The sequence below is a fragment of the Brucella oryzae genome, from assembly GCF_041929965.1.
Lineage (GTDB): Bacteria > Pseudomonadota > Alphaproteobacteria > Rhizobiales > Rhizobiaceae > Brucella > Brucella oryzae.
Window position 1 is genome coordinate 1 of record NZ_JBHEEO010000011.1, and the last position, 111,454, is coordinate 111,454.

A 111,454-nucleotide genomic window follows, 5' to 3' on the forward strand; every position below is an offset into this window, starting at 1 on the left:
TAAAAGCCGTTCTTTTCTCCATACCTCAACAGGATAATCACCCCGTCAAGACCGCCAGCCAAACCAGTTAAAACCTTTAAAGCTCAACCCGCTCAACCAACCAAAGGGACGAACCAACCTGCCGCTAGCAGCGTCGCCGCCCTCGTTGTGGCGCCATATAGACCCCACAATCCAAAACTGTCAACGACCAATCCAAAATTTTCCAAAAATTCTTTCCACAGGCTTCAAATGAAAAGGACCGCCCAAAGGCAGTCCTATATAGAAGCGTCGACCCCGCTTCAGGCAGAGAGCCATCCCATGCGGTCGGCCACATCATTTGCAAGCGCTTGCACCCGCCTGCCCATGTCTTCTATCGTGTCGGGACGCGCTTCCGCAGCCATCATCGACAAAGCGATGCCCGCTGTAGGGTGAAACGGCCGATCGCAGATCGCGGCGCCGATGCAGAACATGCCCTCACGCAACTGGCCATTATCGAGCGAATAGCCCCTTGCCTTCACGTCCGCCATCTCCGCCTCCAGCACCTCAAGCGAAGGGGCACTTGCCGGCGTAATCGGTTCCGGCCATTCGGATGGCAGGTGACGGGCGAGCTCCTGCGGCGACATCGCCGCCAGCATCGCCTTGCCGGTCGCGGTAAAGACAGCCGGAACCCGCATACCAATGCGGAATGTGATTCCCAGAGGCGCGGTCGAGTTGCGGCACGAAAGATAAATGACATCCGGCCCTTCGAGATGCGATAGCGTCAATGTATGCGCGCCCAGCCCATCCGCCTCCGCCACCGCCTCATGAAATGCATCGACAATGTCGCTGCCCGCCATGAACACATTGGCCCAGCGCACCGATTGCGACCCCATCGTAAAGCTTCCGTCGCTGTTGAGCTTAAGCAGTTTGAGGTGCACCAGCGTCTGGCAAAGCCCGTGCACGCTGCTTTTCGGCAAGCCAGTCCGGCGGGCAAGATCGGAAAGCTTGAGCCCCTCCGCCACTCCCTTGCCGCTTTCCTGCGCGGATTTAGCAATCTGATCCAGAATTTGTGCCGCGCGCATAACCGCTGGCACCAGTTTCTGGGAACTCTCCTCGTCGCTCACCGTTTTCGTCATAGCTTTGCCATTCACCCGATAGTCCGCCTGATTAACTGTTTGACTTTGGTTCTCACGGCCTGTTTAATTCAAAATACCGTAAGCTGTTCAGTATACTGAACACGCTTTCTCTGCAAGACTGGGATGGAACATCAATATGCTCGCTTTGAAAGACCCCTCACTGCTCAAATCGCAATGCCTTGTTGACGGGCGCTGGATAGACGCCACGGACGGCACCAAGATCGACGTGACCAATCCGGCAGACGGTTCGGTCGTCGGCACGGTTCCCTCCCTTTCTGTCGCGACCATCAAGGAAGCCATCGACGCTTCCGCCAAGGCTTTCCCGGCATGGGCAGCCAAGACTGCCAAGGAGCGCACCGCGATCCTGCGCAAATGGTTCGACCTCATCGTGGCCAATGCTGACGATATCGCTCTTATCATGACGTCCGAGCAGGGTAAGCCGCTTGCAGAAGCACGCGGCGAAGTTCTCTATGCGGCATCATTCATCGAATGGTTCGCTGAAGAAGCAAAGCGCGTTTATGGCGACACCATCCCTGCCCCGCAGGCGGGACAGCGCCTGACGGTCATCCGCCAGCCGGTCGGCGTTACTGCCGCAATCACCCCCTGGAACTTCCCGGCAGCGATGATTACCCGCAAGGCAGCACCTGCCCTTGCCGCCGGTTGCACCATGATCGTGCGCCCCGCCGATCTTACGCCGCTGACGGCGCTGGCGCTCGGTGTTCTCGCTGAAAAGGCGGGCATCCCGGCTGGCGTTCTGCAGATCGTTACCGGCAAGGCCCGCGAAATCGGCGCCGAACTCACCAGCAATGATATTGTACGCAAGCTCTCATTTACGGGCTCAACCGAAGTGGGTCGCCTGCTGATGGCGCAATGCGCACCGACCATCAAGCGCATCTCGCTGGAGCTTGGCGGCAATGCGCCATTCATCGTGTTTGACGATGCCGATCTCGATGCTGCTGTCGACGGCGCCATGATTTCCAAATACCGCAATGCCGGGCAAACCTGTGTCTGCGCTAACCGCATCTATGTGCAGCGTGGGATTTATGACAAGTTCGCCGAAAAGCTAGCGGCCAAGGTCAAGGAACTCAAGGTCGGCAACGGCACGGAACCAGGTATCGTCATCGGCCCGATGATCGAGCCGAAAGCCATCACCAAGGTCAAGGCGCATATCGACGACGCCGTGTCCAAGGGTGCGAAGCTCATCACCGGTGGCAAGGAACTGGGTGGTCTGTTCTTCGAGCCCGGCGTGCTGACAGGCGTGACCCCGGACATGATCGTGGCCAAGGAAGAAACCTTCGGCCCATTGGCTCCGCTCTTTGCCTTCGACACGGAAGAAGAAGTCATCGCCATGGCCAATGACACGATCTTTGGTCTGGCTGCTTATTTCTATACGGAGAATTTCAGCCGTGCGATCCGTGTCAGCGAAGCGCTGGAATACGGCATGGTCGGGCACAATACCGGGCTCATTTCCAACGAGGTCGCGCCTTTTGGCGGCGTGAAGCAGTCGGGCCTCGGTCGTGAAGGCTCGAAATACGGCATCGAGGAATATCTCGAGACCAAATATATCTGCAGCGCCTACAAGCGTTAAAAACTGCTGCTTTCCATACCGTTCCATGGAAAGTAGCCTCAAAGAAGATGGCGCGCATTGTTCGCGCCATCTTTTTTATTTATAGACGGTGCAACCGCTAATATGGCTCTCGCCTAAGATAATCCGGAAAATATATGCTGCGCCGCCTTTACGACTGGACGATTTCGCTTGCCGCAAGAAAATCCGCCGAATGGTGGCTTGCCATCATCGCCTTTGTAGAAAGCTCGGTCTTTCTTGTCCCAGCCGACGTCCTGTTTCTGCCGATGGCGCTTGCCCGCCCCGAACGCGCCTGGCGCTATGCCTTCATCGCGACGGTTTCGTCTGTCCTTGGCGGCATTGCGGGCTGGTATCTCGGTTATCATGCTTATGAACAGATCGCCAAACCGGTACTCGAAATGTATGGCAAGCTGGACTCGTTCGAGCAGTTGCGCGGCACGACCAGCGCCGACACCATTCTATTGATGCTGATCACTTCCGGTCTTGCGCATTTGCCACCGATCAAGGTGGTGACGATCCTGTCCGGTGCGGCCGGCATCAATATCTGGCTGTTCATTGCATCGGCTATCGTTGCGCGTGGCGCGCGCTTTTATTTCCTGGCCTGGCTGCTGCGCCGATATGGCGAACCGATCCGCGATTTCATCGAAAAGCGCCTGGGCCTGATCGCAAGTCTCGTGGCTGTGGCCTTGATCGCGCTCTTCTTTGCTGTGAAATATCTTCACGCCTGAGCGGTTCGCCCAAACTCGGTCAAAATAAATTGCTTGGAGACAAGCCAATTTTTTCGCTTAGGTTTATCTAAAGAGCCTTTTCAGGGAATCCCATATGGCGTTTGCACTCAACAATCCGGTCGGCAAAACACAGGCATGGACCGCAGGCATTATGACCATAGGCCTTGCCGCGACTGTCGGCACGGCGCTTGGCTTTGAGCATCTCGCAGGCTTCATGCCTTGCAAGCTCTGCCTCGAACAACGCACGCCTTATTATATAGGCGTTCCGGTTCTGGCTGCTGCTTGGGTCTCCTACGGCCTGAAATGGCCCCCGGTCCTGACGCGCGGTCTTATTTTGGTCAGCGCGCTCTTGATGACCTTCGGGCTGGCGCTTGCCATCTATCATACCGGCGTTGAACTGAAATACTGGCCAGGACCGGTCGATTGCAGTGCCGCAACGATGAAGGTCACGCTGGATGCGGGCAATCTCCTGAGCGATCTCAATTCCACGCGTCCGCCCGCATGCGACAGCGCGCCGGGCCACTTCCTCGGCTTGTCCTTTGCCGGATGGAACGTCGTCGCAAGCCTGCTCTTTGCAGCGATCGGCTACTACGGCGCTTTTGCGAAAAGTGGGAAACAACTGTAGGGATTAGGGTTCCAGTTCGACATCCCAATAGAGAAAATCGAGCCAGCTGTCGTGCAGATGGTTGGGCGGGAAAAGACGGCCGTTATTGTGCAGGTCCTGCACGGTCGGCATGATGGGCTTCTGGCGCGGCCACATATGCGCGACGGCGGGCATCATGCCGCCCTTGCGCAGATTGCAGGGTGAACAGGCGGCGACCACATTTTCCCACGTCGTCTCGCCGCCATGGCAACGCGGGGTAACGTGATCGAAGGTCAGGTCATGCGGCGAGCCGCAATACTGGCACTCGAAACGATCACGCAGGAAGACGTTGAAGCGCGTAAACGCAGGATAGCGCGGCGGCTTTACATAATCCTTGAGGCAAATCACGCTCGGAACGCGCATGGAAAAGGACGGCGAGGAAACGATGTGATCGTATTCCGCCACGATATTCACACGCTCGAGAAACACCGCCTTGATCGCATCCTGCCAGGACCAGAGCGACAGGGGATAATAGCTGAGCGGACGGTAATCAGCGTTCAGAACCAGCGCGGGCAAGCCACTGGTCGAGACGGTTCTGGGTGAGACGGCAACATTCAAGGCGCACCTCCTTCGGAGCAACTCCGAAAAAGGGCGAAATGGCTCTCCATGCGGAATTGCGCTTTCATCGAAGCGCCGCGCGTCCATTTTGGGCGCAACAACGACGCTCCAATCTCGTGAGGACGGGACTGCAATCAGCAGAGAATCAAGCGTCTGCGAATCGAAATTCCATCATCAGCCGATACGGATAATGTAAGCCCGACATGACAGGATTGTGAAGCGGAAACGCATTTATGCTTCGGGAAACACGCAAGTTTTACAGCAGCATCTATAAAAGCGGCGCGGCCTCACGTCCCTTGATCGCCGCATAATAAGCCCAGAATAATCGCGCCGCCACGCCGCGCCACGGTGCCCATTCTTCCGCCAGCTTGCGAAGGACCGCGGCATCGGGCCGGGTCTCATGGGCGAAGGCGTGCCCGACAGCCGTTTGCAGCGCCACATCGCCAGCCGGAAACACATCCGGATGACCGGCGGCAAACAGAAGATAGACCTCCGCCGTCCAAGGGCCGATTCCCTTGATCGCCGTCAGGGCCGCGATTGCTTCCTCGGCTGGCAGGTCGCAAAGCCCGTGCAGGTCGAGGCCACCTTCAGCAAGCGCTTCGCTCACTGCCAGAAGCGTTTTCTGCTTGGGGCGCGAGAGACCGGCAAAACGCCAGGCGTCCTCCCCGCCTGCAATATAGGCTTCGGGTGTCAGCGGATCGATGGCCCGCTTCAGCCGCGCCCAGATTGCGGCAGCGCTGGCGGTTGAAACCTGCTGTGCGACGATAATCGAAGCAAGGCTTTCAAATCCGGGTTCGGACCGGCGCAGCGGCACGGCATGGGCGCGGCCGCGAATTTCGGCGAGCCGCATATCGGCGAGAACCAGAGCCTCCAGCCCGGCCTCAACATCGCTCAATGTATCGATCCGCCGCATCGGACAGCCTTTCATTCTCTTGGCGCACAACGTACCAATGGAATCAGATGACATTCAACTGACAACAAGCTTGCCATGACCACACCTGTGTTCCGCTTTGCTCCCAGCCCCAATGGCCAGCTCCATCTCGGCCATGCCTATTCCGCTCTTTTGAACGCGGACATGGCCAAAAAGAGTGGCGGTCGCTTCCTGCTGCGCATGGAAGATATCGACATGGCGCGCTGCACGCCAGCACTGGAACAAGGCATCTACGACGATCTCCACTGGCTTGACCTGACATGGGAAACCCCGGTGCGCCGCCAGTCGGAACATTTTGGCGAATATCGCAACGCCCTCACCAAACTTGCCGATAAAGGCCTCGTCTATCCAGCCTTCCTCAGCCGGGGTGAAGTTCGCGAGCTGATCGGCGAAGCTTTCGCCAAGGGCGAGGACTGGCCCTCCGACCCGGACGGCACGCCGCTTTATCCTCAAGGCGAGCGCGATCTGACCGAAAAGGAACAGATGGAACGCATCGCTTCGGGCATGTCTTATGCCTGGCGGCTCAACATGGACAAGGCGCTGGAAGCCGCAGGTGAGCCACTTTTCTGGCACGAAAGCGGTGCCGGTCCGGATGGTAAAACAGGGCGCATTGAGACCAATCCCGCGCAATGGGGCGACGTGGTGATCGCACGCAAGGACACGCCGACCAGCTATCACCTTTCCGTGGTGGTGGACGATGCGTTGCAAGGCATCACCCATATCGTGCGCGGGCGCGATCTGTTCCACGCGACCTCCGTACACCGGCTGTTGCAAAAGCTTCTCGGCCTGTCTGAGCCGCTTTATCATCATCACGATCTGGTACTGGGCGACGACGGAATGAAACTGTCGAAGAGCCGTCATGATACGGCGCTCGCCTCATTGCGTGAGCAGGGCTTTACGCCTGCCGATATTCGCGCCAAGTTATCATTATAAATGCTATTTTCGCCGCAGCGTCACAGATGATGTGCCGGCGCCCCGATTGACGAAAGCGCGCCGAAGCGGTTCAAAGGCGCTTGATAGCTGGCACTGAAGAGTGGCGGCAGCATATTTGTTTACATTGAAGGAGGCAGAGCCATGGTTTCCCAGAAAGCCGGTAATTACGTTGAGATTGAAGGCTTGCGCATTGCCCCCGAGCTGGTGGAGTTTCTGGCGAAAGAAGCCGCGCCCGGCACCGGCGTGGAGCCGGAAAGTTTCTGGAAGGGCTTTGCCGCCATCATTCGCGATCTCGCACCGAAGAACCGCGCCCTCCTCGCCAAGCGCGATGAGCTTCAGGCCAAGATCGATGCCTGGTACAAGGAAAACCGTGACAAGGGCTACACACAGGCCGACTACCAGCAGTTTCTGAAGGATATCGGCTATCTCCTGCCGGAAGGCGGGGAATTTTCGGTTTCGACCACCAATGTCGATCCGGAAATCACCCATATCGCAGGCCCGCAGCTTGTCGTTCCGGTCATGAACGCGCGCTATGCGCTGAACGCCGCCAATGCGCGCTGGGGTTCGCTCTATGATGCGCTCTACGGCACCGACGCGATTTCCGATGCCGACGGAGCGGAAAAGGGTAAGGGTTACAATCCGAAGCGTGGGCAGAAAGTTATCGCCTGGGCGAAAAACTTCCTCGATGAAAGCGCGCCGCTTGCCACCGGCAACTGGGCCAATGTCGCCGGCCTCGCCGTCAAGGACGGCAAGCTTGAAATCAAGCTGACCGACGGTTCGGCAACGGCGCTGAAGGATGAAAGCCAGTTCAAGGGCTATAATGGCGATGCCGCCGCCCCGGCCAATGTGCTTCTCGCCAAGAACAACATGCATGTCGATATCGTCGTCAATGCGGACCATCCGATCGGCAAGACCGATCCGGCGCATATTGCCGATGTGGTTCTGGAATCGGCTGTCAGCACGATCCAGGATTGCGAGGACTCCATTGCCGCCGTCGATGCCGAAGACAAGGTTGCTGTCTATCGCAACTGGCTTGGCCTGATGAACGGCAAGCTGGAAGACACGTTCGAGAAGAACGGCAAGCAGATGACGCGCCGCCTCAATGGCGACCGCAGCTATAAGGCTGCGGACGGCTCCGATCTGACGCTCAAGGGCCGTTCCCTGATGCTGGTGCGCAACGTCGGCCACCTGATGACCAATCCGGCCATTCTGGACGCCGAAGGCCATGAAGTGCCGGAAGGCATCATGGATGCGGCCTTCACCAGCCTGATCGCGCTGCATGATATCGGCCCGAATGGTCGCCACATGAATTCGCGCGAAGGCTCGGTCTATATCGTCAAGCCGAAGATGCACGGGCCGGAAGAAGTGGCTTTCGCCAACGAGCTTTTCACCCGCACGGAAGAAATGCTCGGCATGAAGCCCAACACGCTGAAGATGGGCGTGATGGACGAAGAGCGCCGCACGACCGTCAATCTCAAGGAGGCGATCCGCGCTGCCAAGGATCGCGTTGTCTTCATCAATACTGGCTTCCTCGACCGCACCGGCGATGAAATCCACACCTCCATGGAAGCCGGCCCGATGATCCGCAAGGGCGACATGAAGCAGGCCGCATGGATCGGCGCTTATGAACAGTGGAATGTCGATATCGGTCTGGAATGCGGTCTTTCCGGCCATGCGCAGATCGGTAAGGGCATGTGGGCCATGCCCGACATGATGGCCGCGATGCTGGAACAGAAGATCGCCCATCCGAAGGCCGGTGCGAACACCGCATGGGTGCCGTCACCGACTGCCGCCACGCTGCATGCCACCCATTACCACCAGATCGACGTTGCCGCCATTCAGGAAAAACTCAAGAGCCGCCCGCGCGCCAAGCTTGACGACATTCTGTCGGTGCCGGTCGCAACCCGCCCGAACTGGACGCCGGAAGACATTCAGAAAGAGATCGACAACAACGCCCAAGGCATTCTCGGTTATGTCGTGCGCTGGGTCGACCAGGGCGTCGGCTGCTCGAAGGTGCCGGACATCAACAATGTCGGCCTGATGGAAGACCGCGCAACGCTGCGCATTTCCGCACAGCACATCGCCAACTGGCTCTACCATGGCGTCGTGACCGAAGCGCAGGTGATGGAAACCATGAAGCGCATGGCCGCCGTCGTCGACAAGCAAAATGAAGGCGATCCCCTCTATCGCCCGATGGCCGCCGACTTCGACAAGTCGATTGCCTTCCAGGCCGCCTGCGATCTGGTCTTCAAAGGCCGCGAACAGCCGAACGGCTACACTGAGCCGGTCCTGCATCGCCGCCGGCTCGAATTGAAGGCGCAGGGCTGATTCTTTTCACTTGCAAGTAATCGAAAACGGCGGGAGAAATCCCGCCGTTTTCTTGTTCAATAAGGCTCTGAAATGCCCCTCCTCATCCGCCATGCGACGGAAGCCGACCTCCCTGCCTTGCTCGCCATTTATAATGATGCAGTCGAGAACACGCTCGCCATCTGGAACGAAACGCTCGTCGATCTGGAAAACCGTCGCGAATGGCTTAAGGCCCGCAATCGTGACGGCTTTCCGGTGCTGGTTGCCGAACGTGAAGGTCAGGTCGTTGGCTATGCGAGCTATGGCCCGTTCCGCCCCTTCGAGGGTTTCCGTCACTCCTCCGAACTTTCGATCTATGTGGCGAGCGATGCGCGCGGCGGCGGTATCGGACGTGCGCTCCTGACCGAGCTTGTGGACGAAGCGCGCGAGCGCAAGGTGCATGTGCTGATTGCCGGTATAGAAGCGGGCAATGCCGCATCCATCGCGCTGCATAAATCGCAAGGCTTTGAGGATTGCGGCACGCTGAAACAGGTTGGCCAGAAATTCGGGCGCTGGCTCGATCTGACTTTCATGCAGAAGATACTCTGAATAAAAAAGAGCCGCTTTCGCGGCCCAGATTGATTACAAACCCCTCGATTTTTGGAAGCAGTCAAAAACGAGGGGTTTTGATTCCGATTTGTTCACGTTCTGAATCTGGGACGTTCCGTGAATCTGAGGTCATTTTGACCCTGCCGGAGGTTTGTCAGCAGTCTGTGCCGCTTTCGCGGCCCTTTTTATCAGTTCGGCTGTGGAACGGCAGTCCCGGTCGAAAGCTCGGTCAGACCGATTTCGCCTTCCACCTGATCGCTGCGGGCCATCAGGTAAAGACCAAGGCCGCAGGTCAGAACGGCGATGAACACCAGATACCAGGCATGGGCCATCGGGTTGACCGCCAGAAGCGACGTCACGATCACCGGCGTCAGACCCCCGAAGACCGCATAGGAAACATTGTAGGAAAACGACAGCCCCGAGAAGCGAACAGGCGCCGGGAATGCACGCACCATCACATAAGGCACCGCGCCCACCATGCCGACCGAAAGCCCCATAACCGCATAAAGCGCGAACAGAACAGGCAGAGAAACCGCCGCATAGGTGTAGAACACGAAAGTCGCAATACCGAAGAAAATGCCTGCAACGGCAAAGAAGCGCCCGCTGCCGATGCGGTCCACGATAGCACCCGCCGTCACCGTCCCAAACATCAGAAACAGCGTGCCGAAGCTTGTGGCGGCAAGCGACTGCAAAGGCGTGTAGCCGTAAAGCTTCTGCAGGAACGTCGCCGTCATCAGCGTGGTGACGACAATGCCAGCCGACAGGATCCATGTCAGCAGCACGGAAATGACGACGCCATGCATATGGTTGCGCAGAACAGTGCCAAGCGGCAGTTTATCCTTGAGACGATGGCTGTTCTTCATTTCGGTAAAGATTGGCGTTTCCGCCAGCCAGCGGCGCAGATAAACGGCAAGCAAGCCGAAAATGCCGCCGATGAAAAACGGAATGCGCCATGCATAGGCGGACAGTTCTTCGGGCGTGAAAATCCAGTTGATGGCGGTCGCGATCAGCGAGCCGATCATGATGCCAAGCGTCAGGCCGGAGCAGAGGAAACCGCAGGCCATACCGACGCGGTTGGCCGGAACGTGTTCGGCCACGAAGGTCCACGCGCCCGGCACCTCGCCGCCAATGGCAGCCCCCTGCAACATGCGAAAGACGATCAGCAGGATCGGTGCGCCAACGCCAAGCGTCGCATAGGTTGGCAGGCAGGCCATGGCCAATGTCGAGATCGACATCAGGAAGACCGAAAAGGCGAAGACACGCTTGCGGCCAAACTTGTCGCCGAAATGCGCCAGCACGATGCCGCCAATCGGGCGGACCAGATAACCGGCTGCGAAAATGCCAAAAGTCTGGATCAGCACAAGCCAGTCCGGCATGTCGGGCGGGAAAAACAGATGCCCGATCACACCCGCAAAGAATACGAAGATGATGAAATCGTAAAACTCCAGCGCGCCGCCAAGGGCCGAAAGGCCAAGGGTGCGGAAATCCTGCCGGTTAAGTGGCCGCGGATTATTGCTTGCGTGAAGATTCGTCGATGCCATCGATTCGCTCTCTTCTGATCAGGTCGCTGATATGATGCCCTCATTGCGGGGGCCGCGTTTTAATGCGCCAATTGCGCCTGCACTGCAAGGCTTGACTTCCCGATGCCAAATCTTATTTTAGAATCATTCTAAAATTTGGATTCCCGAAATGCTGAGCCGATTCTTTCGCAACGACCGACGCCCTTTCGATTCGCTTTCCGAACAGGAGATCCTGGCGCTTGCCATATCCTCCGAGGAAGACGATGCACGCATCTATCTGGCTTATGCCGATGGGTTGCGCGATGAGTTTCCGCAATCGGCAAAAATTTTCGAGCATATGGCGGCGGAAGAACATGGCCATCGCGATGCACTGATCGAGCGGCACAAGGCCCGCTTTGGCGACCGGATTCCGCTGATCCGCCGCGAACATGTCAGCGGCTATTATGACCGCAAGCCGGACTGGCTGGTGCGTCCGCTTGGCATCGACAAGGTGCGCGAAGCCGCGTCGGAAATGGAAGAACAGGCCTATCGATTCTATGTTGAAGCAGCCAAGCGCGTCAGCGATGCGGATACGCGCAAATTGCTGGGCGACCTTGCCCAGCAGGAAAAACAGCATGAAGCCAAGGCAGAATCGCTGGAACTGACACTGACACCGGATGATGTGCAGGATGAGGAGCGCACCGCCGAGCGCAAGCAATTCATCCTTACCTATGTCCAGCCTGGCCTTGCAGGCCTGATGGACGGCTCTGTCTCGACGCTTGCCCCGATCTTCGCCGCCGCCTTTGCCACGCAGGATACATGGCAGACCTTTCTGGTCGGCCTGTCCGCCTCGGTCGGCGCCGGTATTTCAATGGGCTTCACCGAAGCGATCCACGACGATGGCAAGCTGTCGGGTCGTGGTTCGCCAATCAAGCGCGGCCTGTCCTGTGGCATCATGACGACACTGGGCGGTCTCGGCCATACCCTGCCCTATCTGATCAAGGATTTCTGGACCGCGACAAGCATCGCAGCGATCCTGGTCTTCTTCGAGCTCTGGGCCATCGCCTTCATCCAGAACCGCTACATGGAAACACCATTCCTCCGCTCTGTGCTTCAGGTGGTTTTGGGCGGCGGCCTCGTGCTCGCGGCAGGCATATTGATCGGGAATGCCTGATCAATATGTACACTATATTAGTTATATACAATATAATTTTCGATAATATCAGTATATTGACAACGAGTATGCGTATTTAATAGATTTTAAACAAATACATATTGGGAGAGTACATGAAAGTCATCAGAAATAGAAAAGGCCACTTCTATAGTGGCCTTCTATAGCGTCGGGGGTCCGTCACGAACTTGCGTGCTGCCGACCGTTTCCCGACGTTTCATCAATAAATATACTGATCGCGACGAACCATGTCAAGATACCTTTCTGCTCCTGAAATAGCCTCAATCAGCACGCTCCTTTCAGCACCGCGCTTGGGAACATATCTGGCAATCACGCGTTCAAATACATCTGAAGACGCCATTGAACTCCATCAAGCAACGATGAGTCTCGGCATCGCGATCATGGCCGTCACCGGATTGATCGAAGTCAGTCTACGCAATGCGGTTTGCCACGAGCTGGACAACGCACTGCAAATAAACGGGTGGCTAAGAAATCCCCCGCGATCGCTCAAATGGTCTGCGCTCGAAGTGTATGCGATCAAGAAGGCAGAACAACAGGCGCGGCGCGCAATCTATTCCAAAATGACGAATGCTGAGAAAGTGGCGCTAGATGCCCTTGCGTTTCCCAATGGAGTGCCCGCCGGTATAAAACACCGTAAATTGGCAGAGAAACGTCAAGCGAGTATCAATCCTGTTTCAGATGGCCAGATCATCGCACATTTGACGATGCACTTCTGGAAAAGGCTTTTTTCAGAAAACTACGAACAGACATTATGGAAAAGAGCTTTAAAGAAGCTTTTTCCGAATAAAACGCTCACGCGAGCAATGATCGCTTCCCATCTTGAAGCAATATATGAAGTTCGCAATCGGCTTGCACATCATGAACCTGTGTATGGGAGCCGACTGGAAGCGATTCTGGAATCGATTGATTTTATGATCCGAAATTTTGGCAGCGTGAAACCGAGTGCCGAAACGCCGCTAGCCAAACTCATTTTACCTCAGCGTGACATTCTCTCAGGGCAAGTCGCGATCTTTAAAGCAACCTTTGACCGGCTCACATAAACCATGCGCCTTTTGACACATAAAAGGCATCGGCCTAACTACCCAGCATCGCCGCCGTGTCCTGCGGGAGGGAAATCGGCTCCTCGAAAGTCTCGATCGCAATGCGGCCTTGTCGGGAGACGGTGACAAAACTGTTTGCCGGCACCGCCATCCAGTTTGCCGCCTCGCCGTCCAGCGGCTCTGACACCACGCATATGCCGGACGACCCGCCCAATGTCGCCGTATAAAGCGTCGGCGCAAACGCATCCGTGGCATAACGGATGGCGTAAAGCTGGTTTCCATCGGAGAAGGCCGCTGTCAGCCGCAGAAATGGCGGCACACCGCCGCGCACCGCTTCCTCGACAACCGTTGCCACCATGCGCTTCATGGCCAGCACTGGGTCGCTGTCGAGGCCAAATTCCAGCATCAGCAGAAAGATCAGTTCCGAATCGGTTGCGCCATGCTTCTGGCCATAGACATCGTCGCTCAAATGGCTTTCCAGCCTGCGGCGCAAGCGGTCGAAATGACCGATCTGACCATTATGCATGAAGCTCCAGCGCCCGGAAACAAAGGGATGACAGTTGGACCGGCTGGTCAGACCGCCGGTCGAGGCCCGCACATGCGCAAGGAAAAGGCGCGATTGAATTTGTCGCGCCAGACTGCGGAGGTTCTGGTCGGACCAGGCGGGCAGAATATCTCGATAAAGCCCCGGCTCATCGCGATGGCCATACCAGGCGACGCCGAATCCGTCGCCATTGGTGCGAGTTTTGGCTTCATGCGCATCGTGGCTTTGTGCCACGAGCGAATGACAGGGAGACGATATGATGTCTTCCAGATAGGTTTCAGGTCCGAGATAGGCGGCCCAACGACACATTTGCGATCCGGTGTTTACCGGCCCCGATTATGCGTCCGCTCATAAAGCTGGCGAACGATTGTGCTCGCCGTCTTCTCGAACAAAAATGGCAAAATTGCATGAATCAGTGCTGCAAACGCCGCACAAAAAAGCTTGAACGAAAAACGACCGGCAAAGGCCATATGCTCGAAATAGGTCTCGTCGACCGACTGAGGGTGCTCGGTGAAGAGGCGTGTGATGCGTGTAGTCATTGGAAAATACTCCCGTCAATGAGTAAGTTGTTCCCGTATTAGGGCGACCTTTGTGCGTCCATTTGAACGCACAAAGGTCGCCCTAACTTATTGAATCTACGCATCGTGCTTTCCAAAAATCGATTCCGATTTTTGGGCCGATGCGCTAGCGGCGCATATCGCGCCTTTCTGGAAAATCATTCTAGCAAATGCACCTGAGATGAAATCTCAAAATATCCTTGATAATTACTAATTATTGGGACAATCATCCCACTATGAAACCAGTTATCGACGAAATTGATCGCAAAATATTGGATGAGCTGCAAATCGATGGCACCTTGTCCGTTGATTCTCTCTCCGAGCGGGTACACTTATCGCGCAACGCCTGCTGGCGGCGGGTCAAGCGCATGGAGGATGAAGGGATCATCAAGGCGCGTGTCGCTCTGATCGACGCCGAAAAGGCCGGTTGCGGCCTTTCCGTTTTCATTCTTGTGCGCACATCGAGCCACGATCCCAACTGGCTGACGAAGTTTCGCGGTGCGATGGGGCGTTTTCCCGAAATCGTCGGCGTCTATCGCATGACTGGCGATCTGGATTACGTGCTGAAAGCGCGTGTCTCGGATGTCAAAGCCTATGACCGGCTTTATCAGCGGCTGATCGCCAGTGTGCCCCTGTCGGATGTTTCGGCTTCTTTCGTCATGGAAGAAATCAAGGAAACGACCGCAGTTCCGCTGGAACGGGATTAAATCCCCTGTGAAGGGCAACTCATAGTGTAAAAGCATGATCCTGTGCAGCACTATCATTGCAAAACACCAAATAGGCGGTACACCTTTGATTGGTTTTCACGTATGAGCGTCGCCAATTTAACTTCTCGCAAGAAAGGCTCCCTCATGACCGCAGCATCCGCTCAAGCGCCAGCGCTCGGCATCATCCGCCTCGAACATGCGAAAGGTCTGGACCTCCCGGCCTATGAGACATCGGGTTCGGCAGGCATGGACCTACGCGCAGCTGTTGCCGAAGATCGCCAGATCGTTCTCCTGCCGGGACGCCGCACACTGGTGCCGACAGGGCTGATTTTTGAAATTCCGGAAGGCTTCGAGGTACAGATTCGTCCGCGCTCGGGCCTTGCCTTCAAGAACGGCATTACCTGCCTCAACACACCCGGCACCATCGATTCCGATTATCGCGGCGAGGTGAAGGTTCTTCTCATCAATCTGGGCGACGACGATTTCCGCATCGAACGCGGTATGCGCATCGCACAGGCCGTTTTCGCGCCTGTGATCCAGCCGAAGATTGAAGAGCGCGCCGAAGTGAGCAATACCACGCGCGGCGCTGGCGGATTCGGTTCGACCGGCACGGCATAAACACACAAATCGCAATAAAGCCCGGTTCACCGGGCTTTATTGTGTGAGAACGGCGCGCTGGCAGAGAACGCCAGTGACCTGCACGTCCGCCTCTCCCAGTTTGACACCGAGCAAGTCGAGAATTCCGAAAACAAGGTTGTCGATCAGAGGCGCTACCGGGGTTAGCAAGACTCCCACCAGCCCCACCACATCCCCCAGCGGCAGCTTGATTATTCCCAGCAGATTGAGATCTATTTCCATATTCTTGAGAAGAGAGCTCGAAAGAGAAGACACCAAATCGCTTGAATAAGCGGTCTTGATCCTTCTATTCTGTATATCGCTGTAGTTGAATGACAGGGAAGTCGTCTTTTCTCCCAGTTTCACTTCAGCTTTCGCTTCAAGATCGATAAGATCAACTTGAATTCCTAAAAGATACAGCTTCGCATTTGCTATTTTCGTTCGGCTCGCGGAGGGTTTCCGGTTCAAATCGTAAAAGGAGGAGCCGGTTTCTCCAAGATAGATACCAGCGATACCGGGTTTTGCTGCAATCGCGACATTGGCGCTCGTCGGGCCCGATGGACAGCTTATGCTCTTGAGTTCTCCCTCGGCCGAAGCAATATCGATTGCAAGTGGCAGGTTGAGATCAAGAAGCTTAACCCCAATCAGCGGACTACCCGATTCACCACCGACGCGGATACCAAGTTTCAACCGAACCTGCGCCGTACGAACGAAGGAGCCTGCTGCGCCAACCCGGAAAAAAGGAGTGTTCAGCGGCGGTTCTCCCACCAGCACCTCCAAGGTAACACCCAGTAATCCCGGGACGTTCAACCCTGAGTCGATATTGATTTGATGCTTGCCCCCAATCATGACCGCTGCCGAAACCATCTGCAGAACATTCGCGGTTATGTTGTATCCGGAACCGGAACCTATCGAGGCGTTTGCCAGCGATCCAAGCCCCAGCAGCTTTCCAACCGGCAGTTTCGCAGCCAGGGCAGCAGCATCCCTGCCCAGAATGCCCAGCGCCGCCTTTGCTGTCGGATTGTTCGTCACCACTTCGGCCAACACATTCGCCAGCATGCCCACCGAAACATCTGTGTTCAGCAATTGGTCATAAGTACCGGCCGTCAGTCCTACTTTCGGGGCGAGCTTGTCCAGAAAGCCAAGCAGGTTGATATCGGTCGCAGCCAGCGCATTGTAGTCGGCAAGCTTCAGATTGAGGGTGGTGCCCAAGAGACGACCCAAAAGTCCGTTCAACACACTTTGATCGGTATTCAGGCTCAACAATCGCGAGCCGATGGAGAAAGCTGCTTCTGCCTTTGTCGCGGCCATGCCGGTAGCCCCAAGCGCGGGGCGATTGATGAAAGCCTGACCGAAATAGAGATTGCCCGGGCGCGCCAGCCGGACGCGAACCGCATCCGGGTTTGCTCCGCCAGTCACGAAACGGTTCTGGACCGCACGGCTCTTGTCAGGAAAATAATTGCCCTTCTCCACCCACACACGCGTTTTGTTGTCGGTCTTTCCATTGACGACGGACGGATCGTAGGCGCCGGTCATCAACACCGGATCGAGACCGTTTGCCCGCAATTGCCGCAGCACGGCATCATTGGCCTGCGAAACGGAAGCTGCACCCGCAACGGCGGCAAAATCAGCCATGCTTTGTAGCTGGCGCCGCTCCAGAAACAACGAACTCGTGTCCACGCAGAATGCCGCTACCGCCAGAAACAGTGGAGAAACCAGCGCCGCCATCGTCGCCAGATTGCCGCTCCGCGCACGCAGGAAACGCGATACCAAACCTCGCATAACGAATGCCCCCACCCCTGAGTCAGATTCCACCAAGCCTTATTGTCGATGCCCTTGTGATGGTCGTGTCGGGAAGCGGCAGGCCCGTCATCAGGTTCCAGATCGGCAGGTTTTCCGCGTCGTATCGGATCGTAACCGTGAACTGGTTCGGGTCCGACTGCGCATTGTCGACATTCACCTGCATCTTCGCCGGATCGATCAGCGAATATTTCGCCGCGTTCCTCTGGATGTAAGTTGTCGCCAGCGTCAGCCGTTCCGGGGGATCGATACCCGCCAGCGCCGTTCGCGTGGCGTCGGCTGCAAGCTGCTGCACGGCATTCGCCACACCCAGATAGAGGCCGAAGGCGATCATGCCCATCAGGATCAGAAGAAAAACCGGCGCCAATATTGCAAATTCGACTGCTGCAGTGCCGCTTTTATTTCTCTTGAAAAATAACAAAGAAGGTATTCTTCGAAGCAAGCCACAGGACTTGCTCGTTGAAGATAGATATCTCTTTCGTCCCATAATAAGGTAAGCCATTTGCCCTCCCGTCCAAGAGCATTGAAACCTTATTTCCATGCCATTTCAAAACAACATGCACCACGCATGCGCCGACCATCCGCTTTCGCGGACAGATCACGTTCTGAATTATTTTATTTACTTTCAGATTGTGGTTTCCCGACCTTATTTAATCAGGAGATAATTTAAGAACACTTAATTATTGTATTCAGTGTGTTTTGCTTTACGACTTCCAAAAGAATAACCATAAGTTGCATCTTGTTGCCAACTTTGTTCGCTTCGCCGCTTTCTATATGCGGGATTGCCAACAGCAGCGGAGAAACGGCCAGCCTTTGTTTCATCGGCAATTGTTGCATGACAAATAATTAAGATGAAATCCTGAGCGGAGAAGCATAGATATCCCGGAAGCAACGCATCATCAGGGCGCACTTCGTCTCGCTTTGGTTGCATGCGGCAGAAAATTTTGCGGGACATATTGATGAATCTCCAAAGCGGAGGTTCTGAAAACTTGAGGGTTTGACGGTGCTTACATCTTCCGATTCTTCCAAAACCGGGCAGCGCAAGGCACCGTCGCCGAAGAGCGCGCGTCGCTGGTGGCTCTGGCTTGCGCTGGCTGCAATCGTGGCGGGCGCGGGCTGGTATTTTTACGGCTCGGGCGAAGCGGGCAGCCAGAAAACGAGCTATCTCGCCGAAACAGTCACACGTGGCGACATCGAAAACGCCATTACCGCCGTCGGAACGCTCAGCGCGCTGCGCAGCATCAATGTCGGCGCGCAGGTTTCCGGCCAGCTTAAAAGCGTGAAGGTCGAAGTGGGCGATCAGGTCAAGCAGGGCCAGCTTATCGCCGAGATCGACCCGTCGCCCTTCGAGAAGAAGGTGGAAATCGCCAGCGCCCAGCTTGATAATCTCAAGGCGCAGCTTTTGAGCAAGCAAGCGCAGCTGACGCTGAAAAAGGCCAATGCAGCGCGTCAGCGCTCGCTTCTGGCCACGCGCGGCGTATCGCAGTCCACCGTCGACCAAGCCGACGCCGACCTCGCCATGGCCGATGCGGATGTGAAGGCGCTCGGCGCGCAGATCCGCCAGCAGGAGGCCCAGCTTGCCAGCGACAAGGTCGATCTCGGCTACACCAAGATCTACAGCCCCATGGAAGGCACGGTGGTGGATCAGGCTGCCAAGGAAGGCGAAACGCTGAATGCCGTGCAGAGCGCGCCGACCATTGTCACCGTGGCCGATCTTAAGGTCATGACCGTGGAAGCACAGGTTTCGGAAGCTGACATCGGCAGGCTGAAACCCGGAATGCCGGTCTATTTCACCCTGCTCGGCCAGCCTGAAAAGCGCTTTACCGGCACGCTGCGCCAGATCAAGCCGACGCCTGCGACCGAGAACAATGTCGTGCTCTATTATGCGCTGTTCGACGTCCCGAACCCGACCGGCGAACTGATGATCAATATGAGCACGCAGGTCTATTTCATTCTTGATGAGGCGAAGGACGTATTGATCGTCCCCTCCTCGGCGCTGAATTACAAGCGCGAAGGCCCCCAGAACCAGAAAGGCAAGCCGCAGATTTCGGTCAAGGTCGTCAGTGACAACGACTCGATCACCGAGCGTCAGGTTCAGATCGGCGTGCGCAATCGCGTGCAGACCGAGATCAAAAGCGGCCTTGAGGAAGGCGACAAGGTTATCGTCACCAGCGCTTCCAGCGGGGCGGAAGCCGCCGCGGGCCAGCGTGGCCGCAGGCCCGGCATGCGCCTGTTCTGATGAGCCGCCTCATGAACGAAACGCCGCTCATCAGACTGGATGATATCCGCAAGACCTACCACAATGGCGACCTTGCCGTAGAGGTGCTGCATGGCATCACGCTCGATATTCAGGCTGGCGAATTCGTCGCGATCATGGGCGCTTCCGGCTCCGGCAAATCGACGCTGATGAACATTCTGGGCTGTCTCGACAGCCCGAGCGGCGGGCAATATCTGCTCGACGGCGAGGACGTCTCGACACTGGATGCCGATGCGCTTGCAGCATTGCGCCGCCGAACCTTCGGCTTCGTTTTCCAGAGTTACAATCTCATCTCGACCTCGACGGCACAGGAAAATGTCGAGGTTCCAGCGATCTATGCGGGCCTGCCCGCATCGGAACGCCATGCGCGTGCCGCCGAACTGCTCAATTCGCTAAAGCTCGGCGACCGCCTCGACCACCGCCCCAACCAGCTTTCCGGCGGGCAGCAGCAGCGTGTTTCCATCGCCCGCGCGCTCATGAATGGCGGTCGGATCATCCTTGCCGACGAGCCGACCGGCGCACTCGACAGCCAGAGCGGCGAGGATGTGATGGAATTGCTGCGCTCCATGCACGCGCAGGGTCATACCGTCATCGTCATCACCCATGCCCGCGAAGTAGCTGAGCGCGCCGACCGGCTAATCGAAATCCGCGACGGACAGATACTCTCGGACACCGTCAAGCGCGCCATTCCCGATACGCAGGCGCCGTTCCGGCTGCAGGAGAGCCTTGAAGGCAATTCCGCCCGCATTGCCGATGTTTCGGAAGCGGTGAAAATGGCGATGCGCGCCTTGCGGGCCAACATCTTCCGAACGGTTCTCACCCTGCTTGGCATCATCATCGGCGTCAGTTCCGTGGTGACAATGCTCGCCATCGGCACCGGCGCGCAGAACTCGATTCTCGACCGCATCAATGCGATGGGCACCGATCTCATTCTGGTGCGCCCGTCCATGGCAGGTTTTCGCGGAACAGGACAGATAGCAACGCTGATTCCCGAAGACGCCAATGCCATTCTGGAATTGCCGAACATCAGAACCGCCGTCCCCGAAGTCACCGGCACCGTGACGCTGCGCCGCGGCAATGTCGATTACCAGTCGCAGGCAAACGGGACTGTACCCGCCTTTTCCGAAGCCAAATCGTGGAAAGTGGCGACGGGCGATTTCATCAGCCAGAGCGATATGGACAATTATGCGCCCGTCGCAGTGCTGGGCAAAACCGTCGTCAACACGCTGTTTCCCGACGGCAGCAACCCAATCGGCCAGTATATTCTGATCCAGAAGATTCCGTTTCAGGTGATCGGAACCCTGGAGCCAAAGGGCGCAGGCTTTGGCGGTTCGGATCAGGACGATGTGGTGATCGTGCCGCTTTCCACCGGCAATCTGCGGCTGTTCGGCCAGAAATATGTGCGCACCATCACCGTGCAGGTGAAGGATTCCGACCTCATCAACACGACGCAGGAACAGATTCAGGACCTGCTCGACCAGCGCCACAAGAAACGCGACACGATGATAACCAACATGTCGTCCATCCGCGAGGACGCGACGGCGATGGGCAATACGATGACGCTGTTTCTGGGGTCCGTCGCTGCAATCTCGCTGCTCGTCGGCGGCATCGGCGTCATGAACATCATGCTGGTGAGCGTGACGGAGCGCACCCGCGAAATCGGCGTGCGCATGGCGACCGGCGCGCGGCGACGCGATATCCTGCTGCAATTCATCACCGAGGCATTGACGGTCTCGGCCATTGGCGGTGCATTCGGTGTCGTGATCGGGCTGGGCGCTGCGGCCATCGCGGGCTGGGCCGGTCTTTCTGTCGGCTACAGTGTCGGACCAGTGCTATTGGCCTTCGCCTGCGCTTTCGCCACCGGCCTGATCTTCGGCTTCCTGCCTGCGCGCAAGGCTTCCCGCCTGCTGCCCGCCGTGGCACTGTCATCCGAATAGCAAAACACTGATGGGAGGCAACACGTGATGATTCCCTTCAAGAGAAGTCTGTTCGCTGCTGCGATTGTGCTTGCTGCGATAGCAGCGCTGACGCAGCCGGGCCGCGCTGACACCTGCAAGCGCGAAGCCTTTGAAGAGGCAAACTATATTGTCTGCGAGGCAAAGGCGGACGGCCTGCATCTGTTCTGGAAGAATGCGGATGGCGAACCCTATCGCAATTTTTCAAAATTGGCTGATGCCGCCGCAAGTCGCGGCAAGACACTGGTTTTCGCGCTCAATGCCGGAATGTACCAGCCCGATTTTTCACCGATGGGCCTCTACATCGAAGATGACCGCGAACTTCACCCGATAAGCAGGACAGTACCCGCTCAAGGCTCCGGCCCTGTGCCGAACTTCTACAAGAAGCCGAACGGCATCTTTTACCTCGGCGACAAGGGCGCGGAAATCCTGCCGACGGACCGTTTTCTGAAGCAAAGGATCAAGCCGCGACTGGCCACCCAGTCCGGGCCGATGCTGGTGATCCGCAACAGGATCAATCCGATTTTCATCGTCGGCTCAACCGACAAGACCCGGCGCAGCGGCGTCGGTGTTTGCAATGGCGGCGCGATCCGCTTCGCAGTCAGCGAGGATGCGGTCAATTTCCACGACTTCGCGCGACTGTTTCGAGACCATCTTAAATGCCCGAACGCACTGTTTCTGGATGGCGGTGGCGGCGCTGGCATTTACGTTCCAGCGCTGGAGCGGAACGATGTCTCATGGCATGGCGGCTATGGCCCGATGTTCGGCTTTGTGGAGTGATGGCAGTCAGAGCCTGACTCAAAAAGCGCCATTTGCAGACCGGGATTGGCGCCTTTGGGAACAGGCTCTCAGGGAAAAGACCGATCTGTTCCAGACCGGCCTTTAAGATAGCTTTGCTTACTTGAACAGCAGCGGCAGGGTGATCGGCATGCGCGCCTTGGCAATGGCTGCTGGCGGCGCAGGCACCGGCGAAGCCCGGCGCGCCGCTTCGAGTGCAAGCTGGTCCACGTCCGGATTTCCGGACGAACCGGCCAGACGAGCCGAAAGCACATTGCCCGAAGGATCAATCACGAAAGTAACCTGAACGAGCCCCTTCGCATTACGCGATTTGCGCTGCAGGAAACGCACATTGCGCGCCATGTGGGACTGCAGCTTTGACGTCCATTTGGAAGAACTGACGCCAGCGGATGCCGAGTTTTCACCTCGACGGTTTGCTGCAGCCTTCGCACCCGCATCGGCGTCCATGCGCGGTGCAGCCGCCTGACGGGTTTCGGGTGCCTTCTCGGCTTTCTTGGGCTTGGGCTTTTCGACCTTGGGCTGTTTTGGTTTTTCCGGCTTCGGCTTTTCAACCTTTTTCGGTTCTGGCTTCGGCTCCAGCTTGGGTTCAGGCTTTACTTCCGGCTTTTCAACCGGCAGCGGAACAGCCACTTCGGGCTTTTCAGCCTCGACCACATCCGGAACGACTTCTTCCGGCTCCTGAACGGCTTGTGGTTCCGGCTCAGGCTCCGGCGGCGTCACCTCTTCCGGTTCAGGTGGCGTCGGTTCTTCCTGCACCGGTTCTGGCTGCGGGGCCGGTTCCGGCTCTGCCTGTTCCTGCGGTGCTTCAGCCGTTTCCGGCTGGGCTTCTTCCGCAACCTGTTCTTCCATCGGCGCTTCCGGCTCAGGCGCAAGCTCTACCACCATGGCGGCAACCTGCGAGCCATCGGGCTGGTCTTCTTCCTGTGCCATATGAATGGCATAGGCACCGGCAGCATGAACGGTGAGAACCAGAATGCCCGCGCCAAACCAGCGCCCCGCATCATGCCAGAAGGAATGATGATGGGTGTCAGCCGAAGCCACCTTTACAGGAGGATGGTCGGGCGGAAGTGCATTCATTGCGCGGCCCCCTGCGCTGCGGGAGTTTGCGACGCGGATGCCGGTTGTTGAGGAGCACCGACAGGTACCGCTCCGCTCTGGTCCGCGCCGATGGTTTCAAGACCGACCAGCGCGATCTTCAGATAGCCGGCTTCACGCAGAAGATTCATCACACGCATCAATTCGCCATAGCCGACATTCTTGTCGGCGCGCAGGAAGATGCGGGCTTCCTTGTTTTTCTCCGACAGGCTGTCCAGCGCCACGCCGAGGCGCTCCCGAGCAACAGTGTCATTGCCGACACTGATGCTGAGGTCTTCCTTCAGTGTTACATAAAGTGGCTTGTCGGGACGCGGTGCGGGCGCTGCCGTCGAGGCAGGCAAATCCACCTTCACATCCACAGTCGCCAGAGGCGCTGCCACCATGAAAATAATGAGCAGAACCAGCATGACGTCGATGAAGGGCGTCACATTGATCTCGTGGTTCAGCTCGAGATCGTCACCGCCGCCTTCGCGAACTTTACCAGCCATGGTGCCTACTCCGCTGCGTGCAGCGTGCCTTCACGCACACCGGCCGTTCTGAAATCCAGATCGCGGCTGACAAGGCGCTCGACCCCTGCCGAAGCATCGGCGAGCAGCGAGCGGTAGCCGGTGATGGAACGGGCGAACACGTTATAGATAACCACGGCAGGGATAGCGGCAACGAGACCGATGGCCGTCGCGAGCAGCGCTTCGGCAATACCCGGCGCAACGACGGCGAGGTTCGTCGTCTGCGCCTGGCTGATATTGATGAACGAATTCATGATGCCCCAGACCGTGCCGAACAGACCGACGAACGGAGCAACCGAACCGATGGTCGCAAGAATGCCGGTGCCTTTGGAGAGACGGCGTCCGGCCTTGGCCTCGATACGCGACAGGCGCGAGGAAACACGCTCCTTGAGACCTTCGCCACCGGCACGCGCCAGTGCGGGCCCCGAAAGGCGAACCTCATCTTCTGCAGCACGGACCAGAATTGCGCCCGGTCCCTTGGCACCCTCCAGCGAGCGGACAGCTTCGGCAAGCGTTGCCGAATGGCCAATAACTTTCAATGCCTTGGTGGCACGGCGGCGGGCACCGGCCAGTTCAAGCGACTTCGCAACCCAAACCGTCCATGTGGCGAGCGAAGCCAGTGCCAGACCGATCATCACCGCCTTCACGACCCAGTCGGCCGCCATGAACATGCCCCATGGCGACAGATCGTGCGGCAGAATCAAACCGCTCTCGCTTTCGACCGGCGCTGCGGCAGGGGCAACCGTCTGGGACTGGATCAGTTCAGGAGAAGGGGCCTGAACCGTACTGGCCGGAACTGCCGGGGCATTCGTCGAGGGAGTTGCGTCCTGAGCCAATGCTGAAGCCGCACCCAGCAAGCCGATGCCCATCGCCGCAGCCATGAAGCCTTTTCGCCAGAAACCAGTCATTTTGATCGCCTTTTGATTGTTCAAATCCGCGCGCACATGACTAAACCCTCATGCAGGCCGTCGCGCCGCCTGTTGGCCTCTTCTTAACTCCCAATAATATGATGACGCAAGTCATGTTTTCATTTCAAAGGTATTTTCATCATATACCCAAGGATGAGCGAACATTTTTCGGCTCTCGTCCTTTTGCCAGTTGCACATTCGCGCCAAATCAGACCTGATAGGATCAACCAAGCGCCTGAGGGTTGGATTTAAAGGAAAATTCCGGGGGCGCGGGAGGAAATGCAGTTCCGGCCGGACCGGGATTTTGGAGGATATGCCAATGATGCTCAAGGATATCCAGACGCTTGAACATGCGGCGCGCACCGCCATGGCAGGAAACGACGATCCGCTGCCGGTAGAGCAGCGTTCCCTGAAGCCGGCACATGTCGGACTGGCCTTCCTCATGCTGGCCGGAGCGGCTTATCTGCTACTGGCCTGAAGCAGAGTTTTTCAACCTAAAAGAGTGCTTGCCGTAATTCTGCCATGTAGAAGACACGGGTTTCACAATTTTGACGTCCGAATAACACAGATTTTGAGCGGAACTGAAGCCGTTTCTCCTCGTTTTTTCTCCTGTTGACGGCGAGATTGCCCCTCGCCTTCGGTTTGCCTTAATTTCCGACAGGAGTTCCCATGAAAAGACTTCTCGCCTCCACGGTTCTTGCCGCGCTGATCGCCCTTCCCGCTTTCGCGCAGGACGGTTCACCGATTTTCTCCGACGAGAAACAGGAAAAACCGGTCGCCAGCGAGAACGGATATTTCGTAGCGTCTCCGGGTCAGCTTCTGGTATCGGGTTTCATCGGACAGGCAGTCTATAACGGACCTTCCGACGACGCCGCCAATATCGGTACGGTTAATGACATGATCCTCGGCGCCGATGGCAGCCCGCAGGCAGTTGTCATCGGGGTTGGTGGCTTTCTTGGTGTCGGAGAGAAGAATGTCGCCATCGGCTTCGACCGTCTGTCATGGGTGGTTCGCGATGACGGCAAGCGCTGGCTGATCGTGGACGCCACCAAGGAACAGCTCGAAAAGGCACCGGCATTCGACCGCAGCGCGGCTTTCGAGGCGGATGGCGCACCGCGTACCGATCCGCCCGCTGCGGAAAAGACGATCACGACGCAGAAGGCCGACAGATCCATGCCCGAGGGCATGAAGCCGGTTCCCTCCGAAGGCTTGAGTGCGGACAGGCTGATCGGCGCAACGGTTTTCGGCGCGGATGAAACGAAGATCGGAACGGTCGGCGATGTCCTGATGACCGCCGACGGCCAGACCGAAGCCTTCGTCGTCGATGTGGGCGGTTTCCTCGGCATCAATTCCAAGCCGGTGGCTGTTTCCATTGCCAATCTCGACGTCGCATCCGGCAAGGACGACAAGGTGAAGGTGTTCACACAGTTCACCAAGGAGCAATTGCAGGCGCAGCCAGCCTATTCGGACGCAGCCTATAAAAAGGACCCGGAAGGCACGATCCTTCACGGCGAAGCGGAGTGACACTTCGCGACACTGGCGGAAGCATTATCGGCAATGCTTCCGCCGTTTCCTCTATTTACCCCACCATTTACCATGACTTGCAACAACCGGCTGGTCTTGTTGCCGCTGACGGGTTTGCATGCAACCATTAGGCCAGCCGCACGTTATCCGAACGACAATCAGAGAATAAACAGGAGAGCTGATATGGCACGTGCATCCGCAAAAACGAGCGACATCAAAGAAAAGATCGAGGAAGCGCTGACCGATGCCAGCACAGAAGACCTTCAGGCTCAGGTTGAGCAACTGAAGGAAGATATCGCTGCCATTGCGGCGACACTTGCCAATCTCGGTTCGCAGACCGTCCGTGACGCAAAACGCAGCGCGAAGGAAACCTACAAAAGCGCCTATATTCAGGGCGAGGACGCCATCGACGATCTGCGCAACAAGGCGCAGGATGTTGAAGCCCAGCTGACGGCAACGGTGCGCGAACGCCCGATTGCCTCGCTCGCCACTGCACTCGGCGTCGGCTATCTGCTGGCCCTGCTCTCGCGCCGCTGAGGCGTACCATGCTGAAAGCTCTCATGCCCGTATTGTCTGCTCTGGCAGGCGAGGAACTGAAATTCGTCGCAGGTCAAACCAAACGTGCGGCAATTTTCGGGGCGGCAATCGCCATCTTCGCGATCATTGCGATCACCTTCTTCTGCGTCGCCGCCTTTCTGGCACTGGCACAGAACTACGGCGGTCCTCTCGCGGCCCTCATTCTTGCCGCGCTATCGCTAATCGTGGCATTGCTCATTCTCGCCGTTTTGAAGATTCAGGCCGCTTCCGAGGCCAAAAAGCGCAAGCAGAAAATCGAGGCGGAAAAATCGGCAATGGTGGCGACGGCGGCAATCGCGACGATACCTGCAATCCTCAAGCGTCCCATACTTGCTGCTGCCCTGCCGCTTGCAGGCATTGCTCTGGTCTCGCTGCTTTCAGACAAGAAAAAGCGCCCTCCGCAAAGCTGACCACATCACTCCATGACGAAAACACCGGCCAGATGAGGCCGGTGTTTTCTTTTCCACCTTCACGGTCTGCTTATTTGCCGGCAGGCATATCGCCTTCTTCCGCAAGCGACGACAGGCGAACAATCACCTTGGTTCCCGCGCCGTCGTCGGTCTTGCAGTAGACGGGCTTTTCACCGAACTGCATGCAAAGCTGTTCGATCACCAGTGTACCAAGACCGTTTTTTTCAACGGATTTCTGCTGGTCCTTGTCAAAGCCCACACCATTGTCTTCCACAACCAGCACCGGAATGGCGTCTTCGCCCGGCTTCAGGCTGATCCGGATGTGCCCTTCCTGACGTCCCTTGAATGCATGTTTGATCGCATTGGTAACAAGCTCGCCGAGGATGATGCCGATTGTCGTCACGTCACGCGCCTTCAGATCAAGCGGCGCAAAATCCGTCGAGAACTCGATCTTGCGGTCCTGACCGATAGCACTTCGGATATCGTTGATGACGGTTCCGAGAAAATCGTCGACGCGCGCCGATTCCATATCTTCGCCCAGACGCAGGCGCCGGTGCGCTGTCGACACGGTCTGGACGCGATCACGAGCGGCAGAAAGAGCCGCGCGGGCATCCTCGCTGCGTGTCTGCCGCATCTGAAGACCAAGCAGGGATGAAACTGTAGCCAGCGAATTGCCGATGCGATGATTGGTGTCTTGCAGCAGCAGCTCGACCCGCTGGCGCTCATGCTCAGCAATGCGACGCGCCTGCTCAAGCTCGGCGGTACGCTCCTGCACGCGCTGTTCCAGCAATTGTTTTTCGGAACGCAATGCCGACTGTCCTTCAAACATGGACCGCGCATAACGCTGAATGCGGCTGAACAGCAAAAGTGCGAGCATGGCGGCCGAAGCCAGCGCCACGATAGAGGTCGCCGTCATCCAGTAACGCATGCGGTTGATCCGCTCATTGCGTTCGAGGAGTTGCTGTTCTTCCGCATCGATGAACTGGGTAACGGTATTGGCAAGCTGGTCCATCAGCACCTTGCCTTCGTCGCCGCGCACTTTTTCAACCGCCGCAGCCACATCACCCGACTGGGCCAGATTGACCGTCTGGCGCACATCTTCCTGCTCGCGCTCGACCAGCGCACGTATCTGTTTGACCCGCGCATCCTGCAGCGGGTTCTGGTCGGTCAGGGCTTCCAGATCAGCCAGTGTCTTGTCGACACTCAGGATCGTATTGCGATAGAGATCGAGATAAGTCTCATCGAGCGTCAGGAGATAGCCGCGACGGCTCATTTCGATATTGCTGGCGAGACGGGCTACCTTGTCGACCTGCTGACGCAATGCATAATTGCGGGAAATGTCGACAACCTGGTGGTTGACGCCGGTCGACAGAAACAGCGTCATCACCGCCGACAATAGCACGAGGCCGAGCGAGACGATAACCGCAACCGGCTTCGATGACGATTGAAGCAGTTTTTGCAACAAGGCTGATGGCAAGGACGCAACCCACAAACAAACGATCACTGTGCCGACAAGAAATATCAGCAGCCACTAACCTACAAGTGGCTGGCGATAAAAAGCAATCGCTGCGCGTAAAAACCCGCCCATGTTTGGGATTTTGGCAACACAAGCCCCCCTTCCGATGGAAGGAGGGCTCAATGATGCATCATGCGAAGCTTCTCAAGGTCGCCCGCGATGAATCGGCATCAGGGCCATAATCGCTTTCACCTTCGATCTTGAGGATTTCCTGCAGCCGTGTGCGGGCACGGCTGACGCGGCTCTTGATCGTTCCAACGGCACAACCGCAAATTTCCGCAGCTTCCTCATAAGCAAATCCCGAAGCGCCAATGAGAATGATCGCTTCGCGCTGATCGTCGGGCAATTGCTCCAACGCTGCGCGAAAATCCTGCAGATCGAGCATGCCATATTGCGAGGGATGCACAGCAAGCTGTTCGCTGAACACACCATCCGTGTCCTGCACCTCGCGGCCCCGCTTGCGCATCTGCGTGTAGAACTCGTTGCGCAGGATAGTGAAGAGCCAGGCCTTCATATTGGTCCCCATCTCGAAGGACTCCTGCTTGGCCCAGGCTTTCATGATCGTGTCCTGAACGAGATCATCCGCCTTGTCGTGCTGGCCGATGAGCGACACCGCAAAGGCGCGCAAGCTCGGCAGCGATGACAGGAGCTCTCGCTTGAACTGTGCATTACTCTCAACCGACGGACCGGGTGCTGTGTTCACGCATACTCTCCTGTTCAGCCTGATCGAGTTTTTCGAGAAGATCGAGGAAGCGATCCGGGATCGTCTCATCCTGTATCGAGGTGTACAGTGCCTTTAGTTTCAATCCGACTTCACAATTTGGTCCTAGTATATCCTTCTGAACGCGACGGGACGACCTGACCCCGGCTCCGTTCATGTGAAGGTTTTCTTTTTCTGCCATATCTTGATCGTTCCGGGCTGATTGCCCTACCCTATTAATATAAGCCCCTGCTTGTCCGGGAAATGCACAGGCTATCAAAAAGTTCCCTAATATGTCCTCGTCTTTCGGAACTTTTTTCAAACTATCCCGTTTAGAGTACCATAATGCTGCGCTCAAAGCATGGGTGGGAGAGGATTTGAACCTTGTCCGCCAATGTGCATTTAATGAACGAAAGCGGCAGTTGAGGAGTTCCACTACCATGACGTTATCGACGCGTATCGCGCCGCATCTTCCCTATCTCCGTCGTTTTTCCCGGGCTCTTACCGGTTCTCAGGCTTCCGGCGACGCCTATGTTGCAGCTGCCCTTGAGGCATTGATTGCCGATGTCAGCATTTTTCCGGACGCCTCGTCAGACCGTATCGGTCTCTATCGCCTTTTCTGCGATCTATATAAGACGGCCTCGGTTCGTGTGCCGGAACCAGCGTCGGAATTTGCATGGGAAAAGCAGGCAGCAAGGAATCTTTCGCATATCGCGCCGCTGCCCAGACAGGCATTCCTGCTTGTGGCCGTGGAAGGATTTTCCGACAAGGAAGCCGCCGAAATTCTTGAACTGGACGATGCCGAACTGAGCCGTGTTCTGTCGGCGGCATCGACCGAGATTTCGCGTCAGGTTGCAACGCGCATCATGATCATCGAGGACGAGCCGCTGATCGCGATGGATATCGAGCAGATGGTGGAAAGCCTTGGCCACGAGGTGGTTGGCATCGCGCGCACCAAGGACGAGGCGCTGGCGCTCTATAAACAGGAAAAGCCGCGCATGGTGCTGGCCGATATCCAGCTTGCAGACGGAAGCTCGGGCATCGATGCGGTGAATGAAATTCTGCAGAACGACACGATTCCAGTCATTTTCATCACCGCCTTCCCGGAACGTCTGTTGACCGGCGAGCGCCCGGAACCGACCTTCCTGGTCACCAAGCCGTTCAACCCGGATATGGTGAAAGCACTGATCAGCCAGGCGCTGTTCTTCGAAGAAGCGTCGCAGGTCGCAGCCTGAACCGAAGATCATAACTTCCGAAGAGCAGACGCCTTTCGGAAGTTTGGTCGCTGGCGCTCCACCCGGTCTCCAGATCGCACCGCCTTATAACCCGTGATGAGTATTTAGAGTTGTGAGCGCCTTAATTTTCCCGGAACCATGGAACCAATATGGCTTCGATGTCGTTTCTCCTTCACACAATAAAGAGGAGACCGGACATGCTTTATTATGCGCTCGTATTTCTTGTGGTGGCACTCGTGGCAGGTGCGCTCGGTTTCGGCGGCATCGCTGGTGCGTCAGCCGGTATAGCGCAGATTCTGTTCTTCGTGTTCCTTGCTTTGCTCGTCGTTTCGCTCATCGCCTCGGCGATCCGCAAGGCATAACGGGTGTAAAATCAAAGGCTGTTTTTGACCTTCAAACACACCAGCCTATGCTGCTTCCTGATGAAATTTGCCGCCGCATTACATCATGCGGCGGTTTAGAGCACAATCCGACCGGAGTGAAACGAGGATCAAAACACGCTCTGTCGGTTCCAGAATTCGGGCCAGTTCAAGGATCACAGGATGAGCGCTCGACGGAGTCCCGCCGGCCAATCGATGAAATGGATGTCATGGGACATAAATCGTCGCCCAGCTTTTCCGGAGTTGCTGCCATTTTGCCAAGGAGCGACCCCAATATTTGTTTTATCGCATTCTCCTGCGCAAAACCGCTTCGCACTTTTGCTGGAAATGCTTTGAATTCGGCTGCGGGATAATCGGGGCAAACATGACCGCTGGCACAAAATTCACCCTGCAGGACACCGAACCCGATGCAGCCCGTCTGCGGGCGCTGTTAAGGGCGGTGCGCAACAGCAATGTATGCGTGCTCTACCAGACACCCGATCTGGTTTATTCGTGGGGGGAAAATATCCCGCTCTACTGGCAGGAAAAATGGAAAGTCGGAGGGAGTGACTGCGATTTTATTTTCTCCGCCACCCTGCATAAACTTGATAGCGCCAAGCGCGCGGCACTGGATACCGGTGAGGCGCAGAATGTGGAGATCGCCATCAATGATGGTGACAAGCTTCGCTGGGTCGAGTTTCACATAGACTGTGACCGGGATGAGAATGGCAACATATTGGGGCTGGTCACGACCGCCATTGAAATCAGCGAATTGAAACGGCGCGAGCAGGTGTTGAAGACCTTGCTGCGCGAAGTCAGCCATCGATCCAAGAACCTTCTTGCCATTGTGCAAAGCATCGCCAGCCAGACGGCACGTTTCACCGATTCGATCGACGATTTTCTGCTAAAATTCCGCGGACGCATCCAGTCCTTATCCTATTCGCAGGATCTGGTGACCGATTCCAACTGGCGCGGCGCACTGTTCCGCGATCTCGTGCATTCGCAAGTCGAGAAATACATCGACGTCAGTGACGAACGTCTGAGTATCGAGGGCGACAATCCCTATCTTTTCCCTGGTGCCGCGCTGCATGTCGGCCTTGCGCTGCATGAACTGGTGGTCAATGCGACCTCTTTCGGCGGCCTTTCGATCCCCTATGGACAGGTGAAAATTTCAGCAAAGGTCACGCATGTGGCCAGCGGCGACGACAGGCTGGAGTTTCGCTGGGAAGAAACCAATCCTGCAATGCCCGAGGTTTTCGAGCACGATCCGCGCTTCGGCAGCGCCGTGCTGCAACGCATCGTTCCCACCTCCGTCAACGGTCACGCCGACTATCGCATCGACGGAACCGGCGCGATCTATTCTCTCCTCATCCCCACGGAACAATTCGACGCCTGATCTGACGATAACTCGTCAGCCCACAAAAAAAGCCGCCATGGTCAGACCTGGGCCTGAACCACGGCGGCTTGCTCTGAATTTGCGGAACGCCAGCAGCATAACGTTTGACGGTCAGCGCGGCATTCTCGCCGCTCGCCTCTTGCGGGGAGGTTGAGGCGAACTCTGAAGGCCGTGTTGTGGGGGCGGGGTCACGACCTTCATGCGCGCTTAACGCAGCAAACCAAACTTGGTTCCGTCAGGTTTGAATTTTTTTGCAATAAAGTTCGAGCCGATGATGCACGATCTCATACCCGAGCGACCGGGCGATCTCTTCCTGCAATTTTTCGATCTTGTCGGAGCGGAATTCCACCACATCGCCGGAATCCATATCGATGATGTGATCGTGATGCGCACCGCTTGCCTGTTCGAAACGCGAAGGCCCTCCGGCAAAGGCGTGCCGGTGGATGGCGCCGCGTTCTTCGAGAAGCTTCATCGTGCGATAGACGGTCGAAAGCGAAATGCTGCTGTCGATCTCGACCGCACGGCGGAAAATCTCGAGCGCGTCGGGGTGATCTTCCGTCTCGGTCAATATGTTCAGGATGATCCGGCGCGGCCGCGTGATGCGGACACCTGCCTGGCGCAGTTCCTGTTCATAATCGGGTTTCTTATACGATTCACTCATGTTCCGATTATGCACCGTCGCACTGCCAGTTGCAAATTTTTGCAACTGGAGCAATCACGATCTCCCCAACCCATTAGAGCGCAAACTGTTCGCACTCGGACGCAGCCGCCTTGTCGTTCAGATGGTATTGTCCCCTGCCCACCCGCACGAAAAGCGCATCGCCCTCCGGTTGATTGTCGGTGCAGTTTTCGGCCAGGAACGAGAAGTATCTGGAATAGGGCCAGCCCGGAGCGACACGTCGCACATCTCTGGGCGAGAAAGGTTCTGCAAGAATACCTTTCACCCTGACAGCATTATGGATTTGAGGATAAATATTCGATCCAATTTTCCACATGCATTAACTGTAACACCACCATATGCAGCATTCATATCCCGCAAAGACGGGATAGTTGCAGATTTTTTGCTTGGTCATAAAATGCCAAGATAAATAAGTGGAGACAGGCAGAGAAAGAGACCGATAAACGCAACGAGACTTCGCCAGTAAACCAGACCCCAAACACCGAAGATTATCGCCACCGGCGCAGTACAGATACTGAATATGACAAGATAACCATCATCACCGACGCCAAACAGGACGATATAGTAGAATATGAACGCCGTTGCAGCACCGAAGAACAGTGATATGATCGCAGAAAAACACCAGTCCCGCTTGCGCTCTGATCGGGGCGTCACCGCTTTATCTCAAGCCATTGCGAACCATTGTCATTCGGCTGTGGCAAGCACGGTAAAGAGCGCTGCTCCATCGCGATCCAGCTCTTCAACTGCCACCGGATAGGTCTCGCCTTCATGTGGTTTAAGGCCGACTACAGACGCATTCATCGCCTCGGATATCGCATCCTTGCTGCCCCAGAATTTACCGCGCTTTGTCAGGTCCGCGCCGTCATCGGGAATAGCGACGCTATATTCCACTGCACCTTTATCGATCCCATCGCAAATAAGGTTTGCCGATCCGGTTTTGATTGAAACGCTCATCGTTCCTCCGCGTTTGGTTGGCTCCATATTGGCACCTACCTTAGAGCGCATCCGGAAAAGTGTGAAACGGTTTTCGGATAAGATGCGCATAAAAACATTTAGAGTACCGATCTGATCGAAACGCGCTCTGGTACCATCCGGAAAAGTGTAAAACGATGAGCCAAAATTAGTATTTCGCCATAGATGACAATACCAATGGAGTAACCGCCTTACCCTCGTTTCGCCTACGGACCGCAAATATTTATTGCTATTCTGGCCGCATAACAGAGGGCGCAACAAATGGTTATGCCGATCGCGCGATATGTCAGGCGTTCAGTCGCTTATGCGGCGACGAGGCTGAATTACAGGCAATCGACCAACAGGATTGCATCCGACGCCCAAGAATATTGGGCCGATCAAACGTCCAATAAACATAAATCAAATTCCCACTGGAAAGGAAGTGGCGGTCTTTCTGATACCGTATGGACTCAGATCGGGCAGTTGCACCGAAAATTCGTGCAAGATGCAGCGGCTTCTCTCGGCGTCAACATGCAAGGCTCCCGAATTCTGGAATGGGGGTGCGGGGGCGGTGCGAATGCAGTTCAATTCGTGGATGTAGCCAGTGAATATCTCGGGGTTGAAGTATCTCCCGCATCTTTGAAGGAATGTGCCGCCCGGCTGTCTGACGCGGGATATCAGCGTTTTATTCCTATACTGGTCGATATGAACTGGCCGCAGAAATCACTGGAGCTGATAAGACAGCCGGTCGACATCTATATTTGCACCTATGTGTTTGAGCTCATTCCGACGGTGGAGTACGGCGCCGAGCTTGTGAGGATAGCTTTTCAGCATCTCCGGGCAGGCGGTCTTGCCGTTATACAGATCAAATATTCCACCCATAAATCGAATACGCGCGGCTATCGGTGGGGATATCGACGGAATCTGGCGAATATGACGACCTATTCCATCGACCAGTTCTGGTTGCTGACGGAAAGCGTGGGCTTCAAACCGGTCTCCATCTCACTCAAGCCCTACGATGCTCTCGTGAATGATGAGAGATATGCCTATTTTGTTTTGCAGAAACCAGGAGCGAATATGGATTGAAATTGGCTAGACCAGCCAGCGCCACATTTATCAGAGAGCCAAGCCATTGGTACGCCCAAGGGGAATCGAACCCCTGTTTGCGCCGTGAGAGGGCGCCGTCCTGACCGCTAGACGATGGGCGCTTAGAGCATAAGCCGACCGGAGTGAAATGAGGATCGACAAGCTTATGCTTAAAACACTAGAGCTTGGAGCGCCGATTTGATTGAATCAAATCGAAACGCGCTTCAAGCCATGTCGCTGATATAATCGCCAAAAGGAAAAAGCGCAATCCTCGAAGGCAGAAACAAATGGGCGGCAATCACGCCGCCCCAATCAAACCCTGTCCGCCCTATTCGACATTGCCGAGCTTGATGCGGCCGATGATGCGCGACTCGCGATAGTCATAGATGATGAGTTCCGTACCGCCGTCCGGCAGCAGGGTTTCCAGCGAAAGTTCGTTGCCGGAAAGGCTTTGCGAGAGAAGACGGGTGCCCGGCGTCAGGTTGATCTGCGATTCGATCAGCTTCGGCGGTTCCGGCTTTACCGGAGCGGGCGCAGCCTGTCCGGGGATATCGGAACGGGCTTCTTCAGCCGGCGGAGTTTCCGGCGCACGATTGATCTTGTAGACAACGGCGACAAGCACCGCCATAAGACCGATCAGCATGACACCGATGGAGACGGCCAGAAGCCGGATCATTTTGCGGCGCACACGTTCCATGGCTGGATCAAGCGGGGGCTCGGCCTGTTCATCCGGGTAATAGCCCTGCTGATAGTCCTGATATCCTGAATCCTGATGATTCTGGTATCTCGGATAGTGTGGATCCTGCATTCAACGACTCCGGTTCGAACTTCGCCATATTATGGCGTGTGGCGCGTGATAGAGCATTTTGCAGCCAAATGGAAACATTTGACGCCGCATAAATGCGGTAAAACCAAGAGATAGAGCAGTTCTGACGATTTCGTTACGACAGACCGGCTCTCATGAAGGAAAGACACGAGTGAAAGAGCTTACGACCGACTCCGATGCCACAGGCAAGCGTCTCGACCAATGGCTGGCCGCAGCATTGGGGCCGGAACTCTCGCGCAGCCGCGTACAGTCCCTCATTGCCGAAGGCCATGTGACCATCGACGGCGCACCCGCCCGTGAAACCAAGCAGAAGCTGCGCGAAGGCATGACAATCGCCGTCGTGCTGCCAGAGCCGGAGCCAGCCGAACCGATTGCTGAGAACATACCGCTCGATATTCTATACGAGGATGACGATCTCATCGTGATCAACAAGCCTGCCGGGCTCGTCGTTCACCCAGGCAACGGCAACTGGACGGGAACACTCGTCAATGCCCTCATATATCATTGTGGCGATAGCTTGTCGGGCATCGGAGGAATTCGCCGCCCCGGTATCGTTCATCGCCTCGACAAGGATACGAGCGGCGTCATGGTCGTGGCCAAGAATGACCGCTCGCATCGCCATTTGAGCGAACAATTTGCCGATCACGGCCGCACCGGCGATCTGGAGCGCGCCTATCTCGCGCTCGTCTGGGGCATGACCGAACGCCCGCAGGGCTTCATCGATGCGCATCTGGGACGCTCGCATCGCGACCGCACCAAGCAGGCTGTGGTCAATGAAGAGCGCGAGGATGCCCGCCATGCCGTCACCCATTATGTGACGGTCGAAAAATTCGGCCCCCGCGAAGATGCGACCGCGCTGGCCTCGCTTGTCGAATGCCGCCTAGAGACAGGCCGCACCCACCAGATCCGCGTGCACATGGCACATATCGGTCATCCGCTTGTCGGCGACATGGACTATGGCAGCGCCTACAAGACCAAGGCCAACAAGCTGCCGGAACCGCTGAAAGAGGCCGTGCGCGGTTTTCATCGGCAGGCACTCCACGCCTGGTTGCTTGCCTTTACCCATCCGGCCACGGAGGAACTGATGCGTTTTGAAGCGCCTGTGCCGGAAGATATGGAGCACCTTCTGGAAAATTTCCGGAAGCACTCTATATAATACTGGCAACTATCATGGTTGGCCAAATGGATGGATCGCTGATAAAAATCGGCTGTTTCATCATCAGTATTGGGGGGCGCGGCCACGGTGAAAGCCGCTCTCTCAGCACATAATGACCATATATTTCAGACGCGCTCTGCAACCTTTGTCATGCAGCGGCGTTCACATTGCAGTGACAGATTGTTTCATGAGTTAAAGGATCGTGTTTTCGCCAAAATCATGCCTATATATGGAGGCTCGCGTGAGGGAAGTGCAGGAGGCAGCCCCCGCGACAGGTTCGCCAAACGGGAGCCTGAAATTATAAAGGAGGGTGCTCTATGGCCCAGATGAATCTCCCAAGCATTACATCCGGTGACGGGGGACTTACCCGTTATCTGGAAGAAATTCGCCGCTTTCCCATGCTTGAGCCGCAGGAAGAATATATGCTGGCCAAGCGCTACCACGAACATACCGACCCCAAGGCCGCCCACAAGCTCGTAACAAGCCATCTGCGTCTCGTGGCCAAGATTGCCATGGGTTATCGCGGCTATGGCCTGCCGATCGGTGAAGTGATTTCGGAGGGTAATGTCGGTCTCATGCAGGCCGTCAAGCGTTTCGAGCCTGAACGCGGTTTCCGTCTTGCCACTTATGCCATGTGGTGGATCAAGGCTTCGATCCAGGAATACATCCTGCGTTCGTGGAGCCTTGTGAAGATGGGCACGACTGCCAATCAGAAGCGCCTGTTCTTCAATCTGCGCAAGATGAAGAGCAAGATTCAGGCGCTCGACGATGGCGATCTCAACCCGGATCAGGTCAAGCAGATCGCAACCAAGCTGAATGTCAGCGAAGACGAAGTGGTTTCCATGAACCGCCGTCTGTCCGGTGACGCTTCGCTGAACGCGCCCCTGCGCGCTTCTGAAGGTGAATCCGGCGAATGGCAGGACTGGCTGGTCGATGACAGCAACAGCCAGGAACAGGTTCTGATCGAGCAGGACGAGTTGGAAAACCGCCGCTCCATGCTCGAACAGGCGATGGATACCCTGAATGACCGTGAACGCCGCATTTTCGAGGCCCGCCGTCTATCGGAAGATCCGATGACACTGGAAGATCTCTCCGGCGAATTCGGCATCAGCCGCGAGCGCGTGCGCCAGATCGAAGTGCGTGCCTTTGAAAAGGTGCAGGCTGCGGTGAAGGCCGCGGCCCACAAGCAGCAGAAGGCGCTGAACCCTATCGAGGAAGCACACGCCTGAAACTGATAATCTGCTGATCCATTTACTGCCGCAGACGGGCAACCGTTCTGCGGCAGAATTGTTTGGGCATTACTGATCCCCCTCGCCTTTCTCAAGTTCAAACCCTTCATCTATCCAGCCGGTCAGCCCGCCTGCCATGATCTTGACGGGCCGGTCAAGATTGGCGAGCCGCAAGGCGCCACGTGCCGCGCCATTGCAATGCGGCCCCGCGCAATAGGTGACGAAAACCGTTTCCTGCGGCCATTGTGCCATCTTGGACCCGATGATCTTGCCGTGCGGCAGATTGATCGCACCCGGAATATGGCTTTCTGCGAAAAGTGCGGGACTGCGCACGTCGAGAAGCACGAAATCAGCTCCCTTGGACAAGGCATCATGCACGTCCCAGCAATCCGTCTCGAACGTGAATTCGGCGGCGAAATGATCGCGCGCCAAAGCGCCTGGCGCAGGCGGGATGGCCGTTACGGCTGATTTCCTGTCGGTCTTGGCTGCACTATCCATGGGCGTTCTCCTTTGTCTCAGGAGCGATTTCGCCCATTTGCCAATTCACTTGCAATTGACGTGATTGACAATATACGTAAAGATAATGACAAACCCGCTGCCAGCACCCGAAGGCCCGCTCGTTGTGGCGCTTCTCTACGACCGGCTTTGCACTTTTGAATTCGGCATTGTTGCCGAAATCTTTGGCCTGCCCCGCCCTGAGATGGGAGCCGGTTGGTATCGCTTTGCCAGCTGCCCGATCGAAGAAGGCCCGTTACGTGCGCATGGCGGCTTCGTCATCACGCCCGATGGCACCCCTGACCTCATCGATGAGGCCGACATCATCATTGTTCCGGGCTGGAAAGGTGCAGAGGTTCCAGTGCCGGAAGCCATCAGCGAAAGGCTGCGTCGCGCATACCGGCGCGGCGCGCGGCTTGCCTCCATCTGTTCGGGAGCCTTTGTGCTAGCCGCGACAGGACTGCTGGACGGCGGCACCGCAACAACACACTGGCACCACGCCGACGCATTGCGGAAAAAACACCCCGAAATCGATGTCGATGATGCGTCGCTCTATCGCGAACATGATCGCATCTTCACTTCGGCAGGAAGTGCAGCCGGAATAGATCTCCTGATCGAAATCGTCCGACAGGATTTCGGAGCCGCCGCTGCAAATTCCGTTGCCCGGCGGCTGGTCATGCCCGCTCACCGCACGGGCGGACAGGCGCAGTTCCTCGAACGTCCGGTCACAAAGCGCGAAAGTGCTGCAATCAGCCCGATTCTGGACCGGATGCGCGCCGATCTTGCCACAGGATGGACAATCGAGCGCATGGCTGCCGAATGCCGGATGAGCCCGCGCACATTCCTGCGGCGCTTTACTGAGGCAACCGGTGCCACACCCGGCGACTGGCTCACCATGGAGCGTATCGCGCTTGCCAGGGAATTGCTCTCTCAGGGACAGGCAAGCATTGACGATGTTGCTGCTTCAGTCGGCTTTGGAAGCGCCCACACGCTTCGCCACCACTTCCGTCAGAAAATTGGTATCAGCCCTGCGGAATATCGCAGGCGGTTCTTCGCGGAAACCGTCACCCAACCGATATAAAACTGTCAAATCACTGTAATGGATTGGCTTTAGGGACGAGGGCGTGTTTCACCCAAACCTGAAGGTCGTCCCATGAAAAAGCTCCTGCTCGCCGCAGCTCTTGCGCTTACCGCTGCCACCGCCGCATCTGCTTCCGAATATGTCTCCTTCCTCGATTATCCGCAGAAGGAACAGGACGGGAAGGAGTTCTTCACGGCTATCGAAATCCCGCAGGGCAGCTTCACCAAATATGAAATCGATGACAAGACCGGCCATATCGTCGTCGACCGCTACCAGTCCATGCCGGTGATCTATCCGGCCAATTACGGCTCGATCACCAGCACGCTTGCCGGCGACGGCGATCCACTGGATGCCCTCATCTATACGCGTGAGCCGATTATTCCAGGCGCAATCATCAAGGTACGCCCTATCGGTGTCCTCAAGATGATCGATGGCGGCGACCAGGACGACAAGATCGTCGCTGTTCCGACTACGGACATCGATCCGACTTATGACAACATCAAGGAAATCACCGATCTGCCGAAGATCGAACAGCAGCGCCTCGAAGCTTTCTTCCGCGTCTACAAGCAATTGCCGGAAGGCCGCAAGGTCGTTGAACTGGGCGGTTTCGACAGCGCCGAAGCTGCACAGAACGAAGTCGCCAAGGCCATCAAGGCTTTCGCTGAGAAGAAGTAACCGACGCGGCTTCAAGTTCGCCTCAAAACAAAAGGCCGCTCGAAGCGGCCTCAGATTGATTACAAACTCCTCGATTTTTGGAAGCAGTCAAAAACGAGGGGTTTTGATTCCGATTTGTTCACGTTCTGAATCTGGGACGTTCCGTGAATCTGAGGTCATTTTGACCCTGCCGGAGGTTTGTCAGCAGTCTGAGGCCGCTCGAAGCGGCCTTTTTCTATTTCGATACGTAACGCTAGTTTGTGCCCAGCACGTCGTTGAATGCCTTTTCGCCCGGCACACCCTTTTCGAGGCTGATGAGCGCGCGGCGACCATTGCGATAGGAGATCGGAATATCGATCCACTGCAGACGGCGCATCAGCGATAGATTGGTATCCTGCGCAGTGCGGGCATCGTTCAGCCACACGATAAAGAAGTTGTCGCCGATCTTCGACGGCACGGCGATCAGTGGATTGCCTGCCGCCTGCTCCGTATCCTTGAAGGTGATGCGCTGCACATTGTCCACCGCGCCACCGGGGAAGCCTTCCGGCACCGTAAACACCAGTTCGACGAGATGGCTCGCCGGAATGGACTGATCCGTATTCTTGCGAATGGTCATCTTCAGCTCGACCTTGCTTGTCGGCATCGTAACCATGGCGCGAACTGCCGGTTCGGCGGGCTTTCCGTCTTCCGGGCTTTCCTCGATGGTCGACCAGACCACATTGCCGCGCTCGACCGAATCCGAGCCCGCGCCGCCGCGTTCTTCATAAAGAAGCGCCTGCTGGCCGACGGCAACGGCCTGATTCTGTCCGGGCTGCGCACCTGTCTGCGTATTCGTTCCGGCGGGCGCAGGCGTGGAAGCGGCAGTCGACGTGCCTTCGCCGATACCATTTGCACCGGCGGCAGGTCCGCTATCGGTTTCGCTGCCGTCCGGCATCAGCCGCTGCGTAAATTTCGGCTCACCTGCAGGCTGCTGCGGTTGCTCGGGTGCCTGTTCGCCACCCGTCGTCGCCGTGTTGGTGTCAGCTGCCGGCGTGGTCGTATCTTCCGGATGTGTTTCAGTATCGGACCCGGTCGCAGGCGCATCGCTGCGCCCGAGGCTAGATGCCAGCTCCTGAATCTTGTCCTTGTTGGCCCAGACCGCATAACCGGCGCCGCCAATCAGCAGAACAGCAATCAGACCGGCGATCAGCCCCTTATAAGAGCGCTGCTCTTTCCGGGCCGTGCGTTCGATATATTCGCTGCGGCGGGCTTGCGTCTTTTCCTTGGCGCGATCCATCCAGTCGTCGCTGCGCTCGGCGGCAAGGGCTGGCGTATCATCATCCTCTCTGGGAGCACTTTCGCGACGCTCGTCACGCGGCGAGCCGGAAAATACGGGCTCTTCATTGTCTTCATGAGACGGTGCGCGCGTTGCTGCGTCCTGATTCGCCTCCTGCAGGAAATCTTCCAGTGCATCCTCGACCGGCTCGTCCGGTACGGCTGCTGGCGGCGCATAAAAAGCTTCGACCTCGGCGATGGCATCTTCGAGAATATTGCGCTGGCGGACAGCCACAGCCTGCGAGGCATTTGCCGTAACAAGCTTTTGCTCGATCGTTGCGCGCGCTTTCGCATAAACGCGCTGACGCAATTCAGGCGACTTGTCCGCCTGAGCATCGATCGTCTTTTTCAGTACCGCTACAAAATCCGCCATTCCGTCTTACCCGGTTTCCGCCCGTCCAGATGAACAATAAGCACAGGATGCAATAAATGTCCCAATAATCACAATAATCAAGGGAAAGCAAAGTCTCTGGCTACGATTTAGCGAAGACTTTCAAAATGATGCGGTGAAATAGTGGCAAAAATCACCCTGTTGCAAAGCTTTGCGCCGCTGATTGCGTTCTTTGTACAACGGTCAAAACAAAATCGGAGCAGCTTCCGGAAAAGCTGCTCCGAACACATCAATTCACAACTACAAACTATCAGTCGTGGAACGGATCGGTGACGAGGATCGTGTCCTCGCGTTCCGGGCTGGTGGACAGCATCGCCACCGGCGCACCGATCAGCTCTTCAATGTGACGGACATATTTGACCGCCTGCGCCGGAAGATCATTCCACGAACGCGCACCGGCAGTCGTTTCCGACCAGCCCGGCAGCGTTTCATAGATCGGCTTCACGCGCGCCTGCGCGCCCATGGAGGACGGCAGATAGTCGATGCGCTTGCCGTCGAGTTCATAGGCGACACAGATCTTGATTTCGTCGAGGCCATCCAGAACATCAAGCTTTGTCAACGCGATTCCGGTGATGCCGGAGGTACGAACCGTCTGGCGAACGATCACGGCATCGAACCAGCCGCAGCGACGCTTGCGCCCCGTTACCACGCCGAATTCATGCCCCTTGGTGCCAAGGAACTGGCCGATTTCGTCATCGAGTTCGGTCGGGAACGGACCTTCGCCAACGCGCGTCGTGTAGGCCTTGGTGATACCGAGTACATAGCCGATAGCTGTCGGACCAAGGCCCGAACCGGCAGCAGCCTGACCGGCAACCGTGTTGGAGGACGTCACGAACGGATAGGTGCCGTGGTCGTTGTCGAGCAATGCGCCCTGCGCGCCTTCAAACAGGATTCGATCGCCTGCCTTGCGGCGTTCGTCGAGAACGCGCCAGACCTGGTCGATATAGGGAAGAATCTGGTCAGCAACCGAAGTCAGTTCGGCCAGAATGGTTTCAACCGCGATTTCCTCAAGACCCATGCCGCGACGCAGCAGATTGTGGTGCGCGAGCAGACGTTCGACTTTCGGCTGCAGCGTTTCCGGCTCGGCCAGATCGATCACGCGGATGGCGCGACGGCCGACCTTGTCTTCGTAGGCTGGGCCAATGCCGCGCTTGGTCGTGCCGATCTTGAGGCCCGAATTGGAGCCTTCGCGCATGGCGTCGAGTTCGCGATGGATGGAGAGGATGAGCGGTGCGTTTTCAGCAATGCGTAGCACATCCGGATTGATGTCGATGCCCTGCGCGCGCAGCTTCTCGACTTCGGAAACAAAATGATGCGGATCGACAACGACGCCATTGCCGATGACGCTGAGCTTGCCGCGCACGAGGCCGGAAGGCAGCAGCGAAAGCTTGTAGCTGACGCCGTCGATGACAAGCGTATGACCTGCGTTATGACCGCCCTGATAGCGCACGATGACATCGGCGCGCTCGGACAGCCAGTCCACGATCTTTCCCTTGCCCTCGTCGCCCCATTGCGACCCGACGACAACCACATTTGCCATTGAAGAAACTCCTTGGCTTCTATTTGAAAATCCAAGGATCAAAGCGGCCCGGACGCCGCCATCAAGGGCAACGGGGTGCTGATCCCTCGTCTCTATACAGATTCAATCGGGCTTGCGCGACTCTTTCGTGCAAGAAATTCGCGATTTTTGAACACGCCTTGAACGAAGGGCGCTCAGGGTCGGTACAGATTCAGTCTCTGGGGAGGCGAAAATGGTGATCTTTGAGACCCGGAGCGGAGTGTACGCCAAGCATAGTCCCGAAAAGTTGCAGACTTTTCGGACAAGACTATGCGTCTAAGAAATGTACATGAGCACCGGAAGCGAAAAATCACGCCATTTGCAGCCCGCCAGAAGCGGAATATCTGCGACCTAGCCGGCGCGGACCATATAGAGTGCATTTTCTGAATAGCTTTTCAGCTTTTCCTCAAGTGCCGGGAGGTCGCGGACGACGAAGCCCTTCTTTTCCCAAAAGCCCTGCGAGCCGTTGACGGCGACGAGCGACATGGTGACGAAGCCATCGCGTTCAGCCTGCAGGGCCATCAGTTCGACGACGCGGGTGGCAGCGCCGCTGGAACGAGCTTCGGGCAGAAGCGCGATATCATGGATATAGTAGGTGTTGGTATCGTCGGGCAGTTCGCCCAGAACGGCGTTGAGAGCCGGGATCGTATCCAGCTTCCATGGATGGCTGATGCCGTAACCGAGGATTTCAGTGTCACGGGCGAGCACGAAGCAGCCTGCCGGATAGAGTTTGAAGCGGTCCCGGAAGACCGCCTCATCTTCGAAGAAATCGAGATGGACAACATTGGCAACCGCAGTCACGCTCGCAATATCCTGCTCGTGCATGCGCCGCCATTCCGGCTGTACCATCTCTTCAACCATTTTCTCAAATTTCTCCGACGTTGAACTCAAGCGGTGTTGCCGCCCTGATTGCCTCCTGAGCCGTCAGTTCGTCAAGTGCTGCCTGTGGAATCTGTTCATCCACATAGAGCATGGCAATCGCATCGCCACCCGGATGGTCGCGTCCAAGCGAGAAGTTTGCAATATTGACATTGTGCTTACCGCAGATCGTGCCCAGCAAGCCGATCATGCCCGGAACGTCCTTGTTGGTGACGTAAAGCATGTGCGGGCCGACCTCGGCATCAAGATTGATTCCCTTGATCTGGATGAAACGCGCCTTGCCGTCCGAGAAACAGGTTCCTGCAATGGAGCGTTCACGCAAGGTGGTCTTCACCGTCAGTTTGATATAGCCGTCGAAGATGCCGGACTTGTCGCGCTTGACTTCCGAGACGATGATGCCGCGTTCCTTTACCATGATCGGCGCGGAAACCATGTTGACATCGGCCACCTGCGGACGGATGAGACCGGCCAGAGCCGCGCTCAGCAATGCGCGCGTGTTCATCGTGGCGGTGGAACCATCGAACAGCACTTCGACTTCCTGGATCGGCTCATCCGTGACCTGACCGACAAAGGCGCCGAGCACATCGGCAAGCTTCACGAACGGCTTCAGGCGCGGCGCTTCTTCCGCCGTGATCGACGGCATGTTGATAGCGTTGGAAACGGCCCCTTTCACGAGGTAGTCCGACATCTGCTCGGCCACCTGAAGCGCGACATTCTCCTGCGCTTCTGAGGTTGATGCACCGAGATGCGGCGTGCAGACGACATTGGGCAGTGAGAAAAGTTCGTTCTCTGTCGCCGGTTCCGTTTCGTAGACATCGATACCGGCACCGGCCACATGGCCGGATTTCAGCGCCGCCACCAGATCCTTTTCCACGATCAGGCCGCCGCGCGCGCAATTGACGATGCGCACACCGGGCTTGGTCTTGGCGAGATTTTCCGCATTGATGATGTTACGGGTTTTATCTGTCAGCGGCGTGTGCAGCGTGATGAAATCGGCACGCGCCAGCAGCTCGTCCAGCTCGACCTTTTCAACGCCCAGTTCCTGCGCACGGGCTTCAGACAGGAACGGATCGAAAGCCACCACATGCATTTTCAGGCCGATGGCGCGGGTCGCGACAATCGAACCGATATTGCCGCAGCCGATGACGCCGAGCGTCTTGCCGGTGATTTCCACGCCCATGAAGCGGTTCTTTTCCCACTTGCCTGCGCGGGTGGATGTGTCGGCCTCCGGCAATTGCCGCGCCACAGCGAACATCAGCGCAATGGCATGTTCGGCCGTGGTGATCGAATTGCCGAAAGGCGTGTTCATAACGATGATACCGCGACGCGAAGCCGCCGGAATATCGACATTGTCCACGCCGATACCGGCGCGACCGACGACCTTGAGCTTCTTCGCCGCTGCAATCAGCTTTTCCGTGACCTTGGTGGCCGAACGGATCGCCAGACCGTCATAATCGCCGATGACTTCGAGAAGCTTTTCCTTGTCCTTGCCGAGATCGGGCAGGTAATCGACTTCCACGCCGCGATCCTTGAAGATCTGGACGGCGGTGGGCGAAAGCTTATCGGATACGAGAACGCGAGGTGCCATAATGGCCTCCTTCAAACATTTTCAGACCAAGCATTTCCTGTAAATGCAGATCAATCTGCTTCAGGAAATGCTGCGAATAATGGGAAATGCGTGCCATGACCGTCCCAACACGGCCACGGCGTCATGCATGAAATTGCTCAGGCAGCCGCTTTCAGCGCGGCCTTCTGCGTTGCAAAAGCCCAATCCAGCCAATGCGTCAGCGCTTCCAGATCGGAAGCTTCCACCGTCGCACCCGCCCATATGCGCAGACCCGAAGGGGCATCGCGATAGGCGCCGATGTCATAGGCAACGCCCTCCTTGTCGAGAGCAGTGACGATGCCCTTGGCGAAAGCGGCTTGCTCGTCGGCAGACAAGGCAGTCACTTGCCTGTCGACAATTGTAAGGCAGACGGAGGTGTTGGAGCGTGTTTCCGGCTTCACGGCCAGATTGGCGATCCATGGCGTCCTTTCCACGAAATCGTTCAGGACAGCGAAATTGGCGTCGGCGCGCGCAACCAGCGCATCGAGACCGCCGAGCGATTTCGCCCATTTCAGCGCATCGAGATAATCTTCCACGCAGAGCATGGAGGGCGTGTTGATGGTTTCACCGACGAAGATACCTTCAATCAGCTTGCCACCCTTGGTCATGCGGAAAATCTTCGGCATCGGCCATGCGGGCTTGTAGCTTTCCAGACGCTCCACGGCGCGTGGGGAAAGGATCAGCATCCCATGCGCGCCCTCGCCGCCCAGCACCTTCTGCCAGGAGAAGGTAACGACATCGAGCTTGGCGAAATCGAGGCGCTGCGCGAAAGCAGCAGAGGTCGCGTCGCAGAAGGTCAGACCCTTGCGGTCAGCCGGAATAAAATCGCCATTCGGGACACGCGCGCCAGACGTGGTGCCGTTCCAGGTGAAAACGACATCGCGGTCGAAATCGACCTGCGAAAAATCGACAATCTCACCGTAAGGCGCTTCGAAGCTGCGAACATCTTCGAGCTTGAGTTGCTTGGTCACATCCGTGACCCAGCCCGAGCCGAAGCTTTCCCACGCGACCATATCGACGCCACGCGCGCCGAGCATGGACCACAGCGCCATCTCGACAGCGCCGGTGTCGGAAGCCGGCACGATACCGATACGGTAATCGGCAGGCACCTGCAGTACTTCGCGGGTAAGGTCGATGGCTTCCTTGAGCTTGGTCTTGCCGATTTTCGCGCGGTGCGAACGGCCAAGCGCCGCATCGACCAGCGCATTCAGCGACCAGCCGGGACGTTTTGCACAGGGACCGGATGAAAAATTAGGATTAGCCGGGCGAACTGCCGGCTTCGCAATCGTCGTCATGTTGTTTCTATCCTCTCAGATAGCACGCGTCTCGTTGGGGAGACGTGGCCCACTTACCGGGATAGCCGAAAGCGCGTTCTTCCTCAATACGCCATTCGTGAAATATTTTAACGAAACCCGCCCGGATAACTCCGGGCGGGCAGAACTCCATTATCGTGTCGCAGTCTGCGTCTCTGTCGTCTTGTCTTCCATGCGCGCATAATAGCTTGCGACCAGCGCGCCGGAGATATTATGCCAGACGCTGAAGACAGCGCTCGGCACCGCGGCAAGCGGCGAGAAATGCGCATTGGCGAGCGCAGCGCCAAGGCCGCTGTTCTGCATGCCGACCTCAATGCTGATCGCCTTGCGCTTGGCAAGCGAAAGCCCTGCGAAACGCGCCGCGAAATAGCCGAACAGCAGGCCGCAGCAATTATGCAGGACGACAACGGCGAAGATCAGCAGGCCGGACTGCGCGATAGCGGCCTTGTTGACCGCAACCACGGCCGCGACGATCAGCACGATACCGATGACCGACACAAGCGGCAGCATGGGCACCGCAGTCTTGACCACGCCCGGCACGAGCTTCTGGAGAATGAAACCGAGCGCCAGCGGTACGAGGATCACCTTGACGATGCTGATGAACATGCTCATGGCATCGACCGGCAGATACTGGCTGGCAAAGAACCAGACGAGGAAAGGCGTAACCAGCGGCGCCAGCAGCGTGGTGACGCTGGTGCAGGCGACGCTCAATGCCACATCACCCTTCGAGAGATAGGTCATGACGTTACTGGCCGTGCCACCGGGGCAGCAGCCAACCAGAATGACGCCTGCGGCCACTTCCGGCGACATCGGAATGATGCGCGTCAGCAATACGGCGAGAAGCGGCATGATGATGAATTGTGCCAGCACACCGATGGCGACCTCGAAAGGTCTTTTGGCGACTTCCGCAAAATCCTTGCCGGAAATCGTCAGGCCCATGCCGAACATGATGATGCCCAGCAGAACCACGATCCAAGGCGCAAACACGCTGAATGTCGTCGGAAGAACAAAACCGAGAACGGCGAAAATAATGACCCAGACGGCAAAAGTCCGGCCTACGAAATCAGAAAACGCTGCAATTGCTTTCATAACCCTCCCCTTTTCAGGAAACGCGTTCGACGCATTCTTTCTCCTGTAAGGATTCGGGGCGCATATGAAAACGAAAAATTCGATAAAGCTAAAACAATGAACTGCAAAGCGGGCCGCAAGGCCCGCTGCAATTATAGCAGGGCGCTAAGATGCTAACGCTATCCACGCCCTGAAAAATGCTCAATTGCCGCACGGGCTTAACCAAGTCTCGATGAGACTTGGTATTACCAGGTCGTGAAACGCACGCCAGCGCGCAGTTGATGGGACCGAATGTCCTTATCGCTCAGCGTAATTCCTGCCATGCTTGCAATATCGGCCCCCTCGATGACCCCATAACGATAGCCGATATCGAGCTTGATATTGGATGCCACGTCGATGCCTACACCCGCCATCAGCGCCCAGGCGAGACGATAATCATCGTCCAGCTTATAGTCACCATAGGCCGTATCGATGGAGTAGCGCACATTGGCAAAGCCAAGGCCGGCGCCGAGATACGGCGTGAAGCCGTAATAATTGCCGAGATCGACATAGGCATTGGCCATCATGTCCCAGCTGCGCACCTCGACGTCGTAATCATCGAAGCTCTGCTTGGAATAGCCGAACGTCACGTCGCCGCGCAGATGATCCGTGAACTGATAGCCGATGCCGACGGAAGGCACGATATTCTTGTCCAGATCAAAACTTTGGGACCCGTTCCCGAAAGGTGTCTCTGCCTGAAGCTTGACCCTGGAAGAGATGTTGTAGCCGATATCGCCGCGCAGATACCAGCCGGACCCGACTTCGACCGGCTGCTGCACTGGAGCACCCGGCTCATAGCTGATCATATCGAGATCGGCGGCAAAGGACTGCGATGCGACGCATAATCCCGCCAGCAAAACAGCCGACGAACAGAAAGCACGCCATTGCATAGACATGATGAAATCCCCGCTTATGAATGTATTATCATGTATGAATGAACATGGTTAAGATCACATAAATATATGGATATATTTACTATGCTTCCAAACGAAAAAGGCCCGGATGACCGGGCCTTTGCTGCCTAAAAGCTTGCTTTTTACTTGTAGACGGGACTGTCCACGATGGTCGAAACCTGCTGCGGAGCATAGGCAGGCTCTGTACCGCCGAACATATAACGCAGGCCGACGCGGACATCGTGAATGTCCATCCCCTTGTCATATCCGTCGCCAACGCCGTATTTGCCATCGAACATCTTGCCGCCATTAACATGGCGATATCGATAACCGGCATCCAGCTTGAGGTTATGGGTCAGATCAACCGATGCGCCCGCCATGAGAGCGTAGGTAAAACGCCAGTTGGCATCACCAGGCAATGCGCCGCCGTTTGTTGTATCGACGAGATCGGCCCACTTGATGCGCGTGCCGCCAATACCAGCGCCGACATAGGGCGTCACACCGCCGAAATTGCCGAGATCGACATAGGCATTCGCCAGAAGCGACAGCGCCGACATATGGCTTTCATCACGTTCACTCGTGAATTTCGAGCGCGTCATATAATCGAGCGTCAAATCTGTGCGGAAATAGTCCGTCACCTGGTAGCCGATACCACCACCGATCAGGAATGAACCTTTAAGGTCACCGCCCTTAATGTCTTTTTTGTCGATAAAAGTGGTTTCGTTGCCGCATGGATCACATCCGCGCCCGACAAGCGTATAGTCCGCGCCGTTGAATTTATTCCATGAATAACCGATATCGCCGCGCAGATACCAGCCGCCAACGGCAGGTGGAGCAACGACAACTTCCGGGACTTCCGGAACAGGTTCAAAGATGTCGGCCGCAAAAGCGACCGGTGCCGAAGCCATCAGGGCAACCGATGCCGCCACACCGGCAAAAAGAGTTTTTGTAAGACTTTTCATATGTCTGCCCCATCGAAGAATCACGCCGCCGCAAGCGACGGGTACGGATGTTTGAGGGAAGACTATGCGGCAAAAGTTAAATACAACTTAACCTTGTTTTTTTACCAAGTTTATTAACATTCTCTAATTTATTGAAGCCGAATTTAAACGCAAAAAGCGCGGGTTTTGCCCGCACCTTTGTTCGTATTCATTCATCGAAGCGATCAGGCCGCAGCACTGCTTTCAGACGAGATCACATCGATGATGTCATTGACGACCTTTTCCACCAGACCACGATCGTCGCCTTCCGCCATGACGCGGATGAGCGGTTCTGTGCCGGACGGACGGATAACCAGGCGACCCTGAACGCCAAGACGTTCGGTGGCTTCATTGATCGCGCTCTTCACCCGCTTGTTCTCCAGCGGCTTGCCGCCAGCGGTACGCACATTCTTCAGTAGCTGCGGCACCGGATCGAATTTGCGGCAGACTTCACTGATCGGCCTGCCCTGCTCCTGCGCGACGGCGAGGATTTGCAGCGCGGAAATCAGACCGTCACCTGTCGTCGCGAAATCGGACAGAACAATATGGCCGGACTGCTCGCCGCCAACATTGAAGCCATGCTCGCGCATATGCTCGACCACATAGCGGTCGCCCACCTTGGTGCGAGCCAGCGTCAGGTGGCGGTCAGCGAGAAAACGCTCCAGTCCGAGATTGGACATGATCGTCGCCACGATGCCGCCGCCTTCAAGACGGTCAGCTGCGGCCCAGCTCTCGGCAATGACGGCCATCAGCTGGTCGCCATCGATAACAGTTCCGTTTTCATCGACCAGCAGCACACGATCCGCATCGCCATCAAGCGCGATACCGACATCGGCGCGCACTTCGTGAACCTTCTTCATCAGACCGATGGGATGCGTCGAGCCGCAATCCTCATTGATGTTGATGCCGTTCGGCTCGTTGTTGATGGTGATGACTTCCGCGCCCAGCTCCCACAAAGCGGCAGGCGCCACCTTGTAACCAGCGCCATTGGCGCAGTCGACCACCACGCGCAGGCCATTCAGATCGATATTGCGCGGCAGCGTGCGCTTGGCGAATTCGATATAGCGGTAGATGTCGCCATCCACGCGCTTGGCGCGGCCGACGTCGCCATGGCTGGCCAGATAAGGGGCCAGATCACCATCGATCATCGCCTCGATCTTGAGCTCGATCTCATCGGAAAGCTTGTATCCATCCGGACCGAAAAGCTTGATGCCATTGTCATAGAATGGATTGTGCGATGCCGAGATCATGACGCCGATATCGGCACGGAGCGAACGACAGAGCATCGCAACGGCAGGCGTCGGGATCGGGCCGAGCAGGAACACGTCCATGCCGGCGGCAGTGAAACCGGCCACCAGCGCGTTTTCCAGCATATAGCCGGAGCGGCGCGTATCCTTACCGATCACCACGCGTGAAGCCTGACCCTTGCGGCGGAAGATGTGACCGACCGCCATGCCGACTTTCATGGCAACTTCCGGTGTCATCGGAAAGCTGTTTGCCTGTCCGCGAATGCCATCGGTTCCAAAATATTTCCGTGTCATCTGTTTCGCCTTGCGCTGAGCCATGAACCGCTCTCTATGTCTTCCAATATATGTCGCCTGAAATAACCGGCGAGCAATGGCTGTCGGTTAGCCAGATAGCAGCCAGACAGCAGATTTTCGCTGTTCTTAACGCGAAAACCCTCACAAATGCAATTTCGCCTTTGGCGGCAGATGCAATCTTCCCACGTCCAAAGTCGTAAGCTGGTGCAATATGATGCGCTGAAATCCTTAACGACACTTTGCGGTAGCCCACGCAAAGCCCGATAGCAAGAAAGCCGGGACAACCCGGCTTTCTCTGTTCAACTTAGAACTGCCTATTGCGGCTGCGGCTCCATACCGGGCTCGCTGCCAGGCTCACTGCCCTTGCGCTTGCGCGGGCTTCCTGCCTTCGGCACGCCCGAACCGCGCGACGGCGTATCGTTGCCCTGATCACGCGATGGCTTGTTGCCCGCAATCAGTTCCTTGATCTCGTCGCCAGAAAGCGTTTCATATTCGAGCAGACCTTCGGCAAGCGCGATCCAGTCCTTTTTCTTCTTGGTGAGGATGCGGGTCGCTTCGGCATAGGCTTCGTCGATCAGGCGGCGCACTTCGGCATCAATGATCTGCGCGGTCTCTTCCGAAATATTCTGCGTGCGCGAGACCGAGTGACCGAGAAAGACTTCTTCCTGATTGTCACCGTAAGCCACACGACCAAGCTTGTCGGAATACCCCCACTGCGTCACCATCGAACGGGCAAGCTTCGTGGCCTGCTGGATATCGGAGGACGCACCGGAAGTGATGTTTTCCTTGCCAAATTTCAGTTCTTCAGCCACGCGACCGCCCATCATGATGGCAAGTCGCGACACCATCCAGGTATAGGTTGCCGAATAACGATCACCTTCCGGAAGCTGCATCACCATGCCGAGCGCACGGCCGCGTGGAATGATCGTTGCCTTGTGAACCGGATCGGCCTTCGGCACATTAAGCGCTACGATGGCGTGGCCTGCCTCGTGATAGGCCGTATTCGCCTTCTCTTCCTGCGTCATGGCGGAGCGGCGTTCCGCACCCATCATGATCTTGTCCTTGGCGTCCTCGAATTCCTGCATGGTCACCAGACGCTTGTTGCGGCGTGCGGCCATGAGGGCAGCTTCGTTCACGAGGTTGGCGAGATCGGCACCGGAGAAGCCCGGTGTGCCGCGTGCGACAACCTTGAGATCAACATTGGGTGCAAGCGGCACATTGCGCACATGCACTTTGAGAATCTGCTCGCGACCGACGATATCCGGGTTCGGAACCACAACCTGTCGGTCGAAACGACCGGGACGCAGCAATGCAGGGTCGAGAACGTCGGGACGGTTGGTCGCCGCGATCAGGATGATCGATTCGTTGGCTTCAAAGCCATCCATCTCGACCAGAAGCTGGTTGAGCGTCTGTTCCCGTTCATCATTGCCGCCGCCGAGACCGGCACCGCGATGACGACCGACAGCATCGATTTCGTCGATGAAGATGATGCAAGGCGCATTCTTCTTGGCCTGTTCGAACATGTCGCGGACACGGCTTGCGCCGACGCCGACGAACATTTCAACGAAGTCCGAACCGGAAATGGTGAAGAACGGAACATTGGCTTCGCCCGCGACCGAACGCGCAAGCAGCGTCTTACCGGTACCGGGAGGGCCAACAAGCAGAACGCCGCGCGGAATCTTGCCGCCAAGACGCTGGAACTTCTGCGGATCGCGCAGGAATTCAACGATTTCCTCAAGATCCTGCTTGGCTTCGTCCACACCAGCAACATCCTGGAAGGTAACGCGGCCATGCGCTTCCGTCAGAAGCTTGGCCTTCGACTTACCGAAGCCCATCGCCCCGCGCGAGCCGCCCTGCATCTGACGCATGAAGAAAATCCACACGCCGAGGATCAGGATCATCGGCAGCCACGACAGGAGAATGCCGATCAGCGAGCTGGAACCGTCGGTTTCGGGGCGGGCGGTAATCGCGACGTCCTTGCTTTCAAGGCGCGAAACGAGACCAGTATCGCCCGGCGAATAGGTCTGGAAGGTCGAACCATTGTCGGCAAAAGTACCGGTAATCCTCTGGCCGGTAATCGTGACCGATTTCACGCGACCGTTGGATACGTCGTCAATAAATTGCGAGTAGGAAACTTCACGGGAATTAGAGCGCTGACCTGGGCTTTGGAACAGGTTGAACAGCGCGATCAAAAGAAGAGCAATGATCGCCCAGAGGGCGAAGTTGCGATAGTTCGGATTCATATCGGGTCCAATCGATACCACGGCCATTCCGCGGGCACGGAACGATGTTTCGGTCTAACATAGGATCGAAGGATGGCCTTGCCAAGGCGCGTTCGCCCCCGCATCCTCGATTCTTCTCACTCTGGTTTATAAAAAGAGCATTTCCAGCAAAAGTGCGAAGCGGTTTTGCGTGGATAATGCGTCGAAACAAAAAGATAGAGCCGTTCCTGTGATTCTGTTGGCCCTGAAACGGCTCTAGGACATTTCCGCGCAGCTGCGTCCGATACGTGCTTCAACGGCCATTGCGAGACCAAAATCATGTCCCGGCAACACATGATCGAAGATCGCAAAATGCCGTTCGATATGAACGCCTTGCGGAAATTCTGCATTCTGCAGAAACGGCAGGGCAAAAAGCCTGCCTTCCCTATAAAGAGCCGGAGAAACCAGCAACGTCTCACGTTTTCGAGAATCGATTTCGATGTTTTCCGCCTTCAGGAAATCTGCAAGCTCCTGCCGTCCCGGCGCAGCGAGATCGAAACTCATCCTTCCTTCATTCGAAAAACGGAATCGCCCATCCCAGACGAGAGGTTTGCCCGGTTCCAGATGAAGATTCGACAGATTGCGTTTTTCGCGACGGAACCGATGCGGGAAGCCGTTCTCACCGCGCTCGATCAAGGCGCCGAAAACGGTTAGACGATGGCTGTCATCGTTCCCAGACAGAACCCGTTCGATGCGTGAGCGCTCGCTGTCGCCCGGCAGGAAACGGCGTCCGCCAGCAATGGCTGCCAGCAAACCTGCGAAAAGACGTCTCACATTGTCAGGAAGCGCGGCGTAAAGCTGCGGATCGACCAGCCAAATCCCGTTCGCGTCAATGCGTAAGCTCGCCGGATCACCCAGTGCTTCAATCAAGGCCGCATTGTCCCGCTCGCGCGCCGCTCCCGCTTCGGCAATCTGCTTGAGGACCGCCTGCCTGTCAGCCTCGGCGGCGATACCCAGCCGAATGCGCGGCCGTTCATATTCCGTGTTGGCATTGCTGGGATCATCAACCCAGCTGATACCCCTGGCCCGCAATTCATCACGCAATGTCTGCCGTGAGACAGAGAGCAGCGGACGGTCGAGTTCAACGGAGCCCTCCAGCCCCATGCCCTCCAGCCATGAGCGTGAGGACATTGCGGCGAGCCCCCGAGCTTCGGCATGGGCGCTGCGTTCCTTGCGCATCAGAAAGGTTTCGATCTGATCATCCTGCGTGTGGCCCGTGACGATGAAGGCTCCGCCAGCATCACGCGCCGCCTGTACCAGCAGGCGATAGCGCGCGGTGCGCGCGGCAGCGGAAAGTCCGCTTGCCGGTTTGGCCTCATCCCAGACGAGAATGCGGTGTTCAATCCCGTATTGTCGGCAGAGCAGCCCGACATTCTCGGCTTCGGCTTGCGATTCGGCGCGTAGCCGATGGTCCACCGTCACAGCGATCAGCCGGGGTGGGTTCTGGAGCATGGCCATATAATCCCGGAGGAGGAAAAGCAGGCCAAGAGAGTCACTACCGCCCGAAACGGCAGCTATCACGGCCCTTGCCTGCTCAAATCCGAATGGCTCGAATAATTTGGAAATATTGCTCGGGCTAAGCCCCACGAAAAAACTCCGCAATCAGCACTTTGCGCGGCTGCGCTCGTCGGCAACCCGCTTCAAAATGGCAGGCGCCGCCTTGGGGTAACGTTCTGGAATCTGCGCGAAGGTTGCGCAGGCGACATCGCGATTGTCCATTTTCTCAAGCGTCATGCCGAGCTTGAACATATTCTCCGGCGCGCGTTTCGAATCGGGATAATCGCGTTGTGTATCGATGAAAACCGTTGCGGCTTCCGGATAACGGCCTTGGCCGTAAAGCGATTCTCCAAGCCAGAAACGGGCTTCCGCCGTATTGGGATCAGCCGGATAGCGCTTTACATGCTCACGAAAACCGGTTTCGGCGGCCTTGTAGTCGCCCGACATCAGATATTGATAGGATGCCTGATAGAGCGAATTGGGATTATCGTCGGTCGGAAGGGATGCGACCGCATCGCCCGCAGCCGTTCCGCCCGTCGCAGCACCGGGCGCCACGCCTGGCTGTACCGTGCGTGGTGTGGCATCGAGCGTCTCGCCGATTACATTGCCATTGGCGTCGAACCGGATGGAACCCAGCGTTTGTGGCGGTTCGCCACGCGCCGGTCCACCCTGCGGGTTGGAACCAATAGCCACGGAATCGGCGCCAGATGATTGGTTGGCCGCACTCTGCGAAGCGCCTTCGGAAACCCCGTTAACGAGGTTTCCGTTATTGTCCTGACTTGAACCGGCATCGGCGAGCGACGTGTCGCCGCCAGCCTGCCGAATATCCGTATCGGCGCGCTTGCCGGTTTCCAGAAACTGGAAGCGGTTTTCGTTTGCTTCCTGCATCTTCTGCATCTGATCCTGCATTTCGAGGATCTGGAAGTTCATAGCTTCCGCACGTGCACTCAAGGCATCCGCGATCCCGGCGGGGTTGCCCATGCCCTGCGCGCAGAGATCAGCTCCCGGCGACGCTGCAGCGGGAGCCGGCTGAGACGCACCGCTGGACGATGGCAAGGTTATGCCGTTCTTCTTTTCCAGTTCTTCAAACCGGAATTCATTGTCTTCCTGCGTCTTTTGCAGCTGATTGTCGGTGAACGAAATCTGGGCATCCACATCCTCGACCTTGCCGGTCAGGTTGCGCACCAGTTCCTGCTGCATGCCGGGGCTCTGATAGCCGCCCTGCCCGCCGCCTGCGCCGCTATCGCGCATGGCATCATCGAGAATAGCCGTCGAGCCGACGCTGACCTGTTTCTGAGCGCCGCCACGTCCCTTCTCCAACGCCTGAAAACGAGCTTCGTTATCGCGCTGGATTTTCAGCATCTTGTCGCGAAGCTGCAAGATACGCGCATAGGACTGGGCGTTCTGATGCGCCAGATTGCATATTTGCTGGGAAAACTGATCCCCGCCGGGAGCGCCAACCTGCGCAAGCTGAATACCAGCCTGCGAAGAAACGGATGCCGCCAGAACCGGAGCACTCGCCAAAAGCGGCAGCATGGCGATTGCCAGCGTCACTTTCCTCATTGGTTTCCTCATTCCCTTTTGCCCCTGCTAATTCACCCATCCAACTTACAATAAAAAGATGATCGAGTGCCGCGCCTGAATGGAAACTGAACACGATTTGTCGCACGATCAGCTGAGCTTTTAGAGCATTTCCAGTAAAAGTGCGAAGCGGTTTTGCGTCGGACAATGCGAAAAGCAAGGCCTTTTGACGTCCACTATGACAAGTGCGACTTCGGCCAAAGTTTGTCAAAACCAATAAACAATCCGTCAAAAACGAAAAAAGCGGCTCGAAAGCCGCTTCTTCGCAACACCCAAGCGCATCCCGAAAAGTGTGAAACGGTTTTCGGATTAAGATGCGCGTAAATCAAGAATGGAGCATTTCCCATAATCAGGAAAAACAGGAAATGCTCCAGCTGTTGTCAGATTAGCTGCCTGCACCGTTGAGAACGGTGACGGCGCGGCGGTTCTGCGACCAGCACGAGTCGGCATCGCAAACTGCGACCGGACGTTCGTTACCATAGGAGATAGTACGCATCCGGTTGGTCGGGACACCACGCGAAGCGAGGAAGTCGCGAGTGGCAGCTGCACGGCGCTGACCGAGAGCGAGGTTGTATTCACGCGTACCGCGTTCGTCGGCATGACCTTCGATCGTGATCGAATACTGCGGATAGCGCTGCAGCCACTGAGCCTGCTTGGAAAGCGTCTGCTGTGCATCGGCGCGGATCAGCGAAGAATCGAGATCGAAGAAGATGCGGTCACCGACATTGACTGTGAAGTCCTGCGAGGAACCTGGCGTTGCAGCGCCTGCACCGAGACCCAGATCACCGGCATTGTTCGGAAGGTTCTTCTTGGACGCACAACCGGCAACGGCGAGCGACATGAAAAGGGCAATAGCGATCGGGCTACGTGCAATCGACTGGATACGGCGCATGGGCCGGAGCTCCTTAAGATTTGATGTTCCTGCGTAACCATCCAATAATCATATTGAGGTTAAGACAGGCTCAAGAAGTATGGTTAATATTTTCTTGCGGCCAAGTGCAACCGGCGATTTCCGGCAGCAATTCTGGGTCTAGTCCCTGAAAGCAAAATACGGCAGAAACACGGCTCCGTCACAATGATTGTGGCAATTTGCCATGAAAAAGGCGCGAAACCGGAGTTTCGCGCCTTCAACTTTGGTAACTTTCCGCAAAAGCCCGGACAAGTTCGTCTCCTGCCAAGACCGCCGACCCGCCCGATCTATTTGTTTTGCTGCATTTCCGAACGCAAAACCGCTTCACACTTTTGCTGGAAATGCTCTATTCGAGCAGCGGCGACCAGGCCGGATCAGACGCGAAGTTCGGCGTCTGGATCTGGCGCTCGTTGCGACCGGTCAGATCGATGGTGAAGAGCTTCGGTCCGCCTGCGCCTGCCGCCTTGCGGAAGAACATCAAAACGCGACCGTTCGGAGCCCAGGTCGGACCTTCATTATGGAAGCCCGAGGTCAGCAGGCGCTCGCCCGAACCGTCAGTCTTCATCACACCGATAGAGAACTGGCCCTGCGACTGCTTGGTGAAGGCGATGAGATCGCCGCGCGGAGACCACACAGGCGTGGAATAGCTGCCGTCACCCATTGAAATGCGACGCGGATTGGAGCCGTCGGCACCCATGACATAGAGCTGCGGACGTCCGCCACGGTCGGAGGAGAAGACAATCTGCGATCCATCGGGTGAATATGATGCGCTCGTATCAATCGCCTGACTGTTGGTCAGACGCGTTGTCGAGCGATTGCGCAGATCCATCGTGTAGATGTTGGCGCTGCCGTCGTCCTGAAGCAGGCTCATCACGACTTTCTGGCCATCGGGCGAGAAGCGCGGGGCAATGGTCATGCCGGGAAAGTTGCCGACGAGTTCACGCTGTCCAGTCTCAAGCTGCAGCAGATACACCTTCGGTGAACCGCCCTCGAACGACATATAGGTGACTTCCTGACGGTTCGGCGAAAAACGCGGCGTCAGCGAAATGGCGCGACCGTCGGAAATGTAACGCACATTGGCGCCGTCCTGATCCATGATGGCCAGACGCTTCACGCGCTTCTGTGCCGGACCGGATTCGTCGACGAAAACGACACGCGTATCGAAATAGCCCTTTTCACCGGTCAGGCGCTCATAGATGGCGTCAGCGATGATATGCGCGACGCGGCGCCAGTTGTCCGGCGTGGTGAAGAACTGCTGTCCGATCATCTGCTGGCCACCGAACGTATCCCACAGGCGGAACTCGGCCTTGAGACGGCCATCCGGCTGCTTGGTGATGCGGCCCGTAACGAGCGCCTGCGCATTGATGACCTTCCAGTCCTCGAAACGCGGAGCCGCGTCCGGATTGGAAATCTTTTCGATGAAAGCGCCCTTGTCGATCGGTGCGAAAAGACCCGAACGCTCTAGATCGGCTGCGATGACCGACGTGATATTCGGCCCGAGCTGGTCGGCCGAAAGGAAATCGGTGATGGCGATCGGCAGCGGCTCGATCACACCCTTGTTGATGTTGATTTCCACGACGGCGCGCGCCGGCATGGTGCAGACAAGGCTTGCGGCAATCATACACGCGAAAGCCGAAAAGACCGTCCGGATCTTTGTATTGATGATGCCGATTTTCATGTCTTCTGGGACCTCTTTGTCCTTGCAGTGGTTGGCGACCGGAACCCCGGTCAGAACATTTCGCTCGGGTCGAAGTTGACGATCACTTCCGACCATGAATCATATTTGTCGACTGGCAGATTATACGGTGCGCAGCGTGCAACCGCACGCTTGGCGCTTTCGGCTGCGGCACGCGCCACACCGTCACCGCCGCCGCCCGATGTCACTTCCGGAACGCCCTGAATGGAGCCATCCTGGTTCAGTTTCATCTTGACGGTCACGACCAGCCCCGGCGCATCCGCCACACCGGCAGGCACGTTCCAGCACTTCGAGATCGCGCCGCGCAGCGCGTCCATTTCGCTCTGGCTGAGCTTGGAGCCGCCAGTATTCTTCTTGCCGCCCAGCGATGCCTGATCGGTGGAGCGTTTCGCGCCGCCGCCAGACGCCTTCTGCTTGTTGAGAAGCGCTGCAACCTCATCGGCAATCGCGTCTTTCTTCGACTGCGAAGTCTGCGAGGCACTCTGCGTCTTCTTCTTTTCTTCCGGCTGCTTGCGCTCGTTGGTCTTGGCCGTCTGCGCCTGCGGCGGTTTCGGCTTTGCCTCCGGGGCCGGCACCTTGTCCGGCAGCTTCGGCGCTTCTGCGTCCGGTGCTTCGGCCTGCTTTTCGATGGCTTCCGCCACCGGATCAGGCTTCACTTCCTGCTTCGGCTCCGGCTTTGCCTGCATTTCCGTTGCGGGAACCGGCGTCGGTTTTTCTTCCGGCTTCTGTTCCGGTTTCGGATCGGGCTTCGGCTCCGGCTTCTTCACCGGTTCGGGCTGCGCCTTCGGCTCCTCAGCCGTCTCAATCGGCTTCGCCTTCGCGTCGGGCTTTGGGGGCGTCGTGGTATCTACGTCCTGATCGCCGACATTCTGAGCGTCGGGAACGGTTTGCGGTTTGGTTGTCGGCACAGGAGCCGACTTTTCCTTCATAGGCGCTTTCTTGTCGCCCTGCTGGATTTGGGTCATCGACTCGATCGGTACGATATCGACAGGGAATGATTCCGAATCCTGCACGTCGAAAGCCTTCGGCGAGGAAAACGAAACCACTGCCAGCGCGACCGCAACGGCATGCAAGGCAACAGAAGATGTCAGGCCAGCCTTCATGATGGCGTCAGCTATCCTGCTCCTGGAGGGTCACGAGGCCGATATTCTTGAAACCGGCGGCGGAAATGCGGGCCATGACTTTCATGACGGTGCCGTAATCGGCAGCCTTGTCACCGCGCACAAAAATACGCTCTTCATAGCCCGTCTTGGCGATAGCCTGGAGTTTCGGCACCACTTCTTCGATCGGAACTTCGGTTTCCTGCAGGTAAATCTTGCCTTCGCTGTTGACCGAAACAGTGATCGGCTGCGTATCGGCATTCATGGCCTTGGCCTGCGTATCAGGCAGGTCGATCGGCACGCCGACGGTCAGGAGCGGCGCTGAGACCATGAAGATGATGAGGAGAACAAGCATAACGTCGACGAACGGCGTCACGTTGATTTCGCTCATCAATGCTGGTCTGCGACCACGCCTGCGGCGTCCGCCCGACTGCATTCCCTGATTTCCTACCGACATGCCCATTGCAAGATTCCTGAAGGCTGAAACTACACTTGATGCTTGAAGCCGCTTAATTACGCGGCGTCAGCTTCTCATCAATTTGGCGCGACAGTATGGCGGAAAATTCATCTGCAAAGCCTTCCAGCCGTCCACCGATCTTGCCCGCGTCTGCCGACAGCTTGTTGTAGGCAATAACGGCTGGAATAGCAGCGAGAAGACCGATTGCCGTTGCCAGAAGCGCTTCGGCGATACCAGGCGCCACAACAGCAAGACTGGTGTTCTTGGAAGCGGCGATCGCCTGGAAAGAGGTCATGATACCGACAACCGTACCGAACAGACCAATGAAGGGGGCCGCGGAACCGATGGTCGCCAGAAAGCCCAGACGCGAGTCGAGCTTTTCACTTTCACGCGCCAGCGCGACATCCATGGCCTTGTCGATACGCATCTGGAGGCCGATGGGCGAACGAGCGCCCTTCTCGAATGATTTTTTCCACTCACGCATCGCAGCCATGAAGATCGACGCCATGCCCGTGGTGCGACGTTCACCGAGATTGCGATAGAGTTCCTCCAGCGACTGGCCGGACCAGAACGTCTGCTCGAAGCGATCAATCGCACGGCGCGCCCGTCCGTAAGCAATCGTCTTGTCTACGATGATAGCCCAGGTCCAGATCGAGGCGAACAGCAAGCCAAGCATAACCAGCTTGACGACCCAGTTCGCCTGCATGAACAGGCCCCAGAGGGTAACATCGGCGGCGGGGGCCGCTAACGCAACATTTTCCATCGATCTACCGTCCTCGAATCCAAACGCCCGGCCACATGACCGGGCGGTGTCGCAAATCCGTTACTCAACGTCTGAAAACAGACGCTCCAAACCTGCGCAGCTTTTTACCTGAAGCCGTACCAGCCCGACGAGCGGTCGACACTTCGCACCGCAACCGCCATTCCCGGATTTCAACTTTAAATCCATCAGGCGCTTGTTACGGTTAATTTTGGTGAAAGGAAGGCGCTGCGCGTGTGGCCTGCCCGTCAACCGATTCCGTCACGGGGATTAATGGAATATTATGGTTAAAGATGCGTTAGCGTTTATGCGAAAAGACACGAGAGTTTACGCATCCCATCGAACGAGCGTGAATTCGACATAAAATTAGACAACGCGCCCTTCAAAACTTCAGATAGTATCTGACAATATTTTTAAAATAATTTAAACTAGAATAATTGATTAGGGCCGGTTGAGAATTAGTTTTAGAACGTGGTATGGATGAAAATTGCACAGGTTTTAGGAGCAAAATCCGGCTCACGCCACGCCCGAAACCTAATTCTCAATCGGCCCTAATCAATTATGACCAAATAGTATTGATAATACCGTCGACATATCTGGATCAGATCGCGGTTCATACTGATCCCACAATTCTTTTCCAACTCCAAACCAAGGCGGTGAAACAGGCTGTCCCTTATTCCAGAACTGCACCCGACGTTGAACATTGATATTGTTTCTATTACGATAAATCCACCTCAATTCCGCTCCCGTAATCGATCTCAATGTAGATCCACCAGATGTACACCCCCTTTTGTCTTGAATATTGGATTTATTAACCACTTCAGTCATATTAATTCCATCCAAAATAAAATGAACGGTCATTTTTGAATCAACCATCCACCCCAAACCGGACTTACATTTTCTTTTTAATACATCATCATTATAAATATACCTATCTTCAAACCTAATGAACTTACTTGACAGTATACTATGGTATTTATGATGTCTTGAAGTGAACTCTGAAAATTCAGCTTGATTTGTCGGCATTATTCTTTTTCTCTCCAACATATCTCTCTCTGCATCTGATATCGCATACTGATCGATTGTTGAAATATTCATCGGAGTTTTGGATGCAAAAAATTCCTTATACTTATTTGCATACACACCCCTCTGCTCAAATAAACCATACACTAAATCCCCGGCAACAAATTGCCGTTTAAATTCAGGATAAAAAGGCATCAAACAAACCTTGAAATATTGAATACTACGTACCGCAATAAACCTTAGTATTGCAAACTTCAACCACAACAATATATCAACAATCGTAAAGTTTAGTTTTTGAAGGCCTTCCGCCACTCATCGGGAATGCGCCGCGGATGGCCTTCTTTGGTAATCATCACGGCCTCGACCCGAGCCTCCGAAAGCAGGCGCTCACCGCAGGTAATTTTCTGCGCCATGATGACTCGCGCACCGCGAATTTCGCTGACGCGGGTTTCGATCAGAATAAGGTCGTCCATCTTCGCGGGCGATTTGTAGTCGATCTCCATGCGGCGAACGACCCATACCATTTCCTCGCCAAGCGCACCTTCGGCCAGTTCGATATGATGAACGTCCTGCAGGCGCAGGAAATCCGTGCGTCCACGCTCATAGAATTCGAGATAGCGACCGTGATAGACGAAGCCGGAAAAGTCCGTATCGGCATAATAGATGCGCGCATAGAGCAGATGCGCGCCATCCTTCAGTTCGCCGGATACGGCCTTTTGCTGTTTGTCGGTCATTCGTCTTCCATGAAGAGGCCAAACTGGCTTTGCTGGATGATTTCAGCGGGCGCAGGTAATCCGAGGTGCTGCCAGGCAACAGCCGTCAAAACGCGGCCGCGTGGCGTGCGCTGCAAAAACCCCTGCTGGATCAGATAGGGTTCGATAATATCTTCGATTGCGTCACGCGGCTCGGACAGACCCGCAGCGATGGTTTCGATCCCGACCGGACCGCCGCCGAAATTACGCGCGATGATATTGAGATAGCGCCGGTCAAGTTGATCCAGCCCGCGATTGTCTACCTCAAGACGTGACAGCGCCTCGTCGGCGGTCTTGCGATCGATGACATCTGCGCCTGCGACCAATGCAAAATCACGCACGCGGCGCAACAGCCGCCCGGCGATACGCGGTGTGCCGCGCGAACGGCGGGCGACTTCCAGCGCGCCATCCGGCGAAATGCCCATCTGCATGATGCGCGCGCCACGCCGAACGATATATTCCAGTTCCTCGACCGTATAGAAATTGAGCCGCGTCGGAATGCCGAAGCGGTCACGCAGCGGCGTGGTCAAAAGCCCGAGACGGGTGGTTGCCGCAACGAGGGTAAATTTGGCGAGATCGATCTTGACCGAGCGCGCGGCAGGCCCCTCACCGATGATCAGGTCGAGCTGGAAATCCTCCATGGCCGGATAGAGAATTTCTTCCACAGCCGGGCTAAGTCGATGAATTTCATCGATGAACAGCACGTCGCGCTCTTCGAGATTGGTCAGAAGAGCCGCCAGATCGCCCGCCTTGGCAATGACTGGGCCGGATGTGGAGCGGAAATTGACGCCCAGTTCCTTGGCCATGATCTGCGCCAGCGTTGTCTTGCCGAGTCCGGGAGGACCAACGAACAGGACATGGTCCAGCGCCTCACCACGCACTTTGGCGGCTTCGATAAAGACTTTCAGATTAGCGCGCGCCGCCGCTTGGCCCACGAAATCGTCAAGCGTCTGCGGGCGTAGCGTATTGTCTTCGTCTACGCGTCTATCGGCATCGATGAGAGGGTTGCGGTCGCTCATGCCTTCCTCCTCGCATGAACATTTCGCTCAGGCAAGTAAATCACCGCGACAATTCCTTCAGACCCAGGCGGATGAGCTTGGCCGAATCGGCATTCTCCCCTGCTTCCTTCAGTGCAGCTGCAACGGCATTGGCGGCCTGATCCCGCGAATAGCCAAGATTGGAAAGTGCCGACACAGCGTCGGCAACCGGTGCCGGAGCAGCGCCCGCGCCAAGTTCCTGCTTGAGCCCGATTGTGCCGCTTGCCTCTCCGGCAAAGGCGGGAGCCTTATTCTTGAGTTCGGTCACGATACGCTCTGCAACCTTCTTGCCGACGCCCGGCGCGCGTGACACCATCGCAATGTCTCGCAGTGCAATCGCATTGGCCAGTTCCGACGGCGACAGCGTGCCCAGCACCGCCAACGCCACCTTGGCGCCCACACCCTGCACATTCTGCAACAGGCGGAACCATTCGCGCTCAAGCTGATTGGCGAACCCATAAAGGCGGATCACGTCCTCGCGGACATAGGTTTCGATGAACAGCACTGCCGCCTCGCCCGCACCGCCAAGGTTGCCCAGCGTCCGCGCCGAACAAAACGCCACATAGCCGACGCCATGCACATCGATGACGGCATGATCCTCGGCGATTTCATCGATCACACCCTTGAGCTTACCGATCATGGTCACCTACGCGATAAGTTGTTGCAACCGGCGGGCGCTTACAATGCTCTGCCGGTGATGCGCATGGCAAATGGCGATGGCCAGCGCATCGGCGGCATCGCTGGTATCGAACGATGCACGCGGCATCAGCACTTTCACCATCATATGGATCTGCTGCTTTTCACCGTGACCGACACCGATCACGGCTTTCTTGACCGCATTCGGCGCATATTCCGCGACAGGAAGACCTGCCTGCGCCGGAGCCAGCAAGGCAATGCCGCGCGCCTGACCGAGCTTCAGCGTTGCCGTTGCATCCTTGTTGACAAAGGTGTGTTCGACGGCTGCCTCATGCGGCATATATTCATGCAGGACCTTGGAAAGCCCTTCATGCAACTGGCAGAGACGCGATGCCAGATCCATCTCGGCATTCGAGGTCACGGTTCCCGAACTGATAAAATGCAGTGAATTGCCCAGCGATTCGACAATGCCCCAGCCGGTGCGGCGAAGGCCCGGATCGATACCAATGATGCGAATCGTTTCTTTCATAAGCGAACCCTATCCTCAGACGGATTCACTTGACAGCAGAAAAGTGAACAAAAGAGAAACATACGCCACGAAGGCGCATATGATCAGTGGTTATGAAGCGCCAAAAGCGGTTTTAAGCAATACGATCTGTTCGGAAACCGGATTGCCACGCGGAACGCCCTGCAGTGAAACAACTTCGCCGTAAACTTCGCGGTCCATGCGGCGCACGCGTGCCTGTAGACGCATGGACCTTTCAACAAGTTCCCTGAACGCTGCGGGCAACTCAGACCAGCCCTGTGCATTTTCCCCAGCCGACGGCGTGTCGAGACGCACCTTGGCCTTTTCGGCAGCGACCTGCTGACGGGTCATCTCGCCGCTGCGAGCGGCGCGCTGGAGGAGCAACCAGGAAGCGATCTGCATCAGGCGTGTGGTCAAGCGCATCGATTCGGCGGCATAAAGCGTTGCAGCCACGCGGGAAAGATTACGCGCATCCTCACGGCCCTCGCCGTCGAGATAGCTTGCAGCTTCCTCCACCATATCCATGCCTTCGGCATAGATCGGCTTGAACGAATCCGAAAAGACCATGCGCTCCGCGAGGCTGATCATGTTGCTCGGCATCTGGCCCTGTTCGCTAATCACTGCTCTGCCACCTTGCATGACCGCCTGCATCGGCGGCCCATTCCGTTGCCGTATTCGCCCAGTGGGATATGCCAGACGGATACGAATGAAACCATTGAACCGCTGTTCGACCATGGGGGAGGCTGAGACGGAACAGCTGTGCTAAACAAGTCCACGATAAACTGCACCTTCATACACGGTCGCGCAAGTTTATGTTTAACATTCGGTTAACATTTTAGCAGGCTTTTGACGAAAGCGCAGGCGCGGCAAAAAGCGCATAAAAAAAGAGCCGCGATGGCGGCTCTCAGGAGTTTAACAGGGAGGCGTCAAACAGAGTGGCTAAACCACTCGGTAAGAATCCAGCCGAACTGGATGTAAACCATTTAACATTCTTAAGATTAATGAATGGTTAATTTCTGCGCCACACTGTGGATAATTCCGCGCAATCCGGCACTTTTCACCCGAAGAGAAGCCGCCCGGAACGGGCGGCTGACCAGTGGTGGTTAATAGCGCTGCATCGCAGGCTTCGAGCTTGGGGCAACCTGCATCTTGACGGGTTCGGCAGCAGGAACCGCAGGCTTTGCCGAAGCGGGCGCGCCCTTCTTGCTCCAGCCGATGGTCGGCAGCCATTCAAGATAGTAAGCCAGAGCGAACTGCATGACGATGCCGGTCGCAATCAGCAGCGTGTCATAAGGCAAGCCGCCCGGATTCACGAGCTTCATCACCTGCGCGACCATCGCCAGCAGCGTACCGGCGATGAAGACCGGGAGCGAGTGTTTGCCGAGAATCGCCAGCGGATTGTCCGGCGCGGTTCTGGCGATGTTGTTCAGCGTCGGAACAACGGCGATGAGATAGGCAATCGCCAGCACATGCAGGAGACGCGGACCCGACAGGAACGTCTTGTCGAAACCGGTGATGACCATCGGCATCCCCATGGACATGTCAATGCTCCAGAGCGGGATGCGCACCCAGGCGAGCGCCAGCACCAGATAGCCGACGGCAAGGCCGATCAGCAGCGGATGCTTCGGCAGTTCGCCTCCGCGGCGCACATGCATCACGCCTGCAATACCGATCGCGAACAGGAACTGCCACGACAGCGGATTGAGGAACCAGACGCCTTCGGTCGGATAGTTGACCGGTGCGACATGATAGAGGCCCGACAGGAACCAGACCGTGCCGGAAACGCCGAGCATGAGCGGCAGGCTGATGCGCGCCAGGAGAAGCAGGATCGGCGTCAGAACCAGCATCACGGCATACATCGACAGGATGTTGTTATAGCCAAGCTGATGGCCCATCGTGACGATGCCGAACAGCGCTTCGACCGGATGCTTGACCAGCGGCGCGATATTGATCTGCGTGAGCAATTCCGACCGCTTCAGGAAGATGGCGGCAGAGGCAAAGATGGCGATGGTCGCCATGGTGGTCATGATATGCGTGGTGTAAAGCACACCCGCACGGCGCCACATCTTGAGCGAGAGGAGCAGGCGGTTGCCGGGCGCGAATTTCGATCCATAGGCAAGCGCCACCGCCATGCCGGAAATCAGCACGAAAGCCTCGGCAGAATCGGAGAACCCGAGATTCCTGTGCGTGAGATTCTCGTAGATCGTGCCGGGCACATGGTTGATGAAGATCGTTAGCAGCGCGAGCGCACGGAACACGTCGATGCGCGTGTCGCGCATTTTCGCGGGTTGTGCGGGCATCGCTTCTCTAGCGGTCGCAATATTCATTTACCAGCCTGCCTATCTTTGAGGAAAGCACCTGCACTTGGGACTGCAAGACTTTCCAATCTTCTTCGTGTTATTCCGGATGGGTGGCCGGAACAGTTCCACACGTTTTCCAGGGCGTCAGTGCCCAGTATTGATGTGGGTTATATACCCGTTAATCCCGGCAGAACCGGGTTGGTTCCGATCAACTTTCGTTCCAGTGGATAACATTATGCCAGCCCGTACGCGCGGGAACCCAAAAGCGTTTTGCCAATGAATACTTGCGGAAGCCCGGTTGCGTCGCATAAATGCAATAAAACAAATAGATAGAGTGCCGCTTCTGTTTCCGATAAACAGAACGCTTCTATTGCCCGAATTCCATCATGTTTTTCCCGTTAGGCTTGGCTCATGAACACGCCCGCTCACCAGACTGAAACAGATCGCTGCCGCATCGTGCTGGTTGCGCCACCGCTTGCCGACGGCGCGGCCCTCGCCAAGCTTTTGACGGCGGCGCTCTCGGGCGGTGACGTCGCAAGCGTCATTCTCGACACCGGCGATCTCGACGAGGCCACCTTTCAGGCCGCAGCCGAAAGGGCCATTCCCGTCATTCAGGAGAAAGGCGCCGCAGCGCTGATCCTCAACGATACGCGCATCGCAGGACGCGTCGGGGCGGACGGCATCCACATTGAAGGCAAGGCCGCCGATCTGGCCGAGGCGATAGAAAAACACACGCCGAAGATGATTGTCGGCACAGGCAATCTGCGCGACCGCCATGGCGCGATGGAAATCGGCGAATTGCAGCCCGATTACGTCTTTTTCGGCAAGATCGGCGCGGACAACAAGCCGGACGCCCATCCGCGCAACCTGTCGCTGGCCGAATGGTGGGCGCAGATGGTGGAGATACCCTGCATTGCGCAAGCTGGCAGCGCGCTGGAAAGCATTATCCCCGCAGCCGAAACCGGCGCGGATTTCGTGGCCCTCGGACGCGCCGTCTTCGACGCCGAAGACCCGGCAAAAGCTATCGCGGAAGCCAACCGGCTGCTTGACGAAAAAGCGCCGCGCTTTGAAAACTGATCCTTTCATCAAGGTCTTGCCGATGCCCATGAAGAACAGATTTCTTCTCGCTGCCATTCTGACATTCGCGCTGCCGGTCCTCCCCGCTTTGGCCGCGGGCGAGCCGGTCCACGGTCAGAAGAGCAGCCAGCAGGGTAATCACCAGGACAAGAAGGCCGACAAGCCCGCCAAACCGGTCATGCTGCCGCAACCGGCGACCACGGAACCGATGCCGCCCATCGATCCGAGCCGCTTCGGCGACAAGCCGGCAGACGAAGCTTTCGGCGCGTTTCAGCGCGGCCTTTATCTGACCGCCTTCAATCTGGCCAAACCGCAGGCGGAAAAGGGCGACCCGGCATCGCAAACACTTCTGGCAGAAATTTATGCGCGCGGTCTTGGTGTCCCCGCCAACCAGAAACTGGCGGCACAGTGGTATGAAAAAGCCGCCAACAATGGAGTTGTCGAAGCGCAGTTCCGTTATGCAGCGCTGCTGCTTCAGGGCACTTATGTCGCGAAGGACCCCGTCAAGGCCGAGAAACTGATGAAGAAAGCGGCCGAAGGCGGCAATGCCATGGCCCAGTTCAATTACGGCCAGATGCTGATGGTGAAAACGCCGGGCAAGCCGGGGCTGGACCTTGCCGTCCCATGGTTCGAGAAGGCGGCGGAAGCCAAACTGGCTGACGGGCAATATGCGATCAGCCAGATCTATGCCAATGGCACCCCCACTATTCCCCGCGATGACAAGAAGGCGCGCACCTATCTCCTGCTCGCAGCGGCGCAAGGCTACGATACGGCGCAGTTCGATCTCGGTCGCTGGCTGATCGAGGGACGCGGCGGCGACCGCGACTACGAACAGGGGTTTGGCTGGATGCGTCTTGGTGCGCAGCGCGGCATGGTGATGGCGCAGGCATGGCTCGCCCGCCTCTATCGCGATGGCATCGGCACCGAAGGCGATCTCGTGAAGGCTGCGGCCTGGTATATCGTCGCCCAGCGCGCCGGTTTCCGCGCGCCGGACCTCAATGATATGATGGACGGATTGGCTGACGATCAGATCAAGCAGGCCATAGAAACTGCCAACAATCTGCGCGTTCGCTGATTTTTGGGCGAATTTTCTGGCCGGACGAGCTCTCTTTTCGCGCTCAGGCTTGCACAAGGCGCAGTTTTATGGTCTTGGAGACGCGATTATCGCGGTTCGAGTATAAGGCAGGTGCGCAATCTCCGCGTATATAAGCGGGAGGTTGCTTTTTCGTCGTCGCCGAACCGCACATGGTTTCACATTTTCATTCCGGATCAAGCTCATGAAGATCAATGGTAACGAAATCCGCCCCGGCAATGTCATCGAACATGCTGGCGGCCTGTGGGTTGCGGTCAAAACCAACGCCGTCAAGCCTGGCAAGGGCGGTGCCTACAATCAGGTCGAACTCAAGAACCTCATCAACGGCACCAAGCTCAACGAACGTTTCCGCGCTGCCGAAACCGTCGAGCGCGTTCGTCTGGAACAGAAGGATTTCTCGTTCCTCTATGAACAGGGCGAAGCGCTGATCTTCATGGACACCGAATCCTACGAACAGCTTGAGCTGGCCAAGGATTTCGTCGGCGACCGTTCCGCCTTCCTGCAGGACGGCATGATGGTCACGGTCGAACTTTATGAAGAAAAGCCGATCGGCATCCGCCTGCCGGATCAGGTCACGCTCGCCATCACCGAAGCCGATCCGGTCGTCAAGGGCCAGACCGCTGCCTCGTCTTACAAGCCGGCTGTGCTCGAAAACGGTATCCGCATCCTCGTTCCGCCATTCATCGAATCCGGCGAGCGCGTGATCGTCGACACCAACGAACTGACCTACGTCAGCCGCGCTTAAGCCGCCCGATTATGCGGCGTCCACGGACGCCGCATGTCGCAACAATTGCGACCGTTCTTTCTCAGATCGCTCAATTCCCCCGACCGTCCGCCGCATATGTTTCTGGCTGGATGTTCGCTCCCTTTTTATAACTAACTGCGTGATCCCCTCCAAAATCCACGCTACGGGATCATGCTTACAAGGACAATGAAATGGCCCGCTCAGCCCTTCTCAACGTTATGGTACAGGCCGCTATGAAGGCCGGCCGCAGCCTCGCCCGTGATTTTGGCGAAGTCCAGAATCTTCAGGTTTCTCTCAAGGGCCCCGGCGACTATGTCAGCCAGGCAGACCGCCGCGCCGAAAAGATCGTCTACACGGAATTGAGCCGCGCCCGCCCGGATTATGGCTTCCTGATGGAAGAATCCGGTGAGGTTGAATCCAAGGACGGACAGCACCGCTGGCTGGTCGATCCTCTCGACGGCACCACGAATTTCCTGCACGGCATTCCGGTTTTCGCAGTCTCCATCGCACTCGAGCGACAGGGGCAGATCGTTGCCGGCGTCATCTACAATCCGGCCATGGACGAACTCTACACCGCCGAACGCGGTGGCGGTGCATTCCTGAACGACCGTCGCCTGCGCGTCGCATCGCGCAACAAGCTGGTCGATTCCGTCATCGGAACGGGTATCCCGCATCTGGGCCGCGGTCATCATGGCCATTATCTGGTCGAACTGCGCAACGTCATGGCTGAAACGGCAGGCATTCGCCGCATGGGAGCCGTCGCGCTTGATCTCGCCTATGTCGCGGGCGGCCGTCTGGATGGCTTCTGGGAAGACGGCATGCATCCCTGGGACCTCGGCGCGGGCATGCTGATGATCCGCGAAGCCGGAGGTTTTGTCTCGGACAAGAGCGGCGGACAGGATATTTTCGGCACCAAAACCATCGTTGCAGGCAATGAGGTCATTCAGAAAGCCTTGTTGAAGACGATTAATAAGCCGATCTGATCTAATTCCGGCATTATCAGTTTTCAATTCAGCGCGTCGTGTGAAAGCGGCGCGCTGAAGCATTTTTGCCTTCATTTTTTCGTATCCAGACGATTCCGCTTCATGAATTAATGAAGTAGGCTCCTGTTCAAACACGCGACCATGGAGCGCAACGCATGAGCGATTTGAGACTTTCCCGGGACCGTCTGGACGAGGGACGCAATTTCGACCCCTACCGCCTGTCGAGCCCGCGCATCGTCATTCTGTCCATGGTGATCTTCATTATTATCGTTGCCTTTCTGGCCGCGATCCTGATGCGCCAGATCCACACTTTCTTCGTCACCAATCCCGGTCTCAACGGTCTGATCCTCGGCGTTCTGCTGGTCGGCATCCTGCTCGCCTTCGGACAGGTGCTGCGCCTCCTCCCCGAAATCCGTTGGGTTAATTCATTCCGCGACGGTGACCGTGACGGCACGACACGCCCACCCGTCCTGCTGGCCCCCATGCGCGCTTTGATCGGCCGCCGCCAGTCGATGGCGCTTTCCACTGCGTCCATGCGCTCGATCCTCGATTCCATCGCGACGCGTCTCGATGAAAGCCGGGATATATCGCGCTATCTGATCGGGCTTCTGGTCTTTCTCGGACTTCTCGGCACATTCTGGGGCCTTCTGGAAACGGTTGGGTCCATCGGGCGCACCATTCAGACGCTCGATCCCAATTCCGGCAGCACCGGCGACGTTCTCGATGCGTTGAAGGCGGGCCTGCAGGCTCCGCTTTCCGGCATGGGTACGGCTTTCTCATCGTCGCTGTTCGGTCTCTCCGGCTCGCTCATTCTCGGCTTCCTCGATCTTCAGGCGGGCCGGGCGCAAAACCGCTTCTATACGGAACTGGAGAACTGGCTTTCCTCCGTCACCGATCTCGGTTCCGATATCGGAGCCGATCCGAATGGCGGTACGGAAGAAATCCGCGTTCTGGCTGACAGGCTGCAGAACCTGCATGGTGGCGACGCACCCACGCAGCGCACTACGGCAGCGCTGGCCAATCTCGCAGAAGGCATACAGGGCCTCGTCAAGAACATGCGCAGCGAACAGCAGATCATGCGTGACTGGGTGGAAAAACAGGCCGACGAGCAGAAAGCGATCCGCCAGACGCTTGATCGTCTGACCAAGGCCATCGGTGAGCGCTCGCATGACCACAAATCCGAGCGCTCGGACAAGGCGGAGTAAGCCGCCATGTCCCTCGCCCGCAACCGCCGCTCACAGAGGCATGTCGATTACTGGCCGGGCTTCGTCGATGCCCTGACGACGCTGCTGCTCGCAATCATGTTCCTGCTCACCGTCTTCGTGCTGGCACAATTCCTGCTCAGCCGCGAGGTCAACAACAAGGACAGCGTGCTTGCACGCCTCAACAGCCAGATACAGGAATTGACGCAGCTTCTGTCGCTTGAGCGCAGCAATTCGCAAGACATGCAGGATACCATCGCCAATCTGCAGGCTTCGCTGTCCAGCGCGGAAAGTGAGCGTTCGCGCCTGCAAAGCCTTTTGAACGAAGGCAGCGGTGCTGGTGCTGCAGCAGAAAAGCGTGCCGGTGAACTGTCCGAAAGCCTTGATGCCGAAAAGCAGGTTAGCGCCCGCGCGCTCAGTCAGGTGGAGCTGCTGAACCAGCAGATTTCAGCGCTTCGCCGGCAGATCGCAGCGCTTGAAGACGCGCTCAATGCTTCTGAAAGCCGGGACCGCGAATCGAATGCCAAGATAGCCGATCTCGGTCGCCGCCTGAATGTCGCGCTGGCGCAGCGTGTACAGGAGCTGAATCGCTATCGTTCCGATTTCTTCGGTCGTCTGCGGGAAATCCTGTCGGACAAGGAAAATATCCGTATTGTCGGCGACCGTTTCGTTTTCCAGTCAGAAGTGCTGTTTCCCACGGGCTCAGCCGATATCAATCCTGCTGGCCAGATCGAGATGAAGAAACTCGCCGATGCGGTGGTTCAGCTCAATCAGGAAATACCTGACGACATCAACTGGGTGCTTCGTGTGGACGGCCATACCGACGACGTGCCGCTGGCAGGTACGGGGCGCTTCCGCGACAACTGGGAGCTTTCATCAGCCCGCGCCACCGCCGTGGTCAAATTCCTGATCGCCAATGGCGTCCCGGCCAATCGGCTCGTTGCAGCTGGCTTCGGGGAATATCAGCCGCTCGACGCCTCCGATACACCCGATGCCCGCGCCAAAAACCGGCGCATCGAGCTGAAACTAACCGAGCGATAAAGACAGAACGGGAGGGCAAGACCCTCCCGTTTTTATTTGGCGGTGAAGGCGCCTGCCCCGGCCTCGAATTGCAGCTTGGCCAGACGGGCATAGATACCGCCCTTTTCGACAAGGCTTTGATGCGTGCCTTCTTCGACAATATGGCCATGGTCGAGTACGAGAATGCGGTCGGCCTTGAGCACAGTCGCAAGTCTGTGAGCAACGACAAGCGTCGTGCGATCAGCCATCAAGCCGTCCAGAGCCTTTTGCACAAGCATCTCGCTTTCGGCATCAAGCGCCGATGTCGCTTCGTCGAGCAGCAAGATGGGTGCAGCACGGAGGATTGCCCGCGCGATGGCAATGCGCTGGCGCTGGCCGCCTGAAAGCGTCACCCCGCGTTCACCCACTTCCGTGTCATAGCCCTTGTCGAGCGCCATGATGAAATCATGCGCAAGGGCTGCCTTTGCCGCTGCCACAATCTCCTCGTCGCTCGCTCCGGGTCTACCGAAGGCGATGTTTTCCCGCACGCTGGTAGCGAAAATCGCGACGTCCTGCGGCACGGTTGAGATGCGCGCACGAACGGCCTGTGGGTCGGCATCAGGCAAAGCCACGCCGTCGATCAGGATCTTACCCGACTGCGGATCGTAATAGCGCATGACGAGCGCGAAGATCGTGCTCTTGCCTGCACCCGAGGGACCGACAATCGCGACCGTCTCGCCGGGCTTCACAGTGAAGCTGACACCATTGAGCGACGGCGCATCCGGTCGTGTCGGATAGGAGAAGTGTACCGAATCGAACACTATCTCGCCACGCGGCGGCATCGGCATGGCAACTGGCCGGGCTGGCGCAGCAATACCGGGCTCTTCGTCCAGAATTTCGACAAGCCGTTCCGTCGCACCTGCTGCCTGCGCCAGTTCCCCACCCACTTCCGACAAGGCACCGAAGGAACTGCCCGCGAACACTGCATATAGCACGAACTGACCAAGCGTACCGGCAGTCATCGTACCTGCCAGCACATCGCGCGAACCGAACCAGAGCACAGCAACAATGCTTGAAAAGATCAGAAAAATGGCGAAAGCCGTCAGAATTGCGCGCGCCTGAATGGAGGATCGTGCCGCCTGAAAGGCCTTCTCCACCGCACTGCCGAAGCGCCCAACCACCATGTCCTCGTTGGTGAAAGCCTGCAAGGTGCGCATCGCGCCAATCTGTTCACTGGCATAGGCATTGGCGTTCGCCAGCATGTCCTGCGTCATGCGGGAGCGGCGACGCACCGAACGCCCGAAGGCAATAAGCGGAATAACGATGATCGGGATAGCGGCAATGACCAGAGCGGAAAGCTTCGGGCTTGTAACAACCATCATCGCCAGCGCACCGACACCCAAAATCATGTTGCGCAGAGCGACAGAGGCCGTAGCGCCCACCACTGACTTGATCTGTGTCGTGTCGGAGGACAGGCGCGAAACGATTTCGCCGGACTGCGACCGGTCGAAGAATTCCGGCGAAAGCGCCGTCACATGCGAAAAGACCGCATTGCGCAGATCCGCAACCACCCGCTCGCCGAGCGAAATCACGAAGAAATAGCGCAGGCCAGACGCCAGCGCGAGAATGAGCGCCAGCAGCACCAGCATACCGAAATAATTATTGACGAAGATCGCATTCGAGCCGGTAAAGCCATGGTCGATCATGCGCCGCAGCGCGACGGGCACGGCAAGGGTCGTCATTGCGGCCAGAACCAGCGAAAACAGCGCGCCTACAACCAGCCCCTTATAGGGCGCCAGAAACGGCATCATTCGTTTCAGAGGCTTCAGCGAGCGGCGTTTGCGGCTTTCTTCTGTAGTCAATTCGTGATTCATATCAATTTCAGTATCCCGGTCGGCCATTCTTATGATTGCGCCCTTGTTATTGCCGTGCGCCTGATGTATAGGCTCGCCAACCCTTTTGGAAGCCGTTGCCTATAGGTAATGGGTCTTCATATCTGCCATTGGGCGAAAGTGCCGCAGTTTCGATAGTCAAGGCTGCGCTTTTCTCCCCAGACTTTCAGGATTGAGAAGATGAAAGCCAATATCCATCCCGACTACCACACCATCAAGGTCGTGATGACCGATGGCACCGAATACATGACCCGCTCGACTTGGGGCAAGGAAGGCGATACGATGAACCTCGATATCGACCCGACCACCCATCCGGCCTGGACGGGCGGCTCGCAGACACTGCTTGATCGCGGCGGTCGCGTTACCAAGTTCAAGAACCGTTTCGGCAATCTCGGCATCTAATCCGGTTTGCATGGTTCAAAAAACCCCGCTTCGGCGGGGTTTTTTATTGCCGGTTTCCACTGCCTGCATAAAAAACTCCCGGACAAGCCGGGAGTTTCAAAAATCCGTGAGCGTCGAAATCAGGCGCTCAGCTTTTCCATGACTTCGTCGCTGACTTCGAAGTTGGTGTAGACGTTCTGCACGTCGTCATCATCTTCGAGCACGTTGAGAAGCTTGAGAACGGAACGGGCCTTTTCCTCGTCCAGTTCGGTATTGGTCTGCGGCTTCCAGATCGTCTTGATCGATTCGGCTTCACCGAGAGCAGCTTCCAGAGCCTTGGACACTTCGCCGATATCCTCGAAGGCGCAGATGATGACGTGTTCTTCCTCACCGGACTGTACATCGTCGGCACCGGCTTCGATGGCCGCTTCCATGACCTTGTCGGCGTCGCCGACGGAAGCCTTGTAGACGATCTCACCGACGCGGTCGAACATGAAGGAAACCGAGCCCGTTTCACCCAGCGATCCGCCCGACTTCGTGAAGGCTGCGCGCACATTCGATGCCGTGCGGTTGCGGTTATCCGTCAGTGCTTCCACGATGACCGATACGCCACCGGGACCACGGCCCTCGTAGCGCACTTCATCATAATTCTCGCCGTCATTACCGGCAGCCTTCTTGATGGCGCGCTCGATATTGTCCTTCGGCATGGACTGCGCCTTGGCGTTCTGGATCGCCAGACGCAAACGCGGGTTCATTGCAGGGTCAGGCAGACCCTGCTTGGCAGCAACGGTGATTTCGCGCCCGAGCTTGGAAAACATTTTCGACCGCACCGCATCCTGACGGCCCTTGCGGTGCATGATATTCTTAAACTGTGAATGGCCGGCCATGGCACCCCTGTTCTGTTTAAAATGCTGCGCACGGAGAAAGCGTCACGCATGAAACAGAGATCAAGCAGAGAAGGGCCGCAATGGGGCCACAGTGCTTTCCGTGCAGAATGGCGGCGTTATAAGGAATTCAAGCTCATTCGTCCAGCAAAAGCGCTGCTGCCCCCGATTCTCTGTCAATAAAGGCAATATCGCTCGACCCAACAGGCAAAGCATATTATCTATAAATTCATGATTCAGCCTGCCCAAAACACTCCCGGCGAAACCATCGCAGCCCGCATCAGCCGCATTCTTGCCGACCGCATCATCGCAGGCGAGATCGAACCCGGCACGAAACTGCGCCAAGATCACATTGCCGAAGAATTCGAGACCAGCCATGTGCCGGTGCGCGAAGCATTCCGGCGGCTGGAGGCGCAGGGCCTTGCCGTTTCCGAGCCGCGGCGCGGCGTGCGGGTTGCATCGTTCGATATCAGCGAGATCAGGGAAGTGGCAGAGATGCGGGCCGCTTTGGAAGTCTTGGCGTTGCGGCATGCCGCACCGCACATAACACAGGCAACGCTCGACGCCGCCGAACAGGCCACGCTGGAAGGCGACAAGTCACGCGACGTCAGAAGCTGGGAAGATGCCAATCGCCGCTTCCATCGACTCATCCTCGAACCATGCAACATGCCGCGCCTGCTTGCAGCCATCGACGATCTCCATGCTGCCAGCGCCCGGTTTCTTTTCGCCACCTGGCGGTCGGAATGGGAAACCCGCACCGACCACGACCATCGCGCGATCCTTACTGCACTGCGTCAGAATGATGTCGAGAGCGCGGTTACAATTCTCGCCCGCCATGTGCAATGGATCGGACATCGTCCGGTCAAAACCGCATCGGGCAAGACGCGCGATTCGTTTGCGATTGTCGGCTGACTGACCCCAGTGCTACGCACCCTTCTGTTGCCCCTATTGCGTTTATTGTCAGGAACGCTAAAAAGATATAGATCGTACCCTAATTTTATCTATAATTTGAGGAAACCATGGCGACCTTCGCTCCGTCTCAGACATCCTTCAGCCCGCTCAATCTGGAATCCCGTTCCCCTGCAATGCGTCTTGCAGCCGTTGCGCTTGGCACTCTGGTACTCGCCGTCTCGTCGCAGATCGAAGTGCCGATGATTCCGGTTCCGATCACGCTGCAGACCCTGATCGTTCCCCTGATCGGCGCGCTCTATGGCTGGCGTCTTGGCATGGCAACAGTTCTGGCCTGGCTCGGCGAAGCCATGCTCGGCCTTCCGGTTCTCGCAGGCGGCGCCGGTGGTCTTCCGCATTTTGCAGGCCCGACCGCAGGCTATCTCGTTTCCTTCCCGATCATTGCCGCTCTGACCGGCTATCTGGCCGAACGTGGCTGGAACGGTAACCGCGTCGGCCTCGCCTTCGTTTCATTCCTTATCGCCAATGTAGTCTGCCTTGCACTTGGCGCAGCTTGGCTGTCCAGCATCATAGGCGTTGAAAAGGCAATTGCCTTCGGCGTGACGCCATTCCTCATCGGAGCCCTCATCAAGTCGGCCCTTGGTGCTGCCATCCTCAAGGCCATCGCCCGCGACGGCAAGGCCTGATCGAAGAAGTGACAGTACGCCTGCGCGGCCATCATCTCCTGTGCATGCTGACTTATGTCGGCAAAGGCTACAGCTCGGCTTTCGTCGAAAACTACGACAGGATTGCCGGGCGGCTGAGCAAAGGGGAAGATATTCTTCTGGTTGATGGCCCCGACGACATTTGCGCGCCCCTGCTTTGCGGGAGCGATTGTCATTGTTACGAAGCAAGCGTCCGCGAACGTGACCGCCTTGCAATGGAAGCTGTAGGCAACCTTCTCGGCCAGACGCTTTCCACGCAAAACCCTTTCGGGCTCGACGCAAAGCGACTGGCCTTGATGCGCCATGCTTTTGCAGAAGGTGTCCTGCGCGACGCTTGCGAGCGCTGCGAGTGGTCGAACCTCTGCACGAGAATTGCCACAATAGACCAGTTTCACGGCGTTAAAATAACAAGGCCATCCGTCTCAGGATGAGACGGATGGCCTTGTTGCATATTGCTTTTTGTTACTGATTCTTGCGCTTTCGCCGCGCCAGCATGTTGAGCGCCTCGACCAGCGCCGAAAAGCCCATTGCAGCGTAGATGTAGCCCTTCGGGACGTGGAAGCCGAAACCATCGGCAATCAGCGTCATACCGATCATCAGCAGGAAGCCCAGTGCCAGCATGACGATCGTCGGGTTCGCCGCGATGAACCGCGACAGCGGATCGGCTGCGAGCAGCATGACGGTAACGGCTGCGACAACGGCAATGACCATGATGGCGATCTCGTCTGTCATACCGACAGCGGTAATGATCGAATCGACCGAGAAGACCAGATCGAGAATCAATATCTGCACAATGGCAGCGCCCATGGTGAGCTGAGCTACCTTGCCGCCGATATTTTCCTTGCCGTCATCGGGATCGACCGTGTGGTGAATCTCCTTGGTCGCTTTCCAAACGAGGAACAAACCACCGGTAATCAGGATGATATCGCGCCAGGAGAAGCCGTGTCCGAACGCCTCGAAAATCGGGTCCTTGAGCTGGACGATGATCGAGATGGTGAAAAGAAGCGCCAGGCGCAGAATAAGCGCCGCACCGATACCAATGCGCCGGGCACGGGCCTGCTGCGAAGCGGGAAGCTTGTTGGTGAGGATCGAGATGAAAATCAGATTGTCGATACCGAGGACGACTTCCATCGTCACCAGCGTAACCAGCGCGGCCCAGCCGGCAGGGGTCGAAAGAAATCCCAGATACTCGGCAAAAAAATCCATTGAGTTGCGTCCCCTTGCGAAAAAACTCGTTGCAAGGAGATAGGAACGCGAAGAGCCCGTTCAACCGGCAGAAAGCTGTCAGGTCAAAATAGCCACTCGATTGTAGATAACATCATACTTCGAGCTAAAATAAGACGTTATCGCCAGAATACCGGAATGGTTTCTTCCAGATGCGCACCAATACGCAAGGGGGCAGCCTTTTCTGCAAGCCCCGTGCGATCCGAAATCTCTATGCCCACGCCGCAGACCGTAGCCGGACCATTTGCCGCCTCGAAACGCCCTTTCGGCACTTTCGACAGGAAACGGTTGAGCGGCTCTTCCTTGTCCATGCCAAGCGAAGAATCGTAATCGCCACACATGCCCGCATCGGACATATAGGCTGTGCCATTACGCAAGATCTGGCAATCGGCGGTCGGGACATGCGTATGCGTGCCGACCACGGCGCTGGCGCGACCATCAACAAAATGGCCGAAACACTGCTTCTCGCTCGTCGCCTCAGCATGGAAATCGAAGAAGACCGCATCGGCTTGCTCGCCAAGCGGGCAGGCTTCCAGAATTTTTTCCGCCGCGATGAATGGATCATCAAGATCGGGATGCATGAACACCCGGCCCATGACGTTCGACACCAGAACGCGGGCACCGTTCTTGGCGATATAAAGCCCCTCGCCTTTCCCGGCCGTGCCTTTCGGGAAATTTGCCGGGCGCAAAAAGCGGTCTTCGCGCTTGGAGAAATCCAGCGCCTCGCGCTGATCCCAGACATGATTGCCGGTCGTGACGACATCGGCGCCAGCACGAATGGTATCGTGGAAAATCTCTTCCGTAATGCCAAAACCGCCCGCGGCGTTTTCGCCGTTGACGATAACGAAGTCCAGCTTCAGATCGGAAATCAGCCCCGGCAGTTTTTCATATACTGCGGTGCGGCCCGACCGGCCCACCATATCACCAAGAAAAAGCAATCTCATGGAAATGCCTTATAAACCTGCGCCAAGCGAACGCAAGCCGCTCTCGGTCAGGATCTGGTCGAGCGCAATATCGTGCGGCTCATCGGGCACATGCTCGACTTCCTGGCAATCGAAGGCCATGCCGATCAAAAGGGGTTGCAGACCGCGTTCCGTAAAACGTGCCAGCGCGCGGTCGTAATGCCCAGCACCATAGCCGAGCCGATGCCCGCGCCGGTCGAAACCTGCAAGCGGCATCAGCATGATCGCCGGATCGACCACCGGCGCATCTTCGCCCGGACCCATCGTGCCGAAACCCGTCTGACGCAATCTGGCATCGGGCAGATATTCGCGAAAAGCGATCGTTTCCTTATCCAGAACAACGGGAAGACAAAGTCGCGCACCCTTGGCGCGAAGTGCCGACAACAATGGGCGCGGGTCGATTTCAGAACGGATCGGCCAGTAGCCAGCAATCAAGGTGCCTTTGGGAACATCAATTGCTGCCTCGCCCTTGTTCGCAGCCGCCAGAGAGGCCTCGTAATGAAAGCGCGGATCAAGCGCATCGCGAACCGCCAGAACCTTGCGTCGAAGCTCCTGCTTTTCCAGTCCGAGACTACGCTCCGTTGCTGTCATTCCAAACCACTCCCTGATGCCACTTTGCATCACGCAGTGGAACCGTATTAAGCCGCTCCGTCAAGTGATCCTTCCGTCCTGCGTGCGATCTTCTCCGAACGGTCGCGAATGACCTTCAAAACGACGCCGTGGAAATCATTCAGGAACAGCTTGCCCCACAGATCACAGTAGAAATCGATCGGCGTGGCGATCTGATAATGGGTCGTCAGTGTCAGGCGCGTATGACCATTCGCCAGCGGTTCTAGACGATAATCACCCTGCGCAAGCTTCAGATAGGTGCTGTCGACCTTGATATGCGCTTCCACCTCAGGCGGTATAGAGCCGGGACCGAAGCGGAAATCCCAGGCCAGAAGCCGGTTTTCTTCCCATTGTGTGACAATTTCCTGAAAATTGACGCCATGCGTCCATTGCAAGTCGCGTACCGCGCCGATGCCGGTACCATTCAGCCTTGCATCCATCGGCTGTGGCACGCCAAGAATGCCATGGCTGAATGTCCACGCCAGCTCGTCCGGGCGTACATTGCGTATTTCAACCGTCTGCTGCCAGACGACTTCCGGTGCCGCTGCAATCTCGATCACCGTGGTCACAGCACCATCATGCGGCGTGTAGGACATCTGAAGTTCGGCTGGCAGAACGAGCAGCGGCAACGCGACCACCAGCGTCGTGGTGCGACGCGAACGAAACTGTCGGATGGTCCACAAGGTCACCGCCGAACCCAGCGCCGAAAACACCATGAAGAACGGAGCCGCCATGGCCACGCAAATTCCGGCCTCATGGAAAAGGATCATGCTGGTAACGACAAGCCCGGCGATAATGGCCCATCCCATACGGACATGCCGCCACAGGCTTTTTTGCGCACGCGGGTCGGAAAGGCTGGACGCAAGGCTGGCAACAGCCATCGGTAACAGCATCAGGCCTGCAATGACAGGCATTACATCCACATAATGACGCGACCAGATCATGACATAAAGCAGCAGACCGTAGACGAAAGCGATGGGTATCGCGACGGCCAGTCTTTCCGATGTTTCGGGCGATGCTGTTTCAGGAGATTTCATCAAGATGCGCAAATCGTTAGAGCTTTGCGCCTGTTTACGAACAAACTGTCCGTTGGATCAAGCTCATAGCTATCCAGCGACAGCCAGAGGAAAAGAAAGCGGCGACCACGACGACCGATGGTAGTGATTGATCCCGGGAACCTACAAAGTAGGTGGGCGCCATATGCGAAAGCCCGCAAGCCTTCACAGGGACAGCTCCCTTAGAGATCAATAAGGCCCCGGGGATGCTGTTACACCTGTCGGGAAGCGCAGTTCGCCAACGGCCAATATAATAGCTGGTCAAGGGGAACACCAGTGGCTTGCACTGGCTCAACAGGAAATCTTTTCGGAAATATCCGAAACAGGCTCAGCTGTTACGCGGCGCAATGCGTGATGCCACCTGTTCGATGCGCGATGCGACATCCGACAACATGCCAGTGAGAGCGGCATCATTGCTGTCGGCGCGGCTCAAAGCCTCATCGCGGGACCGGCGCAAGGTTTCCGCCTCATTTTCAAGCCCCGTGATCCGCTTTTGCATTTCCGCCAGCTCGTCCATCACCATGATCCCGGCCATGACGGTCAGGCGCAGATCGCCGATTTCGCCGAAGGAGTTCTTGAGATGGGTCACATATTGATCGAAACGGTCGGCAAGTCCGGACAGGTGTTCTTCCTGTCCTTCGTCGCAGGCCATGCGGTAGGCCTTGCCATCGATGGTAACGGTTACGGTCGCTATGGTAGCCTCCTATCGGTCCAGAACGGCGCGGATTGTCTCCATCGCAGTCACGAGGCGGCGCGAAACCTCCCGGTTCGCGGCTTCCAGCCGCTCTGCGCGCGCTTCCGACTGATCGAGTTCCTGGGCGAGACGGCTGCGATCCGCATTCATACGCTGCACCTCCTCCTCGGCCTCGGCGAAGTCGCCTTCCTTGTCCAGCCGCAGATCGACCGCTTGTTCAAGCGTATTGAGTGCCTTTTCCAGCCGTTCCAAGACTTGCCTGAGGGTCGTTTCGGGTGCCATCCATATCCTTTCCAATGCCACTTCTCGGGCCAATTCGCAGGCCAACTCTGGGCATCGAATCGCGCCTGCGGGACGGGCATCTTTGAAAAGATTGTAATAATCGCCCGCCCGATAAGCAACAAATGAGGGGCTGATCTGAACGTTCATGCACTGTTATCGGTGCAAAAACGGCTTTTCAGTGATTGTTCTACAGCTTTCCACACAACTCAATCGATTAGTCGCGGACAGTTTATTGCTCAAAAGTCATCGGTTTATTGACTCCTTATACGCAGGTGCTATGTGTCCCGATGCCTTCTGGAGCATGATCCCGAAACGCATAAAGCCGTTTTGGATACGGATCGTGCTCAGGCAAAAGGCATCGCCGCAACCCCCGTTAACCCCTCCCAAGGAAAGACGGCTGAGACCATGACCAATACCGACAAACAAAACCAGATGGCTAATGCAATCCGCTTCCTCTCCATGGATGCGGTAGAGAAGGCCAATTCGGGCCATCCCGGCCTGCCTATGGGCGCAGCCGATATAGCGACGACGCTTTATACCCGTTTTCTCTCGCATGACCCAAAGAACCCGCACTGGCCGGATCGCGACCGTTTCGTGCTTTCCGCTGGGCACGGCTCGATGCTGCTCTATTCGCTGCTCTATCTTTCGGGCTACGAAGACATCACCATCGACGAGATCAAAAATTTCCGTCAGCTCGGTTCGCGCACGGCAGGCCATCCGGAATACGGTCACGCCGCCGGTATCGAAACGACGACCGGCCCGCTTGGACAGGGCATCGCCAATGCCGTCGGCATGGCGCTTTCCGAACGCATCCTCAATGCACAATTCGGCGACAGCCTCGTCAACCACTACACCTATGTGATTGCCGGTGACGGCTGCCTCATGGAAGGCATCAGCCAGGAAGCTATCGCGCTTGCCGGTCATCTGAAGCTGAACAAGCTGATCGTGTTCTGGGATGACAACAACATCTCGATCGACGGCCCGGTCACGCTTTCCGACAATACCGATCAGCCCGCCCGTTTCGCCGCTTCCGGCTGGAACACGATGGCAGTCGACGGTCATGACCAGGATGCGATTGCCAAGGCTATCGAACTGGCCAAGGTTTCCGAAAAGCCGACACTCATCGCCTGCAAGACGACCATCGGCTTCGGTGCACCGAACAAGGCTGGCACCAACAAGGTGCATGGCTCACCGCTTGGCGCAGAAGAAATCGCAGCAACCCGCAAGTCGCTCGGCTGGAGCGCCGAGCCTTTCGTCGTCCCGGCAGAAGTGCTGGACGGCTGGCGCGTTGCCGGCCTGAATGCCGCCAAAAAGCGTCAGGAATGGGAAAAGCGTTTCGCTGCCGCTGACGCGAACACCCGCGCTGAATTCGAGCGCCGGATGCGTGGCGACCTGCCTTCCAACTTCGATGCAGCCATCGTCGAATACAAGAAGAAGCTTTCCGCCGACAAGCCGAAGGTTGCAACCCGCAAGTCTTCCGAAATGGCTCTGGAAGTCATCAACGGCGTCGTGCCGGAAACCATTGGCGGTTCCGCCGACCTCACCGGCTCGAACAACACCAAGACGAGCCAGACCAAGGCCATAACGCCGGAAGACTACGGCCAGCGTTACGTCCATTACGGTATTCGTGAACACGGCATGGCGGCAGCCATGAACGGCATGACGCTGCATGGGGGCCTCATCCCCTACGGCGGCACCTTCCTGACCTTCTCGGATTATTGCCGTCCGGCCATGCGTCTTTCCTCGCTGATGGGCATCCGCGTCGTTTACGTGATGACCCATGACTCCATCGGTCTTGGTGAAGACGGTCCGACCCACCAGCCGGTCGAACAGCTTGCCGCCCTGCGCGCCATTCCGAACCACAATGTGTTCCGCCCTGCCGACGCTGTCGAAGCAGCTGAATGCTGGCAGATTGCTCTGCAATCCAAGAAGACGCCGTCGACGATGGCTTTGACCCGCCAGAACCTGCCGACAGTCCGCACCGAGCATCGCGACGAAAACCTTTCGGCTTTCGGCGCCTATGAACTTGCTGCGGCAAGCAAAGATGCCAAAGTGACGATCTTCGCGACCGGCTCGGAAGTGGAAATCGCGCTCAAGGCCCGCGATCTTCTGGAAGGCAAAGGCATTGCCACCCGTGTTGTTTCCGTTCCTTGCTTTGAGCTTTTCGAACAGCAGAGCGACGCCTACAAGACGGCGACCATCGGCGACGCGCCGGTCAAGGTTGCCATTGAAGCGGCAATCTCGCTCGGCTGGGAACGCTTCATCGGCGAAAACGGCATCTTCATCGGCATGAAGGGCTTCGGCGCTTCGGGCGAGATCAACGATCTCTACAAGCATTTCGGCATTACGGCAGAACATGCCGCCGAAGCTGCGGAGAAGAAGCTCAACGCCGCATGATTTTAAGAACGCCGGCGTCGCAAAAACGCCGGCGTTTGAGTTTCCATTCCAGTTCGGTCGAACGAATCCTGTTCGATTTGTTCGTTCCGGCGGAGTTTTGAAGCACTGCATGTGCAGTACCCTATCGGGAGATTGAGAGAAAATGGCAGTTCGCGTCGCAATTAACGGTTTTGGCCGCATCGGCCGCAACATCCTTCGCGCCATCGTCGAATCGGGCCGCACCGATATCCAGGTCGTCGCCATCAATGACCTTGGCCCGGTGGAAACCAATGCGCATCTTCTGCGTTATGACAGCGTTCATGGCCGTTTCCCCAAGGAAGTAAAGGTTGCAGGCGATACCATCGACGTCGGCTACGGCCCGATCAAGGTTCATGCCGTCCGCAACCCGGCTGAACTGCCGTGGAAGGAAGAAGGCGTCGACATCGCTCTGGAATGCACCGGCATCTTCACCTCGCGCGACAAGGCAGCACTTCACCTTGAAGCTGGTGCAAAGCGCGTGATTGTTTCAGCTCCTGCCGATGGCGCCGACCTCACCGTCGTTTATGGCGTCAACCACGACAAGCTGACCAAGGACCATCTGGTCATCTCCAACGCTTCGTGCACAACCAACTGCCTTGCACCGGTGGCTCAGGTTCTCAACGATGCTATCGGCATCGAAAAGGGCTTCATGACCACGATCCATTCCTATACGGGCGACCAGCCGACGCTGGACACCATGCATAAGGATCTCTACCGCGCACGCGCAGCCGCTCTTTCCATGATCCCGACCTCGACGGGCGCAGCCAAGGCTGTCGGTCTTGTTCTGCCAGAGCTGAAGGGCAAGCTTGACGGCGTCGCCATCCGCGTTCCGACCCCGAACGTCTCGGTTGTCGACCTGACTTTCATCGCCAAGCGCGAAACGACTGTCGATGAAGTCAACAACGCGATCCGTGAAGCCGCCAATGGCCGCCTCAAGGGCATTCTCGGCTACACCGACGAGAAGCTTGTCTCGCATGACTTCAACCATGACTCCCATTCATCGGTCTTCCACACGGATCAGACCAAGGTCATGGAAGGCACCATGGTGCGCATCCTGTCGTGGTACGACAATGAGTGGGGCTTCTCCAGCCGTATGGGCGATACCGCTGTCGCCTTCGGCAAGCTGATCTAAGCCTCTGACCATGTTTCGCGCCCTTCTCCCCACCGTTGCGCGCTGGCGTCCGCTGGAAGGTAAAGGGCTCGAACATCTCAATATTGGCCTCATCGGTCGCACGATCCGTGCCGAAAGCGTGGTGATTGGCGACCGAGGAGGCAAACCCTATGGTGTGCGCTACAGTATCGACTGCAACAGCGCCTGGCATGTCCTCCATTTCCTGATCGAAACCACATCCGGCCACCGGCTGGAACTTGTTTCCGACGGCGACGGTCGCTGGAACACGATGGCTGGCGATGCATTGCCCGAATTCGACGGCTGCATCGATATCGATCTGGCAGGAACGCCCTTCACCAACACCTTGCCCATCCGCCGCCTTGGCCTCACGCCGGAAAGCGGTACAGTTCAGCTCGACATGCTTTACGTGCCGTTCGACAATTTCCGTCCGCTGCGTGACCAACAGCGCTATACCTGTATCGAGGAGGGCAGGCGCTATCGCTACGAAGCAGCCGACCGTCCCTTCACCGCCGAATTGCCTGTCGATGAAGACGGGCTCGTCACCGATTATCCAACCCTTTTCCGGCGCCTGCCTGTTTGAGCGATCCCTGTTCCACTGGCACCCGAAAGACCGTTCTGGGAGAAAGATCATGAGTTTCCGCACTCTCGATGATGCCGACGTCAAGTCCAAGCGCGTACTAGTCCGCGTTGACCTCAACGTACCGATGGCGAACGGTGAAGTCACCGACTTGACCCGTATCGAGCGCATCGTTCCAACCATTGCGGAACTGTCGAAGAAGGGCGCAAAAGTCATCCTACTCGCCCATTTCGGTCGCCCCAAGGGCGTTGCTTCAGACGAAAATTCGCTGAAGCATGTTGTGAAGCCGCTCGCCAAGGTGCTCGGCCATGGCGTGCATTTCGCGGAAGACAGCATCGGCGACAAGGCCAAGGCCGCAGTCGACGCGCTGAAGGATGGCGATGTCCTGCTTCTGGAAAACACCCGTTTCCACAAGGGCGAGGAGAAGAACGATCCGGAATTCGTCGCGGCGCTCGCCGCCAATGGCGATCTTTATGTGAACGACGCCTTTTCCGCCGCCCACCGCGCCCATGCCTCGACCGAAGGTCTGGCCCATGTCCTGCCCGCCTATGCGGGACGCGCCATGCAGGCTGAGCTTGAAGCGCTCGAAAAAGGCCTCGGCAATCCGGCTCGCCCGGTGGTAGCTATCGTCGGCGGCGCCAAGGTTTCGACCAAGCTCGATCTTCTGTCCAACCTGATCGAAAAGGTCGATGCGCTCGTTATTGGCGGCGGCATGGCCAATACTTTCCTGGCAGCGCAGGGACACGATGTCGGCAAATCGCTGTGCGAACATGAACTGGCCCACACCGCCCGCGAAATCATGGCCAAGGCCGAAACCACCAAATGCGCGATCATCCTGCCGGTCGATGCTGTCGTGGGCTGGCACTTTGCAGCCGACACGCCGAACAAGACCTATGGAGTCGATGCAGTTCCAAGCGACGGTATGATTCTCGATGCCGGAGCGCTTTCGACCGATCTGATCGCTTCGGCCATTGATGACGCAGCTACGCTTGTCTGGAACGGTCCGCTCGGTGCGTTCGAACTACGCCCGTTCGATGCGGCAACGGTCAAGACCGCAAAACATGTCGCTGCCCGGACCAAGGCAGGCAAACTGGTTTCGGTCGGCGGCGGCGGCGATACGGTCGCAGCGTTGAACCATGCTGGCGTGGCCGACGACTTCACTTACATCTCGACCGCAGGTGGCGCCTTCCTCGAGTGGATGGAAGGCAAGCCCCTCCCCGGCGTCGATGTGCTAAAGAAGTAATGCGATAAATCATGTTCACATAAGCCCGGTATCAACCGGGCTTATGTTTTGGGTGTCAGCCTTAGGAGGCGCCCCGGACTGTCATCCTCGATCAGCCAGATGGCCCCGTCGGGACCGACAGCAACATCGCGGATACGGTTTTCCATTTCAAAGCGCTCGGCTTCGTCCGCCTTGCCGTCCTTGTCGATCACGACACGCACCAGCGACATGACCGAAAGTCCTCCGATCAAAGCCGAACCGCGCCATTCGGGGAACATGTCTCCCTCGTAAAAAGCAAGTCCAGCCGGAGCGATAACCGGCGTCCAGTACACCAATGGCGGTTCGAATTCGGGGCGTGTGCTATGGCGCGGGATCGGCCTGCCACTATAATTGTCGCCATTGGAGACCACCGGCCAGCCGTAATTGAGGCCTGGCTTGATGAGATTGAACTCGTCACCGCCACGCGGCCCCATCTCATGCTCCCACAGTTTTCCATCGGGACCGAAGGCCAATCCATACGGGTTGCGATGACCGGTCGACCAGGTCAGCGCCCGCACACCTTCCGCATCAGCATGCGGATTATCCTTGGGCACGGAACCATCCAGATTCATGCGCAGAATTTTCCCCATTGGAGCCGCATCGTCCTGCGCTGTTGCGGGCTGCATACGATCGCCGACGGAAAAGAACAGATGCCTACCATCGGGCGCAAACGCAATAATGCCGCCCGGTTGACCGCCGCGAGCCGCCGCATCCTGTTTCCAGATCGTGGTCTTGTCCTTCAGCGCTGCCTTGCCGTCACCTTCATCCAGTACAGCGCGTGCCAGAACGACGCTGCTGCCATTCTTCGCCGGTTCGTTATAGGAGAAATAGACTGCCTTGCTCTTTTTGAAATCCGGAGCAGGCGCAATGTCAAGAAGACCGTTCTGACCGCCATAGGCGACTTCCGGCACACCAGCGATAGCAGTTTTGTCACCCGATTGCGTGACTATGAAAATCTTGCCGCCCTTCTCCGTCAATAAAAGTCTGCCATCGGGCAGAAAGGCGATCGCCCATGGCGTGTCGAATTCGGCAACCACGATTGCAATAAACGGGGCATTTACTTCGGCCCGCCTGCCACCTGCATTGATGCTCTCAGCCGAAACATCGAGCACAGGCAGGGCAACCATTGATGCGGCCAGAACAAATGGCAGGCTCAAAAGGGCTCGTCGCATATCTCCTCCTCAAATCCGGACAACGGAAAACGGGCGAGGTTTCCTCACTGGTTTCTTACATGGGGTTTGAGACACGGATATCAAAATGAGTTTCGGCAAAAACCTTCGATATCAATCTGACGGCCTAAACCGTTTGAAAAATATTTCAAACGTTTCAACGACTTGCGCTTGCCACAGTTTTAACCAACACTCCCTCATCGCCTTGATAGAAGGAGCATTGCATATGGCTGAACGTCTTGAAGATATTGCGATTGCACTGGTGGCAGCAGGAAAAGGTATTCTCGCCGCCGACGAAAGCTCAGGCACCATCAAGAAACGCTTTGACTCGATCCATCTCGCCTCGACGGAGGAATCGCGTCGCGACTATCGTGAAATGCTGTTCCGTTCGGACGACGCGATGAAGAACTACATTTCAGGTGTCATTCTCTATGATGAAACCATAAGGCAAAAGGCCAAGGACGGTACAGCGCTTGTCGAAATCATCCGAAAGGCAGGGGCAATTCCAGGTATCAAGGTCGATGCGGGCGCGAAGCCGCTAGCAGGCTTCGAAGGTGAAACAATCACAGAGGGGCTGGACGGGCTGCGCGAGCGGTTCAACGAATATTACGCACTTGGTGCACGTTTCGCCAAATGGCGCGCGGTGATTTCCATTTCGGATGGCCTGCCCACATGGGGAGCGGTGAAACAGAATGCGCAGGCGCTCGCCCGCTATGCAGCGCTTTGCCAAGAAGCAAACATTGTCCCCATCGTCGAGCCGGAAGTATTGATGGACGGCCAGCCGGGGGATCATACCATCGACCGTTGTTACGAAGTGACGGAATGGGTTCTCAAGACCGTATTTACGGAACTTTACGATGCCCGCGTCAAGCTCGAAGGTATGATCCTGAAGCCGAACATGGTCATCGACGGCAAAAAGGCACGCAAGGCTTCCGTCGAGGAAGTGGCGGAGAAAACTGTACGTTGTTTCCGCAACACGGTTCCGGCAGCAGTGCCCGGCATTGCCTTCCTTTCTGGCGGTCAGACCGGCGAGGAAGCGACAGCCCATCTTTCCGCGATGAATGCGGGCTTCGAAATGCCATGGAAAATGACCTTCTCCTATGGCCGTGCCCTGCAGGCGGCAGCGCTGGACGCCTGGGGAGGCAAGGATGCAAACGTCGCTGCCGGTCAGCGGGCTTTCGCGCATCGGGCAAAAATGAACGGTCTTGCCGCTACCGGCGGCTGGAAAAAAGACCTCGAAAAAGCTGCCTGACTTGCCTTGAAAAGAGGGCCCGGCCAACTGAACCGGGCTTTTTCAGCCTTCGTGCAGATGGACCCCCACCGTCAGTGCCATGATCAATATGGCGATGACTGCGATCTTCCAGAAATCGCCGCGCCGCTTCAGGCCCGGCAGGCCAAGCGGTTTGATGATGTGCAGTCCCATCAGAAGAACAAGCAGCACAGGCAGGATTTTTGTCACAAATCACCTCTCTGCCTCCTTGTGACGCAGACAGACCATCGCCGCAAGACGCCTGGGCCAGGCACAGCTGTTTTACCGGCAAGCTTCGATCTTCATCTTAAGTTTCATGGACGGGTCGCCGTCAGGCGGCGTAGACTGCATGTGGAGGTGATGAAAGCGCATGGAGGAGATGGACCGGAACAGGTCGATCTTGCGCTTTCGTCAGCAGACTAATCACGACGCGATAACCACCCACCAGAGTGGACATTGCGCGCGCTTCTGGGAGGAAGAGCATGACTTCGAAATATGCCGAAACCTATGCCGCATGGCAGACCAACCCTGAACGCTTCTGGGCTGAAGCGGCGCAGGCAATCGACTGGTTCACGCCATGGGTTAAGGTTTTTGCGGGTGACGAAGGTGTCTATGGTCGCTGGTTCAAGGGTGCAAAGTGCAACACCTGTTACAACGCCCTCGACCGCCATGTCGCCAACGGGCGTGGTGAACAGGTTGCGCTGATCTATGAAAGCCCCGTCACCGATAAGGTGCGCAAATTCACTTATCGCGAACTGCTGGAAGAAGTAGAAGCGCTCTCCGCCGTCATGCTCGACAATGGCGTGTTGAAGGGCGACCGCGTTCTCATCTATATGCCGATGGTTCCCGAAGCGGCTGTCGCCATGCTGGCATCAGCGCGTATCGGTGCCGTCCATTCCGTTGTCTTCGGCGGGTTTGCCGCCAATGAACTCGCAACCCGCATCGACGACGCCAAGCCGGTGATGATTATCGCCGGCTCCTGCGGTATCGAGCCTACCCGCATCGTGCCCTATCAGGCCATGCTCGATAAGGCGATTTCACTCGCACATCACAAGGTCGATCATTGCATCATATTGCAGCGTGAGCAGCATCGGCATGAACCGGTGGCAGGGCGTGATATCGACTATCGCGAGGCCGTCGATGCCGCGCGCGGCCGTCATGTCCCCTGCACGCCGGTTGATGCCACCGACCCGCTTTATGTGCTGTACACATCCGGCACGACCGGCGAGCCGAAAGGCGTCGTGCGAGACAATGGCGGACACATGGTGGCACTTGCCTGGTCCATGAAGAATGTTTTCGGTGTAGAACCCGGACAAGTATGGTGGGCTGCATCCGATGTTGGCTGGGTAGTTGGCCATTCCTATATCGTCTACGCACCGCTGATCCATGGTGCGACGACTATCCTGTTCGAAGGCAAGCCGGTCGGCACACCGGATGCGGGCATTTATTGGCGCATTATTGCCGAGCATGGCGTCGAAGTGATGTTCACCGCACCGACCGCGCTACGTGCCATCAAAAAAGAAGATGCCGACGGACATTTCGTGCGTCGCTACGACCTTTCAAAGTTCCGCGCCCTTTATCTTGCTGGCGAACGTGCCGATCCGGACACGATCCATTGGGCCGAGAAGCTGCTGGGCTGCCCGGTAATCGATCACTGGTGGCAAACAGAAAGCGGATGGCCGATGGTTGCCAACCCGCTCGGCCTCGGTCTTCTGGAAACCAAATACGGCTCGCCCGCTGTCTGTCTTCCGGGTTACGATATCCGCGTGCTGGACGATGAAGGCCACGAAGTCGAACGCGGCCAGCTTGGGAATGTTCTTATCAAGCTGCCCCTGCCACCCGGTTGCCTGCCAACGCTCTGGAACGCCGACGAGCGCTTCCGCAAGGCCTATCTGAACGAATTCCCCGGCTACTATAAAACTGCCGATGCGGGCTATATGGATGAGGACGGCTATCTCTACATCATGAGTCGCACCGACGACATCATCAATGTCGCTGGCCATCGCCTGTCGACGGGCGCGATGGAGGAAGTGCTTTCCAGCCATCCCGATGTTGCCGAATGCGCGGTGCTTGGCATTTCAGACCCTATGAAGGGACAAGTGCCCTGCGGTTTCCTCGTACTGAAATCCAACATCGACCGTGACCCGCAAGAGGTCGAAAAAGAATGCGTCAGCATGGTACGTGACGTTATCGGACCTGTTGCAGCCTTCCGGCTGGCGCTGACGGTAAAGCGCTTGCCCAAGACGCGATCCGGTAAAATTCTGCGCTCAACCATCCAGAAGATCGCCGACGGCGAACAATGGAAGATGCCGGCCACAATCGATGACCCGGCTATTCTGGACGAAATCAGCACCGTTCTACGCGCGCGCCACACCGGCCTCGCCTTCGCCTGATCCTGGCGCTATTGACCGGCGGTTTTCGCCGGTCCACTCTCCATGCAAATTGGAGATTGATCATGCAATTAGAAGGCAAGGTGGCAATCGTCACCGGCGCTGCCCGCGGTATTGGCTATGCCATAGCAAAGCGCTTCCTGATGGATGGCGCAAGCGTAGTCCTATCCGACATCGACAACGCTGCAGCCATGCGCGCAGCCAAGGATCTGGAGCAATTCGGCCCGGTTCGCCATATGGCGGCGGATGTGGGTGACAAGCTCGATGTCCACAATCTCCTGACCTTCGCCGTCACCAATCTGGGTGAGATCGATATTCTCATTAACAATGCCGGGATCGTCCATCAGGCAGATTTCCTCGACCTCAAGGAAGAGGATTTTGACCGCGTCATGCGGGTCAATCTCAAAGGTGCTTTTCTGTGCGGGCAGGCAGTAGCCAGACGCATGGTCGAGAGGGTCGAATCGGGTGGCGATCCAGGCACGATCATCAACATGTCGTCGATCAACGCAATCTTCGGTTTGCCGGAGCAGCTCGCCTATTCCGTTTCCAAGGGCGGATTGAACCAACTGACACGTACCATGGCAGTAGCGCTCGCCCGTTGGGGGATTCGCGTCAATGCAATCGGCCCCGGTTCCATCGAGACTGATATGCTTTCCGCCGTGAACACAGATGTCGATGCCCGAAACAGGGTTCTTTCCAGAACACCACTCGGTCGCATAGGCCAAGCCTCTGAAATTGCTTCGATCGCATCGTTTCTGGCATCGCGGGATGCAAGCTATGTAACAGGTCAGACCATCTATGCAGATGGCGGACGCCTGCCTCTGAGCTATACGGCAGCACCACGCTACAAAGCGTGACGTTGCAGCCCCGCTATATTTGGAAGATAATGAAGTCAGACTTGCTCCTGACAGAAAGCTGTCAGGAGGGGTGTGCGATACTGCGTATCCAAGGATGAGGGAGATTCACCATGGCACTCGCAATCGCACCATTGATCGCAGTTTTGAAGGAATACAGGCGCAGATATGACGAGCGACGCCGTTTCATTCGCACCGAGCGAGTGATCGGTCGACTACCGAACGATTTGCGCAAGGATTTGGGCTGGCCGGACCGCTATCTGGAGCAGCGCAACACCAAGTACTGCAACGGAGAATAAAACGGAATGCGCCGGGCAGACCGCCTTTTCCAGATTGTTCAGCACCTGCGCGGTGGCAGGCTTGTCACCGCGCGCCAGCTGGCCGAACGGCTGGAAGTCTCCGAACGCACCATCTATCGCGACATTTCCGATCTGCAGTCGACAGGCGTTCCCATCGATGGTGAAGCCGGTGTCGGCTATATCCTGCGGCAGGGTTTCGAACTCCCGCCGCTCATGTTCACACGTGATGAAATTGTTGCTCTTGTTGCTGGCGCACGCCTCATCCGCGCCTGGGGAGGCGTTTCTATGGCGCGTGGCGCGGAAGAGGCTCTGGTCAAGATCGAAGCCGTCCTGCCCAAGGAAGAGCGCGCCCGTATCACCAGCACCCAGATTCATGCACCCACGGCCCGCATCAGCATGGATGAACGCCGCATCATCGACGCGGTGGAACGCGCCGTCGATCAGGGAAATGTCCTCAATATCCGCTATCGTGATCTGGAATCGCGTGAAAGCGAGCGTAATATTCGCCCGCTCGGCCTTTGGTTCTGGGGCAAGGTCTGGACGGTTATCGGCTGGTGCGAATTGCGCAATGCTTTCCGTACATTCCGCACGGACCGGATCGTGGAAGCAAGCGATGCAGGCCGCCTCTTCCGGGCCGAACGCGGCAAGACACTGGCCGATTTCTACCGCCTCATGGAATTGAGCGAATACAACGCCTTCAAAGATTGACTGCTCCGACAATACTCCCAAGATGGCCGCTTGAGCCGGTCCGGCAATCTGTTCACACAGGCATGTCGGGCCGGTTCTCCTTTTCAGCCATGATAGCGACCAGCTGACTTATGACATATTGCAAGCCTTGATCTTCCTGACGCCGCCTGTGCCAAGCGATGTGCAAGGAAAAACCCGCAATAGGGACCGGAGGCGTGAAAGCGACCAGAGCAGACATATCCTCGGACATACAGTGCGATGGCAGCATGGCGATCATATCGGTACTGACCAGCAATTCGGGCACCATGCCGAAGTTCGGTACAACCACACCCACCCGGCGGCTCAATCCCCGTTCCGCCAGAGCACCGTCGACAGGGCTGCTGTTATCACCGCGTCCCGAAACAAGAACATGCGGATAATCGAGCCAGCTCTCCAGTGAAAATGCCTTTGCTGCCGGATGATCCCGCCGCATGGCGATAATGTAGTTTTCCTCCAGTAACAGTTTTCGCTGAAGCTCGTCGTCGGTTTCAGGGAAGACAGAAAGAGCAAGATCGCTTTCGCCTGTCACCAGTGCTTCGCGCGCTGCGACCGCCCCCATCCAGGGTTGGACGATGATGTTGATCCCCGGCGCGGTGTGGGCAAGCGCCTTCAATAGAGGTTTTATGACAAAGATAGCCGGATAATCCGCCATGCAGATGCGTACCGTCTGTCGCAGCGATGCAAGGGGCAGTTCGGGCGGATTGACCAGATCGACCACCCCTGCCAGCAGAGTTTTCAAGGGAGCCCGCAAAGTTTCCGCTTTCGGTGTGCGCCGCATCGTCCCGCGTCCGCGCTCTAGAAGCTGATCGTTGAACAAGGCACGGCAGCGCTGCAGAGCATTCGATACAGCGGGCTGGGTCAAATTGAGCCGATCCGCAGCCCTGCTCACATGCGCTTCATCCAGAAGAGCATCCAGTATGACCAGAAGATTGAGATCAAGGGAACGTAAATTCATTAAATCAATAATAGACTATACCGATAATAAATTGGAATAATTTCATTATGAGCCGCATCATCCTTTCAACCCGAAGGAGACGGCAATGACCAAGACCCTGATTTTACTTTTCCACCCTGATCTGGCCAAATCCCACGCCAATGCCGCACTTGCTGCAGCGGCTGCACAATTGCCCGGCGTGGAAATCGTCGACATGCAGGCCGCCCACCCCAAAGGAATTGATTTTTTCCGGGATGGCGAGCATGAAGCGAAGCGTCTTCTGTCTGCGGATCGCATCGTCCTGCAGTTTCCGGTCCAGTGGTATTCCACACCCCCGCTTCTGAAGGCATGGCAGGACGCCGTGCTGACGCGCATGTTCTACGTTGCTTATGAGCAAGAGGGGCACAAACTCGAAGGCACACCACTCATGATTGCTGCGACAGCGGGAAATGTTCCTGAAGCCTATCGCGAAGGCGGGCGCAATATGTTTCCGATGATCGATCTGTTCGCGCCGCTACGGGCAACAGCGAACCGCTGCGGATTGGGCTGGGCGAACCCGTTTGTGCTCTACGCCGCCGACAAGCTTTCAACCGAAGCGCTTGAGCATGCGGCCGGCCGTTATGTGGGTGTCCTGAAAGACTGGATTGCCACGACGCCCGTTCCCGCAAGTGAGAAAGCAGCTTGAGCCAACAAAAAGCCCAGCTTGATCAGCTGGGCTTTTTTGCATTTCGGTAAAGTGATTTCTCGTCCCGACTATTCTTCTTCGTCTTCGTCCGGGGTTGAGCTCTTGAGCGAAGAGAGTTTGGCGAAAACCTTGTCCGCGTCGAGTTCTTCCTCGGCAGGCTGCTCATCACGATAGTCGAAATTCTCGGTCGCGGAAGCTGGCAGCAACGTGCTATCCGATTCCGGCGCTGCCGGACGGTTGCGCGAGGCGCGTTCGACTTCGATGTCGAGATCGATCTGCGAGCAAAGGCCGAGTGTAACAGGGTCCATCGCCGTCAGATTTGCCGAGTTCCAGTGCGTGCGGTTGCGGATCTGCTCGATGGTCGACTTGGTCGTACCGATCAGGCGGGAAATCTGCGCATCCTTCAGTTCCGGATGATTACGCACCAGCCAGAGAATCGCATTCGGGCGATCCTGCCGCTTGGAAAGCGGCGTGTAACGCGGGCCCTTGCGCTTGGCTTCCGGAACACGAACCTTCGGCTCGGAAAGCTTCAGGCGATAATACGGGTCCTTTTCACCCTTCGCGATCTCTTCGCGCGAAATCTGACCCGTAATGACCGGGTCCAGACCCTTGATGCCCTGAGAGGCTTCACCGTCGGCAATAGCCTTCACTTCCAGCGGATGCAGCTTGCAGAAAGCGGCAATCTGGTCAAAAGACAGTGCCGTATTATCGACAAGCCAAACGGCCGTTGCCTTCGGCATAAGAAGCTGGGTGGCCATTAGATATAATCCTTCTGTTCGTCCGCTCCGGTGGCGCGGGACGTGGGCAAAACCACAATTTCCGGGAAATCACGGCCTATATATCGTTTTTTTGTCGCGAGGGCAAGAATGGGTCTGAACCTTAGCACTACAGATGCAAATTCGTCAGGCCGTGGCGAAAAGAGTGATTTTCGAGTACCGGAGCGCAATGTACTTTTGGGTACATGAGCACCGGAACGCAGACAATTGCTCTTTGCAGCCCGGCATCACGAAGAATGCGACGGTAGTGTTAAGCAATATCGAGTACGATCTTGCCAATATGCCTTCCCTCCTCCATGCGTTCATGCGCGCGCCAGGCATCTTTCAGCGAAAAGATCATGTCCATCACCGGCGCAACGCGACGCTGTGCAAGAAGCGGCCACACCTTCGCCTCCAGTTCCCGCGCGATGCCAGCCTTGAAGTCAATCGGTCGCGGACGCAGCGTAGAGCCGGTATGGGTCAGACGCTTGGTCATCAATATTGCGAAATTGGCTGTAGCCTTCGCACCGTTGAGAAAAGCGATCTGCACGATGCGGCCATCTTCCGCTGCAGCTTTGTAATTGCGGTCGACATAATCACCACCGACCATATCGAGAATCACATTGGCGCCTTTGCCCTTGGTCACTTCCTTGACGACCTCGACAAAATCCTCTTGCCCGTAATTGACGGCGTGATCTGCTCCAAGTTTCAGGCAGGCTTCGCATTTTTCGTTCGAGCCCGCAGTTGCAATGACGGTCGCGCCGAATGCCTTTGCAAGCTGGATAGCTGTCGTGCCAATACCGGACGAGCCGCCGTGAACCAGAAAAATCTCGCCCTTCTTCAGCCCGCCACGCTCGAACACATTGTGCCAGACAGTGAAAAAAGTTTCCGGGATCGCTGCCGCTTCAATGTAGCCATAGCCCGAAGGCAAAGGCAGCGCGTTGGTCTCATGCACGACGGCATATTCGGCATAGCCGCCACCGGCCAGCAGTGCGACCACCTGATCGCCGATCTTGAACCGTTTGACACCGCTGCCGACGACAACAATGTCACCGGCAATCTCCAGACCCGGAATATCCGACGCGCCGGGCGGCGGCGCATAGTGACCCTGCCGCTGCAAGACATCTGGCCGGTTGACCCCGGCGGCGCGTACTCGCACCAGAATTTCACCTTCCTTGGGTTCAGGCATCGAGCGTTGAACAGGTCGAAGCATATGGGCGCCGCCCGGTTCAGAAACTTCGATAGCGGTCATCTGGGAAGGCAAGTCGGCCATCATCTTCAAAACTCCATTCAGATTTCTTACCCTACGCACCGTCGCAGAAATGCCGCATGGCGGATGCAAGACGTCACGTTAGGGAAATCGTCATCGATTTTCCCAAATATATATGCGACGATTCAAGGTGTTAAATCTTTTCTGAGCCATCATTGACCACGGAGGACGGCTATGAGCGGTTTCGATGAGGATGTAGTAAAGCCCCACAACAGCGTGGCACTAAGCGAAGAGGAGCTATCGCTGCTTTCGGTCATCGAGATCGACCAGCGCATAGCCCTGCTGCAATCCGAAATAGAGCGATTGAAGACAGAGCGCCTCAAGAAAGGCGATAGCCGCGCTGCGGCAGAAGCATTGTTTCGATAGGAATGAGATCGTCAACGGAAATGGATGCCGGAGCAAAACAGCCGGAACCATTTCCGGGCGGGACCTTTCGAAACATTCTTGATCTCAACGATCACTCATCGGCCTCAACACTGAAATCCGGCTTCAGACTTCGGGAATAGAATTTTGCGCATTTACATTCAGGTTCTGGCCCTCCTCTGCGGCACAGCGTTCCTCCTCATCGCTTCGGGACTTCATGGCCTTCTACTGCCGTTGCGCGGTGGCGCGGAAGGTTTTTCGGTCACATCACTCGGCATGCTCGGCACGACCTGGGCAGGCGGTTTTGTCGCCGGCTGTCTGCTTGCGCCGCGCCTTGTGCGGCGCGTCGGCCATGTGCGGGCATTTGGCTGTTTTGCGGCGTCGGCGGCGATCATCGCTCTTCTGACCGGCATTTTCGTGGATGCAACGATCTGGGTATTGCTGCGCGCCTTCACCGGCTTTTCCATGGCCGGTGCCTTCATGGTCATCGAAAGCTGGCTGAATGAGCGTGCGACCAACGAATCGCGCGGCAAGATTTTCGGCATGTACATGATGGTCAACTACGGAGCGACTATGTCCGGCCAGATGCTGGTTGCCGCGGGAGATGTACGCTCCGATCACCTGTTCATGATAAGTGGCATCTTCTTCTGCCTGGCTCTCATTCCGACCGCGATTTCCACAGCCGTCAGCCCCAAACCGCTGACGGAAGTACAACTCGATCTCAAGGCGCTTTACAACAACTCACCTGCAGCTTTCGTGGGTTGCATCCTGATTGGCATTGCCAATGGCGCCTGGGGTACTCTCGGAGCCGTCTTCGGCGCGAAATCCGGCATTTCGACCACCGAAATCGCCTTGATGGTCAGTGTCACCATCGCAGCCGGCGCCTTGATGCAGATTCCGATCGGGCGCATTTCCGATCTGGTTGACCGACGTTTTGTGTTGGCAAGCGTTGCCGCATTGGCGGCACTGGTCGGCTTCGTTGCCTTTCTCGTCGCGCCATCCAGCGGTCCCGTCATCATTACAATGACGGGCTGCTATGGGGCGCTCGCCTATGCGCTCTATCCCGTTGCCGTCGCCCATGCCAACGATCACGCAACATCGGAAAGCTTTGTGAAAGTATCGAGTGGGCTTTTGCTGCTTTACGGCTTCGGCACGATGCTCGGACCTCTACTGGCGGCTGCGGCCATGGATATTTTCTGGCCATCCGGTCTCTTCGCCATCACCATGCTCGCGCATATTTCCATCACGGGCTATGCGCTGTTCCGTTCCCGCAAGCGCGCATCCGTTCCCAAGGAAGACAAGGACCAGTTCAAGAGCATGCCTTCCGAACGCGGCGCAACACCGGAAGCACTGAACCTTGATCCAAGAGCTGAAACGGAAGGATGAAGGACGCTGAAAATCACGCCAGTAAATAGAGCTAATTAAATAGTTGAATCAATGCGTTCGGCGGCTGTGGCACAGCCGCCAATACTGCAATCCGGCGTCATAACCATGACACGAAAGAGCCGTGCCGTTGGCGCGACATTCCGTATCCACCACAAGGCTATTCAGGCTCGCGAGAGCCTTTCAACAGCCGATGTCTTTGGCTTGATACGCCTTATCGGACCGCGATGGATGCGCGGCTTCCCTGTTAGTGACGTGTTACCTGGGATCTCAGTTTTTCGATCTGGTCCTTAAGCATAAGCTTCTTGCGCTTGAGAGATGCAACGTGCAGGTCGTCCATTGCCGGTGACGCTATAGCTTCGGAAATTTCCTGTTCCAGAGCGCCGTGCTTCTTTTCAAGCGTGGCAAGATGGGACTCGATAGCCATCATCAGATCTCCTTTGGTTGATTTCCCTGATTTACGGAACAGCGCGAACCTCGTTTGCCCGCTATCCCGCCATTCAACCTGCATGAACGCCCGGCACACCTCCTGTATTCCGGGCCAAACACGCAGTCCCGGCTGCCAAGAATGCCGTATTATTTGTCGCCTTCGACAGCCGCCATCCATGACAGAACCATGACAGTTTGGCATGAGTTTGGTGCAAAGTCGATTTTGTCGTGGTAGCATTTTCCTGACGCGAAAAATGTGATAAGGGCTTCGCCGGAAACGGGCTGATGCCGCACCTTTTTATGGTTCGGCGCGGCCCGTAAAACTATTCAACAGAACGGGGCACCGCATGTCCGATCAGGAACAGGCCGAAATCAGATTGGCCGTCGCACGACTGAAACAGGAACACGCGGATTTCGATGCTGCCATAAACGCCATGATAGCGGTTGGCTGCGACCAATTGCGCGTCCAGCGCATGAAAAAGAAAAAACTCGCAATCAAGGACAAGCTGCAGGAGATGGAAGATCGGGTGATCCCCGACATCATCGCCTGAATGTCCATAGTGATCCATGACGGAGCCGGGGTTCGCCCGGCTTTATCATTTTTAATATCACCCTAAACATGCACGAAAGAAGCGGAGCAGGAAGATCAATGAGCGTTACTGCCGATGTCGCCGTCATCATGGGAAGCCAGTCCGACTGGGAAACCATGCGCCATGCTGCAGACACACTGGAAGCACTCGGCATTTCCTTCGATGCCCGGATCGTTTCTGCGCATCGCACGCCTGATCGCCTCGTTGCCTTTGCCAAAGGCGCCAAGGCAGAAGGGTTCAAGGTCGTCATCGCGGGTGCGGGCGGCGCAGCTCACCTGCCGGGCATGGCCGCAGCCATGACGCCGCTGCCCGTCTTCGGCGTCCCGGTCCAGTCCAAGGCGCTTTCGGGTCAGGATTCGCTTCTCTCCATCGTGCAGATGCCAGCCGGCATTCCCGTCGGCACGCTCGCCATCGGACGTGCAGGTGCGGTCAATGCCGCCCTTCTCGCCGCAGCCGTTCTGGCGCTTTATGACGAAGCGCTTGCCGCCCGCCTCGACGAGTGGCGCACCGCCCAGACGGAAAGCGTGGCAGAGCGCCCTTCGAACGAGGCCTGATATGAAAAATTCTGTACTGAAACCCGGTGCAACTATCGGCATCATCGGTGGAGGCCAGCTCGGCAGAATGCTTGCCATGGCCGCAGCACGTCTGGGCTTTGAAACCGTGATCCTGGAACCGCAGGCCGATTGCCCGGCAGCGCAGGTTGCCAATCGCCAGATCATCGCTGCCTATGACGATCCGAAAGCGCTCGAGGAACTCGCGGCGGCGTCCGATGTCATTACCTACGAATTCGAGAACGTGCCAGTCAGCGCCGCCGACAGGCTTGCCGAAAAGGCTCTGGTCTTTCCGCCGCCTGCCGCACTCGAAGTCTCACAGGATCGCTTTACGGAAAAGCAGTTTCTCAACTCCAGTGACATCGAAACGGCACCCTGGCGTCTTGTAGACGATGAAGAAACCCTCATCGCGGCCCTGGGTGCCCTTGGCGAGCGCGGCATCCTCAAGACGAGGCGTCTTGGATATGACGGCAAGGGACAGGTCCGGCTGACATCGCTCGACGAGACGGAAGCCCACAAGGCGCTTCTCGCGATCAATCGCGCGCCTGCAATCCTCGAAGGCTTTGTCGATTTCGAGCGCGAAGTCTCGGTGATCGCAGCGCGTGACCGCAACGGCAACATCGCGATCTTCGACATTGCCGAAAACGTGCACAGGAACGGCATTCTTGCAACGTCGACTGTCCCCGCCGCCATTTCCGACAGCACGGCGGAAGAAGCCCGCAAGGCTGTCACAAAGCTTCTGAACGCGCTTGATTATGTTGGCGTCTTGGGGCTTGAATTCTTCGTCCTGAAGGATGGCACGCTTCTGGCAAATGAATTTGCCCCGCGTGTGCACAATTCTGGCCATTGGACGGAAGCGGCCTGCGCCATTTCGCAGTTTGAACAGCATATCCGCGCCGTCGCCGGCTTGCCTCTGGGCAACACTGACCGGCATTCGGATTGCGTGATGGAAAACCTGATCGGTGACGATGTCGAGAAGGTGCCAGCGATTCTCTCCGAAAAGGATGCCGTGCTGCATCTTTACGGTAAAAAGGAAGCACGTCCGGGCCGCAAAATGGGCCATGTGACGCGCATTCACCCCCGCGGGAAATAATGTTCATCGGGAATCCCGTCGATTCCCGATGAATCTTTGCCACCTGCCAAGAATTTCAGCTCCAGTACCCTGAATCTGCGGCTCAGGAGTTGACATTTGCCCGAAACCTTGTGTATTTCGGCCAACCCTTCGGGCATCTAACAGTGCCTGTAATCAATTGGCGCCTCGGGCGCCTGTTTTTATGAAGCCCCGCGGCATCTGCACGTCAACGGGCCAACAAGACCGGTGATTGACATGAAGATCAAGAACTCGCTTAAAGCGCTCAAGGGCCGTCATCGTGACTGCCAGCTGGTCCGCCGCAAGGGCCGCGTTTACATCATCAATAAGACCGCTCCGCGCTACAAGGCTCGTCAGGGCTAATCTTATTTCTGATTTTGCATTTGACGTTTCGCTGTGCATGGTAAAATCTATGCGCATGCGGAACGTTTTTGCATGTCTGATTTCTTTTTCTCTGCTCGCGTCGCTTGGTATCTCAATACCATCGGCCTATGCCGAAGCAGTGCTTGGGAAAGTACCCCTTACCGCACCTCTGACACCCGTTCAGACCGGCCCCGACAGCGAACAGAAACCTGCCCCCGAAAAGCCCGCACCAACTGCAGTCCAGACGCCTGAAGAGCGGCTCGACAAGCTTTTTGCCGACCTGCGCCGTACGACGGACGAAGCCAAGGCGCGACGCATCGCCTCACAGATCAATACGCTGTGGTCACAGTCTGGCAGCGCAACGATCGATCTGCTAATGCAATGGGCCAATGCCGCCATGCTCGAGCGACGCTATCCTTCGGCAATCGACTTCCTGAATGAGGCCATCGCGCTCGACCCGGAATATGCGGAAGCCTGGAACCGCCGCGCGACGGTCTATTTCCTGCAAAAAGACTATGCCCACGCCATGTATGACATCAATCGTACGCTGGAGCTGGAACCACGCCATTATGGCGCGCTGACCGGCATGGCGGCCATCTTGCGCCTGCGCGGCCTCAAGGAACAGGCGCTGAAAGCCTATGAGCAGGCTCTCATCGTCTACCCGATGATGCGCGACGCACAGAAGAACTTCAACGATCTGGCCGACGAACTGACGGACACGCGGACTTAGAACCTGTTCCAGCAAACGTGGAGCCGCTGAAGCCGCTTCGAAACTGCTGCTCCCTCACATCATCATTATTCAAAACAAAAAACGCGCCCGAAGGAGCGCGTTTTTGAGGATGCCGAGCGCCATGACTGGATGAGATTCCGGGTGTGGCGTGTCGAAAATGGTGGGTTTTGAGAACCGGAGCGGAATGTACTTCCGTGCATAGTCCCGAAAAGTTGCAGACTTTTCGGATTAGACTATGTACCAAACAAAGATACATGAGCACCGGAAGCGCAAAACAACGCCATTTGCAGGCCGTCACGGTCGGAATATCGCCGGTCTAGATGCCCGACTTTCCGTCGGGACCGATATAGGCGATACGCAGCATGTTAGTCGCGCCCGGCGTGCCGAATGGAACACCGGCGGTAATGATGACGCGGTCACCCGCCTTGCCAAACTCTTCGTGGAAAACGATTTCGCAGGCATGGTTGACCATGTCTTCCAAATCGTGCGCATCGGCCGTCACCACGCAATGCAGGCCCCAGACGAGCGACAGCCTGCGTGCAGTATCGACGACCGGCGACAGGGCGATGATCGGCGTGCGCGGACGCTCGCGGGCCGCCCGCAAGCCAGTCGTACCGGAAGCAGTATAGGTGACGATGGCTGAAAGCTTCAGTGTTTCAGCGATCTGACGTGCAGCAAGCGAGATGGCGTCGGCGCCTGTCGGCTCCGGCATGGCACGCTGTGCATCGATGATGGTCGAATAGGTCGGCTCCTTTTCCACCTGCGCCGCAATGCGGTTCATGGTGGCAACGGCTTCGACTGGATACTGGCCCGAAGCCGATTCGGCCGAAAGCATGATCGCATCCGCGCCTTCGAACACAGCTGTTGCAACGTCGGACACTTCGGCGCGGGTCGGGACCGGAGCCGTAATCATTGACTCCAGCATCTGTGTCGCAACAACGACCGGTTTGCCGGCACGGCGCGCCTTGCGGGTAATCTGCTTCTGGATGCCAGGAACACTTTCAAGCGGCACTTCAACGCCAAGATCGCCACGTGCGACCATCAATGCGTCGGAAAGTTCGATGATTTCATCGAGACGCGTCACGGCTTGCGGCTTTTCGATCTTCGACATCAGGCCGACCTTGCCGCGCGAAACCTTGCGCACCTCGGCCAGATCTTCCGGACGCTGGATGAAGGAAAGCGCCACCCAATCGATTTCTTCCTTCAGAACAGCATCAAGGTCCTTGCGGTCCTTTTCCGTCAGCGCGCCGACGCCGAGCGTCGTATCCGGCAGGCTGACGCCCTTGCGGTCCGAAATCCGTGTGCCAGAAATCACCTTGCAGCGGATCGACTTGCCGTCGCTTGCTTCGGCGACCAGATGCAGCTTGCCATCATCGATCAGTAGACGATGCCCCGGTTCGACAGCTTCAAGAATTTCCGGATGCGGAAGATAGACGCGATGTTCATCGCCGGGCGCTTCGTTATTGTCGAGGGTGAAGGTCTGGCCGGGAACGAGATCGACCTTACCATCCTTGAACTTGCCGACGCGCAGCTTCGGGCCTTGAAGATCGGCCAGAATGCCGATCGGGCGACCCAGTTCCTTTTCCACATTGCGGATGCGCTTGACGAGGGTGCGCATCAGATCATGGTCGGCATGACTCATATTGATGCGGAACACATCCGCGCCTGCCTCAAACAGCTTGCGGATGACGGCTTCCTCGCCCGACGCCGGACCTAGCGTGGCGAGAATCTTGACCTTGCGGTTGCGCTTCATTGACTATTCGTTCCTGTAACAGTGGGGTTTTCTGTCGGCGTTTCATCGGTGAGCTGAACCATCCAGCTCGATTGTTCCCCGGTGTCGTATTCCTGGAAGCCGTTGCGCTGGAACCCTCGCGCAAAGCAATCCTGGACGCCAGTAATACGGAATTCTTTCTCGGCCACGCACATATTGACCTTGCCCTCCCAGCGTCCGCCACCCTGAGCGTCTTCGGCGTAGAGGTAATAATAGCGCGAGGTCAGCGGCCCCTCGATCAGGGTCTTGCAGCTTGATCCGTCGATATGCCACCAGCCTTCGGTCACCCAGCCGGTCTTGGCTCTATAGCCGATGGACACACCAACCAGGTTCTGGGTTGCGTTGCATACGCGGAAATCTGCACGAGCCTCTATGGATGTCATGCCCAGCGCAGTCATCAGCACACCGGCAAACAAAACTAGAGATAGTGGAAGTCGCATACGCAGAACCCCTTCAGCCCGCTATCGGTTTTATCGAACAATTAGTATTGCATAGGGAAATCCCATTTCGGGCAAATCCCATTTCGGGTCGCTCTCTTTTCGGCAGTTTCGCCTTTGATGTCAACGCAATCCCATTGAGAACAGATACTCTTGGTCAAAGAATGATCGTTGCAATCCGGGCTTTCTCATGACAGACCTGAAACAGCTTCCCTCACAACACAGAAATAATCCCCTTATTTAACGTCGGATTTCGCTCCATGCCGCTTCAATCCGGATCAACCGCTTCGTCGCCATTCTCGCCAGCGCATAGCGTCGATGGTGATTTCAGTCTCGGCCTGCTCCTGACTGCCGATCATGCACGGCGCGATGTTCCAGCCGAATATGGCACGCTTGGTTTGCGGCCATGTGAATTCGACCGACATATCGCCTATGATATTGGCGTCGAGAGCCTGACCCGCAAGCTTGCAAACCACCTGAAGGCGCCAGCAGTCCTCGGCGGGTTTTCGCGGCTGCTGATCGATCCCAATCGCGGCGAAGACGACCCGACGCTTATCATGCAATTATCCGATGGCGCGGTTATTTCCGGCAATTACCCAATGTCGGCAGGTGAACGCGAGGAACGGCTTGAGCGCTTCTATCGCCCCTATCACGACACGGTCGCCCGGACGAGCGAGCGCGTGGTGACTGAAAGCGGGGCTGCACCTTTCATCGTTTCTATCCATTCCTTCACGCCGCGCTGGAAGGAAAAGGCGCGGCCCTGGCAGATCGGTCTTCTCTGGGACAAGGACGACCGCGCCGTAAAGCCGCTTTTGTCGCTGTTGCGTGAAAACGCCGATCTGACGGTTGGCGATAACGAACCTTATGACGGTGCACTCAAGAACGACGCCATGTATCGCCATGCGACGGCTAAGGGCTTCGCCCATGTCCTGATCGAGGTGCGGCAGGACTTGATTGCCGATGACAAGGGTGCAGATGAGTGGGCCGACAGGCTGGCACCGATGATCGCCCATATCAATACGCTCGACGGAATTCATGAGATCCGCTATTTCGGTTCCCGGGCAGATTTCGCGGATTGAGCACCCACTTTACCCGCTATCCACAGGGCTTGACCCGTCAAATCGGGTCAGGCATCGAAAAAGGCTCTTAATTTTGTCCGCGACTCGCGGGAAAAACGATCCAGACTTTCGATAAGCGGTTTTCGCGCAATGCGTGTCCGCGTCATCACAGACTTTGAATTGGAGAACTCCTCGTGAGCGACGACATTACCAGCGAAGCCCAAACCATTGCTGTCGGCCAGTTGCGCGCTTTCATCGAGCGCATCGAGCGCCTAGAAGAAGAAAAAAAGACTATCGGCGATGATATCAAGGAAGTTTACGCGGAATTGAAGGGCTCAGGGTTTGACAGCAAGGTCGTGAGGACCATTATTCGTCTGCGTAAAAAAGAAGACCATGAACGTCAGGAAGAAGAGGCCATGCTGCAGCTCTATATGGACGCACTTGGCATGAGCTGATTTCGGCTCTTCCCGGAGCCTTCCGTCTTCCTGAAATAGAAACCCCAGGATCGTCCGCGATCCGTATTCGGAGGAAGGGGATAGGTGTATGGAATTCAGGAAGCTCGGACGTACCGAACTCAATGTTTCGCCGCTTTGCTTCGGCGGCAATGTATTTGGATGGACGGTCGATGAAGCGACATCGTTCTCTCTTCTCGACCGGTTCGTCGACGCCGGATTCAATTTCATCGACACAGCGGATGTCTATTCCGCTTGGGCGCCCGGCAATGTCGGCGGCGAATCCGAAACCATTATCGGCAACTGGCTGAAATCCCGTGGCCTGCGCGATAAAGTCGTTATTGCCACCAAGGTCGGCTCCGAGATGGGTCCCGACGAGAAAGGCCTTTCCCCGGCCTATATCCGCAAAGCGGTCGATGCCTCCCTCAAACGGCTGCAAACGGATTACATCGACCTCTATCAATCGCACTGGGACGATCCAGAAACGCCATTCGCGGATGTGCTCGGCACATATAAAGAACTGATCGAAGCAGGTAAGGTCCGCGCCATCGGTGCGTCCAATCTCACGCCCGAGCGACTGACCAAAGCGCTTGACGTCGCCCGGACCAACAATCTGCCCCGCTATGAAAGCCTGCAACCGCTTTATAATCTCTATGATCGCGCGGATTTCGAAAACGGACTTGCGAAAATCTGCCGTGACAACGAGCTTGGCGTTATTTCCTATTATTCGCTCGCAGCAGGATTTCTGACCGGTAAATACCGTTCTGCTACGGATTTGGGACAAAGCGCGCGCGGCAAATCGGTCGAGAAATATCTGACGGACCGGGGTTCGCGGATCATTGCCGCACTTGATGACGTGGCCCGCAATCTCGACGTCACGCCGGCACAGGTCGCCATCGCGTGGCTGATCGCGCAGCCGTCAATCACGGCCCCCATCGCCAGCGCAACACGCTCGGCCCAGCTCGGCGAACTGATCACCGCAACAGAACTGAAACTCAGCGACGATGAAATCGCCCTGCTGAACAAGGCCAGCAGTTAAATTTCAAGGCATCGAAGGGCAGATTTACCCTTCGATTTCTTCTCGCAGCATTTCAAGCTCGAGCCATTCTTCTTCCATGGCGGCATTTTCGGCGCGCTTCTTCTCAAGAAGATCGGCGGTCTTGGCAAAAAGCGCCGGGTCCTTGGCATAAAGCTGTGGATCGGCAAGCTTTCCTTCCAGCACCGCGATTTCCTTTGCCAGCGCATCCATCTTGCCTGGCAGGGTTTCGAGCGCAAATTTCTGCTTGTAGGAAAGCTTGCGCTTTTCCTCCCGCTTCTGCTGCGGTGCATCCTCGTCCGACTTCTCGTCACTTCGACCGCCTGACACCTTGACCGAGCGGCGGCTCAAGGCCTGCTCCTTGCGCTGCGCCATCATGTCGGCATAGCCGCCCGCATATTCGAGCCAGCGCCCGTCACCTTCCGGCGCAATCACCGACGTTACAGTGCGATCCAGAAAATCACGGTCATGGCTGACCAGAATGACTGTGCCGGGAAAGCCTGCGACCAGCTCCTGCAGCAGATCGAGGGTTTCCATATCGAGATCATTGGTAGGTTCGTCGAGGATGAGGAGGTTTGCGGGCCGCGCCAGAACGCGGGCCAGCATCAGGCGGGCACGTTCGCCACCGGAAAGCTCGCGAATGGGCGTGCGCGCCTGTTCGGGCTGGAACAGAAAGTCCTTCATATAGGACACGACATGCCGCTGCTCACCGTTGACGATAAGGCTTTCGCCGCGCCCATCCGTCAGATAATGCGCCAGCGTCTCGTCCAGATTGAGGCTTTCGCGCTTCTGGTCGAGTTCGGCCATTTCGAGATTGACGCCAAGCCGCAGCGTTCCGGAATCCGGTTCAAGCTTGCCGGTCAAAAGCGACAGAAGTGTCGTCTTTCCGGCACCGTTTGGTCCAACGAGACCAATCCGATCACCGCGCTGCACACGGATCGAAAAATCCTTGACCAGAG

118 protein-coding genes, 1 tRNA gene and 1 other RNA gene (1 of these 120 cut by a window edge) are annotated in these 111,454 nt (G+C 56.9%); 55 read left to right on the forward strand and 65 right to left on the reverse strand.

The window, feature by feature from the left end; all coding sequences use genetic code 11:
* Nucleotides 1-278: 278 nt before the first annotated feature.
* Nucleotides 279-1,094 carry an IclR family transcriptional regulator gene (locus JNC70_RS13055; protein WP_374788634.1) on the reverse strand — a complete coding sequence of 272 codons (816 nt, stop codon included), beginning with the start codon at nt 1,092-1,094 and terminating at the stop codon, nt 279-281.
* 136 nt (nt 1,095-1,230) lie between these two features.
* Here JNC70_RS13055 and JNC70_RS13060 point away from each other — a divergent pair, with 136 nt between their 5' ends.
* The 3 genes from JNC70_RS13060 (at nt 1,231) to JNC70_RS13070 (ending at nt 4,032) form a co-directional block, all read left to right on the forward strand.
* Nucleotides 1,231-2,682 (forward strand): NAD-dependent succinate-semialdehyde dehydrogenase, encoded by a 1,452-nt coding sequence (locus JNC70_RS13060; RefSeq protein ID WP_374788635.1) that lies wholly within the window; start codon nt 1,231-1,233, stop codon nt 2,680-2,682.
* A 134-nt stretch (nt 2,683-2,816) separates the two neighbouring features.
* Complete coding sequence (locus JNC70_RS13065; protein ID WP_374788636.1) at nt 2,817-3,407, forward strand: YqaA family protein; 591 nt, start codon at nt 2,817-2,819, stop codon at nt 3,405-3,407.
* Nucleotides 3,408-3,501: 94 nt separating this feature from the next.
* Nucleotides 3,502-4,032 carry a disulfide bond formation protein B gene (locus JNC70_RS13070; protein ID WP_374788637.1) on the forward strand — a complete coding sequence of 177 codons (531 nt, stop codon included), beginning with the start codon at nt 3,502-3,504 and terminating at the stop codon, nt 4,030-4,032.
* A 3-nt stretch (nt 4,033-4,035) separates the two neighbouring features.
* Here the strand turns inward: JNC70_RS13070 and JNC70_RS13075 are convergent, their stop codons facing one another.
* Both JNC70_RS13075 and JNC70_RS13080 read right to left on the reverse strand, forming a co-directional pair.
* Entirely contained in the window at nt 4,036-4,608 is a 573-nt protein-coding gene (locus JNC70_RS13075) for an HNH endonuclease (protein ID WP_374788638.1), read from the reverse strand.
* A gap of 268 nt (nt 4,609-4,876) precedes the next feature.
* A complete protein-coding gene (locus JNC70_RS13080; RefSeq protein ID WP_374788639.1) occupies nt 4,877-5,521 on the reverse strand; it encodes a DNA-3-methyladenine glycosylase family protein in 645 nt (214 codons plus the stop codon).
* A gap of 75 nt (nt 5,522-5,596) precedes the next feature.
* On the opposite strand from JNC70_RS13080, the gene gluQRS reads away from it, so the two are divergent.
* The 3 genes from gluQRS (at nt 5,597) to JNC70_RS13095 (ending at nt 9,367) form a co-directional block, all read left to right on the forward strand.
* The gene (gene gluQRS / locus JNC70_RS13085) at nt 5,597-6,472 is read left to right on the forward strand and encodes a tRNA glutamyl-Q(34) synthetase GluQRS (protein WP_374788640.1); all 876 of its coding nucleotides are present in this window, start codon (nt 5,597-5,599) and stop codon (nt 6,470-6,472) included.
* 141 nt (nt 6,473-6,613) lie between these two features.
* Nucleotides 6,614-8,800, forward strand: a complete 2,187-nt coding sequence (locus JNC70_RS13090; RefSeq protein ID WP_374788641.1) for a malate synthase G — start codon at nt 6,614-6,616, stop codon at nt 8,798-8,800.
* Nucleotides 8,801-8,872: 72 nt separating this feature from the next.
* Nucleotides 8,873-9,367 (forward strand): GNAT family N-acetyltransferase, encoded by a 495-nt coding sequence (locus tag JNC70_RS13095; protein ID WP_211695144.1) that lies wholly within the window; start codon nt 8,873-8,875, stop codon nt 9,365-9,367.
* 188 nt (nt 9,368-9,555) lie between these two features.
* Here the strand turns inward: JNC70_RS13095 and JNC70_RS13100 are convergent, their stop codons facing one another.
* On the reverse strand, nt 9,556-10,908 hold the full coding sequence (locus JNC70_RS13100) for an MFS transporter (RefSeq protein ID WP_104753903.1): 1,353 nt from the start codon (nt 10,906-10,908) through the stop codon (nt 9,556-9,558).
* A 148-nt stretch (nt 10,909-11,056) separates the two neighbouring features.
* Here JNC70_RS13100 and mbfA point away from each other — a divergent pair, with 148 nt between their 5' ends.
* Nucleotides 11,057-12,040, forward strand: coding sequence for an iron exporter MbfA (gene mbfA / locus JNC70_RS13105; RefSeq protein ID WP_104753902.1), 984 nt, complete (start codon nt 11,057-11,059; stop codon nt 12,038-12,040).
* 245 nt (nt 12,041-12,285) lie between these two features.
* Nucleotides 12,286-13,098: an Abi family protein gene (locus JNC70_RS13110; RefSeq protein ID WP_104753901.1), complete on the forward strand. Its 813-nt coding sequence runs from the start codon at nt 12,286-12,288 to the stop codon at nt 13,096-13,098.
* Between the two features lie 34 nt (nt 13,099-13,132).
* Here the strand turns inward: JNC70_RS13110 and JNC70_RS13115 are convergent, their stop codons facing one another.
* On the reverse strand, nt 13,133-13,951 hold the full coding sequence (locus JNC70_RS13115) for a class II glutamine amidotransferase (RefSeq protein ID WP_104753900.1): 819 nt from the start codon (nt 13,949-13,951) through the stop codon (nt 13,133-13,135).
* A 14-nt stretch (nt 13,952-13,965) separates the two neighbouring features.
* Nucleotides 13,966-14,181: a DUF6356 family protein gene (locus tag JNC70_RS13120; RefSeq protein ID WP_006473246.1), complete on the reverse strand. Its 216-nt coding sequence runs from the start codon at nt 14,179-14,181 to the stop codon at nt 13,966-13,968.
* 254 nt (nt 14,182-14,435) lie between these two features.
* On the opposite strand from JNC70_RS13120, the gene JNC70_RS13125 reads away from it, so the two are divergent.
* Together JNC70_RS13125 and dut are read left to right on the forward strand one after the other, a co-directional pair.
* The gene (locus JNC70_RS13125) at nt 14,436-14,906 is read left to right on the forward strand and encodes an Lrp/AsnC family transcriptional regulator (protein ID WP_104753899.1); all 471 of its coding nucleotides are present in this window, start codon (nt 14,436-14,438) and stop codon (nt 14,904-14,906) included.
* A gap of 144 nt (nt 14,907-15,050) precedes the next feature.
* Nucleotides 15,051-15,524 (forward strand): dUTP diphosphatase, encoded by a 474-nt coding sequence (gene dut, locus JNC70_RS13130; protein ID WP_104753898.1) that lies wholly within the window; start codon nt 15,051-15,053, stop codon nt 15,522-15,524.
* Nucleotides 15,525-15,560: 36 nt separating this feature from the next.
* On the opposite strand, the gene JNC70_RS13135 is transcribed toward dut, so the two are convergent.
* From JNC70_RS13135 to JNC70_RS13145, 3 genes are all read right to left on the reverse strand, one after another.
* Nucleotides 15,561-17,303 carry a TadG family pilus assembly protein gene (locus tag JNC70_RS13135; protein ID WP_104753897.1) on the reverse strand — a complete coding sequence of 581 codons (1,743 nt, stop codon included), beginning with the start codon at nt 17,301-17,303 and terminating at the stop codon, nt 15,561-15,563.
* 22 nt (nt 17,304-17,325) lie between these two features.
* Nucleotides 17,326-17,763: a TadE/TadG family type IV pilus assembly protein gene (locus JNC70_RS13140; RefSeq protein WP_167394000.1), complete on the reverse strand. Its 438-nt coding sequence runs from the start codon at nt 17,761-17,763 to the stop codon at nt 17,326-17,328.
* 234 nt (nt 17,764-17,997) lie between these two features.
* Nucleotides 17,998-18,276 (reverse strand): hypothetical protein, encoded by a 279-nt coding sequence (locus JNC70_RS13145; protein ID WP_146097086.1) that lies wholly within the window; start codon nt 18,274-18,276, stop codon nt 17,998-18,000.
* A gap of 48 nt (nt 18,277-18,324) precedes the next feature.
* Between JNC70_RS13145 and JNC70_RS13150 the strand changes: the two genes are divergently transcribed.
* From JNC70_RS13150 to JNC70_RS13160, 3 genes are read left to right on the forward strand one after another with little or no spacing between them, the layout of a single operon-like run.
* Entirely contained in the window at nt 18,325-19,560 is a 1,236-nt protein-coding gene (locus tag JNC70_RS13150) for an efflux RND transporter periplasmic adaptor subunit (RefSeq protein ID WP_104753913.1), read from the forward strand.
* 11 nt (nt 19,561-19,571) lie between these two features.
* Complete coding sequence (locus JNC70_RS13155) at nt 19,572-21,515, forward strand: MacB family efflux pump subunit (RefSeq protein ID WP_245414688.1); 1,944 nt, start codon at nt 19,572-19,574, stop codon at nt 21,513-21,515.
* 27 nt (nt 21,516-21,542) lie between these two features.
* On the forward strand, nt 21,543-22,313 hold the full coding sequence (locus JNC70_RS13160) for a phosphodiester glycosidase family protein (protein ID WP_104753894.1): 771 nt from the start codon (nt 21,543-21,545) through the stop codon (nt 22,311-22,313).
* A 117-nt stretch (nt 22,314-22,430) separates the two neighbouring features.
* Here JNC70_RS13160 and JNC70_RS13165 read toward each other — a convergent pair whose 3' ends face one another.
* From JNC70_RS13165 to exbB, 3 genes are read right to left on the reverse strand one after another with little or no spacing between them, the layout of a single operon-like run.
* A complete protein-coding gene (locus tag JNC70_RS13165; RefSeq protein ID WP_104753893.1) occupies nt 22,431-23,408 on the reverse strand; it encodes an energy transducer TonB family protein in 978 nt (325 codons plus the stop codon).
* The gene (gene exbD, locus JNC70_RS13170; RefSeq protein ID WP_104753892.1) at nt 23,405-23,914 is read right to left on the reverse strand and encodes a TonB system transport protein ExbD; all 510 of its coding nucleotides are present in this window, start codon (nt 23,912-23,914) and stop codon (nt 23,405-23,407) included. Before exbD ends, JNC70_RS13165 begins: the two co-directional genes overlap by 4 nt.
* Before the next feature lie 5 nt (nt 23,915-23,919).
* A complete protein-coding gene (exbB, locus tag JNC70_RS13175) occupies nt 23,920-24,876 on the reverse strand; it encodes a tonB-system energizer ExbB (RefSeq protein WP_104753891.1) in 957 nt (318 codons plus the stop codon).
* Nucleotides 24,877-25,159: 283 nt separating this feature from the next.
* Between exbB and JNC70_RS13180 the strand changes: the two genes are divergently transcribed.
* The 4 genes from JNC70_RS13180 to JNC70_RS13195 all read left to right on the forward strand — a co-directional run bounded on the left by JNC70_RS13180 (nt 25,160) and on the right by JNC70_RS13195 (nt 27,350).
* Complete coding sequence (locus JNC70_RS13180; protein ID WP_167393999.1) at nt 25,160-25,318, forward strand: hypothetical protein; 159 nt, start codon at nt 25,160-25,162, stop codon at nt 25,316-25,318.
* Nucleotides 25,319-25,509: 191 nt separating this feature from the next.
* Nucleotides 25,510-26,364 (forward strand): PRC-barrel domain-containing protein, encoded by an 855-nt coding sequence (locus JNC70_RS13185; protein WP_104753890.1) that lies wholly within the window; start codon nt 25,510-25,512, stop codon nt 26,362-26,364.
* Nucleotides 26,365-26,547: 183 nt separating this feature from the next.
* Complete coding sequence (locus tag JNC70_RS13190; protein ID WP_104753889.1) at nt 26,548-26,901, forward strand: ElaB/YgaM/YqjD family protein; 354 nt, start codon at nt 26,548-26,550, stop codon at nt 26,899-26,901.
* An 8-nt stretch (nt 26,902-26,909) separates the two neighbouring features.
* Nucleotides 26,910-27,350, forward strand: coding sequence for a phage holin family protein (locus JNC70_RS13195; RefSeq protein ID WP_104753888.1), 441 nt, complete (start codon nt 26,910-26,912; stop codon nt 27,348-27,350).
* Nucleotides 27,351-27,420: 70 nt separating this feature from the next.
* Here the strand turns inward: JNC70_RS13195 and JNC70_RS13200 are convergent, their stop codons facing one another.
* From JNC70_RS13200 to JNC70_RS13210, 3 genes are all read right to left on the reverse strand, one after another.
* Entirely contained in the window at nt 27,421-28,827 is a 1,407-nt protein-coding gene (locus JNC70_RS13200; RefSeq protein ID WP_104753912.1) for a sensor histidine kinase, read from the reverse strand.
* A gap of 169 nt (nt 28,828-28,996) precedes the next feature.
* Nucleotides 28,997-29,569, reverse strand: coding sequence for an RNA polymerase sigma factor (locus JNC70_RS13205; RefSeq protein ID WP_104753887.1), 573 nt, complete (start codon nt 29,567-29,569; stop codon nt 28,997-28,999).
* Nucleotides 29,541-29,768 carry a NepR family anti-sigma factor gene (locus JNC70_RS13210; RefSeq protein WP_104753911.1) on the reverse strand — a complete coding sequence of 76 codons (228 nt, stop codon included), beginning with the start codon at nt 29,766-29,768 and terminating at the stop codon, nt 29,541-29,543. The genes JNC70_RS13205 and JNC70_RS13210 overlap by 29 nt, the downstream gene beginning before the upstream one ends.
* A 238-nt stretch (nt 29,769-30,006) precedes the next feature.
* On the opposite strand from JNC70_RS13210, the gene JNC70_RS13215 reads away from it, so the two are divergent.
* The 3 genes from JNC70_RS13215 (at nt 30,007) to JNC70_RS13225 (ending at nt 32,556) form a co-directional block, all read left to right on the forward strand.
* Nucleotides 30,007-30,801, forward strand: a complete 795-nt coding sequence (locus tag JNC70_RS13215) for a response regulator (RefSeq protein WP_104753886.1) — start codon at nt 30,007-30,009, stop codon at nt 30,799-30,801.
* A 197-nt stretch (nt 30,802-30,998) separates the two neighbouring features.
* On the forward strand, nt 30,999-31,163 hold the full coding sequence (locus JNC70_RS13220) for a DUF1328 domain-containing protein (protein WP_007876538.1): 165 nt from the start codon (nt 30,999-31,001) through the stop codon (nt 31,161-31,163).
* Nucleotides 31,164-31,545: 382 nt separating this feature from the next.
* A complete protein-coding gene (locus JNC70_RS13225) occupies nt 31,546-32,556 on the forward strand; it encodes a sensor histidine kinase (RefSeq protein WP_104753885.1) in 1,011 nt (336 codons plus the stop codon).
* 235 nt (nt 32,557-32,791) lie between these two features.
* Here the strand turns inward: JNC70_RS13225 and JNC70_RS13230 are convergent, their stop codons facing one another.
* The 4 genes from JNC70_RS13230 to JNC70_RS13245 all read right to left on the reverse strand — a co-directional run bounded on the left by JNC70_RS13230 (nt 32,792) and on the right by JNC70_RS13245 (nt 34,189).
* The gene (locus JNC70_RS13230; RefSeq protein WP_104753910.1) at nt 32,792-33,217 is read right to left on the reverse strand and encodes a ferric uptake regulation protein; all 426 of its coding nucleotides are present in this window, start codon (nt 33,215-33,217) and stop codon (nt 32,792-32,794) included.
* A gap of 73 nt (nt 33,218-33,290) precedes the next feature.
* Nucleotides 33,291-33,551, reverse strand: a complete 261-nt coding sequence (locus JNC70_RS13235) for a hypothetical protein (RefSeq protein ID WP_104753884.1) — start codon at nt 33,549-33,551, stop codon at nt 33,291-33,293.
* 74 nt (nt 33,552-33,625) lie between these two features.
* Entirely contained in the window at nt 33,626-33,889 is a 264-nt protein-coding gene (locus JNC70_RS13240) for a hypothetical protein (protein WP_104753883.1), read from the reverse strand.
* Nucleotides 33,890-33,919: 30 nt separating this feature from the next.
* A complete protein-coding gene (locus JNC70_RS13245) occupies nt 33,920-34,189 on the reverse strand; it encodes a hypothetical protein (protein ID WP_104753882.1) in 270 nt (89 codons plus the stop codon).
* Between the two features lie 279 nt (nt 34,190-34,468).
* Between JNC70_RS13245 and JNC70_RS13250 the strand changes: the two genes are divergently transcribed.
* The gene (locus JNC70_RS13250; RefSeq protein ID WP_104753881.1) at nt 34,469-35,272 is read left to right on the forward strand and encodes a class I SAM-dependent methyltransferase; all 804 of its coding nucleotides are present in this window, start codon (nt 34,469-34,471) and stop codon (nt 35,270-35,272) included.
* A gap of 47 nt (nt 35,273-35,319) precedes the next feature.
* Here JNC70_RS13250 and JNC70_RS13255 read toward each other — a convergent pair.
* Together JNC70_RS13255 and JNC70_RS13260 are read right to left on the reverse strand one after the other, a co-directional pair.
* Nucleotides 35,320-35,394: transfer RNA gene (locus JNC70_RS13255), tRNA-Glu, on the reverse strand.
* Nucleotides 35,395-35,600: 206 nt separating this feature from the next.
* The gene (locus JNC70_RS13260; protein WP_104753880.1) at nt 35,601-36,080 is read right to left on the reverse strand and encodes a hypothetical protein; all 480 of its coding nucleotides are present in this window, start codon (nt 36,078-36,080) and stop codon (nt 35,601-35,603) included.
* 169 nt (nt 36,081-36,249) lie between these two features.
* Between JNC70_RS13260 and JNC70_RS13265 the strand changes: the two genes are divergently transcribed.
* Together JNC70_RS13265 and rpoH are read left to right on the forward strand one after the other, a co-directional pair.
* Nucleotides 36,250-37,254 carry an RluA family pseudouridine synthase gene (locus JNC70_RS13265; protein WP_104753879.1) on the forward strand — a complete coding sequence of 335 codons (1,005 nt, stop codon included), beginning with the start codon at nt 36,250-36,252 and terminating at the stop codon, nt 37,252-37,254.
* Between the two features lie 317 nt (nt 37,255-37,571).
* Nucleotides 37,572-38,483: an RNA polymerase sigma factor RpoH gene (gene rpoH, locus JNC70_RS13270; protein WP_104753878.1), complete on the forward strand. Its 912-nt coding sequence runs from the start codon at nt 37,572-37,574 to the stop codon at nt 38,481-38,483.
* 69 nt (nt 38,484-38,552) lie between these two features.
* Here the strand turns inward: rpoH and JNC70_RS13275 are convergent, their stop codons facing one another.
* Nucleotides 38,553-38,981: a rhodanese-like domain-containing protein gene (locus tag JNC70_RS13275; RefSeq protein ID WP_104753877.1), complete on the reverse strand. Its 429-nt coding sequence runs from the start codon at nt 38,979-38,981 to the stop codon at nt 38,553-38,555.
* An 85-nt stretch (nt 38,982-39,066) separates the two neighbouring features.
* Between JNC70_RS13275 and ftrA the strand changes: the two genes are divergently transcribed.
* Complete coding sequence (gene ftrA, locus JNC70_RS13280) at nt 39,067-40,059, forward strand: transcriptional regulator FtrA (protein WP_104753876.1); 993 nt, start codon at nt 39,067-39,069, stop codon at nt 40,057-40,059.
* A gap of 72 nt (nt 40,060-40,131) precedes the next feature.
* Entirely contained in the window at nt 40,132-40,734 is a 603-nt protein-coding gene (locus JNC70_RS13285; protein WP_104753875.1) for an inorganic diphosphatase, read from the forward strand.
* Nucleotides 40,735-40,966: 232 nt separating this feature from the next.
* Here JNC70_RS13285 and JNC70_RS13290 read toward each other — a convergent pair whose 3' ends face one another.
* The 24 genes from JNC70_RS13290 to JNC70_RS13405 all read right to left on the reverse strand — a co-directional run bounded on the left by JNC70_RS13290 (nt 40,967) and on the right by JNC70_RS13405 (nt 68,831).
* Entirely contained in the window at nt 40,967-42,400 is a 1,434-nt protein-coding gene (locus tag JNC70_RS13290) for a transcriptional regulator (RefSeq protein ID WP_104753874.1), read from the reverse strand.
* 268 nt (nt 42,401-42,668) lie between these two features.
* Complete coding sequence (locus JNC70_RS13295) at nt 42,669-43,958, reverse strand: adenylosuccinate synthase (protein WP_104753873.1); 1,290 nt, start codon at nt 43,956-43,958, stop codon at nt 42,669-42,671.
* Nucleotides 43,959-44,327: 369 nt separating this feature from the next.
* Nucleotides 44,328-44,837, reverse strand: a complete 510-nt coding sequence (locus JNC70_RS13300; RefSeq protein ID WP_104753872.1) for a GNAT family N-acetyltransferase — start codon at nt 44,835-44,837, stop codon at nt 44,328-44,330.
* Nucleotides 44,838-44,841: 4 nt separating this feature from the next.
* Complete coding sequence (serA, locus tag JNC70_RS13305) at nt 44,842-46,443, reverse strand: phosphoglycerate dehydrogenase (protein ID WP_104753871.1); 1,602 nt, start codon at nt 46,441-46,443, stop codon at nt 44,842-44,844.
* A 137-nt stretch (nt 46,444-46,580) separates the two neighbouring features.
* Nucleotides 46,581-47,756: a phosphoserine transaminase gene (locus JNC70_RS13310; RefSeq protein WP_104753870.1), complete on the reverse strand. Its 1,176-nt coding sequence runs from the start codon at nt 47,754-47,756 to the stop codon at nt 46,581-46,583.
* Nucleotides 47,757-47,906: 150 nt separating this feature from the next.
* On the reverse strand, nt 47,907-48,863 hold the full coding sequence (locus JNC70_RS13315) for a bile acid:sodium symporter family protein (protein WP_104753869.1): 957 nt from the start codon (nt 48,861-48,863) through the stop codon (nt 47,907-47,909).
* A gap of 224 nt (nt 48,864-49,087) precedes the next feature.
* Nucleotides 49,088-49,777: an outer membrane protein gene (locus JNC70_RS13320; protein ID WP_104753868.1), complete on the reverse strand. Its 690-nt coding sequence runs from the start codon at nt 49,775-49,777 to the stop codon at nt 49,088-49,090.
* A 140-nt stretch (nt 49,778-49,917) separates the two neighbouring features.
* The gene (locus tag JNC70_RS13325) at nt 49,918-50,736 is read right to left on the reverse strand and encodes an outer membrane protein (protein ID WP_104753867.1); all 819 of its coding nucleotides are present in this window, start codon (nt 50,734-50,736) and stop codon (nt 49,918-49,920) included.
* A 203-nt stretch (nt 50,737-50,939) separates the two neighbouring features.
* Complete coding sequence (glmM, locus tag JNC70_RS13330) at nt 50,940-52,295, reverse strand: phosphoglucosamine mutase (protein WP_104753909.1); 1,356 nt, start codon at nt 52,293-52,295, stop codon at nt 50,940-50,942.
* A 314-nt stretch (nt 52,296-52,609) separates the two neighbouring features.
* Nucleotides 52,610-54,538, reverse strand: coding sequence for an ATP-dependent zinc metalloprotease FtsH (ftsH, locus tag JNC70_RS13335; protein WP_104753908.1), 1,929 nt, complete (start codon nt 54,536-54,538; stop codon nt 52,610-52,612).
* Between the two features lie 234 nt (nt 54,539-54,772).
* Complete coding sequence (gene tilS / locus JNC70_RS13340) at nt 54,773-56,143, reverse strand: tRNA lysidine(34) synthetase TilS (protein ID WP_104753866.1); 1,371 nt, start codon at nt 56,141-56,143, stop codon at nt 54,773-54,775.
* 15 nt (nt 56,144-56,158) lie between these two features.
* Nucleotides 56,159-57,628: a tol-pal system protein YbgF gene (gene ybgF / locus JNC70_RS13345; protein WP_104753865.1), complete on the reverse strand. Its 1,470-nt coding sequence runs from the start codon at nt 57,626-57,628 to the stop codon at nt 56,159-56,161.
* 391 nt (nt 57,629-58,019) lie between these two features.
* Nucleotides 58,020-58,526, reverse strand: coding sequence for a peptidoglycan-associated lipoprotein Pal (gene pal / locus JNC70_RS13350; protein WP_104753864.1), 507 nt, complete (start codon nt 58,524-58,526; stop codon nt 58,020-58,022).
* Nucleotides 58,527-58,890: 364 nt separating this feature from the next.
* A complete protein-coding gene (gene tolB, locus JNC70_RS13355) occupies nt 58,891-60,222 on the reverse strand; it encodes a Tol-Pal system beta propeller repeat protein TolB (RefSeq protein ID WP_104753863.1) in 1,332 nt (443 codons plus the stop codon).
* A gap of 50 nt (nt 60,223-60,272) precedes the next feature.
* Nucleotides 60,273-61,343, reverse strand: coding sequence for a cell envelope integrity protein TolA (gene tolA, locus JNC70_RS13360; protein ID WP_104753862.1), 1,071 nt, complete (start codon nt 61,341-61,343; stop codon nt 60,273-60,275).
* Nucleotides 61,344-61,350: 7 nt separating this feature from the next.
* The gene (gene tolR, locus JNC70_RS13365) at nt 61,351-61,803 is read right to left on the reverse strand and encodes a protein TolR (RefSeq protein ID WP_104753861.1); all 453 of its coding nucleotides are present in this window, start codon (nt 61,801-61,803) and stop codon (nt 61,351-61,353) included.
* 46 nt (nt 61,804-61,849) lie between these two features.
* Complete coding sequence (tolQ, locus tag JNC70_RS13370; RefSeq protein WP_010661376.1) at nt 61,850-62,560, reverse strand: protein TolQ; 711 nt, start codon at nt 62,558-62,560, stop codon at nt 61,850-61,852.
* A gap of 552 nt (nt 62,561-63,112) precedes the next feature.
* On the reverse strand, nt 63,113-63,892 hold the full coding sequence (locus JNC70_RS13375) for a hypothetical protein (protein ID WP_146097085.1): 780 nt from the start codon (nt 63,890-63,892) through the stop codon (nt 63,113-63,115).
* Nucleotides 63,868-64,314, reverse strand: coding sequence for a YbgC/FadM family acyl-CoA thioesterase (locus tag JNC70_RS13380; RefSeq protein ID WP_104753860.1), 447 nt, complete (start codon nt 64,312-64,314; stop codon nt 63,868-63,870). Before JNC70_RS13380 ends, JNC70_RS13375 begins: the two co-directional genes overlap by 25 nt.
* Nucleotides 64,311-65,351: a Holliday junction branch migration DNA helicase RuvB gene (ruvB, locus tag JNC70_RS13385; protein ID WP_104753859.1), complete on the reverse strand. Its 1,041-nt coding sequence runs from the start codon at nt 65,349-65,351 to the stop codon at nt 64,311-64,313. Before ruvB ends, JNC70_RS13380 begins: the two co-directional genes overlap by 4 nt.
* Nucleotides 65,352-65,391: 40 nt before the next feature.
* Entirely contained in the window at nt 65,392-66,009 is a 618-nt protein-coding gene (ruvA, locus tag JNC70_RS13390) for a Holliday junction branch migration protein RuvA (RefSeq protein WP_104753858.1), read from the reverse strand.
* A 6-nt stretch (nt 66,010-66,015) separates the two neighbouring features.
* Nucleotides 66,016-66,534, reverse strand: a complete 519-nt coding sequence (gene ruvC / locus JNC70_RS13395) for a crossover junction endodeoxyribonuclease RuvC (RefSeq protein WP_104753857.1) — start codon at nt 66,532-66,534, stop codon at nt 66,016-66,018.
* A gap of 90 nt (nt 66,535-66,624) precedes the next feature.
* Nucleotides 66,625-67,131 (reverse strand): protease adaptor protein RcdA, encoded by a 507-nt coding sequence (gene rcdA / locus JNC70_RS13400; protein WP_104753907.1) that lies wholly within the window; start codon nt 67,129-67,131, stop codon nt 66,625-66,627.
* A 503-nt stretch (nt 67,132-67,634) separates the two neighbouring features.
* On the reverse strand, nt 67,635-68,831 hold the full coding sequence (locus tag JNC70_RS13405) for an OpgC family protein (protein ID WP_211692980.1): 1,197 nt from the start codon (nt 68,829-68,831) through the stop codon (nt 67,635-67,637).
* A gap of 411 nt (nt 68,832-69,242) precedes the next feature.
* Here JNC70_RS13405 and JNC70_RS13410 point away from each other — a divergent pair, with 411 nt between their 5' ends.
* The 6 genes from JNC70_RS13410 (at nt 69,243) to JNC70_RS13435 (ending at nt 74,972) form a co-directional block, all read left to right on the forward strand.
* Nucleotides 69,243-69,908, forward strand: a complete 666-nt coding sequence (locus JNC70_RS13410) for a thiamine phosphate synthase (RefSeq protein ID WP_104753855.1) — start codon at nt 69,243-69,245, stop codon at nt 69,906-69,908.
* A gap of 28 nt (nt 69,909-69,936) precedes the next feature.
* Entirely contained in the window at nt 69,937-70,983 is a 1,047-nt protein-coding gene (locus JNC70_RS13415) for a tetratricopeptide repeat protein (RefSeq protein ID WP_104753906.1), read from the forward strand.
* A 202-nt stretch (nt 70,984-71,185) separates the two neighbouring features.
* Nucleotides 71,186-71,746 (forward strand): elongation factor P, encoded by a 561-nt coding sequence (gene efp / locus JNC70_RS13420; RefSeq protein ID WP_006467724.1) that lies wholly within the window; start codon nt 71,186-71,188, stop codon nt 71,744-71,746.
* 191 nt (nt 71,747-71,937) lie between these two features.
* The gene (locus JNC70_RS13425; RefSeq protein WP_104753854.1) at nt 71,938-72,729 is read left to right on the forward strand and encodes an inositol monophosphatase family protein; all 792 of its coding nucleotides are present in this window, start codon (nt 71,938-71,940) and stop codon (nt 72,727-72,729) included.
* Nucleotides 72,730-72,884: 155 nt separating this feature from the next.
* The gene (locus tag JNC70_RS13430; protein WP_104753853.1) at nt 72,885-73,934 is read left to right on the forward strand and encodes a MotA/TolQ/ExbB proton channel family protein; all 1,050 of its coding nucleotides are present in this window, start codon (nt 72,885-72,887) and stop codon (nt 73,932-73,934) included.
* Nucleotides 73,935-73,940: 6 nt separating this feature from the next.
* On the forward strand, nt 73,941-74,972 hold the full coding sequence (locus tag JNC70_RS13435; RefSeq protein WP_104753852.1) for a peptidoglycan -binding protein: 1,032 nt from the start codon (nt 73,941-73,943) through the stop codon (nt 74,970-74,972).
* Nucleotides 74,973-75,004: 32 nt separating this feature from the next.
* Here JNC70_RS13435 and JNC70_RS13440 read toward each other — a convergent pair whose 3' ends face one another.
* Nucleotides 75,005-76,831 (reverse strand): ABC transporter transmembrane domain-containing protein, encoded by a 1,827-nt coding sequence (locus tag JNC70_RS13440; protein ID WP_104753851.1) that lies wholly within the window; start codon nt 76,829-76,831, stop codon nt 75,005-75,007.
* A 171-nt stretch (nt 76,832-77,002) separates the two neighbouring features.
* Here JNC70_RS13440 and rpmE point away from each other — a divergent pair, with 171 nt between their 5' ends.
* Nucleotides 77,003-77,224 carry a 50S ribosomal protein L31 gene (gene rpmE / locus JNC70_RS13445; protein WP_002964804.1) on the forward strand — a complete coding sequence of 74 codons (222 nt, stop codon included), beginning with the start codon at nt 77,003-77,005 and terminating at the stop codon, nt 77,222-77,224.
* A gap of 119 nt (nt 77,225-77,343) precedes the next feature.
* Here rpmE and JNC70_RS13450 read toward each other — a convergent pair whose 3' ends face one another.
* On the reverse strand, nt 77,344-78,090 hold the full coding sequence (locus JNC70_RS13450) for a YebC/PmpR family DNA-binding transcriptional regulator (protein WP_104753850.1): 747 nt from the start codon (nt 78,088-78,090) through the stop codon (nt 77,344-77,346).
* Between the two features lie 228 nt (nt 78,091-78,318).
* Between JNC70_RS13450 and JNC70_RS13455 the strand changes: the two genes are divergently transcribed.
* The 3 genes from JNC70_RS13455 to JNC70_RS13465 all read left to right on the forward strand — a co-directional run bounded on the left by JNC70_RS13455 (nt 78,319) and on the right by JNC70_RS13465 (nt 80,131).
* On the forward strand, nt 78,319-78,999 hold the full coding sequence (locus JNC70_RS13455) for a GntR family transcriptional regulator (protein WP_104753849.1): 681 nt from the start codon (nt 78,319-78,321) through the stop codon (nt 78,997-78,999).
* A gap of 107 nt (nt 79,000-79,106) precedes the next feature.
* The gene (locus tag JNC70_RS13460) at nt 79,107-79,682 is read left to right on the forward strand and encodes a biotin transporter BioY (protein WP_104753848.1); all 576 of its coding nucleotides are present in this window, start codon (nt 79,107-79,109) and stop codon (nt 79,680-79,682) included.
* 8 nt (nt 79,683-79,690) lie between these two features.
* Entirely contained in the window at nt 79,691-80,131 is a 441-nt protein-coding gene (locus JNC70_RS13465) for a DUF1284 domain-containing protein (protein ID WP_104753847.1), read from the forward strand.
* 31 nt (nt 80,132-80,162) lie between these two features.
* Here the strand turns inward: JNC70_RS13465 and JNC70_RS13470 are convergent, their stop codons facing one another.
* The 7 genes from JNC70_RS13470 to JNC70_RS13500 all read right to left on the reverse strand — a co-directional run bounded on the left by JNC70_RS13470 (nt 80,163) and on the right by JNC70_RS13500 (nt 84,526).
* Entirely contained in the window at nt 80,163-80,906 is a 744-nt protein-coding gene (locus JNC70_RS13470) for a TerC family protein (RefSeq protein WP_104753846.1), read from the reverse strand.
* 137 nt (nt 80,907-81,043) lie between these two features.
* Entirely contained in the window at nt 81,044-81,868 is an 825-nt protein-coding gene (locus JNC70_RS13475) for a TIGR00282 family metallophosphoesterase (protein ID WP_104753845.1), read from the reverse strand.
* A gap of 9 nt (nt 81,869-81,877) precedes the next feature.
* Complete coding sequence (locus JNC70_RS13480; RefSeq protein WP_104753844.1) at nt 81,878-82,477, reverse strand: 5-formyltetrahydrofolate cyclo-ligase; 600 nt, start codon at nt 82,475-82,477, stop codon at nt 81,878-81,880.
* A gap of 47 nt (nt 82,478-82,524) precedes the next feature.
* The gene (locus tag JNC70_RS13485; protein ID WP_104753843.1) at nt 82,525-83,532 is read right to left on the reverse strand and encodes an SRPBCC family protein; all 1,008 of its coding nucleotides are present in this window, start codon (nt 83,530-83,532) and stop codon (nt 82,525-82,527) included.
* A 99-nt stretch (nt 83,533-83,631) separates the two neighbouring features.
* Nucleotides 83,632-83,790, reverse strand: a non-coding RNA gene (ssrS, locus tag JNC70_RS13490) — 6S RNA.
* A gap of 88 nt (nt 83,791-83,878) precedes the next feature.
* Nucleotides 83,879-84,244 carry a cell division protein ZapA gene (locus JNC70_RS13495; protein WP_104753842.1) on the reverse strand — a complete coding sequence of 122 codons (366 nt, stop codon included), beginning with the start codon at nt 84,242-84,244 and terminating at the stop codon, nt 83,879-83,881.
* Between the two features lie 9 nt (nt 84,245-84,253).
* The gene (locus JNC70_RS13500) at nt 84,254-84,526 is read right to left on the reverse strand and encodes a DUF4164 domain-containing protein (RefSeq protein WP_010661399.1); all 273 of its coding nucleotides are present in this window, start codon (nt 84,524-84,526) and stop codon (nt 84,254-84,256) included.
* Nucleotides 84,527-84,931: 405 nt separating this feature from the next.
* Here JNC70_RS13500 and tkt point away from each other — a divergent pair, with 405 nt between their 5' ends.
* From tkt to JNC70_RS13520, 4 genes are all read left to right on the forward strand, one after another.
* Nucleotides 84,932-86,923 (forward strand): transketolase, encoded by a 1,992-nt coding sequence (gene tkt, locus JNC70_RS13505; RefSeq protein WP_104753841.1) that lies wholly within the window; start codon nt 84,932-84,934, stop codon nt 86,921-86,923.
* 142 nt (nt 86,924-87,065) lie between these two features.
* Nucleotides 87,066-88,073: a type I glyceraldehyde-3-phosphate dehydrogenase gene (gene gap / locus JNC70_RS13510; protein ID WP_104753840.1), complete on the forward strand. Its 1,008-nt coding sequence runs from the start codon at nt 87,066-87,068 to the stop codon at nt 88,071-88,073.
* Between the two features lie 10 nt (nt 88,074-88,083).
* Nucleotides 88,084-88,653, forward strand: a complete 570-nt coding sequence (locus JNC70_RS13515) for a putative glycolipid-binding domain-containing protein (protein ID WP_104753839.1) — start codon at nt 88,084-88,086, stop codon at nt 88,651-88,653.
* 49 nt (nt 88,654-88,702) lie between these two features.
* Nucleotides 88,703-89,893 (forward strand): phosphoglycerate kinase, encoded by a 1,191-nt coding sequence (locus JNC70_RS13520; RefSeq protein WP_104753838.1) that lies wholly within the window; start codon nt 88,703-88,705, stop codon nt 89,891-89,893.
* Nucleotides 89,894-89,934: 41 nt separating this feature from the next.
* Here JNC70_RS13520 and JNC70_RS13525 read toward each other — a convergent pair whose 3' ends face one another.
* Nucleotides 89,935-91,083, reverse strand: a complete 1,149-nt coding sequence (locus JNC70_RS13525; RefSeq protein ID WP_104753837.1) for a PQQ-dependent sugar dehydrogenase — start codon at nt 91,081-91,083, stop codon at nt 89,935-89,937.
* Nucleotides 91,084-91,306: 223 nt separating this feature from the next.
* Here JNC70_RS13525 and JNC70_RS13530 point away from each other — a divergent pair, with 223 nt between their 5' ends.
* Entirely contained in the window at nt 91,307-92,332 is a 1,026-nt protein-coding gene (locus JNC70_RS13530; RefSeq protein WP_104753836.1) for a class I fructose-bisphosphate aldolase, read from the forward strand.
* A gap of 42 nt (nt 92,333-92,374) precedes the next feature.
* Here the strand turns inward: JNC70_RS13530 and JNC70_RS13535 are convergent, their stop codons facing one another.
* Both JNC70_RS13535 and JNC70_RS13540 read right to left on the reverse strand, forming a co-directional pair.
* Nucleotides 92,375-92,539, reverse strand: coding sequence for a hypothetical protein (locus JNC70_RS13535; RefSeq protein ID WP_167393998.1), 165 nt, complete (start codon nt 92,537-92,539; stop codon nt 92,375-92,377).
* Between the two features lie 121 nt (nt 92,540-92,660).
* Entirely contained in the window at nt 92,661-92,786 is a 126-nt protein-coding gene (locus JNC70_RS13540) for a hypothetical protein (RefSeq protein WP_282959544.1), read from the reverse strand.
* Nucleotides 92,787-92,811: 25 nt separating this feature from the next.
* On the opposite strand from JNC70_RS13540, the gene JNC70_RS13545 reads away from it, so the two are divergent.
* The 4 genes from JNC70_RS13545 (at nt 92,812) to JNC70_RS13560 (ending at nt 96,580) form a co-directional block, all read left to right on the forward strand.
* Nucleotides 92,812-94,722 carry a propionyl-CoA synthetase gene (locus tag JNC70_RS13545; RefSeq protein ID WP_104753835.1) on the forward strand — a complete coding sequence of 637 codons (1,911 nt, stop codon included), beginning with the start codon at nt 92,812-92,814 and terminating at the stop codon, nt 94,720-94,722.
* A gap of 62 nt (nt 94,723-94,784) precedes the next feature.
* Nucleotides 94,785-95,576 carry an SDR family NAD(P)-dependent oxidoreductase gene (locus JNC70_RS13550; protein WP_104753834.1) on the forward strand — a complete coding sequence of 264 codons (792 nt, stop codon included), beginning with the start codon at nt 94,785-94,787 and terminating at the stop codon, nt 95,574-95,576.
* A gap of 110 nt (nt 95,577-95,686) precedes the next feature.
* On the forward strand, nt 95,687-95,872 hold the full coding sequence (locus tag JNC70_RS13555) for a hypothetical protein (RefSeq protein ID WP_104753833.1): 186 nt from the start codon (nt 95,687-95,689) through the stop codon (nt 95,870-95,872).
* Nucleotides 95,873-95,878: 6 nt separating this feature from the next.
* Nucleotides 95,879-96,580 carry a helix-turn-helix transcriptional regulator gene (locus JNC70_RS13560; protein ID WP_061348010.1) on the forward strand — a complete coding sequence of 234 codons (702 nt, stop codon included), beginning with the start codon at nt 95,879-95,881 and terminating at the stop codon, nt 96,578-96,580.
* A 52-nt stretch (nt 96,581-96,632) separates the two neighbouring features.
* On the opposite strand, the gene JNC70_RS13565 is transcribed toward JNC70_RS13560, so the two are convergent.
* Nucleotides 96,633-97,553, reverse strand: coding sequence for a LysR family transcriptional regulator (locus JNC70_RS13565; RefSeq protein WP_104753832.1), 921 nt, complete (start codon nt 97,551-97,553; stop codon nt 96,633-96,635).
* A gap of 85 nt (nt 97,554-97,638) precedes the next feature.
* Between JNC70_RS13565 and JNC70_RS13570 the strand changes: the two genes are divergently transcribed.
* The gene (locus JNC70_RS13570; protein ID WP_104753831.1) at nt 97,639-98,217 is read left to right on the forward strand and encodes an NAD(P)H-dependent oxidoreductase; all 579 of its coding nucleotides are present in this window, start codon (nt 97,639-97,641) and stop codon (nt 98,215-98,217) included.
* A 68-nt stretch (nt 98,218-98,285) separates the two neighbouring features.
* On the opposite strand, the gene JNC70_RS13575 is transcribed toward JNC70_RS13570, so the two are convergent.
* On the reverse strand, nt 98,286-98,975 hold the full coding sequence (locus tag JNC70_RS13575; RefSeq protein ID WP_104753830.1) for a DUF1013 domain-containing protein: 690 nt from the start codon (nt 98,973-98,975) through the stop codon (nt 98,286-98,288).
* Between the two features lie 268 nt (nt 98,976-99,243).
* Nucleotides 99,244-100,248, reverse strand: a complete 1,005-nt coding sequence (locus JNC70_RS13580) for an NAD(P)H-quinone oxidoreductase (RefSeq protein ID WP_104753829.1) — start codon at nt 100,246-100,248, stop codon at nt 99,244-99,246.
* A 168-nt stretch (nt 100,249-100,416) separates the two neighbouring features.
* Between JNC70_RS13580 and JNC70_RS13585 the strand changes: the two genes are divergently transcribed.
* Entirely contained in the window at nt 100,417-100,608 is a 192-nt protein-coding gene (locus tag JNC70_RS13585) for a DUF1192 family protein (protein ID WP_104753828.1), read from the forward strand.
* 144 nt (nt 100,609-100,752) lie between these two features.
* Complete coding sequence (locus JNC70_RS13590) at nt 100,753-101,991, forward strand: MFS transporter (protein ID WP_104753827.1); 1,239 nt, start codon at nt 100,753-100,755, stop codon at nt 101,989-101,991.
* A 244-nt stretch (nt 101,992-102,235) separates the two neighbouring features.
* On the opposite strand, the gene JNC70_RS13595 is transcribed toward JNC70_RS13590, so the two are convergent.
* Nucleotides 102,236-102,418: a YdcH family protein gene (locus JNC70_RS13595; RefSeq protein ID WP_012091308.1), complete on the reverse strand. Its 183-nt coding sequence runs from the start codon at nt 102,416-102,418 to the stop codon at nt 102,236-102,238.
* Nucleotides 102,419-102,764: 346 nt separating this feature from the next.
* Here JNC70_RS13595 and JNC70_RS13600 point away from each other — a divergent pair, with 346 nt between their 5' ends.
* The 5 genes from JNC70_RS13600 to JNC70_RS13620 all read left to right on the forward strand — a co-directional run bounded on the left by JNC70_RS13600 (nt 102,765) and on the right by JNC70_RS13620 (nt 105,741).
* Complete coding sequence (locus JNC70_RS13600) at nt 102,765-102,968, forward strand: YdcH family protein (RefSeq protein ID WP_006471281.1); 204 nt, start codon at nt 102,765-102,767, stop codon at nt 102,966-102,968.
* Nucleotides 102,969-103,066: 98 nt separating this feature from the next.
* Entirely contained in the window at nt 103,067-103,561 is a 495-nt protein-coding gene (gene purE / locus JNC70_RS13605) for a 5-(carboxyamino)imidazole ribonucleotide mutase (protein WP_104753826.1), read from the forward strand.
* A gap of 1 nt (nt 103,562) precedes the next feature.
* Nucleotides 103,563-104,651 (forward strand): 5-(carboxyamino)imidazole ribonucleotide synthase, encoded by a 1,089-nt coding sequence (locus JNC70_RS13610; RefSeq protein ID WP_104753825.1) that lies wholly within the window; start codon nt 103,563-103,565, stop codon nt 104,649-104,651.
* A 234-nt stretch (nt 104,652-104,885) separates the two neighbouring features.
* Nucleotides 104,886-105,011 (forward strand): type B 50S ribosomal protein L36, encoded by a 126-nt coding sequence (gene ykgO / locus JNC70_RS13615; protein WP_010661422.1) that lies wholly within the window; start codon nt 104,886-104,888, stop codon nt 105,009-105,011.
* A gap of 37 nt (nt 105,012-105,048) precedes the next feature.
* Nucleotides 105,049-105,741: a tetratricopeptide repeat protein gene (locus JNC70_RS13620; protein ID WP_104753824.1), complete on the forward strand. Its 693-nt coding sequence runs from the start codon at nt 105,049-105,051 to the stop codon at nt 105,739-105,741.
* Between the two features lie 316 nt (nt 105,742-106,057).
* Here the strand turns inward: JNC70_RS13620 and pyk are convergent, their stop codons facing one another.
* Complete coding sequence (gene pyk, locus JNC70_RS13625; RefSeq protein WP_104753823.1) at nt 106,058-107,494, reverse strand: pyruvate kinase; 1,437 nt, start codon at nt 107,492-107,494, stop codon at nt 106,058-106,060.
* Nucleotides 107,491-107,952 carry a DUF1036 domain-containing protein gene (locus JNC70_RS13630; protein ID WP_061348002.1) on the reverse strand — a complete coding sequence of 154 codons (462 nt, stop codon included), beginning with the start codon at nt 107,950-107,952 and terminating at the stop codon, nt 107,491-107,493. Before JNC70_RS13630 ends, pyk begins: the two co-directional genes overlap by 4 nt.
* A gap of 257 nt (nt 107,953-108,209) precedes the next feature.
* Between JNC70_RS13630 and JNC70_RS13635 the strand changes: the two genes are divergently transcribed.
* From JNC70_RS13635 to JNC70_RS13645, 3 genes are all read left to right on the forward strand, one after another.
* Complete coding sequence (locus JNC70_RS13635) at nt 108,210-109,028, forward strand: N-formylglutamate amidohydrolase (RefSeq protein WP_104753822.1); 819 nt, start codon at nt 108,210-108,212, stop codon at nt 109,026-109,028.
* A gap of 173 nt (nt 109,029-109,201) precedes the next feature.
* Nucleotides 109,202-109,462 (forward strand): DUF2312 domain-containing protein, encoded by a 261-nt coding sequence (locus tag JNC70_RS13640; RefSeq protein ID WP_002964837.1) that lies wholly within the window; start codon nt 109,202-109,204, stop codon nt 109,460-109,462.
* Between the two features lie 88 nt (nt 109,463-109,550).
* Nucleotides 109,551-110,498: an aldo/keto reductase gene (locus JNC70_RS13645; protein WP_104753821.1), complete on the forward strand. Its 948-nt coding sequence runs from the start codon at nt 109,551-109,553 to the stop codon at nt 110,496-110,498.
* Nucleotides 110,499-110,522: 24 nt separating this feature from the next.
* On the opposite strand, the gene JNC70_RS13650 is transcribed toward JNC70_RS13645, so the two are convergent.
* Nucleotides 110,523-111,454: the 3' portion of an ABC-F family ATP-binding cassette domain-containing protein gene (locus tag JNC70_RS13650; protein WP_104753820.1), read on the reverse strand. The gene runs 886 nt beyond the window's last position; the window shows 932 of its 1,818 coding nt (coding positions 887-1,818); its start codon lies off the right edge, out of view; the stop codon is at nt 110,523-110,525.

What these genes read in the sequence shown, in the direction of transcription:
- JNC70_RS13055 (WP_374788634.1), bottom strand. Translation starts at nt 1,094, where the DNA reads ATGACGAAAACGGTGAGCGACGAGGAGAGTTCCCAGAAACTGGTGCCA.
- JNC70_RS13060 (WP_374788635.1), top strand. Translation starts at nt 1,231, where the DNA reads ATGCTCGCTTTGAAAGACCCCTCACTGCTCAAATCGCAATGCCTTGTT.
- JNC70_RS13065 (WP_374788636.1), top strand. Translation starts at nt 2,817, where the DNA reads ATGCTGCGCCGCCTTTACGACTGGACGATTTCGCTTGCCGCAAGAAAA.
- JNC70_RS13070 (WP_374788637.1), top strand. Translation starts at nt 3,502, where the DNA reads ATGGCGTTTGCACTCAACAATCCGGTCGGCAAAACACAGGCATGGACC.
- JNC70_RS13080 (WP_374788639.1), bottom strand. Translation starts at nt 5,521, where the DNA reads ATGCGGCGGATCGATACATTGAGCGATGTTGAGGCCGGGCTGGAGGCT.
- gluQRS (WP_374788640.1), top strand. Translation starts at nt 5,597, where the DNA reads ATGACCACACCTGTGTTCCGCTTTGCTCCCAGCCCCAATGGCCAGCTC.
- JNC70_RS13090 (WP_374788641.1), top strand. Translation starts at nt 6,614, where the DNA reads ATGGTTTCCCAGAAAGCCGGTAATTACGTTGAGATTGAAGGCTTGCGC.
- JNC70_RS13095 (WP_211695144.1), top strand. Translation starts at nt 8,873, where the DNA reads ATGCCCCTCCTCATCCGCCATGCGACGGAAGCCGACCTCCCTGCCTTG.
- JNC70_RS13100 (WP_104753903.1), bottom strand. Translation starts at nt 10,908, where the DNA reads ATGGCATCGACGAATCTTCACGCAAGCAATAATCCGCGGCCACTTAAC.
- mbfA (WP_104753902.1), top strand. Translation starts at nt 11,057, where the DNA reads ATGCTGAGCCGATTCTTTCGCAACGACCGACGCCCTTTCGATTCGCTT.
- JNC70_RS13110 (WP_104753901.1), top strand. Translation starts at nt 12,286, where the DNA reads ATGTCAAGATACCTTTCTGCTCCTGAAATAGCCTCAATCAGCACGCTC.
- JNC70_RS13115 (WP_104753900.1), bottom strand. Translation starts at nt 13,951, where the DNA reads ATGTGTCGTTGGGCCGCCTATCTCGGACCTGAAACCTATCTGGAAGAC.
- JNC70_RS13120 (WP_006473246.1), bottom strand. Translation starts at nt 14,181, where the DNA reads ATGACTACACGCATCACACGCCTCTTCACCGAGCACCCTCAGTCGGTC.
- JNC70_RS13125 (WP_104753899.1), top strand. Translation starts at nt 14,436, where the DNA reads ATGAAACCAGTTATCGACGAAATTGATCGCAAAATATTGGATGAGCTG.
- dut (WP_104753898.1), top strand. Translation starts at nt 15,051, where the DNA reads ATGACCGCAGCATCCGCTCAAGCGCCAGCGCTCGGCATCATCCGCCTC.
- JNC70_RS13135 (WP_104753897.1), bottom strand. Translation starts at nt 17,303, where the DNA reads ATGCGAGGTTTGGTATCGCGTTTCCTGCGTGCGCGGAGCGGCAATCTG.
- JNC70_RS13145 (WP_146097086.1), bottom strand. Translation starts at nt 18,276, where the DNA reads ATGTCCCGCAAAATTTTCTGCCGCATGCAACCAAAGCGAGACGAAGTG.
- JNC70_RS13155 (WP_245414688.1), top strand. Translation starts at nt 19,572, where the DNA reads ATGAACGAAACGCCGCTCATCAGACTGGATGATATCCGCAAGACCTAC.
- JNC70_RS13160 (WP_104753894.1), top strand. Translation starts at nt 21,543, where the DNA reads ATGATTCCCTTCAAGAGAAGTCTGTTCGCTGCTGCGATTGTGCTTGCT.
- JNC70_RS13165 (WP_104753893.1), bottom strand. Translation starts at nt 23,408, where the DNA reads ATGAATGCACTTCCGCCCGACCATCCTCCTGTAAAGGTGGCTTCGGCT.
- exbD (WP_104753892.1), bottom strand. Translation starts at nt 23,914, where the DNA reads ATGGCTGGTAAAGTTCGCGAAGGCGGCGGTGACGATCTCGAGCTGAAC.
- JNC70_RS13180 (WP_167393999.1), top strand. Translation starts at nt 25,160, where the DNA reads ATGATGCTCAAGGATATCCAGACGCTTGAACATGCGGCGCGCACCGCC.
- JNC70_RS13185 (WP_104753890.1), top strand. Translation starts at nt 25,510, where the DNA reads ATGAAAAGACTTCTCGCCTCCACGGTTCTTGCCGCGCTGATCGCCCTT.
- JNC70_RS13190 (WP_104753889.1), top strand. Translation starts at nt 26,548, where the DNA reads ATGGCACGTGCATCCGCAAAAACGAGCGACATCAAAGAAAAGATCGAG.
- JNC70_RS13195 (WP_104753888.1), top strand. Translation starts at nt 26,910, where the DNA reads ATGCTGAAAGCTCTCATGCCCGTATTGTCTGCTCTGGCAGGCGAGGAA.
- JNC70_RS13210 (WP_104753911.1), bottom strand. Translation starts at nt 29,768, where the DNA reads ATGGCAGAAAAAGAAAACCTTCACATGAACGGAGCCGGGGTCAGGTCG.
- JNC70_RS13215 (WP_104753886.1), top strand. Translation starts at nt 30,007, where the DNA reads ATGACGTTATCGACGCGTATCGCGCCGCATCTTCCCTATCTCCGTCGT.
- JNC70_RS13220 (WP_007876538.1), top strand. Translation starts at nt 30,999, where the DNA reads ATGCTTTATTATGCGCTCGTATTTCTTGTGGTGGCACTCGTGGCAGGT.
- JNC70_RS13225 (WP_104753885.1), top strand. Translation starts at nt 31,546, where the DNA reads ATGACCGCTGGCACAAAATTCACCCTGCAGGACACCGAACCCGATGCA.
- JNC70_RS13230 (WP_104753910.1), bottom strand. Translation starts at nt 33,217, where the DNA reads ATGAGTGAATCGTATAAGAAACCCGATTATGAACAGGAACTGCGCCAG.
- JNC70_RS13235 (WP_104753884.1), bottom strand. Translation starts at nt 33,551, where the DNA reads ATGTGGAAAATTGGATCGAATATTTATCCTCAAATCCATAATGCTGTC.
- JNC70_RS13245 (WP_104753882.1), bottom strand. Translation starts at nt 34,189, where the DNA reads ATGAGCGTTTCAATCAAAACCGGATCGGCAAACCTTATTTGCGATGGG.
- JNC70_RS13250 (WP_104753881.1), top strand. Translation starts at nt 34,469, where the DNA reads ATGGTTATGCCGATCGCGCGATATGTCAGGCGTTCAGTCGCTTATGCG.
- JNC70_RS13260 (WP_104753880.1), bottom strand. Translation starts at nt 36,080, where the DNA reads ATGCAGGATCCACACTATCCGAGATACCAGAATCATCAGGATTCAGGA.
- rpoH (WP_104753878.1), top strand. Translation starts at nt 37,572, where the DNA reads ATGGCCCAGATGAATCTCCCAAGCATTACATCCGGTGACGGGGGACTT.
- JNC70_RS13275 (WP_104753877.1), bottom strand. Translation starts at nt 38,981, where the DNA reads ATGGATAGTGCAGCCAAGACCGACAGGAAATCAGCCGTAACGGCCATC.
- ftrA (WP_104753876.1), top strand. Translation starts at nt 39,067, where the DNA reads ATGACAAACCCGCTGCCAGCACCCGAAGGCCCGCTCGTTGTGGCGCTT.
- JNC70_RS13285 (WP_104753875.1), top strand. Translation starts at nt 40,132, where the DNA reads ATGAAAAAGCTCCTGCTCGCCGCAGCTCTTGCGCTTACCGCTGCCACC.
- JNC70_RS13290 (WP_104753874.1), bottom strand. Translation starts at nt 42,400, where the DNA reads ATGGCGGATTTTGTAGCGGTACTGAAAAAGACGATCGATGCTCAGGCG.
- JNC70_RS13295 (WP_104753873.1), bottom strand. Translation starts at nt 43,958, where the DNA reads ATGGCAAATGTGGTTGTCGTCGGGTCGCAATGGGGCGACGAGGGCAAG.
- JNC70_RS13300 (WP_104753872.1), bottom strand. Translation starts at nt 44,837, where the DNA reads ATGGTTGAAGAGATGGTACAGCCGGAATGGCGGCGCATGCACGAGCAG.
- serA (WP_104753871.1), bottom strand. Translation starts at nt 46,443, where the DNA reads ATGGCACCTCGCGTTCTCGTATCCGATAAGCTTTCGCCCACCGCCGTC.
- JNC70_RS13310 (WP_104753870.1), bottom strand. Translation starts at nt 47,756, where the DNA reads ATGACGACGATTGCGAAGCCGGCAGTTCGCCCGGCTAATCCTAATTTT.
- JNC70_RS13315 (WP_104753869.1), bottom strand. Translation starts at nt 48,863, where the DNA reads ATGAAAGCAATTGCAGCGTTTTCTGATTTCGTAGGCCGGACTTTTGCC.
- JNC70_RS13320 (WP_104753868.1), bottom strand. Translation starts at nt 49,777, where the DNA reads ATGTCTATGCAATGGCGTGCTTTCTGTTCGTCGGCTGTTTTGCTGGCG.
- JNC70_RS13325 (WP_104753867.1), bottom strand. Translation starts at nt 50,736, where the DNA reads ATGAAAAGTCTTACAAAAACTCTTTTTGCCGGTGTGGCGGCATCGGTT.
- glmM (WP_104753909.1), bottom strand. Translation starts at nt 52,295, where the DNA reads ATGACACGGAAATATTTTGGAACCGATGGCATTCGCGGACAGGCAAAC.
- ftsH (WP_104753908.1), bottom strand. Translation starts at nt 54,538, where the DNA reads ATGAATCCGAACTATCGCAACTTCGCCCTCTGGGCGATCATTGCTCTT.
- ybgF (WP_104753865.1), bottom strand. Translation starts at nt 57,628, where the DNA reads ATGAGGAAACCAATGAGGAAAGTGACGCTGGCAATCGCCATGCTGCCG.
- pal (WP_104753864.1), bottom strand. Translation starts at nt 58,526, where the DNA reads ATGCGCCGTATCCAGTCGATTGCACGTAGCCCGATCGCTATTGCCCTT.
- tolB (WP_104753863.1), bottom strand. Translation starts at nt 60,222, where the DNA reads ATGAAAATCGGCATCATCAATACAAAGATCCGGACGGTCTTTTCGGCT.
- tolA (WP_104753862.1), bottom strand. Translation starts at nt 61,343, where the DNA reads ATGAAGGCTGGCCTGACATCTTCTGTTGCCTTGCATGCCGTTGCGGTC.
- tolR (WP_104753861.1), bottom strand. Translation starts at nt 61,803, where the DNA reads ATGGGCATGTCGGTAGGAAATCAGGGAATGCAGTCGGGCGGACGCCGC.
- tolQ (WP_010661376.1), bottom strand. Translation starts at nt 62,560, where the DNA reads ATGGAAAATGTTGCGTTAGCGGCCCCCGCCGCCGATGTTACCCTCTGG.
- JNC70_RS13380 (WP_104753860.1), bottom strand. Translation starts at nt 64,314, where the DNA reads ATGACCGACAAACAGCAAAAGGCCGTATCCGGCGAACTGAAGGATGGC.
- ruvB (WP_104753859.1), bottom strand. Translation starts at nt 65,351, where the DNA reads ATGAGCGACCGCAACCCTCTCATCGATGCCGATAGACGCGTAGACGAA.
- ruvA (WP_104753858.1), bottom strand. Translation starts at nt 66,009, where the DNA reads ATGATCGGTAAGCTCAAGGGTGTGATCGATGAAATCGCCGAGGATCAT.
- ruvC (WP_104753857.1), bottom strand. Translation starts at nt 66,534, where the DNA reads ATGAAAGAAACGATTCGCATCATTGGTATCGATCCGGGCCTTCGCCGC.
- rcdA (WP_104753907.1), bottom strand. Translation starts at nt 67,131, where the DNA reads ATGCCGAGCAACATGATCAGCCTCGCGGAGCGCATGGTCTTTTCGGAT.
- JNC70_RS13405 (WP_211692980.1), bottom strand. Translation starts at nt 68,831, where the DNA reads ATGCCCGCACAACCCGCGAAAATGCGCGACACGCGCATCGACGTGTTC.
- JNC70_RS13410 (WP_104753855.1), top strand. Translation starts at nt 69,243, where the DNA reads ATGAACACGCCCGCTCACCAGACTGAAACAGATCGCTGCCGCATCGTG.
- JNC70_RS13415 (WP_104753906.1), top strand. Translation starts at nt 69,937, where the DNA reads ATGAAGAACAGATTTCTTCTCGCTGCCATTCTGACATTCGCGCTGCCG.
- efp (WP_006467724.1), top strand. Translation starts at nt 71,186, where the DNA reads ATGAAGATCAATGGTAACGAAATCCGCCCCGGCAATGTCATCGAACAT.
- JNC70_RS13425 (WP_104753854.1), top strand. Translation starts at nt 71,938, where the DNA reads ATGGCCCGCTCAGCCCTTCTCAACGTTATGGTACAGGCCGCTATGAAG.
- JNC70_RS13430 (WP_104753853.1), top strand. Translation starts at nt 72,885, where the DNA reads ATGAGCGATTTGAGACTTTCCCGGGACCGTCTGGACGAGGGACGCAAT.
- JNC70_RS13435 (WP_104753852.1), top strand. Translation starts at nt 73,941, where the DNA reads ATGTCCCTCGCCCGCAACCGCCGCTCACAGAGGCATGTCGATTACTGG.
- JNC70_RS13440 (WP_104753851.1), bottom strand. Translation starts at nt 76,831, where the DNA reads ATGGCCGACCGGGATACTGAAATTGATATGAATCACGAATTGACTACA.
- rpmE (WP_002964804.1), top strand. Translation starts at nt 77,003, where the DNA reads ATGAAAGCCAATATCCATCCCGACTACCACACCATCAAGGTCGTGATG.
- JNC70_RS13450 (WP_104753850.1), bottom strand. Translation starts at nt 78,090, where the DNA reads ATGGCCGGCCATTCACAGTTTAAGAATATCATGCACCGCAAGGGCCGT.
- JNC70_RS13455 (WP_104753849.1), top strand. Translation starts at nt 78,319, where the DNA reads ATGATTCAGCCTGCCCAAAACACTCCCGGCGAAACCATCGCAGCCCGC.
- JNC70_RS13460 (WP_104753848.1), top strand. Translation starts at nt 79,107, where the DNA reads ATGGCGACCTTCGCTCCGTCTCAGACATCCTTCAGCCCGCTCAATCTG.
- JNC70_RS13470 (WP_104753846.1), bottom strand. Translation starts at nt 80,906, where the DNA reads ATGGATTTTTTTGCCGAGTATCTGGGATTTCTTTCGACCCCTGCCGGC.
- JNC70_RS13475 (WP_104753845.1), bottom strand. Translation starts at nt 81,868, where the DNA reads ATGAGATTGCTTTTTCTTGGTGATATGGTGGGCCGGTCGGGCCGCACC.
- JNC70_RS13480 (WP_104753844.1), bottom strand. Translation starts at nt 82,477, where the DNA reads ATGACAGCAACGGAGCGTAGTCTCGGACTGGAAAAGCAGGAGCTTCGA.
- JNC70_RS13485 (WP_104753843.1), bottom strand. Translation starts at nt 83,532, where the DNA reads ATGAAATCTCCTGAAACAGCATCGCCCGAAACATCGGAAAGACTGGCC.
- JNC70_RS13500 (WP_010661399.1), bottom strand. Translation starts at nt 84,526, where the DNA reads ATGGCACCCGAAACGACCCTCAGGCAAGTCTTGGAACGGCTGGAAAAG.
- tkt (WP_104753841.1), top strand. Translation starts at nt 84,932, where the DNA reads ATGACCAATACCGACAAACAAAACCAGATGGCTAATGCAATCCGCTTC.
- gap (WP_104753840.1), top strand. Translation starts at nt 87,066, where the DNA reads ATGGCAGTTCGCGTCGCAATTAACGGTTTTGGCCGCATCGGCCGCAAC.
- JNC70_RS13515 (WP_104753839.1), top strand. Translation starts at nt 88,084, where the DNA reads ATGTTTCGCGCCCTTCTCCCCACCGTTGCGCGCTGGCGTCCGCTGGAA.
- JNC70_RS13520 (WP_104753838.1), top strand. Translation starts at nt 88,703, where the DNA reads ATGAGTTTCCGCACTCTCGATGATGCCGACGTCAAGTCCAAGCGCGTA.
- JNC70_RS13525 (WP_104753837.1), bottom strand. Translation starts at nt 91,083, where the DNA reads ATGCGACGAGCCCTTTTGAGCCTGCCATTTGTTCTGGCCGCATCAATG.
- JNC70_RS13530 (WP_104753836.1), top strand. Translation starts at nt 91,307, where the DNA reads ATGGCTGAACGTCTTGAAGATATTGCGATTGCACTGGTGGCAGCAGGA.
- JNC70_RS13540 (WP_282959544.1), bottom strand. Translation starts at nt 92,786, where the DNA reads ATGTCCACTCTGGTGGGTGGTTATCGCGTCGTGATTAGTCTGCTGACG.
- JNC70_RS13545 (WP_104753835.1), top strand. Translation starts at nt 92,812, where the DNA reads ATGACTTCGAAATATGCCGAAACCTATGCCGCATGGCAGACCAACCCT.
- JNC70_RS13550 (WP_104753834.1), top strand. Translation starts at nt 94,785, where the DNA reads ATGCAATTAGAAGGCAAGGTGGCAATCGTCACCGGCGCTGCCCGCGGT.
- JNC70_RS13555 (WP_104753833.1), top strand. Translation starts at nt 95,687, where the DNA reads ATGGCACTCGCAATCGCACCATTGATCGCAGTTTTGAAGGAATACAGG.
- JNC70_RS13560 (WP_061348010.1), top strand. Translation starts at nt 95,879, where the DNA reads ATGCGCCGGGCAGACCGCCTTTTCCAGATTGTTCAGCACCTGCGCGGT.
- JNC70_RS13565 (WP_104753832.1), bottom strand. Translation starts at nt 97,553, where the DNA reads ATGAATTTACGTTCCCTTGATCTCAATCTTCTGGTCATACTGGATGCT.
- JNC70_RS13570 (WP_104753831.1), top strand. Translation starts at nt 97,639, where the DNA reads ATGACCAAGACCCTGATTTTACTTTTCCACCCTGATCTGGCCAAATCC.
- JNC70_RS13575 (WP_104753830.1), bottom strand. Translation starts at nt 98,975, where the DNA reads ATGGCCACCCAGCTTCTTATGCCGAAGGCAACGGCCGTTTGGCTTGTC.
- JNC70_RS13580 (WP_104753829.1), bottom strand. Translation starts at nt 100,248, where the DNA reads ATGATGGCCGACTTGCCTTCCCAGATGACCGCTATCGAAGTTTCTGAA.
- JNC70_RS13585 (WP_104753828.1), top strand. Translation starts at nt 100,417, where the DNA reads ATGAGCGGTTTCGATGAGGATGTAGTAAAGCCCCACAACAGCGTGGCA.
- JNC70_RS13595 (WP_012091308.1), bottom strand. Translation starts at nt 102,418, where the DNA reads ATGATGGCTATCGAGTCCCATCTTGCCACGCTTGAAAAGAAGCACGGC.
- JNC70_RS13600 (WP_006471281.1), top strand. Translation starts at nt 102,765, where the DNA reads ATGTCCGATCAGGAACAGGCCGAAATCAGATTGGCCGTCGCACGACTG.
- purE (WP_104753826.1), top strand. Translation starts at nt 103,067, where the DNA reads ATGAGCGTTACTGCCGATGTCGCCGTCATCATGGGAAGCCAGTCCGAC.
- JNC70_RS13610 (WP_104753825.1), top strand. Translation starts at nt 103,563, where the DNA reads ATGAAAAATTCTGTACTGAAACCCGGTGCAACTATCGGCATCATCGGT.
- ykgO (WP_010661422.1), top strand. Translation starts at nt 104,886, where the DNA reads ATGAAGATCAAGAACTCGCTTAAAGCGCTCAAGGGCCGTCATCGTGAC.
- JNC70_RS13620 (WP_104753824.1), top strand. Translation starts at nt 105,049, where the DNA reads ATGGTAAAATCTATGCGCATGCGGAACGTTTTTGCATGTCTGATTTCT.
- pyk (WP_104753823.1), bottom strand. Translation starts at nt 107,494, where the DNA reads ATGAAGCGCAACCGCAAGGTCAAGATTCTCGCCACGCTAGGTCCGGCG.
- JNC70_RS13630 (WP_061348002.1), bottom strand. Translation starts at nt 107,952, where the DNA reads ATGCGACTTCCACTATCTCTAGTTTTGTTTGCCGGTGTGCTGATGACT.
- JNC70_RS13635 (WP_104753822.1), top strand. Translation starts at nt 108,210, where the DNA reads ATGCCGCTTCAATCCGGATCAACCGCTTCGTCGCCATTCTCGCCAGCG.
- JNC70_RS13645 (WP_104753821.1), top strand. Translation starts at nt 109,551, where the DNA reads ATGGAATTCAGGAAGCTCGGACGTACCGAACTCAATGTTTCGCCGCTT.